The sequence below is a fragment of the Natrarchaeobius oligotrophus genome (assembly GCF_003841465.1).
Lineage (GTDB): Archaea > Halobacteriota > Halobacteria > Halobacteriales > Natrialbaceae > Natrarchaeobius > Natrarchaeobius oligotrophus.
The window spans coordinates 1-112,246 of record NZ_REFZ01000004.1; the positions used below are offsets into that span (position 1 = coordinate 1).

General features: G+C 65.5%; 111 protein-coding genes, 3 tRNA genes and 1 pseudogene (1 of these 115 cut by a window edge). 62 read left to right on the top strand and 53 right to left on the bottom strand.

The window, feature by feature from the left end; translation table 11 throughout:
• Positions 1-118: 118 nt before the first annotated feature.
• The 3 genes and pseudogenes from hepT to EA472_RS06725 all read left to right on the top strand — a co-directional run.
• Positions 119-415: pseudogene (hepT, locus tag EA472_RS06715) on the top strand (type VII toxin-antitoxin system HepT family RNase toxin); the annotation flags it as partial.
• 130 nt (positions 416-545) lie between these two features.
• Positions 546-1,190 (top strand): phosphoserine phosphatase SerB, encoded by a 645-nt coding sequence (gene serB / locus EA472_RS06720; RefSeq protein ID WP_124190751.1) that lies wholly within the window; start codon positions 546-548, stop codon positions 1,188-1,190.
• 188 nt (positions 1,191-1,378) lie between these two features.
• On the top strand, positions 1,379-1,759 hold the full coding sequence (locus EA472_RS06725; protein ID WP_124190752.1) for a hypothetical protein: 381 nt from the start codon (positions 1,379-1,381) through the stop codon (positions 1,757-1,759).
• A 180-nt stretch (positions 1,760-1,939) separates the two neighbouring features.
• Here the strand turns inward: EA472_RS06725 and metX are convergent, their stop codons facing one another.
• Positions 1,940-3,145, bottom strand: a complete 1,206-nt coding sequence (gene metX, locus EA472_RS06730; protein ID WP_124190753.1) for a homoserine O-acetyltransferase MetX — start codon at positions 3,143-3,145, stop codon at positions 1,940-1,942.
• Positions 3,142-4,488 carry an O-acetylhomoserine aminocarboxypropyltransferase/cysteine synthase family protein gene (locus tag EA472_RS06735; RefSeq protein ID WP_124190754.1) on the bottom strand — a complete coding sequence of 449 codons (1,347 nt, stop codon included), beginning with the start codon at positions 4,486-4,488 and terminating at the stop codon, positions 3,142-3,144. Before EA472_RS06735 ends, metX begins: the two co-directional genes overlap by 4 nt.
• 180 nt (positions 4,489-4,668) lie before the next feature.
• On the opposite strand from EA472_RS06735, the gene EA472_RS06740 reads away from it, so the two are divergent.
• From EA472_RS06740 to EA472_RS06750, 3 genes are all read left to right on the top strand, one after another.
• A complete protein-coding gene (locus tag EA472_RS06740; protein WP_124190755.1) occupies positions 4,669-5,961 on the top strand; it encodes a BGTF surface domain-containing protein in 1,293 nt (430 codons plus the stop codon).
• A 337-nt stretch (positions 5,962-6,298) separates the two neighbouring features.
• Positions 6,299-7,588, top strand: coding sequence for a S8 family peptidase (locus EA472_RS06745; protein WP_124190756.1), 1,290 nt, complete (start codon positions 6,299-6,301; stop codon positions 7,586-7,588).
• Between the two features lie 93 nt (positions 7,589-7,681).
• On the top strand, positions 7,682-8,296 hold the full coding sequence (locus EA472_RS06750) for an ArsR/SmtB family transcription factor (protein ID WP_124190757.1): 615 nt from the start codon (positions 7,682-7,684) through the stop codon (positions 8,294-8,296).
• A gap of 184 nt (positions 8,297-8,480) precedes the next feature.
• On the opposite strand, the gene EA472_RS06755 is transcribed toward EA472_RS06750, so the two are convergent.
• Positions 8,481-9,137 (bottom strand): DUF6517 family protein, encoded by a 657-nt coding sequence (locus EA472_RS06755; protein ID WP_124190758.1) that lies wholly within the window; start codon positions 9,135-9,137, stop codon positions 8,481-8,483.
• 202 nt (positions 9,138-9,339) lie between these two features.
• On the opposite strand from EA472_RS06755, the gene EA472_RS06760 reads away from it, so the two are divergent.
• Positions 9,340-10,608 carry an MFS transporter gene (locus EA472_RS06760; RefSeq protein ID WP_124191046.1) on the top strand — a complete coding sequence of 423 codons (1,269 nt, stop codon included), beginning with the start codon at positions 9,340-9,342 and terminating at the stop codon, positions 10,606-10,608.
• 169 nt (positions 10,609-10,777) lie between these two features.
• A complete protein-coding gene (locus EA472_RS06765; RefSeq protein ID WP_124190759.1) occupies positions 10,778-11,431 on the top strand; it encodes a hypothetical protein in 654 nt (217 codons plus the stop codon).
• 65 nt (positions 11,432-11,496) lie between these two features.
• Here EA472_RS06765 and EA472_RS06770 read toward each other — a convergent pair whose 3' ends face one another.
• Complete coding sequence (locus EA472_RS06770) at positions 11,497-12,273, bottom strand: 4-phosphopantoate--beta-alanine ligase (RefSeq protein ID WP_124190760.1); 777 nt, start codon at positions 12,271-12,273, stop codon at positions 11,497-11,499.
• 201 nt (positions 12,274-12,474) lie between these two features.
• Positions 12,475-15,375 (bottom strand): DUF1508 domain-containing protein, encoded by a 2,901-nt coding sequence (locus tag EA472_RS06775; protein WP_124190761.1) that lies wholly within the window; start codon positions 15,373-15,375, stop codon positions 12,475-12,477.
• Between the two features lie 392 nt (positions 15,376-15,767).
• Between EA472_RS06775 and EA472_RS06780 the strand changes: the two genes are divergently transcribed.
• The 3 genes from EA472_RS06780 (at position 15,768) to EA472_RS06790 (ending at position 18,771) form a co-directional block, all read left to right on the top strand.
• Complete coding sequence (locus tag EA472_RS06780; RefSeq protein WP_124190762.1) at positions 15,768-17,243, top strand: single-stranded DNA binding protein; 1,476 nt, start codon at positions 15,768-15,770, stop codon at positions 17,241-17,243.
• Between the two features lie 66 nt (positions 17,244-17,309).
• Positions 17,310-17,741, top strand: coding sequence for a histone family protein (locus EA472_RS06785; RefSeq protein WP_124190763.1), 432 nt, complete (start codon positions 17,310-17,312; stop codon positions 17,739-17,741).
• Between the two features lies 1 nt (position 17,742).
• Positions 17,743-18,771: a histone deacetylase family protein gene (locus EA472_RS06790; RefSeq protein ID WP_124190764.1), complete on the top strand. Its 1,029-nt coding sequence runs from the start codon at positions 17,743-17,745 to the stop codon at positions 18,769-18,771.
• A 13-nt stretch (positions 18,772-18,784) separates the two neighbouring features.
• Here the strand turns inward: EA472_RS06790 and cca are convergent, their stop codons facing one another.
• A complete protein-coding gene (cca, locus tag EA472_RS06795) occupies positions 18,785-20,188 on the bottom strand; it encodes a CCA tRNA nucleotidyltransferase (RefSeq protein WP_124190765.1) in 1,404 nt (467 codons plus the stop codon).
• A 95-nt stretch (positions 20,189-20,283) separates the two neighbouring features.
• On the opposite strand from cca, the gene EA472_RS06800 reads away from it, so the two are divergent.
• Positions 20,284-20,356, top strand: a tRNA-Asn gene (locus tag EA472_RS06800).
• 100 nt (positions 20,357-20,456) lie between these two features.
• Here EA472_RS06800 and EA472_RS06805 read toward each other — a convergent pair.
• Positions 20,457-20,849, bottom strand: coding sequence for a DUF2892 domain-containing protein (locus EA472_RS06805; RefSeq protein ID WP_124190766.1), 393 nt, complete (start codon positions 20,847-20,849; stop codon positions 20,457-20,459).
• Positions 20,850-21,082: 233 nt separating this feature from the next.
• The gene (locus EA472_RS06810; RefSeq protein ID WP_124190767.1) at positions 21,083-21,562 is read right to left on the bottom strand and encodes a CopG family ribbon-helix-helix protein; all 480 of its coding nucleotides are present in this window, start codon (positions 21,560-21,562) and stop codon (positions 21,083-21,085) included.
• Between the two features lie 101 nt (positions 21,563-21,663).
• Here EA472_RS06810 and EA472_RS06815 point away from each other — a divergent pair, with 101 nt between their 5' ends.
• The gene (locus tag EA472_RS06815) at positions 21,664-22,869 is read left to right on the top strand and encodes a GTP-binding protein (RefSeq protein WP_124190768.1); all 1,206 of its coding nucleotides are present in this window, start codon (positions 21,664-21,666) and stop codon (positions 22,867-22,869) included.
• A gap of 3 nt (positions 22,870-22,872) precedes the next feature.
• A complete protein-coding gene (locus tag EA472_RS06820; protein WP_124190769.1) occupies positions 22,873-24,279 on the top strand; it encodes a CobW family GTP-binding protein in 1,407 nt (468 codons plus the stop codon).
• Between the two features lie 78 nt (positions 24,280-24,357).
• Here EA472_RS06820 and EA472_RS06825 read toward each other — a convergent pair whose 3' ends face one another.
• Positions 24,358-25,845: a DUF6498-containing protein gene (locus EA472_RS06825; RefSeq protein WP_124190770.1), complete on the bottom strand. Its 1,488-nt coding sequence runs from the start codon at positions 25,843-25,845 to the stop codon at positions 24,358-24,360.
• 104 nt (positions 25,846-25,949) lie between these two features.
• Here EA472_RS06825 and EA472_RS06830 point away from each other — a divergent pair, with 104 nt between their 5' ends.
• From EA472_RS06830 to EA472_RS06850, 5 genes are all read left to right on the top strand, one after another.
• A complete protein-coding gene (locus EA472_RS06830) occupies positions 25,950-26,537 on the top strand; it encodes a MogA/MoaB family molybdenum cofactor biosynthesis protein (protein WP_124190771.1) in 588 nt (195 codons plus the stop codon).
• Positions 26,538-26,650: 113 nt separating this feature from the next.
• Positions 26,651-27,271, top strand: a complete 621-nt coding sequence (locus EA472_RS06835; protein WP_124190772.1) for a hypothetical protein — start codon at positions 26,651-26,653, stop codon at positions 27,269-27,271.
• 118 nt (positions 27,272-27,389) lie between these two features.
• Positions 27,390-28,319, top strand: coding sequence for a replication factor A (locus EA472_RS06840; protein ID WP_124190773.1), 930 nt, complete (start codon positions 27,390-27,392; stop codon positions 28,317-28,319).
• A 1-nt stretch (position 28,320) separates the two neighbouring features.
• On the top strand, positions 28,321-28,956 hold the full coding sequence (locus EA472_RS06845) for an RPA family protein (RefSeq protein WP_124190774.1): 636 nt from the start codon (positions 28,321-28,323) through the stop codon (positions 28,954-28,956).
• A gap of 150 nt (positions 28,957-29,106) precedes the next feature.
• Complete coding sequence (locus EA472_RS06850; protein WP_124190775.1) at positions 29,107-29,604, top strand: VOC family protein; 498 nt, start codon at positions 29,107-29,109, stop codon at positions 29,602-29,604.
• A 37-nt stretch (positions 29,605-29,641) separates the two neighbouring features.
• On the opposite strand, the gene EA472_RS06855 is transcribed toward EA472_RS06850, so the two are convergent.
• Positions 29,642-30,310 (bottom strand): alpha/beta hydrolase, encoded by a 669-nt coding sequence (locus EA472_RS06855; protein ID WP_124190776.1) that lies wholly within the window; start codon positions 30,308-30,310, stop codon positions 29,642-29,644.
• Complete coding sequence (locus tag EA472_RS06860) at positions 30,307-31,428, bottom strand: VOC family protein (protein WP_124190777.1); 1,122 nt, start codon at positions 31,426-31,428, stop codon at positions 30,307-30,309. Before EA472_RS06860 ends, EA472_RS06855 begins: the two co-directional genes overlap by 4 nt.
• Before the next feature lie 127 nt (positions 31,429-31,555).
• Between EA472_RS06860 and EA472_RS06865 the strand changes: the two genes are divergently transcribed.
• Positions 31,556-31,963, top strand: coding sequence for a ribbon-helix-helix protein, CopG family (locus tag EA472_RS06865; RefSeq protein ID WP_124190778.1), 408 nt, complete (start codon positions 31,556-31,558; stop codon positions 31,961-31,963).
• 51 nt (positions 31,964-32,014) lie between these two features.
• On the opposite strand, the gene EA472_RS06870 is transcribed toward EA472_RS06865, so the two are convergent.
• Entirely contained in the window at positions 32,015-32,470 is a 456-nt protein-coding gene (locus EA472_RS06870) for a DUF5814 domain-containing protein (protein ID WP_124190779.1), read from the bottom strand.
• 164 nt (positions 32,471-32,634) lie between these two features.
• Here EA472_RS06870 and EA472_RS06875 point away from each other — a divergent pair.
• A tRNA-His gene (locus EA472_RS06875) sits at positions 32,635-32,706 on the top strand.
• 485 nt (positions 32,707-33,191) lie between these two features.
• Here EA472_RS06875 and EA472_RS06880 read toward each other — a convergent pair.
• Complete coding sequence (locus EA472_RS06880; RefSeq protein WP_124191047.1) at positions 33,192-34,451, bottom strand: AI-2E family transporter; 1,260 nt, start codon at positions 34,449-34,451, stop codon at positions 33,192-33,194.
• 119 nt (positions 34,452-34,570) lie between these two features.
• Here EA472_RS06880 and EA472_RS06885 point away from each other — a divergent pair, with 119 nt between their 5' ends.
• A complete protein-coding gene (locus tag EA472_RS06885; RefSeq protein WP_124190780.1) occupies positions 34,571-35,713 on the top strand; it encodes an MBL fold metallo-hydrolase in 1,143 nt (380 codons plus the stop codon).
• 18 nt (positions 35,714-35,731) lie between these two features.
• On the opposite strand, the gene EA472_RS06890 is transcribed toward EA472_RS06885, so the two are convergent.
• Positions 35,732-36,052: a nuclear transport factor 2 family protein gene (locus EA472_RS06890; RefSeq protein WP_124190781.1), complete on the bottom strand. Its 321-nt coding sequence runs from the start codon at positions 36,050-36,052 to the stop codon at positions 35,732-35,734.
• Between the two features lie 169 nt (positions 36,053-36,221).
• Between EA472_RS06890 and EA472_RS06895 the strand changes: the two genes are divergently transcribed.
• The 4 genes from EA472_RS06895 to EA472_RS06910 all read left to right on the top strand — a co-directional run bounded on the left by EA472_RS06895 (position 36,222) and on the right by EA472_RS06910 (position 40,148).
• A complete protein-coding gene (locus EA472_RS06895; RefSeq protein ID WP_124190782.1) occupies positions 36,222-38,060 on the top strand; it encodes a Rieske 2Fe-2S domain-containing protein in 1,839 nt (612 codons plus the stop codon).
• Between the two features lie 125 nt (positions 38,061-38,185).
• On the top strand, positions 38,186-38,689 hold the full coding sequence (locus EA472_RS06900) for a DUF367 family protein (RefSeq protein WP_124190783.1): 504 nt from the start codon (positions 38,186-38,188) through the stop codon (positions 38,687-38,689).
• Positions 38,690-38,883: 194 nt separating this feature from the next.
• Positions 38,884-39,033: a 50S ribosomal protein L40e gene (locus tag EA472_RS06905; protein WP_124190784.1), complete on the top strand. Its 150-nt coding sequence runs from the start codon at positions 38,884-38,886 to the stop codon at positions 39,031-39,033.
• Between the two features lie 182 nt (positions 39,034-39,215).
• On the top strand, positions 39,216-40,148 hold the full coding sequence (locus EA472_RS06910) for a mechanosensitive ion channel family protein (protein WP_124190785.1): 933 nt from the start codon (positions 39,216-39,218) through the stop codon (positions 40,146-40,148).
• A 483-nt stretch (positions 40,149-40,631) separates the two neighbouring features.
• Here the strand turns inward: EA472_RS06910 and EA472_RS06915 are convergent, their stop codons facing one another.
• Positions 40,632-41,243, bottom strand: coding sequence for an MBL fold metallo-hydrolase (locus tag EA472_RS06915; RefSeq protein ID WP_124190786.1), 612 nt, complete (start codon positions 41,241-41,243; stop codon positions 40,632-40,634).
• An 83-nt stretch (positions 41,244-41,326) separates the two neighbouring features.
• On the opposite strand from EA472_RS06915, the gene EA472_RS06920 reads away from it, so the two are divergent.
• The 4 genes from EA472_RS06920 (at position 41,327) to EA472_RS06935 (ending at position 43,152) form a co-directional block, all read left to right on the top strand.
• Positions 41,327-41,500 (top strand): DUF5786 family protein, encoded by a 174-nt coding sequence (locus EA472_RS06920; RefSeq protein WP_124190787.1) that lies wholly within the window; start codon positions 41,327-41,329, stop codon positions 41,498-41,500.
• Positions 41,500-42,063 carry an endonuclease dU gene (locus tag EA472_RS06925; RefSeq protein WP_124190788.1) on the top strand — a complete coding sequence of 188 codons (564 nt, stop codon included), beginning with the start codon at positions 41,500-41,502 and terminating at the stop codon, positions 42,061-42,063. The genes EA472_RS06920 and EA472_RS06925 overlap by 1 nt, the downstream gene beginning before the upstream one ends.
• A gap of 50 nt (positions 42,064-42,113) precedes the next feature.
• Positions 42,114-42,710: a uracil-DNA glycosylase gene (locus EA472_RS06930; protein WP_124190789.1), complete on the top strand. Its 597-nt coding sequence runs from the start codon at positions 42,114-42,116 to the stop codon at positions 42,708-42,710.
• Between the two features lie 73 nt (positions 42,711-42,783).
• Positions 42,784-43,152 carry a rhodanese-like domain-containing protein gene (locus tag EA472_RS06935; protein WP_124190790.1) on the top strand — a complete coding sequence of 123 codons (369 nt, stop codon included), beginning with the start codon at positions 42,784-42,786 and terminating at the stop codon, positions 43,150-43,152.
• Between the two features lie 189 nt (positions 43,153-43,341).
• Here the strand turns inward: EA472_RS06935 and yciH are convergent, their stop codons facing one another.
• The 5 genes from yciH to EA472_RS06960 form a co-directional block, all read right to left on the bottom strand.
• A complete protein-coding gene (gene yciH, locus EA472_RS06940; RefSeq protein WP_124190791.1) occupies positions 43,342-43,635 on the bottom strand; it encodes a stress response translation initiation inhibitor YciH in 294 nt (97 codons plus the stop codon).
• An 84-nt stretch (positions 43,636-43,719) separates the two neighbouring features.
• A complete protein-coding gene (locus EA472_RS06945) occupies positions 43,720-45,993 on the bottom strand; it encodes a transglutaminase TgpA family protein (protein WP_124190792.1) in 2,274 nt (757 codons plus the stop codon).
• A complete protein-coding gene (locus EA472_RS06950; RefSeq protein WP_124190793.1) occupies positions 45,990-47,099 on the bottom strand; it encodes a DUF58 domain-containing protein in 1,110 nt (369 codons plus the stop codon). Before EA472_RS06950 ends, EA472_RS06945 begins: the two co-directional genes overlap by 4 nt.
• A 17-nt stretch (positions 47,100-47,116) precedes the next feature.
• Positions 47,117-48,106, bottom strand: a complete 990-nt coding sequence (locus EA472_RS06955; RefSeq protein WP_124190794.1) for an AAA family ATPase — start codon at positions 48,104-48,106, stop codon at positions 47,117-47,119.
• A gap of 500 nt (positions 48,107-48,606) precedes the next feature.
• On the bottom strand, positions 48,607-48,801 hold the full coding sequence (locus EA472_RS06960) for a cold-shock protein (RefSeq protein ID WP_013880905.1): 195 nt from the start codon (positions 48,799-48,801) through the stop codon (positions 48,607-48,609).
• A gap of 152 nt (positions 48,802-48,953) precedes the next feature.
• Between EA472_RS06960 and EA472_RS23520 the strand changes: the two genes are divergently transcribed.
• On the top strand, positions 48,954-49,064 hold the full coding sequence (locus tag EA472_RS23520; protein WP_449289229.1) for a DUF7577 domain-containing protein: 111 nt from the start codon (positions 48,954-48,956) through the stop codon (positions 49,062-49,064).
• Between the two features lie 12 nt (positions 49,065-49,076).
• Here the strand turns inward: EA472_RS23520 and EA472_RS06970 are convergent, their stop codons facing one another.
• Positions 49,077-49,418, bottom strand: coding sequence for a DUF7573 domain-containing protein (locus tag EA472_RS06970; protein WP_243637792.1), 342 nt, complete (start codon positions 49,416-49,418; stop codon positions 49,077-49,079).
• 160 nt (positions 49,419-49,578) lie between these two features.
• On the opposite strand from EA472_RS06970, the gene EA472_RS06975 reads away from it, so the two are divergent.
• Positions 49,579-49,773, top strand: coding sequence for a hypothetical protein (locus EA472_RS06975; protein WP_124190795.1), 195 nt, complete (start codon positions 49,579-49,581; stop codon positions 49,771-49,773).
• Positions 49,774-49,788: 15 nt separating this feature from the next.
• On the opposite strand, the gene EA472_RS06980 is transcribed toward EA472_RS06975, so the two are convergent.
• Both EA472_RS06980 and EA472_RS06985 read right to left on the bottom strand, forming a co-directional pair.
• The gene (locus tag EA472_RS06980; RefSeq protein ID WP_124190796.1) at positions 49,789-50,859 is read right to left on the bottom strand and encodes a 5,10-methylenetetrahydromethanopterin reductase; all 1,071 of its coding nucleotides are present in this window, start codon (positions 50,857-50,859) and stop codon (positions 49,789-49,791) included.
• Positions 50,856-51,638 (bottom strand): coenzyme F420-0:L-glutamate ligase, encoded by a 783-nt coding sequence (locus tag EA472_RS06985; protein WP_124190797.1) that lies wholly within the window; start codon positions 51,636-51,638, stop codon positions 50,856-50,858. Before EA472_RS06985 ends, EA472_RS06980 begins: the two co-directional genes overlap by 4 nt.
• Positions 51,639-51,789: 151 nt before the next feature.
• Here EA472_RS06985 and glmM point away from each other — a divergent pair, with 151 nt between their 5' ends.
• The 6 genes from glmM to EA472_RS07015 all read left to right on the top strand — a co-directional run bounded on the left by glmM (position 51,790) and on the right by EA472_RS07015 (position 58,786).
• Positions 51,790-53,121, top strand: coding sequence for a phosphoglucosamine mutase (gene glmM / locus EA472_RS06990; protein ID WP_124190798.1), 1,332 nt, complete (start codon positions 51,790-51,792; stop codon positions 53,119-53,121).
• 141 nt (positions 53,122-53,262) lie between these two features.
• Entirely contained in the window at positions 53,263-54,495 is a 1,233-nt protein-coding gene (locus EA472_RS06995) for a sugar phosphate nucleotidyltransferase (protein WP_124190799.1), read from the top strand.
• On the top strand, positions 54,495-56,291 hold the full coding sequence (glmS, locus tag EA472_RS07000) for a glutamine--fructose-6-phosphate transaminase (isomerizing) (RefSeq protein ID WP_124190800.1): 1,797 nt from the start codon (positions 54,495-54,497) through the stop codon (positions 56,289-56,291). The genes EA472_RS06995 and glmS overlap by 1 nt, the downstream gene beginning before the upstream one ends.
• A gap of 37 nt (positions 56,292-56,328) precedes the next feature.
• Positions 56,329-56,607 (top strand): hypothetical protein, encoded by a 279-nt coding sequence (locus tag EA472_RS07005; RefSeq protein WP_394341339.1) that lies wholly within the window; start codon positions 56,329-56,331, stop codon positions 56,605-56,607.
• A complete protein-coding gene (locus tag EA472_RS07010; protein ID WP_124190801.1) occupies positions 56,604-57,725 on the top strand; it encodes a DUF4350 domain-containing protein in 1,122 nt (373 codons plus the stop codon). The genes EA472_RS07005 and EA472_RS07010 overlap by 4 nt, the downstream gene beginning before the upstream one ends.
• A complete protein-coding gene (locus EA472_RS07015; RefSeq protein WP_124190802.1) occupies positions 57,722-58,786 on the top strand; it encodes an AAA family ATPase in 1,065 nt (354 codons plus the stop codon). Before EA472_RS07010 ends, EA472_RS07015 begins: the two co-directional genes overlap by 4 nt.
• 10 nt (positions 58,787-58,796) lie before the next feature.
• Here EA472_RS07015 and EA472_RS07020 read toward each other — a convergent pair whose 3' ends face one another.
• From EA472_RS07020 to EA472_RS07030, 3 genes are read right to left on the bottom strand one after another with little or no spacing between them, the layout of a single operon-like run.
• Entirely contained in the window at positions 58,797-59,738 is a 942-nt protein-coding gene (locus EA472_RS07020) for a hypothetical protein (protein ID WP_124190803.1), read from the bottom strand.
• Positions 59,725-60,282 carry a hypothetical protein gene (locus EA472_RS07025; RefSeq protein WP_124190804.1) on the bottom strand — a complete coding sequence of 186 codons (558 nt, stop codon included), beginning with the start codon at positions 60,280-60,282 and terminating at the stop codon, positions 59,725-59,727. The genes EA472_RS07020 and EA472_RS07025 overlap by 14 nt, the downstream gene beginning before the upstream one ends.
• Positions 60,279-61,682 carry a DUF58 domain-containing protein gene (locus EA472_RS07030; RefSeq protein WP_165874841.1) on the bottom strand — a complete coding sequence of 468 codons (1,404 nt, stop codon included), beginning with the start codon at positions 61,680-61,682 and terminating at the stop codon, positions 60,279-60,281. Before EA472_RS07030 ends, EA472_RS07025 begins: the two co-directional genes overlap by 4 nt.
• Positions 61,683-61,822: 140 nt before the next feature.
• Here EA472_RS07030 and EA472_RS07035 point away from each other — a divergent pair, with 140 nt between their 5' ends.
• Together EA472_RS07035 and EA472_RS07040 are read left to right on the top strand one after the other, a co-directional pair.
• Positions 61,823-64,036, top strand: coding sequence for a DUF4129 domain-containing protein (locus EA472_RS07035; protein ID WP_124190806.1), 2,214 nt, complete (start codon positions 61,823-61,825; stop codon positions 64,034-64,036).
• 46 nt (positions 64,037-64,082) lie between these two features.
• The gene (locus EA472_RS07040; protein ID WP_165874842.1) at positions 64,083-65,150 is read left to right on the top strand and encodes a DUF1616 domain-containing protein; all 1,068 of its coding nucleotides are present in this window, start codon (positions 64,083-64,085) and stop codon (positions 65,148-65,150) included.
• Here the strand turns inward: EA472_RS07040 and EA472_RS07045 are convergent.
• Both EA472_RS07045 and EA472_RS07050 read right to left on the bottom strand, forming a co-directional pair.
• Positions 65,114-65,638 carry a metal-dependent hydrolase gene (locus tag EA472_RS07045; protein WP_124190808.1) on the bottom strand — a complete coding sequence of 175 codons (525 nt, stop codon included), beginning with the start codon at positions 65,636-65,638 and terminating at the stop codon, positions 65,114-65,116. The two genes, EA472_RS07040 and EA472_RS07045, sit on opposite strands and share 37 nt — an antisense overlap.
• Positions 65,631-66,074 (bottom strand): hypothetical protein, encoded by a 444-nt coding sequence (locus EA472_RS07050; RefSeq protein WP_124190809.1) that lies wholly within the window; start codon positions 66,072-66,074, stop codon positions 65,631-65,633. The genes EA472_RS07045 and EA472_RS07050 overlap by 8 nt, the downstream gene beginning before the upstream one ends.
• 140 nt (positions 66,075-66,214) lie before the next feature.
• Here EA472_RS07050 and EA472_RS07055 point away from each other — a divergent pair, with 140 nt between their 5' ends.
• From EA472_RS07055 to EA472_RS07070, 4 genes are all read left to right on the top strand, one after another.
• Positions 66,215-66,523, top strand: coding sequence for a PqqD family protein (locus tag EA472_RS07055; protein ID WP_124190810.1), 309 nt, complete (start codon positions 66,215-66,217; stop codon positions 66,521-66,523).
• A 10-nt stretch (positions 66,524-66,533) separates the two neighbouring features.
• The gene (locus EA472_RS23395) at positions 66,534-67,019 is read left to right on the top strand and encodes a lasso peptide biosynthesis B2 protein (protein WP_124190811.1); all 486 of its coding nucleotides are present in this window, start codon (positions 66,534-66,536) and stop codon (positions 67,017-67,019) included.
• A complete protein-coding gene (asnB, locus tag EA472_RS07065; protein ID WP_124190812.1) occupies positions 67,016-68,893 on the top strand; it encodes an asparagine synthase (glutamine-hydrolyzing) in 1,878 nt (625 codons plus the stop codon). Before EA472_RS23395 ends, asnB begins: the two co-directional genes overlap by 4 nt.
• A 131-nt stretch (positions 68,894-69,024) precedes the next feature.
• A complete protein-coding gene (locus EA472_RS07070) occupies positions 69,025-69,168 on the top strand; it encodes a lasso RiPP family leader peptide-containing protein (RefSeq protein ID WP_124190813.1) in 144 nt (47 codons plus the stop codon).
• Positions 69,169-69,286: 118 nt separating this feature from the next.
• Here EA472_RS07070 and EA472_RS07075 read toward each other — a convergent pair whose 3' ends face one another.
• The 3 genes from EA472_RS07075 to EA472_RS07085 form a co-directional block, all read right to left on the bottom strand.
• A complete protein-coding gene (locus EA472_RS07075; RefSeq protein WP_243637793.1) occupies positions 69,287-70,240 on the bottom strand; it encodes a hypothetical protein in 954 nt (317 codons plus the stop codon).
• 186 nt (positions 70,241-70,426) lie between these two features.
• On the bottom strand, positions 70,427-72,250 hold the full coding sequence (locus EA472_RS07080; protein ID WP_124190814.1) for an ABC transporter ATP-binding protein: 1,824 nt from the start codon (positions 72,248-72,250) through the stop codon (positions 70,427-70,429).
• Between the two features lie 18 nt (positions 72,251-72,268).
• Positions 72,269-73,480 (bottom strand): nucleotidyltransferase domain-containing protein, encoded by a 1,212-nt coding sequence (locus tag EA472_RS07085; RefSeq protein WP_124190815.1) that lies wholly within the window; start codon positions 73,478-73,480, stop codon positions 72,269-72,271.
• 377 nt (positions 73,481-73,857) lie between these two features.
• On the opposite strand from EA472_RS07085, the gene EA472_RS07090 reads away from it, so the two are divergent.
• The 3 genes from EA472_RS07090 to EA472_RS07100 all read left to right on the top strand — a co-directional run bounded on the left by EA472_RS07090 (position 73,858) and on the right by EA472_RS07100 (position 78,284).
• A complete protein-coding gene (locus EA472_RS07090; protein ID WP_124190816.1) occupies positions 73,858-74,793 on the top strand; it encodes an NAD-dependent epimerase/dehydratase family protein in 936 nt (311 codons plus the stop codon).
• A gap of 59 nt (positions 74,794-74,852) precedes the next feature.
• Positions 74,853-76,319 (top strand): flippase, encoded by a 1,467-nt coding sequence (locus EA472_RS07095; protein WP_124190817.1) that lies wholly within the window; start codon positions 74,853-74,855, stop codon positions 76,317-76,319.
• Positions 76,320-76,442: 123 nt separating this feature from the next.
• Positions 76,443-78,284: a hypothetical protein gene (locus EA472_RS07100; protein ID WP_124190818.1), complete on the top strand. Its 1,842-nt coding sequence runs from the start codon at positions 76,443-76,445 to the stop codon at positions 78,282-78,284.
• Here EA472_RS07100 and EA472_RS07105 read toward each other — a convergent pair.
• The 8 genes from EA472_RS07105 to EA472_RS22400 form a co-directional block, all read right to left on the bottom strand.
• The gene (locus EA472_RS07105) at positions 78,236-78,991 is read right to left on the bottom strand and encodes a hypothetical protein (protein ID WP_124190819.1); all 756 of its coding nucleotides are present in this window, start codon (positions 78,989-78,991) and stop codon (positions 78,236-78,238) included. The genes EA472_RS07100 and EA472_RS07105 overlap by 49 nt on opposite strands.
• Positions 78,966-80,186, bottom strand: coding sequence for a glycosyltransferase (locus EA472_RS07110; RefSeq protein ID WP_124190820.1), 1,221 nt, complete (start codon positions 80,184-80,186; stop codon positions 78,966-78,968). The genes EA472_RS07105 and EA472_RS07110 overlap by 26 nt, the downstream gene beginning before the upstream one ends.
• Positions 80,179-81,201 (bottom strand): DUF354 domain-containing protein, encoded by a 1,023-nt coding sequence (locus EA472_RS07115; RefSeq protein ID WP_124190821.1) that lies wholly within the window; start codon positions 81,199-81,201, stop codon positions 80,179-80,181. Before EA472_RS07115 ends, EA472_RS07110 begins: the two co-directional genes overlap by 8 nt.
• Entirely contained in the window at positions 81,198-82,268 is a 1,071-nt protein-coding gene (locus EA472_RS07120) for a glycosyltransferase family 2 protein (RefSeq protein ID WP_124190822.1), read from the bottom strand. Before EA472_RS07120 ends, EA472_RS07115 begins: the two co-directional genes overlap by 4 nt.
• On the bottom strand, positions 82,268-83,611 hold the full coding sequence (locus tag EA472_RS07125; RefSeq protein ID WP_124190823.1) for a nucleotide sugar dehydrogenase: 1,344 nt from the start codon (positions 83,609-83,611) through the stop codon (positions 82,268-82,270). The genes EA472_RS07120 and EA472_RS07125 overlap by 1 nt, the downstream gene beginning before the upstream one ends.
• Positions 83,612-84,822: 1,211 nt before the next feature.
• Positions 84,823-84,896, bottom strand: a tRNA-Lys gene (locus EA472_RS07130).
• Between the two features lie 91 nt (positions 84,897-84,987).
• Positions 84,988-85,689 carry a DUF7119 family protein gene (locus tag EA472_RS07135; protein ID WP_124190824.1) on the bottom strand — a complete coding sequence of 234 codons (702 nt, stop codon included), beginning with the start codon at positions 85,687-85,689 and terminating at the stop codon, positions 84,988-84,990.
• 51 nt (positions 85,690-85,740) lie between these two features.
• Positions 85,741-85,878, bottom strand: a complete 138-nt coding sequence (locus EA472_RS22400) for a hypothetical protein (RefSeq protein ID WP_165874843.1) — start codon at positions 85,876-85,878, stop codon at positions 85,741-85,743.
• 634 nt (positions 85,879-86,512) lie between these two features.
• On the opposite strand from EA472_RS22400, the gene EA472_RS07140 reads away from it, so the two are divergent.
• From EA472_RS07140 to EA472_RS07165, 6 genes are all read left to right on the top strand, one after another.
• A complete protein-coding gene (locus tag EA472_RS07140) occupies positions 86,513-87,007 on the top strand; it encodes a ferritin-like domain-containing protein (RefSeq protein ID WP_124190825.1) in 495 nt (164 codons plus the stop codon).
• 5 nt (positions 87,008-87,012) lie between these two features.
• Positions 87,013-87,240, top strand: a complete 228-nt coding sequence (locus EA472_RS07145; RefSeq protein ID WP_165874840.1) for a hypothetical protein — start codon at positions 87,013-87,015, stop codon at positions 87,238-87,240.
• Positions 87,212-87,688, top strand: a complete 477-nt coding sequence (rimI, locus tag EA472_RS07150; RefSeq protein ID WP_124190827.1) for a ribosomal protein S18-alanine N-acetyltransferase — start codon at positions 87,212-87,214, stop codon at positions 87,686-87,688. The genes EA472_RS07145 and rimI overlap by 29 nt, the downstream gene beginning before the upstream one ends.
• Before the next feature lie 84 nt (positions 87,689-87,772).
• Positions 87,773-88,216, top strand: coding sequence for a DUF5810 domain-containing protein (locus tag EA472_RS07155; RefSeq protein ID WP_124190828.1), 444 nt, complete (start codon positions 87,773-87,775; stop codon positions 88,214-88,216).
• 25 nt (positions 88,217-88,241) lie between these two features.
• Positions 88,242-88,652, top strand: coding sequence for a DUF5809 family protein (locus EA472_RS07160; protein WP_124190829.1), 411 nt, complete (start codon positions 88,242-88,244; stop codon positions 88,650-88,652).
• Between the two features lie 123 nt (positions 88,653-88,775).
• A complete protein-coding gene (locus tag EA472_RS07165) occupies positions 88,776-89,378 on the top strand; it encodes an NUDIX hydrolase (RefSeq protein WP_124190830.1) in 603 nt (200 codons plus the stop codon).
• 52 nt (positions 89,379-89,430) lie between these two features.
• On the opposite strand, the gene pyrE is transcribed toward EA472_RS07165, so the two are convergent.
• Positions 89,431-89,961: an orotate phosphoribosyltransferase gene (pyrE, locus tag EA472_RS07170; RefSeq protein WP_124190831.1), complete on the bottom strand. Its 531-nt coding sequence runs from the start codon at positions 89,959-89,961 to the stop codon at positions 89,431-89,433.
• 207 nt (positions 89,962-90,168) lie between these two features.
• Here pyrE and EA472_RS07175 point away from each other — a divergent pair, with 207 nt between their 5' ends.
• The 3 genes from EA472_RS07175 (at position 90,169) to EA472_RS07185 (ending at position 92,698) form a co-directional block, all read left to right on the top strand.
• A complete protein-coding gene (locus EA472_RS07175) occupies positions 90,169-91,143 on the top strand; it encodes an alpha/beta hydrolase (RefSeq protein WP_124190832.1) in 975 nt (324 codons plus the stop codon).
• Positions 91,144-91,319: 176 nt separating this feature from the next.
• The gene (locus EA472_RS07180) at positions 91,320-92,387 is read left to right on the top strand and encodes an mRNA surveillance protein pelota (RefSeq protein WP_124190833.1); all 1,068 of its coding nucleotides are present in this window, start codon (positions 91,320-91,322) and stop codon (positions 92,385-92,387) included.
• Positions 92,384-92,698, top strand: a complete 315-nt coding sequence (locus EA472_RS07185; protein WP_124190834.1) for a hypothetical protein — start codon at positions 92,384-92,386, stop codon at positions 92,696-92,698. The genes EA472_RS07180 and EA472_RS07185 overlap by 4 nt, the downstream gene beginning before the upstream one ends.
• Positions 92,699-92,758: 60 nt before the next feature.
• Here the strand turns inward: EA472_RS07185 and EA472_RS07190 are convergent, their stop codons facing one another.
• The 7 genes from EA472_RS07190 to EA472_RS07220 form a co-directional block, all read right to left on the bottom strand.
• Positions 92,759-93,604 (bottom strand): ABC transporter permease, encoded by an 846-nt coding sequence (locus EA472_RS07190; protein ID WP_124190835.1) that lies wholly within the window; start codon positions 93,602-93,604, stop codon positions 92,759-92,761.
• 135 nt (positions 93,605-93,739) lie between these two features.
• Complete coding sequence (locus EA472_RS07195) at positions 93,740-94,492, bottom strand: TrmB family transcriptional regulator (RefSeq protein ID WP_124190836.1); 753 nt, start codon at positions 94,490-94,492, stop codon at positions 93,740-93,742.
• Positions 94,489-97,842, bottom strand: coding sequence for an MMPL family transporter (locus EA472_RS07200; RefSeq protein ID WP_124190837.1), 3,354 nt, complete (start codon positions 97,840-97,842; stop codon positions 94,489-94,491). Before EA472_RS07200 ends, EA472_RS07195 begins: the two co-directional genes overlap by 4 nt.
• A gap of 510 nt (positions 97,843-98,352) precedes the next feature.
• A complete protein-coding gene (locus EA472_RS07205) occupies positions 98,353-99,543 on the bottom strand; it encodes a threonine synthase (protein ID WP_124190838.1) in 1,191 nt (396 codons plus the stop codon).
• Positions 99,544-99,606: 63 nt separating this feature from the next.
• Positions 99,607-100,305 (bottom strand): DUF4013 domain-containing protein, encoded by a 699-nt coding sequence (locus EA472_RS07210; protein ID WP_124190839.1) that lies wholly within the window; start codon positions 100,303-100,305, stop codon positions 99,607-99,609.
• 309 nt (positions 100,306-100,614) lie between these two features.
• On the bottom strand, positions 100,615-100,791 hold the full coding sequence (locus EA472_RS07215; protein ID WP_124190840.1) for a 50S ribosomal protein L37e: 177 nt from the start codon (positions 100,789-100,791) through the stop codon (positions 100,615-100,617).
• On the bottom strand, positions 100,788-101,006 hold the full coding sequence (locus EA472_RS07220; RefSeq protein ID WP_124190841.1) for an LSM domain-containing protein: 219 nt from the start codon (positions 101,004-101,006) through the stop codon (positions 100,788-100,790). Before EA472_RS07220 ends, EA472_RS07215 begins: the two co-directional genes overlap by 4 nt.
• Before the next feature lie 145 nt (positions 101,007-101,151).
• Between EA472_RS07220 and EA472_RS07225 the strand changes: the two genes are divergently transcribed.
• Complete coding sequence (locus tag EA472_RS07225) at positions 101,152-101,457, top strand: hypothetical protein (protein ID WP_124190842.1); 306 nt, start codon at positions 101,152-101,154, stop codon at positions 101,455-101,457.
• Positions 101,458-101,765: 308 nt separating this feature from the next.
• Entirely contained in the window at positions 101,766-102,722 is a 957-nt protein-coding gene (locus EA472_RS07230; RefSeq protein WP_124190843.1) for a zinc-dependent metalloprotease, read from the top strand.
• Positions 102,723-102,884: 162 nt separating this feature from the next.
• On the opposite strand, the gene EA472_RS07235 is transcribed toward EA472_RS07230, so the two are convergent.
• On the bottom strand, positions 102,885-103,289 hold the full coding sequence (locus EA472_RS07235; protein ID WP_124190844.1) for a nuclear transport factor 2 family protein: 405 nt from the start codon (positions 103,287-103,289) through the stop codon (positions 102,885-102,887).
• A gap of 83 nt (positions 103,290-103,372) precedes the next feature.
• On the bottom strand, positions 103,373-103,924 hold the full coding sequence (locus EA472_RS07240) for a hypothetical protein (RefSeq protein ID WP_124190845.1): 552 nt from the start codon (positions 103,922-103,924) through the stop codon (positions 103,373-103,375).
• Positions 103,925-104,060: 136 nt separating this feature from the next.
• Here EA472_RS07240 and EA472_RS07245 point away from each other — a divergent pair, with 136 nt between their 5' ends.
• Positions 104,061-104,354, top strand: a complete 294-nt coding sequence (locus EA472_RS07245) for a hypothetical protein (RefSeq protein WP_124190846.1) — start codon at positions 104,061-104,063, stop codon at positions 104,352-104,354.
• 27 nt (positions 104,355-104,381) lie between these two features.
• Here EA472_RS07245 and EA472_RS07250 read toward each other — a convergent pair whose 3' ends face one another.
• Positions 104,382-104,939 (bottom strand): SPW repeat domain-containing protein, encoded by a 558-nt coding sequence (locus tag EA472_RS07250; RefSeq protein WP_124190847.1) that lies wholly within the window; start codon positions 104,937-104,939, stop codon positions 104,382-104,384.
• Between the two features lie 214 nt (positions 104,940-105,153).
• Here EA472_RS07250 and EA472_RS07255 point away from each other — a divergent pair, with 214 nt between their 5' ends.
• Positions 105,154-107,940 carry an AAA domain-containing protein gene (locus EA472_RS07255; RefSeq protein WP_124190848.1) on the top strand — a complete coding sequence of 929 codons (2,787 nt, stop codon included), beginning with the start codon at positions 105,154-105,156 and terminating at the stop codon, positions 107,938-107,940.
• A gap of 98 nt (positions 107,941-108,038) precedes the next feature.
• Positions 108,039-108,878: a phosphatase PAP2 family protein gene (locus EA472_RS07260; protein WP_124190849.1), complete on the top strand. Its 840-nt coding sequence runs from the start codon at positions 108,039-108,041 to the stop codon at positions 108,876-108,878.
• 110 nt (positions 108,879-108,988) lie between these two features.
• Here EA472_RS07260 and EA472_RS07265 read toward each other — a convergent pair whose 3' ends face one another.
• From EA472_RS07265 to EA472_RS07275, 3 genes are all read right to left on the bottom strand, one after another.
• A complete protein-coding gene (locus tag EA472_RS07265; RefSeq protein ID WP_124190850.1) occupies positions 108,989-109,393 on the bottom strand; it encodes a hypothetical protein in 405 nt (134 codons plus the stop codon).
• Positions 109,394-109,523: 130 nt separating this feature from the next.
• Positions 109,524-110,498 carry an AIR synthase family protein gene (locus EA472_RS07270; protein WP_124190851.1) on the bottom strand — a complete coding sequence of 325 codons (975 nt, stop codon included), beginning with the start codon at positions 110,496-110,498 and terminating at the stop codon, positions 109,524-109,526.
• Between the two features lie 247 nt (positions 110,499-110,745).
• Positions 110,746-111,750: a TIGR04024 family LLM class F420-dependent oxidoreductase gene (locus tag EA472_RS07275; RefSeq protein WP_124190852.1), complete on the bottom strand. Its 1,005-nt coding sequence runs from the start codon at positions 111,748-111,750 to the stop codon at positions 110,746-110,748.
• Between the two features lie 124 nt (positions 111,751-111,874).
• Between EA472_RS07275 and EA472_RS07280 the strand changes: the two genes are divergently transcribed.
• Positions 111,875-112,246, top strand: partial view of a TetR/AcrR family transcriptional regulator gene (locus EA472_RS07280; RefSeq protein WP_124190853.1) — the 5' portion only. Its footprint extends 258 nt past the window's final position; the window shows 372 of its 630 coding nt (coding positions 1-372); the start codon lies at positions 111,875-111,877; the stop codon falls past the right edge of the window.

Genomic DNA, 112,246 nt, shown 5'->3' on the forward strand with positions numbered 1-112,246 from the left:
CGTTCTCGCGGCTTCCCTTCGTTGATCTGCTCCTTGAGTTCGTAGAGTTCCTCAAGCGTGATATCGTCAAGCCGACCCATTATCAACTCTACCACACCTATCGGTAAATAATTTCCTTAATCACTATGAAGCATCGATCGATATCGGCGAAGAACTCGTCAAACACGAGTGCGGGCATTCACCCGAGAGCAATCCGGAAGCGATGCGGACGCTCGGTCAGGTCGGGATCCTGTCGGATTCCGTTTGCGAAGAGATGGTCCAGGCCACGCAGTTTCGAAACGTGCTGGCGCACACGTACGGCAACATCATCGAACACGATATCGTGTACAACGCACTGCAGGACCTCGAGCGGTACCGATCGTTCGTTCTCGAAATTCGAGACTACCTCGAATCCGCCGGTGCGCTCGACGGCTGAACGGGATCTACGCTGCGAAATTGATTTTCGGCGGTCCAGTCCATTCGGTTCGTGGTGTCGTCCCTCTGCCTCGAGTTTCCAGGAGCCGAAACCAGAACTGGGTTATTCGGGGGGCGACAAACGGCGGGCGATGACAGTCGTCGCTTTCGACTTCGACGGGACGCTATCGGACTCGGAGATGACCGTGTTGCTCGGGAACCGCTGTGGGGTCGCCGAGGAGATGGCGGAGATCACGGAACGCGCGATGAACGACGAGATCGGCTACGCCGAGAGCCTTCGCGAGCGCGCCGCGCTGCTCGAGGACCTCCCGCGGGCGGACGCGCGAGCGGCGTTCGAGGAGGTCGTTCTCCGACCGGGTGCGGCCGACCTGATCGAGACGCTGAACGACGCCGGCGTGACGACGGCCATCCTGACCGGCGGATTCGAACGCGGCGTCGCCGCGGCCCTCGAACGCGAGGACGTCTCCGTCGATCACGTCGTCGCGAACCGACTGCCGATGGAAAACGATCGGTTAACCGGTGCGGTGGAGGGGCCGCTCATCGAGGGGACCAAAGACGACGCGCTCGAAGACCTCGCGTCGGACGTCGGCGTCGCTCTCGAGGAAACCGTCGCCATCGGCGACGGTGCGAACGACCTCCCGATGCTCGAGGTAGCGGGACTCGCCGTCGGCTTCGAGCCGAAGCCGGCCGTCGAACCTCACTGCGACGTCGTCGTCACCACGATGGCCGAGGCACACGAGACGCTGGTCGACGAAGCGGTTCTCGAGTCGCGCTGAGCGTTCGCGGCTGATCTCTTCGCGTTCTCGGGCCGAACGCATCCGGTCGTCTCGCGCGTATCGACGCCGCCACGGATCGGTCGGGTCGCAACCGACCCGCGGAGTTTCAGGACGCCGAGACCGTCCCGTGCAACGACCGATTTCCACACCGAACGAGTTATTTACTCGCCTTCGAGTAAGTTACCACGATGATGTGGCAAGACCTCGTATTCATGGTTGGCAGCGGCCTCTCGATCGTTTTTCTCGCGCCGACGCTACGCGATGCGACCGCGCGCGTTCCCCTGGGGACGAGTTTGCCGTCGATGGGGATCGGATTCGTCTACGCCGGAACCTTCGCGACGCTCGGGATGACGTTCTCCGCCGCCGGTTCGCTCGCGGCCGGCGCGATGTGGTCGATGATCGCACTGCTTCGCTCGCCCGCCTCCCGTCGCTTCGTCGAGTCGACCGGGCTCGCGCTGTTCGCGAGCGACGTCCGGCGGTGGCTGGACCGACGTCGCTCGGATCGTCCGCTCCACGAGCAGTACGTTCGCCTCGAGGACGCACGCGGACGCCGCCTGAACGATCACTGATCGCTCCGAACGCACACGGACGCCGCCTGACGATCACGGACGCCGTCTTTTCGCTCGGTCACTCGTCGGGCCACCGTATCCGACCGGAAGGTGCAACCGCCGGACGGTCGCGGTCTCACCGGAGCCGACGGGCGATGGTCCCCACGACGTCCGGTGGCTCGCGTCGGTCGCCGGATTCCGTCACTCCGAAAACAGGCTCGTGTGGACGGGCGCGAACGACTCGGTTTCGACCGGCTCCTCGTCGGTGTCGGTGATCGATCGTCCGTCGAGTCCCGTCGCGAGCAGGTCGGACAGCGGCGGACCGACCTTCTCGGGTTCGACGAGGAATGCGTCGTGGCCGTGGTCGGATTCGACCACGTGGTGGGCGACGTCGACGCCGGCGTCCCGACACGCGTCCGCCAGCGCCTCCGACTGTTCGACGGTGAAGTGCCAGTCCCCGGTGAACGACAGCACGAGCAGTTCGCCCTCGAACGCCGCGAGCGCGTCCGCGTCGGACTCGTAGCCCGCCGAGAGGTCGAAGTCGTCCATCGCCCGGGTCATATATAGGTAGCTGTTCGCGTCGAAACGGTCGGTGAACTTCTCCGCCTGGTAGTCCAGGTAGGATTCGACCTCGCGATACGGGAAGAAGGCGGCCGCCGGATCCGGCGGCTCCTCGCGGACCGTCTCCCGGCCGGCCGACCGTCGGCCGAACTTGCGGGACATCGACGCCTTCGAGAGGTACATGATGTGGCCGATCTGGCGCGCTCGAGCCAGCCCGTCCTCGGGCTCGGGGCCGCCGTAGTAGTGGCCGCCGTTCCAGTTCGGATCGCTCGTGATCGCGCGCCTGGCGACGGTGTCGAGCGCGAGACACTGTGGATCGAGACGCGCCGCCGCGGCGACCGCGGCCGCGCGTTCGACGTCGTCCGGGTACCGGCGCAGCCAGTCGAGGACGTTCATGCCGCCGACGCTGCCGCCGACGACGGCGTGGAGCCTGCCAACGCCGAGCGCGTCGAGCAACTCCCGCTGTGCGCGCGTCCAGTCGCCGACCGTCACCGGCGGAAAGGCGGTCCCGTACGGCTCGCCGGTCTCCGGATCCGTGCTCGCGGGACCCGTCGTTCCGTAGCACGATCCGGGAACGTTGGCACAGACGACGTAGTACTCGGTCGTATCGATCGCCTTTCCCGGGCCGACGACGTCACCCCACCACGCGCGGGCCTGGCCCGCGGTCTCGCCGCCGGCGTCCGGTCGCCTGGCGACGTGGGCGCTCCCGGTCAGGGCGTGACAGATCAACACGGCGTTCGAGCCGTCGAACTCGCCGTACGTCTCGTAGGCCATCTCGAGCGATGGGATCGACTCCCCCGAGAGGAACTGGAACTCGCCGAGGTCGACGGCGTCTCTCGTCGTCATGGTCGGGTCGCACCCCCGGACGCCGCCCGCGTCGCGGTCTCGATCGCGCACTCGAGGTCGGCGAGGACGTCTTCGGGATCTTCGATACCGACCGACATCCTGACGAGGTCGGGCGTGACGCCGGCATCTTCCCGTTCGGCCGGCGAGAGCTGGCCATGAGTCGTGCTCGCGGGGTGGATGACGAGCGTCTTCGCGTCGCCGATGTTCGCGAGAAACTGAGCGACCTCGACGCTCTCACAGAAGCGCTTTCCGCCCTCGTATCCGGTCTCGAGGCCGAACGCGATCATGCCGCCGTAGTCGTCGAGATAGCGCGACGCGTTGTCGTGGGTCGGATGGTCGGGGAGGCCGGGATAGGTGACCCAGGCGACGTCGTCGTGGTCCTCGAGAAAGTCCGCGACGATGGCGGCGTTCTCGCAGTGTTTTTCGACCCGGAGCGGGAGCGACTCGATACCCTGGAGGGTCTGCCAGGCGTCGAACGGCGACTGCTGGTTGCCGAGGCTGCGAAGCGAGCGAAATCGCGCCGCCTCGGCGAACGGCGCTTCGGGAAAGTCACGCGAGAAATCGACGTCGTGGTAGGCGTGGTTCTGGCCGGCGATCTCGTCGTAGCCGTGGTCGCCCCAGGGAAACGAGCCGCCGTCGACGAGGACGCCGCCGACCGTCGTCCCGGAGCCGTGGAGCCACTTGGTCGTCGACTCCCAGACGACGTCCGCGCCGCACTCGAGGGGGCGACAGAGCGCGGGCGTCGCGAACGTGTTGTCGACGACCAGCGGCACGCCGTTGTCGTGGGCGATCGCCGCGATGCGTTCGAAATCCGGCGTGACGAGCGAAGGGTTGCCGACCGTCTCGACGTGGACGAACGCGGTGTCCTCGTCGATGGCCTCCTCGTAGGCCTCGTACTCGAGCGTGGAGACGAACCGTGCGTCGATGTTTCGTCGCGACGCCGTCTTGGAGAAGTAGGCCGTGGTCCCGCCGTAGGAATCGGTCGAGCAGACCACGTTGTCGCCCGCCTCGGCGAGAATCAGGACCGCGGAGTCGAGGGCGGCCATGCCGCTCGCCGTCGCGACCGCGCCCGCGCCGCTTTCGAGGTCGGCCAGCCGTTCCTCGAGCACCTCCACCGTCGGGTTGCTGATCCGCGAGTAGATGTGGCCGTCGTCCTCGAGCGCGTAGCGGGCGGCGGCGGTGTCGGCGTCGTCGAAGACGTAGGAGGTCGTCTGATAGATCGGCGGTGCCATCGCCCCGGTCCCCGGATCGGGGCGCTGTCCGGCGTGTACGCTTCGTGTCCCGAATCCACGCCCGGGACAGTCCGAACCGTCGTCGGACCCGTCGCTCGCGTCGTCGCTCATGTTTAGTATGCATACTCCTCTACACACATATGCGTCTCAGTAACGGCAAAAACCGCTGTCCGTGCTGACGTTTGACATTCCTGCATGGCTCTCGTGGGGCGTATCGATCCCTTAACCCGATATTTTAGCTATGCTGAACTTTAGTACCGACCGATTCGTACCGATCTGGTGATGCCCGATATGACCCTCCAACGCGTATCGAGCGACCGACGAACGAGACGGCTGTTACTCGGCTTACTCGTTCTGACGGTTGGAAGTGCCGTTCTCGCGGTCCCCGTCGCTGCCGACGACGTACAGGACGAATACGCCGACAGACTGGAGTTCGTCGAGCTACCGTACGAGACTGAACCACCGGAAACGGCGGAAATGGACGTAAAAGACACCGGTAGAGAACCGTTCGAATTCGAAATCGAATCCAGCGGCGACCACTTCCACCTCGACGCCGAAATCGTGCCAGCCGAAGACGAAACGACGATCGAGCTGGACACGGCGAACGTCGGCGACGGCGATCCGAACGCGTACCTGTCCGCGACGGACGCAGAGGTCCGAAACGTCACGGTCCACGATCACGAAATCCCGGACGACGAACTCCCCGGGGGAGCCTACAGTATCCGAGTCACTAACGAGGAGTCGATAAACGCGGGGACGCTCGTCGTCGAGCCGATTGTGCGGTCTGATACGCCGTGGCGCATGAACCGGTCAGACATCGAGCGAAACGGCACGGTGATGGTGACCGGAACGACCGGAATCGAACCCGGAGAGACGATCACTGTCGAACTCGAGACGGAAAACGGCGACGACGCGTACCGTCTCACGAACGAGACGACTGTCGACGATAACGGGGAGTTCGACGCAGCGCTCGATCTGAGCGCCGCGCCGACTGACGCGCGGCTCACCGTGACGTTCGAACACGACGACGTGGTGAGACAGTCCCATCCCCTCCGAGTCCACGAGGACCTGGCCGGCGAGAACCTCGAGTCCGAAAGTAACGGGATCGTTATCGTCACGGAAGGCGAGCAACTCGAACTGGAAGCGGCCCCCGACCGGCAGTTCACGGGAGAAGCCGAACTCGAGGAGGACGAGACGGTCGACGTCCGCGTTCGATCGACCGAGGGACAGTCGTTTCTCGCCACCGACGAAGCGGCGGTCGACGAGTACGGGACCTTCGACGTGAGCCTCGACCTCGAGGTCATCGAACCGGGGACGGAATTCGTCGTCGAGGCCGAAGCGAGCGACGATCCCAACGTCAACGCTACCGTTCCCGGCGTCGTCGTCGAGCCGACCGAAGCGACGGAGCACGCGACGAGCGATGGCGGAACCGAGACCGAACTGGACGACGGCGACCGGGAAGATGACGCGACGATCCCCGTCTCGTCCACCGCCAGGGGTATCGGAGCCCTCGCTGTCGGGACCGTGGTGTCGATCGTCGGCATCGGGACGTTGCTCGGGTTCGGCAGATTGCGTTCCGCATGAACTCGCCACCCGACGAATAGCGTAGCCAGTGAGAGTCGATAGACGGCCGATCGCACGAGGTGACCGCGGTTCGGAGCGCACGCGGTTCGGAGCGAGCGAAGCGAGCGAGAACCGCGGACTGGCGAACGGGGAACGAAGTGACCCGTGAGCAGAGCAAAGCGAGCGAGAACCCCAGTCCGTGCGATCAGTGTGTACTTCGTTTGAGCAATCACTATATGATACTCGTCCTAGCCACTGCTCGACCTTCGGGAGATCAGAACGTTCATCGGTACCGTACCGGAATGCAGACGACGAACGCGACGGCGGATGCCGAATCCGCTGGCAGTTACTCGTATCGATGAAACACGGAAAATTCGCCGTCGTCCTGCTCGTCGTCGCCATCGTTGCGGCGACCGCTGCGGGACTCGGCTATCTCGCTGTGACGATAGACGCGACGACGGGCGACGAGAGCGTCGACGAGGCGATCGTGCCGGGCGACGAGACTGTCGAGCCGATCCACGACGCCGGTACGACCGGCGAGAACGTCTCCGTCGGGGTGATCGACGTGACCGGGTTCGATCTCGAGCATCGAGCGCTCGAGGACCGGGTCGCCGGCGAGGCTTCGTTCGGCACCGACGCGGCCGCCGTCGATTCGGGCGATCGTCACGGGACGTCGGCGGCCGTAACAGTCGCCGGAACCGCACCGGACGCGTCGCTGTACCTCGCCACGTTCGAGACGGCCGACGATTACGCAGCCGCCGTCGAGTGGTTGCTTGACGAGGACGTCGACGTGATCGTCGCGCCGGTGTCGGACGCCGGAACGCTCGGCGACGGAACCTCCTCGATTGCCGAGGCGACGACCGAGGCGACCGAACGCGGTACTGTCGTTGTCGCGCCCGCGGGAAACCTCGGGGACGCTCACTGGCGCGGCGAGTACGATCCCGACGAGAACGGCGTTCACATATTCGACGAGGGTCCCCTCAACGACGTGACGGGGCCGCCGGGCCAAGGCGAGTTCCACCTCGCGTGGAACGATCCGGACCGGGACTACCGGCTGGAACTCCACCGCGTTCGGGACGACGGGACGACCGAGCTTGTCGCCCAGTCGCTTTCGCGGGAAAACGGGAACGTCTCGAGCGAACGGCTCACCGCGCGGCTCGCCGACGATCGGTACGCGCTCGTCGTCCGGGGTCCGGAACGCCGGACCGACACCCGGATTCGGGTGGCGTCGTCGACTCACTCGCTGTCGGCGGTGCGGGCGTCAGGGAGCGTCGTCGACCCCGCCGCAGCGCCCGGAACGATCTCCGTGGGATCGGTCGACGCAACCTCGGACGAGGTCGAACGGTACAGCTCTCGCGGACCGACCGCAGACGGTCGACTCGGCGTTCACGTGGTCGCCCCGAGTACTCATTCCGTTCCCGGACACCCGCCGTTCGAAGGAACGTCGGCATCGGCGGCGTACGTCGGCGGCGTCGCGGCGCTCGTCGTTGACGCCGATCCCGACCTCAAGCCAGACGAAGTTCGCTGGACCATCGCATCCACGGCCGACCCGGTCGACGGGGTCGACGCCGGAAGCGGCCACGGTGCAGTCGATCCCGTCGCTGCGGTTTCGGCTGCGTCCGCGGACGCCGAGGACGAGTCGACCTGAGCAAGCGCCTCGGGAATCTATCCCGTCCCGCCGCTCAAATAGTCGTTTAACGTATGGAAACCTATGTGATAGTCGAGGACCGAGCGAGGCGTAATGTCGACGCTTACGGATCTGTTGCCGGCCGAACCGGCCTCGCCCGACGCGGAACTTCGCGTCGTCGACGTCGGGGACGAGGAAGCGGACGAACTCTTCGACGTGCTCTCGAGCGAGACGCGCCGAAACGCGTATCGAAGCCTGTTCGACGAACCGGCGACGGTTTCGGAACTGGCCAACCGACTCGACACCTCGGTTCAGAACGTCTCCCACCACGTCTCGATGCTCGAGGATGCGACGCTCGTCGAACCCGTCGGACGGCGTTACTCGGAGAAGGGAAACGAGATGGTGGTCTACGGTCCCGCAAGCGATCCCCTCGTGTTCGTCGGTCGACCGGAAGCCCGACCCCGGCTCGAGCAGTCGCTCTCTGAACTGATCACCGGCATCGGGATCGTCGCCGCCGGTGCGTTGTTCGTCCAGTGGGGAGTCTACGAACTGTTCGCGACTGACGAGTCGGGAACGGGCGGCATCGATCCGGCCAGTTACGTGGCCGAAAGCGACGGAACCCAAGGCCTGCTCGTGTGGATCGTCTTCGAGGCCGGGGAACCGGGATTGGTCTTCTTTTTCGTCTGTTTGTTCGTCGCTGCAATCGCCTCGTTCGCACTCCGGCGGTGATTCACCCCCGATTCCGACTGCCTCTGGTATGGAGAATCGATCTGCCTACCGCGTGTGGATTGTCGCGCGGGGCGTACGCGTTCTCCCTGGGATGTTCCTGCGGGCTTTCACGCCGTACCGCTGTGACGCGTCTGATTCGATACGTTCCCGCTGAAGGTCTCGCGAGGCCGTCGCAGTTCGTGGTCTACTCGTGTCGGACTCCCTCGAGAAGCGTCCGAACCGACGACGCCTCGACGTCGACGCCGAGCAGTCGCGGATAGACCGCGACGCAGAGGACGAAGTCGTCACCGTGAGCGACGGGTTCGCTGACGTGCAGCGTGACGTCGAGGCGTCGTCCGGCCTCGACGAGTCGAGCCTGCGCGCGGTACCGGACCACCGTCGTCTCCGCGTCCAGCACCGTCGCCGTCTCCTCGTCGACGGCCCGTTCGATCTCGAGTCCGTCGTAGCGCTCCTGGATCAACGCGACGAGTTCGTCCGTCGAGTACTCCCCGACCGGGTTGTGCGTTCGGCCGAGAACGGACACCTGCGGCGTCGAGAGAACGATGAAGACGGCGGCCTGAAGCCGCGTCAGTCCGAGCCCCTCGAGCGAGATCGCTCGGTCGTACTCGGCGTACCAGTTGATCACTTCGATCGTCCGCTCGAGGCCGAACAGCCCGACCGGATGGTCGACGATCAGTTCGTCGACGACGTGCTCGTCGTAGCCGACCGCCGATCGAGCCTCCTCGGAGACCGTCGCCGGTGACGAAGAGAGCGTTCCGCGAAGCGGATCCGTACAGCCGGCGATCGCTGCCGTCCCCGCCACCACACCCGTCGCGAGAACCGTTCGGCGCGTGACTGTCATCGAACGAGACGCGTCGCCAGCCATCGAAAAGCCGTCGGTTTCGGCCGGCGGTGACGTGACCCGACGGTCCCGTCCCCGCGATCGAAAACGCGAGACGAAGCCGATGAACGGGACGAGATCGACGGAACGAGACGGACGCACTCGCTCGCCCGGAAACCGGGAGCGTCGGCCGTCCGCTCGAGGGATCGAGACGGACGAGTTCATGGGGTCGCAGTTCGTAGCCCGAGCCGTGGAAGCGAAATCGCGCGACGGAGAACGGCTCGTTCTCGCCGCGGTCGTCTTCGCGGTCATGTTCTCTCAGCTGCTGCTCTATCCGGGAATCGCGACCCTCGTCGATACGCTGGGTGCCGACGCCGCGCAATCTCCGTTCGCAGAGACCGCACTCGACGCGAGCATGTGGTTTCTGGTCGCTGAGTTCGCCGCCTACGTCGCCTTCGTCGGCGTCTGGGGCGTCCTGAGCGACGTGACCGGCCGGCGAACGCCCTTTATCGTCGCGGGGGCGTTACTCGGCGCAGGCAGTTACCTGACGCTCGCGGTCGTTCCCGCCGTCGGTTCGATTCCGTTCGAAGGCGTGTTACTCGTCCGAGTCGTCCAGGGCGCGATGACGGTCGGGGCGTTCTCGCTGACGATCACCATGCTGATGGACCTGGGCGGCGGTCACGGCCGGAACATGGGCGCGGCCGGGATCGCGATCGGCCTCGGGGCCGCGCTCGGCGCACCGGTCGGCGGACAGCTGACCGAACTGCACCCGCTCACGCCGCTTTTCGTCGCGAGCGGCTTGCTCGTCTGCGTCGGCGCGCTCGTCACCCTGGTCGAGGATCGCGCTCCCGGACGCCGCCGAACCGCTCGAGCGCTCCTCGAGGGGGTCAGACGGCGGCCGGCGCTGTCGCTTCCCTACGCGTTCGGCTTCGTCGACCGGATGACCGCCGGCTTCTTCGCCCTCGTCGGCACCTTTTACTTCCAGGAGACGTTCGGAATCGGAGCCGGCGCGACGGGACTGTTGCTCGCGTGCTTTTTCGGCCCGTTCGCGCTCCTGCAGTATCCGATGGGAACGCTCTCGGATCGCATCGGCCGAACCGCGCCGATCGTCGTCGGCTCGCTGTGTTACGGCCTCGGCATCCTCGCGGTCGCCGCCGCGCCCTCGGTGGCGACCGCGGCGGTCGCGATGGTCGTCATCGGCGTCCTCGGAGCGCTCGTCTCGCCGGCGACGATGGCGCTCGTGACCGACCTCGCGGCCGAGACCGAACGCGGCCTCGCGATGGCCGGTTTCAACCTCGCCGGCAGCCTGGGCTTTCTCGGCGGCTTCCTCCTCGGGGGCACCGTCGCCGCCCAGTTCAGCTACGACCTCGCGTTCCTCGTCGTTGGCGGCCTCGAGATCGCCATCGCCGTCGTCGCGGCGCCGATCTTCCTGCGGCTTTCGATCGCGACGGACGCGCTCGAGCCGAACGACGGCGAGACCCGTCAGCCGTGATCGTCTCGAGTATACGGATTGCTGTAACGATTTACCGGCGCAACCGCCGCACGGGTCGCGGTTGCGCCGGAAATGACTTACAGTAAACCGTATGAGCCGACGACGGCGACCATCGCAGGAACGTGCCTGCCGAACGCGCATCCGTTCGACGCTCGTACGGGAACGAACCATGGGGTACACCGAGGACGTCGTCAACGCCGTCCGCCGGAGTTTCCTTCCGCAGGTACACTACCTGCTCCAGGGCAGTTTCGACGGCTACGCGATCAGTCACACGACCGCCGAGGAGTACGCGCTGACCGCGTACTGCACCGAGGAGACGCTCGAGTCCATCCTCGAGGAACTCGGCTTCTCGCGCAACCCGATCGCCTCGCTCAAGGTTCGGATGGACGGCAACACCTCCGAGGGATCGTGGGTGTGGCGGTCGTCACCGCTGGCCGACTACCAGCTCCACGTCGTCCTCCACGCACTCGAGGACGGCGAGGGCGTCGACGTCTACGCGCACTGGGAGTGTTCGTGGATCCGCCACCCCTACAAACACTACGTCGCGCGGGGCTACGACGCCGAAACGGGCGTCGAACTGGCTCGTCGCTGGCTCACCGGCTACGCGGGCGACGAACTCGAGGGAACCGGGGTCGAGTACGAGATCGACGACTCACTCTCGAGACGCGCGAGCGAGTACCTCTCGCTGTCGTACTACCAGGTTGAAGAAGCGGTCGCGGCCGTGACGTCGCGTGTACCGTTCGTCGGCGGCGAGCAGTCACTCGAGATCGACCGCGACGGCGCGCGGGACGGCGTCTCGCCGCGGATCGCGGATCGTAACTGAGACGAGAGTCCGAGAGTCGAGTTGCGTTCTCGCGCCGTCGAACCGCGTGTGACCGTCGGGAACGATTATAGACCGGTTCGAATCCGTTCTTCGGCCGCCTCGAGCGCTCGTTCGCGATCGAACTCCTCGACGATCACCTCGAGTTCCGCCTCGCTGGCGTCCGCCAGATTCCGTGCGTGTGCCGTCGTATTCGGCACCGCGCGGACGATGTTGTCGACGATCGGAACGTCGGCCACGCGCGGCGAGCGCGAGAGCGGGTTGAGGTCGATCACGATTTCGGTCTTGCCCATCTCCTCTAGGGCTTCGGCGCGGTCGCCGTCCTCGAGCGGGACGAGCACGACGTCGGCGGCGTAGATGCCGTCTTCGTCCACTTTCGCGCGCTGGTGATCCAGGTTCGGGATCCGCGCGTCGGCCTCGAGGCCCTTCACCTCGTCTGCACCGTGGCCCCGGAGGTGATCGGCGATGGCCTCGAGTCGCTCGGGCGTCCGGTTGAAGAGGTTGACCTCGAGGTCGGCGTCGACGACGTCGGCGAGTTCGACCATCTCGGCGGGGACCAGCGCCGCGACGTTTCCGTTGATCGAGAGCACCGGGTGGTCGGCGAGCAGCAGGTGTGCGGCCGCCGCCCGTTCCGCGGCGTCGGCGCTCGGAATCGTCTCCTCGCCGAGCAGATAGTCGAAGGCGCTGCCACGACCCTCGGCGTGCATCCCCTGGAGGTGCGTGATCCCCTTCTCGACGCCCTTCTCGATCCGGTGGCGGGTGAGCAGATCCTGGTACCGGGGATGGTCCGCCGGAATCTCGTCTTCGTGCTCGACGTCCGCGGAGACCGTCTCGTAGTCGCTCATATCCGCCACCTCGAGACGGCCGGTCTAAAGCCGACCGATCTCGCCACTCGCACGGACGGCGACGAGCGTTCCGTTCGACCGTCCCGCGCGGCGTCAGTTCCACCCGTCTCGAGTCGCGTCTCGGCGGTCGCCTCGAACGGGTTCCCCGCGTCAAAACCAATCGTCCCTGACGCGCTGAAAAAGGTGCGGCCGACCGCCGCGTCAGTCGGTGAACGTGATCCAGCCGTCGGGGGCGTGGGCTTTCACGTCGTTCATCGCCTCGCGAGCGCCGGTTCGCGTCTCGTAGAGCCGGGTGCTCTCGGCCATCGTCGTCCCGTACTCGTCGACCAGCTGCCACACCCAGCCGTCCTCGTCCTCGGCGGCGTGGAGCTCGAAGGAGACGCTGTCGATCTCGAGGATGCTCGCCGCCTCGATCAGCTCGCGGACGTCCTCGAGGGCCTCGCGCGCGGCCGCCGTCGAATCGTACGTCTCCGACCCCGTCGCGACCGCGCGACCGTCCTCGTCGATGAGCCGCCAGTGCCAGCGCTCGTCCTCGTCGACGACGAGTTCGAACGAGGCGACGTCGAAGTCGACCCTGCCGGCAAGCGGCGCGAGCTGTCGGACGGTTTCGACCGTAGACAGGAGCTCGTCTTTGTCGTACGCCGTGTCGACCGAGGCACCGATCACCGACCGCTCGCGGTCGACGAGGCTCCACGACCAGCCCGTTCCGTTCTCGAGGCGGACGACCGCGTCCTCGATGGTGAAAATCGGCGCGTCGGTCGCGTGCCCGGCCATCCCCTCGACGACCGATCGGACCTCGTCGCGCGTCGCGTACGAGACCGCCGAGTCGGCGATCGGCTCGCGGTCGCGATCGAGCAGCCGGAATCGCCAGTCGTCGGGTCCGTAGAGCTGGACGGTGACGTCACCGATCGTGTACTGCTGTCCGGACGTCGCCGCCTCCCGGACGTCGTCGAGTCGCTCGACGAGGTCGTCGCGCGTCGGATGCTCTTCGCCGTCGACGGCGACCGTCTCGCCGTTCGGCAGGACGAATCGCCAGTGCCAGTCCTCTGCCGCGTAGGTCTGGAAGATCGCCTCGTTCATCGTCCGGACGTTCGACTCGAGGTGCTCGAGCAGGCGGTTCATCGCCGCCCGTGCAGCCTCGCGGGTCGGGTGGGTCGACGGATCCTCCGCGACCAGTTTGCCGCCCTCGTCGATGAGCCGCCAGCCCCACTCGTCGTCCTCGTTGACGAACAGCTCGAAGGCGGCGGTTTCGATCTCGAGCAGTTCGGCGTCTGGGGCCTGTTCTTTCAGCGTCATCATCGCTTCTGCGGCCTCGCCCCGGGAGGTGTGTTCCTCGCCGCTGTCGGCGAGCACGTTGCCGTCCTCGTCGATGAGCCGCCAGCGCCACTCGCCGGAGTCGGCCTCGTACACCTGGAACGCGGCGTTTTCGAACTCGATGAGGTCCGCCTCGCTCGCCTGCTCGCGGACGCGTTCGATCGCCTCGGCGGCGGCGTCGGCGTCCGGGTGCGGCTCGTTGCTCGCGGCGACGACGTCCCGGTCCTCGGTGACGAGTCGCCAGTTCCAGTCGGGGCCGGCCTCGGCCTCGTCGTCGACCACGACGCCGCCGTCGGCCGTCACCTCGGGATCGTCGACCGTCGCCGGCAGCTCGTCGGACTCGTCGTAGGTGAACTGCGCTCCGTCGTCGGCCGGATAGACCTCGTACTCGGCGTCGTCGATCTCGACGACGTCGGCCGTGCGGGCGTGCTCGGCGAACCGTTCGGCCTGACGTTCGGTCCGCCCGAACTCGTCGCTCTCGTCCGGGCTCCGGGCGACCACGCGTTCGGTCCCGTCGACGAGCCTGAACTGCCACCGATCGCCCACCTGGTAGAGTTCGTAGCCGGGTTCACCAGCGACGGTGATCGACGCCGACTCGAGTCCGGGGAGCAGCGCCTCGACGGCGGCCTCGGCGTCGCGGCGCGAGTCGAACTCGCCGTCGGCGGTCGCGACGACCTCGTCTTCGTCGTCGACGACGCGCCAGGTCCAGCCGCCGTCGCGCTCGTACAGTTCGACGCCGACGCGTTCGACGTCGAGTACGCGCGCCCGTTCGAATCGCTCCGCGAACTCCCTGGCAGCTTCCTCGGCTTGCTCCTGGGTTCTGTGTCCGTCGTCGCTCGAGGCGAGCGGCGTTCGATCGTCGTCGATGAGCTGCCAGTACCACTGGTCGCGCTCTTGCGTGTAGGTGAACGCCGCGCCGTCGATCTCGATGACGTCGGCGTCGGGCCCGCGGTCTTTCAGGAAGCTCACCGATCCCTCGGCGTCGTCGCGGTGGTCGAACTCCCGCGCGCAGGTGCCGACGACGCTGCCGTCGTCGCGCGCGAGCGTCCACTGCCAGGTGCCGTCCCGATCCTCGTAGAGCCGGAACGCCGAGGTCGTCAGCTCCATCAATCCGGCGGAGCTGATCTGGGATTTGACGCGTTCGATCCCCTCCGTCGCTTCGGGGCGGGTCACGGCGCTGTCGGTGGTTCCCGCGAGCGCCTCGAGGTGGAGGACGTGCCACTTCCAGTCGCCGTCCTCGTCGCGGAAGACGGCGAACTGCGCGCCCTCGAGGGCGTCGCCGGTGAGGATCGGCGGGTCCTCGGTCTGTCCTTCCTCCTCGACGAACATCCCCCGCTGACCGGTAACGATCGGGACGAGCGCCGTCACGCCGCCGATGATTCCGATGCCCAACGAGTAGACCGCGATCACTTCGACGCTCCAGTCGGCGCCGTGACCGCGCCAGTCGTGGGGGTAGACGGCGGCGAAGAAGACGACGCCGGCGAGCGCGATGGCGAGCCCGACGACGCTCGCTTGAATCCCGCGTCTGCGGACTGGAAGCATCAGTACGAGGCCGAACAGGCACACCGACAGTCCCGCCGCGGCGGTCACGCCCGAGATCCGGATCAGGACGTACGATCCGGTGTCGCCGGCGTATCCGACGACGAACGCGAACACGCCCGCGGCCGCGATGAGATACCCGAGGATGAACAGCCAGTAGCCGTAGACGTCTTTTTTCGAATCCGGTTCGCTGACGTAGTGTTCGTAGAGGCGAAACAGGTTCTGGTGTATTTTCAGTGGAGAGGTCATCCCAAACTCAATCGATAACTAGAACAATAGTTAATAAAGATGTCCGATCATCTTATTTGAATTGCATTTCAATGCGTCGTTCAAGCAGATACTGTAACCGACCGAACGCGTCCGAACCACCGTTTCGACTCGAGCGTTCGGCGGCACCCAGTTCGCGACGACGATCCGAGCGTTCGAGACAACTTGCCGGGTGTCGACTCGAGCCCGTGGCGACGGCTCGAAGGAACGCGGGTTGATATACGAGGGCGCGACGAAACGCGGTATGATCGACGCGGCGGCGAGAACCGAAGACGAGCGAGCAGACGAGGTGGCCGAGAGAACGCACGGAACGGCCGAGCGAACGCGCGGAATGGACAACGTTTATGCGCGGGCTACGCATGCACGAGCATAGAATGAGCGACATCGAGGGCGTCTACGAGGATCTCGAGGCCGACGTCTCGCTCGAGGAGTTTCGCGAGGCCGTCGAGGCGAAAGTAGAGCAGATGGGGGGTCTCGCGGACGAGGAGACGGCGGCGATGCTCGTCGCTCACGAGGTCGGCGAGAGCGAGGTCGGCGGCATCGCCGACATCGAACCCGGAATGGAGGAAGCGAAGTTCGTCGCCAAAGTGGTGAGCATCGGCGAGATACGGACGTTCGAGCGCGACGGCGAAGACGAGGACGGCCGCGTCGTCAACGTCGAAGTCGCGGACGAAACTGGCTCCGTCCGGGCGGCGTTCTGGGACGACCACGCGGAAGCCGCCGTCGAGGAACTCGAGGAGGGACAGGTGCTGCGGGTCAAGGGCCGACCGAAGGAGGGCTTTTCGGGCGTCGAGGTCAGCGTCGACGACGTCGAACCGGACGACGAGACCGAAATCGACGTACAGGTGACCGACACCCACACCGTCGAGAGCCTCTCGCTCGGGCTCTCGAACGTCAACCTCGCCGGCCTCGTGCTGGCGACGGATACGGTACGGACGTTCGAGCGAGACGACGGCTCCGAGGGAAAGGTGTCGAACCTCGTGCTGGGCGACTCGACGGGCCGCGTTCGCGTGACGCTGTGGGACGAGCGGGCCGAACTGGCCGAGGAGATCGAACCCGGCATCACGGTCGAGGTGATCGACGGCTACGTTCGAGAGCGCGACGGCGCTCTCGAACTCCACGTCGGCAACCGCGGCGCGATCGAGGAGGTCGACGACGACGTCGAGTACGTGCCCGAGAGTACCCCGATCGAGGACCTCGAGATCGGACAGACGGTCGACCTCGCGGGCGTCGTCCGCTCGGCCGATCCGAAACGGACGTTCGATCGCGACGACGGCTCTGAGGGCCAGGTGCGAAACATCCGCGTCCAGGACGCGACCGGCGACATTCGCGTCGCGCTCTGGGGCGAGAAAGCCGACGTCGACGTCGGCCCGGGCGACGAGGTCGCTCTCGGCGACGTCGAGATCAAAGACGGGTGGCAGGACGACCTCGAGGCCTCCGCGGGCTGGCAGTCGACGGTCACGATCCTCGAGTCGGAGTCGGACGGAACCGACGGCGCGGACGGCGACGCGCGCGACGAGAGCGCGGGACTGTCGGCTTTCGCCACCGAAGGGGGAGACGGTAACGGGAGCGACGACACCGGCGAGTCGACGGCGGACGTCAGCGGTGAGGCGGCTGGCGATGCCGGCTCGACGGAGGCGACGACGGACGCCGACTCGAGCGATCCCGCGGCCGGCGACGAGCTCGAGTTCACCGGCGTCGTCGTCCAGGCGGGCGACCCGGTCGTGCTCGACGACGGCGAGACGACGATGAGCGTCGAGACCGACGCGGACGTCGGCCTCGGCGAGGAGATCACGGTTCGCGGGACCGTCCGCGACGGCGGTCGCCTCGACGCGAGCGACGTCTTCTGAGCGGGCGAGCAACCTCGTTGAACGCCTAGGAAAAGCGTTAAGGGAGTTAGCTTCGCCTATCATGATATGAACGTCGAACTCCCGTTCGCCCCGGTGGATACGATTATCAGGCGGAACGCGGGCGATCTACGGGTGAGCGCCGACGCGTCGAAAGAACTCGCAACGCGGATCCAGGAACACGGCAGCGAACTCGCGATCGACGCCGCCGAACGGGCCACGACGGACGGGCGAAAGACGTTGATGGCGACGGACTTCGAAGTCGAGACGGTGATCGACAAGGACGACCTCGAGTTGCCCGTCGCCCCCGTCGACCGGATCGCCAGACTGGAGATCGACGACAAGTATCGCGTCTCGATGGACGCGCGGATCGCGCTGGCGGACATCCTCGAGGATTACGCCGACAACGTCGCTCGAGCGGCGGCGACGCTCGCTCGCCACGCCGACCGACGAACGATCACCGACGACGACATCGAGACGTACTTCTCGTTGTTCGAGTGAAATGCAGTTCGGCTACAGCGAGGTCTGTCTCGCACACGATCCCGGTCCGCGTCACCCGGAGACGCCGGACCGGCTGCGAGCGATCCGGGAACGGTTGAAGCGCAAACACGGCGTCGAGTACGTCGACGCCGATCCCTGCGACGTCGAGCGGATCACGGCCGTACACGGTTCGGCGTACGTCGAATCGCTCGAGGAGTTCTGCGCCGACGGCGGCGGCAACTGGGATCCGGATACGACCGCGGTCGAAGAAACCTGGGATGCGGTTCGCCACAGCGCGGGACTCGCCTGCTGGGCGGTCGAAGCGGCCCTCGAGGGAAACGACGGGAGAAAGACGCCGTTCTCGCTCGGGCGACCGCCGGGCCACCACGCCGTCGCCGACGACGCGATGGGCTTTTGTTTCGTGAACAACGCCGCCGTCGCCGCCCAGCACGCGCTCGACTCCGAGGCGTACGGCGTCGATCGGGTGGCGATCGTCGACTGGGACGTCCACCACGGCAACGGGATTCAGGACATCTTCTACGACCGCGACGACGTCTTTTTCGCCTCGCTCCACGAGCAGGGGCTGTACCCCGGCACCGGCGCGGTCGACGAGACGGGAACCGGCGACGGCGAGGGGGCGACGATGAACGTCCCGATGCCCGCCGGGACGGACGACCTCGAGTACCTCGCCGCGGTCGAGGGGCCGATCGCGGCCGGAATCGAATCGTTCGATCCCGATCTGTTGCTCGTCAGCGCGGGGTTCGACGCACACCGACACGATCCGATCTCCCGAATTCGCCTGTCCACGGAGGCGTACGCCCTGATGACCGACCGGCTGCGCGGACTGGCCGACGAGACGGACGCCGCACTGGCGTTCGTCCTCGAGGGCGGGTACGGACTGGACGTCCTCGCCGACAGCGTCGCGCTGGTCCACGAGACGTTCGACGGCCGCGAGCCGATCGAACCCGGCGGCGAACTCGCGGACCAGGCCGAGGAGGCACTCGAGGCCGTCCTCGACGCGCACGAACTGAATCTGAGCCTCGAGTTCTGACCGCGATTTTATCTCAGGGAACCGGCTCGAAGTACGACCGAAGCTCGGAGCCGAACGCGGGGAGCAACGCGGTCACGTCGTCGTCGACGAGCACCTCGTACTCGTCTTCGAGCGCTGACTCGACGTGCGCGCCGAGTCCGACCTCCAGGAGCTGATCGCTCTCGAGGAACTCGCACGCGGTGGTGAACTCCCGATCGCGCTCCGCGACGTACCGATCCTCGACGACGAAGGGCCCGTAGACGTCGGGATCGTCGGCGTACCGACCGTAGAAGCCGCGGGCGTGGCCCTTGATGTGTACCGGCGGCCCCCGGTGGCGCTCGACCGCCGGCCGTTCGTCGACTGCGAGTTCGACGAGGATCGCCGACGTGTCGCTGGCGAGCGCCGTCGACCGCAGAACGTCGAATCCGCGCTCGTCCAGGCCCTGGCAGATCCCCGCGAGCGACTTTCGCAACTGCGGATAGAGCTGATCTTCGACGAGAGCCGGCGTCTCGAACCGAACGGCGACGGGCGTCGTCCCGCGACGCTCGAGGTGGGACAGGAGTTCGGATTTCGAGAGCGGGTCGCGATCGTCGGGTTCGAAGTACTCGAGGGACGGTCGCTCGAGAAATTCGCGGGCGTAGTGTTGCAGGCGAGCGACGTTGTCGGCGGCACAGACCGCCGCGACGTTCCGTTCGGGGTCGGTCGGATCGATCACGACCAGCGGGTCGTCGAAGCTCGCTCGGCCGTGGTCCTCGGGATCGAGGACGATCTGGGGCCGCCAGTCGCGGACGGCCTCGAGCAGCGAGCGAAAGCCGCCGTACTCGCAGACGAGCAGTTCCGTGAGGTAGCCGCTGAATCCGCGGGTTCGGAGGTCGCTTCCGTAGACGCCGATCCCCTTCATGAACTGCTTCGTGACGCGGACGTCGGCCGCGAGATCGTCGTCGAGTCTCGCCTCGAGGTACTGCGCGTGAAACGGCGTCCGATCGACCGCAGAGCGGATCTCGGTCGCGGACTCGAGCCGAAAACACGGGACGACGTCGACGTCGAACCCGTCGACCGCCCCTTTGACGTAGGGGTGTTCGGCGTACTCCTCGTGGCCGCCGGGAAGCGTGGCGTGGCCGACCTCGAGACCGTACTCCTCGAGGGTCTCCCGGTCGAGTTCCGGCGGAAACCGGACGAAGACGTCGATGTCGCGGTCACCGCTGACCCAGGTTCCCCGGGCGCTCGAGCCGACCTGCAGCACGTCCGCGCCGTCACAGCGGTCGGTCGCGGCCGCCTCCGCGCGCTCGATGAGACGGTCGGCGACCGCTCGCAACCGAGCTCGCTCGTCCGGATCGGGATCGACGCGTTCGCGGACCGCGGCGACGACCGTCTCGAAGTCGCCCTTCGACGCGCCCGGCTCGTCGCGATCACCTCGGTCGGCGTTCTCTCCGCTCATTGCTCGACCCTACTCGAGCGGGACGTGAAAGCGTATCGAACCGCCGGAAGCCAAAACGAAAGCCCTATCAAATCAACCCGGCTATCATCGAACGAGCCGAAGTAGCTCAGATGGTAGAGCACCTCGCTGTTAACGAGGTTGTCCCAGGTTCGAGTCCTGGCTTCGGCGTGTTTTTCGAGTCGCTACGTGCGGGAGCGATAGCTACGAGCAAATCCTGCGAAAAAACGGCGACGCGGTCGTTCGCTCGAAATCGGCTCTCTCGAGTCCGCTAGGCGTCGTCTCGCAACGCCGTCAGCGCGCGGCGCTCCGCGTCGATCTCCCGCTGCGTTCTGACGCCCAGCCGGCGCAACACGGGGATCGGCGGACACCAGCCCTGCAGGGCGTGCTGAAGTAAGAACGCCGCGACGACGGCTGGAACCGCGAGCACACGTCGGTCGACCGTCGCGCCGGCCGCGAGCGAGAGCAGGATGAGCGAGGCGGCGTTCGCCTCGAGCGTCCGTTCGACGTCCCACTCCTCGTCCAGTTCGGTGAGTCGGGCGTCGATCTCCTCGGGGTGTGCACCGTAGTACCGGAGGCGGTCGGCCGTCTCCCGTCGGATTCGTTCGTTTACCGGTTCGCTGGTGCTTTTCGGGACTCGTTCGGCCGTCGATGGAAGATCCATGGGTGGAAACGAGGGGGTCGTCGTCCGACGTTCGACCGAGGGACGGGCGATCGAGTGATGATCGACGTCCGCTCGAGCGGTCGATTCGTTCCGTCGGTACGACCGTCTCTCGACGGTCGCGGGCATCAAGCTGGTGGGTGTTCCTGCAGGCCTCGTACCGATTGCCGTTCCGACGTCCGGTGGACCTGCGAACGGGCTGCGGTTGTATCGGTAAATCGGTACAACAGACCGTATCACCCCCCGGTTGCATCGATCGTGTCCAGGGGAAACAGCGAGTAGTCGACGGTCTCGACGCCGTCGATGGATCGGAGCCGGCCGACGAACGCCGAGACGGTCTCGAGGTCTCCCTCGAGCACGAACAGATCGAGGCAGTACGCCGTTCGGTCCGTCGATCCGGGCTCCGCCGACCCGTCGGCGAGGGACCGGGAATCGCTTTCGCCCACGTGGCTGTGATCGTCGGTGGTGACGGCGTCCTCGAACTCGTGTCGTAACTCCGCAACGCGTCGTTCGATCGACTGCGTTCCGAACGCGTACCGAACCCACACGTAGCCGGCGAGCGGCCGTTCCTCGAGTCGTTCGTCGTCGAACTCCGAGAGGAGCGTCCGCGTGGCCTCACGGACGACGTCGCTTCGACCGCTGTAGTCGTGTTCGTCGGCGAGTGAGTCGATCCGCTCGATCAGGGTGGTGGGCATCGAGACGCTGACGACGGGCATATGTGAACGTACTCGTCGACGTTAATAGCAATTACTCTTCAATAACTGCGCCTGCAGAAGTAGCCAGATTTAATAATATACAGAGGTATTGTGTTAACAGTATGAGCAACGACCGCATTCCCGTCACCGTCCTGAGCGGAAGCCTCGGGGCGGGAAAGACGACCGTACTCAACCACGTTCTGACCGCCGACCACGGGCTCGAGGTCGCCGTCGTGGTCAACGACATGGGCGAAGTGAACGTCGACGCCGAACACGTCGCCCAGCGATCCGACCTGGGCGGCGACGACGAAATTATCGAACTGTCGAACGGCTGTATCTGCTGTCGGCTGCGAGGGGACATGCTGGACGAGGTCGGTCGGCTGGCGGATCGCCGCGAGTTCGACTACCTGCTGGTCGAATCGTCGGGCATCTCCGAGCCGATTCCGGTCGCACAGACGTTCGCGATGGGCTTCGAGGACGCGTCGTTCGACCCGACCGACACCTACGCGCTCGATACGATGGTCACGGTCGTCAACGCCCACAGCTTCTTCGAGTCGTTCGACTCAGGCGCGGCGCTCGTCGAGGACGGACTCGAGGACGACGCCGGTCGCGTGCCCGAGGAGGTGTTGCTCGACCAGATCGAGTTCTGCGACGTCCTCGTGCTCAACAAGTGCGACCTCGTGCCCGATGACGCGCTTGAGGAGATCGAAGCCGTCCTCGAGACGCTCCAGCCGCGTGCGACGATCGTGCGCACGGAGTTCGGCGACGTCGACCCCGATCGGATTCTCGGCACGGGCGCGTTCGACTTCCAGGCGGCCCAGAACTCCGCGGGCTGGAAGCACGAACTCCAGCACGAACACGCCCACGATCCGCGCGAGGAACACGGCGTCACCTCGTTCGTCTACCAGCGCGACCGACCGTTTCACCCGTATCGAATCGCGTCGTTACTCTCGGAGCTCCCCGACGAGATCGTGCGCGCCAAGGGCTTTTTTTGGAGCGCGGGTCGGGAGGACGTCGCGATGGGCATCGACAAAGCCGGCACCTCCGTTCGGGCCGGGCCGTCCGGCCAGTGGCTCGCGACGCTACCCGAGCGCGAGCGAAAGCGGTACTTTGCCGCACGGCCGGGGCTCGAAGACGACTGGGACGACGAGTGGGGCGATCGGATGACCCGACTCGTCTTCATCGCCCGTCAGTTCGACGAGACCGAACTGATCGACCGCCTCGACGACTGCCTGCTCACCGACGCGGAGATGGGTGAAAACTGGGACGCCTACCCCGATCCCTTCGAACCGCAAGAGCGACGTGAACTCGCGCTCGCGAACGAGTAACGAATGGCGACTTCGGTAACGATCCTCTGTGGCGAACTCGGCGCTGGGAAGACGACGCTGCTCTCGGGGCTCCTCGAGTCGGCCGACCGCGACGTCGCGGTCGTCGTCAACGACGTCGGCGCGATCAACGTCGACGCCGACCTCGTCGAGGCGCGGACGCACCTCGAGACCGGCGACGAGGTCGTCGCCCTCGAGAACGGCTGCATCTGCTGTAGCCTCGGCGGCGAACTCTCGCGATCGGTCGTCCGCCTCGGGCGCGAGCGCGACTTCGACCACCTCGTGATCGAGGCCTCCGGCGTCGGCGAACCCGAGCCGATCGCCCGCCAGTTCGTCCGCGGCCCCGCCGCGGGCGCGTACGACCTCGAGGCCGTCGTCACGGTCGTCGACGCGCGCCGATTTCACGACCGGTTCGCCGACGTCGGTTCCGTCGGCGAGCCCCCCACGATCGAGGGCGCGGACGAGACCGGGACGCGCCCGCTCGCCGATCTCGTCCTGGCGCAGGTCGAGTTCTGCGACCTCCTGGTCGTCAACAAGTGCGATCTCGTCGACGTCGACGAACGCGACCGCGTCGTCGCGCTGCTCGAGACGATTCAGCCGCGCGCCGAGATCGTGACGACCGAGTACGGCGCGCTCGAGTCCGACGACCTGCTCGGCACGCAGCGATTCGATCTCGAGGCCGCGACGGACGCCGCGGGCTGGAAGCGCGCGCTCGAGGACGAGGGCGGCACCGACCGTGGTGACGACGGCCACGACGACCACGATCACGCGCACAGCCACGACGACCACGATCACGCGCACAGCCACGACGACCACGATCACGCGCACAGCCACGACGACCACGATCACGCGCACAGCCACGACGACCACGATCACGCGCACAGCCACGACGACCACGATCGCGAGCACAACGACCACGGCCACGAGCACAGCCACGATCACGCGCACCCACCCGAGCGGTACGGCATCACCGTCGACAGCTACTGCCGCCGCCGGCCGTTTCACCCCGGACGACTCGCCGCGCTTCTCGCCGACCTTCCCCCGGAACTCGTGCGTTCGAAGGGGCTGTGCTGGATCGCCGGACGAGAGCGCCAGGCGATCACGATGAGTCACGCCGGAAGGGAAACGAGCCTCGAGGTGACCGGCCGATGGATCGCCAGCCTTCCCGAACAGCGACGCGAGCGCTACCGACGGGGACAGCCCGACCTCGAGTGGGACGAACAGTGGGGCGACCGCGAGAGTCGACTGGCGCTGATCGGCCGCGATCTCGACGTCGACGCGCTCGTCGACCGCCTCGACGACTGCCTGCTCACCGACGCGGAGATGGACGCCGACTGGTCGACGTTCGAGAACGACGCGCCGACGGCGATGGGCGAATCGATCGTCATTTCCGACGAAGGCGGACCGAGCTAGCTCGAGCGGGAACGGCTCACGATTCGCGACGCTCGCCGGATCGCCCTGGAGCGGACCGGCACACTGTGGTCCTGGCCGTCACTGCGACTCGGGGTCCGGATACGCCCGTCGCCAGAGCCCGTGCAGGACGGGCGCGGCGAACGGGAGCCCGAAGAAAACGTACGGCACCGCGGCCAGCAGCGGCCACGGACCGACCGCGAACGCGACGGCGACGACGACCACGCCGACGACGGGGACGATCGCGAGCGCAGCGATCCGTCGATCCATCGGTTTCAGCTCGAGCTCTGCCGTTCGCACCGGCAGGTCCAGCGCCTCGACGAACGCGTCGGCGTCCCCGACGGGACCGAGCGCTCGCGTCGACTCGTCGTCGCCCCACCCCGTCCGCGCCTCGAGCGTTCGCGCGTCGAACACCCGGTCAGGGAACCGATCGAAGACGAGGGTGACGTCGCGGATCTCGTGGAGCGGGACGATCCACTGGATTTCGTCGACCCAGGCATCGTACGCGACGAGGCGGTCGCCGTACCGGCGGTACTCGAGCGGGGCGTACTCGAGGACGTGTTCGGCCACCTTGATCGCCAGAAACGTCGCGAGTACCGCGAACGCGAGGAGGGCGCTCCCGACCAGCAGTGCGACCGCGAACCACCCGCCGTCGCCGTTTCCGCCGAGAACGGCGAGGATGACGACCCACGCGAGGAGCACGATGCCCACGTAAAACGGAGCCGGTTTCACCAGCGTGTGCAGGACGCCGGTGAGAACCACCGTCCGCGTGTGCGTCGGGACTCGGGCGTCCGGTTCCGAGCTCGGATCGAAGTCGTCGTCCGGCGGCCGCGGCGGATCGGAACGCTCGTCCGCACCCTCCGGTCCGGCGAGCCATCCGGTGAGTCGCCCGCCATCGCCCCGGGTCGCGCGAAACGCCGACCAGTCGACGAGCAGTTTGACGGCGACGAACGCGGCGAGGACGACCGCCCCGCTCGTCTCCGCGACGACGAGCAAGACGAAAATCAGGAAAAACGCCTGCCGCGCCGGGGCCTCGACGACCGCGTACGGCGAGGTCGTCTCGTAGCGCCCGCTCCGAAGGTAGTCGCGCCAGGTCTCTACACCCTGACCCGCGATCAACGCAGCGACGCCGAGCCAGACTTCCGGCCGCGCGAGCGCCTCGTGAACGGCGACCTGCGCCAGGGCGGCCACGACGAAGAGCGTCGTCCACACGCTCGCGAAGAGTACCGCGCCGACGAACGGCAGGTTTCGCGGGTAGACCGGCGGGAGCCACGACACCAGTTCGACGCTCCCGCGTTTTCGCGCGAGGTCGGTGTTTCCGACGGCGAGCACGCTCGAGTCACCCCCGTCATCTTCCAGATCCTCGACCCGCGGCGGTCGGCCCGCGAACGGCGTCTTCGCCGCGGCGAGCGGGAAGGCGAGCAGCACCTCGAGCGCGTAGATCGCGACCAGCGTCGTCGGCTCCCAGCCGTACGCGAGTACGCCGACGAGCGGCACCAGATTGGCGAGGAGGATCGGCGCGAACGCCGCGGTCGACGGCGCTCGAGCACGAGCACGTGACGGGGACATCGTCGTCGACACCACTGGAATCGGACACGATAAGGGTACTGAACGATGGCCGTCCCGAAGCTGTCCCACACTATCTTATCACACTCGAGCCCACACGTGATCACATGGCAACCGATCGAGACGAGCGACGCGGCACCGACCACCACGGCCACGACATCATCGACCCGCTCTACGTCGGGATCGTGACGGTCTCGAGCTCGCGCGCGGACGAGACGGATCCAGACGATCCCGGCGGCGACACGATCCAGGAGTGCTTCGAGGACGAGGGCCACGAGGTTCGCGAGCGGCTACTGGTTCGGGACGACTACTCGTCGATTCGCACGGCGGTGCGGGGGCTCGTCGCGCGTCGCGATATCGACGTCGTCGTCACGACCGGCGGGACGGGCGTCACGGCCGACGACGTCTCCCCCGACGCGACGTCGTCGCTGTTCGAGCGCGACCTGCCGGGTTTCGGCGAACGCTTTCGCGCGCTCTCGTGGGAGGAGATCGGCACGCGGGCGATCGCCTCGCGTGCGACCGCCGGCATCGCCGTCGACACGCCGGTGTTTTGCATCCCGGGCAGTACGGGCGCGTGTCAGACCGCCTGCGAACAGCTGATCGTCCCCGAAGCGCCACACCTCGCGGGGCTGGCGACGCGCCACCGCGCCGGCGCGACGAACCAGTCGCTGTCGGCCTACGGCGACGAGGAGTGAGCGGACGGACGAAACCGGACGAACCGACCAACGGGCGCGAGAAGTGAGCGGACGGACGCAGACGAGGCGGCGAGAACGATACGTCTGAGTGCCTGCGGTTCCAATCCCGACCGATGCCCGACTGCGACTACTGCGACGCGTCGTTCACCGACGAGGGGGCGTACCTGGATCACCTGGCGAGCGAGCACGCCGACGATCTCGGACGGATCGACCGCCGCCGCGTCGAACAGCGAGGGTCGCTCGAGAGCGACGGCGGTGGTAGTCCGATCGTCCTGTACGGGCTCGCGCTCTCGTTCGGGCTGATCGTGATCGGCGCGGTCGGCTACGTCGTGGTCGCCGGACTCGGAGACGAGGGGTACGTCCACGAACACGGCCAGCTCACCGTCGAAGTCGACGGCGAGGTGATCGACTTCGAACAGCCCCAGTACTACCAGGAGGAGCTGGGCGGGACGTTCCACTTCCACCCCGGTGACGGGAACACCTGGCACATGCACCCCGACCGCGTCGACCTCGAGTCGGCGATGGCCGACGTCGAGATGCCGATAACGGAGTCGTCGATCACCATCCACGGCGAGACCTTCGACGACGACGATCCGGAAACGGCGGTCGAGATCACGATCAACGGCGCCGAGGCCGACCTCGGCGACGAACTTCACGACGGCGATCACGTTCGCGTAACGGTCGAAACCGAAGGCGGCGACGGCTTACCGGAGGCCGCGTCGGGCGGCGACTGACCGCGACCGTTCGCGGTCGTCCGCCGGTTCACTTTCGCTCCGGTGGCGGCAGTTTAAATAGTGGTGGGAGCGAACGGACGTATGCCTCCCAGTGAAACGAAAGCGGAGGCGTGAGACAATGAGCGACGTACCACAGCACGCAGCGGACATACACGAGCAGTTTTCGGATCACATCGACGTCGCGGTCGAAGACGTCGAAGAGCGCCTGACCACACTCGTCGACGAGTACAAGGTACCCATGGACGAGGCGCGCCGGAGCGTCACCAATCACTACCTCGACGAGGCGGGTCTCGAGCGCGAGGACATCTCGAGCGGCGGCAGCGAGGCCGTCAACGTCGAGGACGTCGACGAACCCGAACAGTGGATCGACCTCACGGCGAAGGTCATCGAACTCTGGGACCCGCGAAGCGACGCCGTCGCCCAGGTCGGCCTGCTGGGCGATCCGACGGGAACGATCAAGTTCACGAAGTGGGCGAAATCCGACCTGCCCGCGCTCGAGGAAGGCGGCGTCTACGACCTCCGGAACGTGGTCACCGACGAGTACCAGGGTCGGTACTCGGTCAAACTGAACAGCACCACGGTCATCGAGGAACTCGACGAGGAGATCGAGGTCGGCGACGACACGAGCGAGATCGAGGGCGCGCTCGTCGACATGCAAAGCGGCAGCGGACTCATCAAGCGCTGTCCGAAAGAGGACTGCACCCGCGTCCTCCAGAACGGCCGGTGTTCCGAACACGGCGAGGTCGAGGGAGAGTTCGACCTCCGGATCAAAGCGGTCGTCGACGACGGCATCGACGCCCACGAGGTCATCTTCGATAAGGAGGCCACCGAGGATCTCACGGGCCTCTCGCTCGAGGAGGCCAAAGATATGGCCATGGACGCGCTCGACACCACCGTCGTGGCCGACGAGATCGCCGACGACGTCGTTGGCACCTACTACCGCATCGAGGGACCGACGTTCGGCCGGTACGTGCTGGCCGACGACGTCGAGGAACTGGACGGGCCGGCCGATGCCGAAGCCCTGCTGATCAAAGCGAGGTCGATGTGATATGAGTCAGGCCGAACTCACGCGCGAAGTCGCTCGCCGCGTCTTCGCCTCCGAATTCAACGATTCGACGTACGCGTTCAAAGAGAGCGACGACGAACGCGCACCGAACTACGCGCTCCTTCCGACCGGCGACCGCGCCAATCGCGTCTTCGTCGTCGGCACCCTCACGGAAACCGAGGACGTCGGCGAAGACAGCGAGTACTGGCGCGGACGCGTCGTCGACCCGACGGGGACGTTCTTCGTCTACGCGGGCCAGTACCAGCCCGAAGCCGCCTCGGTTCTACGGGACACCGAGCCGCCGGCGTACGTCGCGGTCGTCGGGAAACCCCGGACCTACGAGACCGACGACGGCACCGTCAACGTCTCGCTTCGACCCGAGTCCATCTCGGTCGTCGACGCGGCCACCCGCGACCGCTGGGTCGTCGAAACCGCCGAACGAACCGTAGAGCGCATCGAGGCGTTCGAGGAGTGGGAGGCCGAACAGGAGGCTCCCGAAAGCGGTTCGACCGCCCCGACGAACGAGTACGCCCAGATGGCCCGCGAGCGATACGACTCGCCGGTCGTCAACTACCGCAACGACGTCATCGCCGCACTCGAGGGACTCGAGGAAGCCGAGGACGCACAGGCGACGCCGTAAGTCGCGACCACCCTGTCGACACACCACACGCGCTGACTTTTTTGACGGCTGCTCGCCGCCGAGCCGACGCTTCGTCGGAACGTGGCGATCGCTCGACGCACGGAGACTGCCGGCACAGTCGGTAGGTGCCTCGATGCCGACGTCTCGAGCGTGACCGAAACTGCCGACGACTCCGAAACCGACGCGACCAGCGGAACCGACGACGACCGCCCCCACCTCGTCGGCACCAACCACGTCGCGCTCGAGGTCGGTGACGTCGACGCGGCACTCGAGTTCTACGGATCGCTGTTCGCGTTCGACCTGCGCGGCCGTTCCGAGACGAAGGCGTTCGTCGACATGGGCGACCAGTTCGTCGCGCTCGCCGAGACCGACGGGGCCGGCGAGACGGTCGACGACGCACGCCACGTCGGCCTCGTCGTCGACGACGCGAGCGTCGCCGAGGACCGTCTCGAGACTGTGGACGTCGATCGACTCGACGTGCCGGGCCTCGAGTTTCGCGATCCGTGGGGGAACCGAATCCAGCTCGTCGAGTACCGCGAGATCCAGTTCACCAAAGCCGACCACGTGCGCTCGGGGATGGGACTCGACCTCGAGAAGTCCGAGGTGGCGCTGGACGAACTCGCGGAGAAGGGACTGGCACCGGAGTGACCGATCGGACGTCCAGATCGTCGAACAGCGACACGAATTACGCCGACAACGCGCGATCGATCATCGCACCGATCGCCGCGAACTCGTCGTCGGTCACCTCGTGGCCGACGTCGGGGAAGATCCGTTCGTCGACGTCCGCGTTCGCTCGGTCGAACGCCCGGGCGGTCTCGGCGACGCGCTCGGGATCGATCCGCCGGTCGTCCGCGCCGCAGCCGATCACCGCGGGCGTGCGCTCGAGGTCGCCGTCGATCGATCGATCGTCCTCGTCGGCTCCTGGAAGGTGACCCGAGAGCAGGAAGACGCCGCCGTATCGCCGCGGCGTTCGGCGGACGAACTCGGCGACGACGCAGGCTCCCTGGGAGAAGCCGCCGAGCAGGGTTCGCTCCGGCGGAACGTCGACCGCGCGTGCGGCCTCGAGCGCCGCGGCGACGCAGCCGACGCTCGAGGAGAGCCAGGGCTCGTTCTCCGCTCGCGGCGCGGTCGGCGGCCGACGGAACCAGGCGTTTCGCGTCGCCTGCGGGGCCAGGACGGCGACGCCGTGGCGGTAGACCGGCTCGAACAGGTTGATCACCCCCTGTGCCGTCGCACCGCGGCCGTGACAGAGGACGACGGCGACGTCGGCGGCTCGAGCCGGCGCACCGGCGGTGAGCAACGGCTGGTCGGCGTGCGGACCCGAAACCGAGGTCGGTCGGCGGGGAGGGGTCACGGCTCGTCAGCGTGGTCCACCGGAGCGCCGGTCGCGTCGGCTGGCACCGAAAGCGTCGGCAGCTGGCTCTCGATCAGCGCGCGGTCGCGTTCGAACCGGTCGGGAAGGTACAGTTTGCTGGTGGTCGGGCGGGAATCCGAACGCGCGTCGTCTCCGAGCTCGTCGGTTCCGCGAACGGTCGCGACGACGTCGTTCGCCTCGGTCGCGAGTTCGAACAGGATTCCGCCCGGCTCTCTGACGTACAGCGAGTGAAAGAAGTGGCGGTCCTTCACGCGGGAGACGTCGTAGCCGCGGTCGTCGAAGAGATCGCGCCACTCGGCGAGCGCTTCCTCCTCGGGGACGCGAACAGCGACGTGGTGGATTGTTCCCGGCCCCTCGCGACCGAACGACGCGTCACGATCGAGGACGTCGACGACCGCGCCGATCGATCCCGACGCGCGGTAGCGGACGCGTCCCTCCCGTTCGGCCTCGTAGGAGAAGCCGAGCGTCTCGAACGTTCCCGCCGTCGCGTACGGGTTGACCGAGAGCACGGAAACGCCGTGTAGGCCGCGAATCGCCGCGTCGTCGGGGACGGGTCCGTCCAGCGCAGCGAGGCGACCGGGTCCGTCGCTCGAGTCCGCCGCTTCGGGTTCGTCGGCGCTGTTCGCCGTCGCGGGGGAGGTGGCCGACGCGTTCGATCTCGACGATTCGGACGGGTCGATCCCCGTCGAGGATTCGAGCGACGTCGCGACGAGTTCGAGCCGACTGCCGGCGGGATCGGTGAACCGAAGTGCGCGCTCGTCGAACCGCTCGAGAGGACCCTCGACGTCGACGCCGCGGGCCGCGAGTCGGTCGCGCCAGTACTCGAGGACGCCGCTCGGAACGGCGAACGAAACCGATTCTGGCTGCGGTGGCCCGACTCGACCGGGATCGGCGTGCGGATCGGGAAAGACGGTGAACACCGTCCCCGGCGCTCCCGTCGCGTCGCCGAAGTAGAGGTGGTGCTGAAGGAGGTCCTCGAAGTTTACGGTCCGAGCGACCAGCCGGAGGCCCAGCGTGCCGACGTAGAAGTCGACGGCTTCCTGGGCGTCGCCGACGATCCCCGTGACGTGGTGAAACCCCGGCGTGTCGGTGAGCATCGACGAGGGATTCGGCCTCGAGCGAGATAGGTTGCGGGGTCAGTCCCGTCGGACGGACGGACGGTCATCGGACGAAACCGGTCGTCTGACGAACTGTTAAGTGGAACGAACGGTTACTGGGGGACGAATGGGCAACAAGAACAAGACGATCTCGTTTCGGGTGAACGAGGACGCGTTCGCGGCGCTCCAGGACATCGCCGAGGAGCGCGACATCTCGCTGTCGGCGGTGTTTCGCGACTACGTCGACCAGCTCGTCGAACACGACGGTCAGGTCAGCGTGGTGCCCGACGCCGAACTCGAGGCGACGGCGACCGGCGAGGGGAACGAACTCGCGTTCCCGCCGACCGTGCAGGTGCCAAAGAGCTTCATCCGCGAACACGAGCGCCTGGAACTCGAGGCCGACCACCTCCGGGAGCAACTCGACGAGTACAAGGCCTACGTGAACGACCTCCAGGACCGACTCGAGGACGAGGAAAACGAGGTCCTCCTGCTCGACGACCTGGACGGCGAGGACGAGTCCTACCAGCTCCGGTAGGCGATCCCGAGCGCCGTCGAGAGGTGGGATACAGCGGGGCCGTTTCGTCGACTACTTCGCGAGATTCCGTTTCTCGCGTCGGATCTCGTCGGCCTTCTCGCCAGCGCCGTCGACGCGGGCGAGTCCCTCGGCCGCCTCGAGCGTCCGAACGCCGTCGTCCAGAAACGAGAGGACGTCGCCGGCATAGGCGTAGACCATGTAGTCGTCGGACATCACGTCCACGATCGCGTCCGGTCCGAGTCCCTGAGCGCGAAGCTCGAGTAAGTACCGCATGAACTTGCGCTCCGGACAGCCACAGTAGGGATTGTCGTCACAGCCGCAATCGAGGAAGTCGCTCGCGAAGTCGAGGACGCGCTCGCGGGTCGCGTCGTCGAGTTTCTCGAGACCCTCGCCCTGAAAGAGGATATCCAGCGTCGCCCCCTTGAACGCCCCCTTCGGGATGTTCGTCTCGAGCTGGGAGCTGAGCTGTCGGTGATTTTTGACGTAGATCTTGTCGGTGATGGCCACGCGTTGACCGGCGGTACGGCGTCCCGACCGAAAAGCGTCCCGGTCGCGTTCCGACGGCGACGGCCGTGAACGCCGCCGAAACCGAGGGAGGGCGTCTCACACCGTTCGTGCTCGAGTCGTAACGTATTTCAGGTCGACCGCTCGTATCTCAACCTGTAGGCGTGTCCGGGTTGGGGTAGTGGTTATCCTTCAGCCTTGTGGAGGCTGAGACGCGGGTTCGATTCTCGCACCCGGACTTTTTCGCGACGAACGAAGTGAGGAGCGGAAAAGCCGGAAGGCGAGAATCGAAGTCTGAGAGAGGCAGCCCGCGAACGGAGTGAGCCGGAACCTCTCTCTTCGGTTCGATTCTCGCACCCGGACGTTTTCGCGACGACCATCGAAAGGAGCACAACAGCCGGAAGGGGGCTACTGCGTCACAGGCCGTGATGAATCGAGTCCGGTGTGACGAATTTCAGATGGTTGGGGAACTCGAGAGGCCGTCCTTTAAGTGCTTCTCGTCCTAAGATCATGCTATAGCAGGGAGTCGTTCTCCGAAATACCTCGCTCGGTAGTTCCATCTGGCGTCGTTTCGACGGGCGGTATGTTCTTCGAGTGGATTCCGTGCTCGTCCATTGCTTCGATTTTCGAAGTATTGGACGAAACGCCTGCAGACGTCGCTATGATCGAAATTAGCTCGAGGAACGGTCACGGATCGAGCGATCCGTCCGCCGAGTCGTCGCGCTCACTCGCGTTTCGACGTCGAGCCGCCGTCGGCGAGCGGATCGTCGTCCGCGGGCGGCCGAGTACGGTCGCTCGTCGGCGACCGCTCCGTCCCGTCCGGCGACTGCTCGCCGGGCGGGTGCTGCTCGAGTCCGCTCCCGGCGGAGTGGGCGACCGCGTTCGTCGTCAGCCGTTCGGCCCCCTCGGAGGCGGAGTAGTCGCGAGCGCCGGCGTCGGCGCCGAGGAGGCGCGGAAGCGCGGTGTCGGCGAACGTCAGCCCGAGGACGAGGATGATCGGGGCGAGAAAGAGCCCGTAGAAGCCGAAGACGATCGGACCGAAGATGTACGCGAGCATCAACAGGCCGACGTGGGTCCGCTTGCCGCTCAGGTACGGCCGGAGCACGAGGTCGGGAATCGTATCGACGACGACGATGGCCAGAACGAGAAAGCCGACGAGGTAGACCAGCGCCGAGTACTGGCCCTCGAGGACGAGCGGCAGGGACGCGGCGGCGACGAGCGGAACGTAGACGATCTTCATGCCGACGACCGGAATCAGGCTCGCGACGCCGGTGAGCGCGCCGGCCAGGGCCGGATACGGCACCTCGACGGCCGACGGCACCGCCGCGTTGTACCCCATGAACGTGATGATCGCGATCAGGGAGATGAGGATCACGTTCAGCAGGTTGCCGAACAGAACCGCCTCGAGTTCTTCGTCCGCGGCCTCGAGGTACTCGCGGACGATGGCGTCGTCGTCGAACCGAAGCAGCCACTCGTGGACCGTCGAGCCGTCGATCAGGAGGTAGTACGTCACGACGACGACGATCAGCGCGTTCAGCAGAAAACTCGAGACGAGGCCGGTCAGGACGTCCGCGTTGGCGAGCGCGAAGTCGAGGAAGGGATCGAACGTGCCGGCCTGGTAGGCACCCGCGAGCCCCTGGATGGTCAGTTCGGGCGGATTCTCGAGGGTCTCGACCCAGCCGACGTCCTCGGGGAGCATCTCGGCGACGGGATACTCGGCGACGAAGTTTCGCACCTCGACGACGAGCAGCGCGACCGTGTAGCTGGCGAGGGCGAGAAACGGAACCACGAGAAACGAGATGACGAGCATGGCCCGCACCGTGGCAGGGAGGCGAAGTCGCTCGAGCGACTTGTAGAATCGTCGCGTCGAGTAGTAGAGGAAAACGGCGACGGTGAGCGCCGCGATAAATCGGTAGGCCACGTAGGCGGTGACGACGGCGACCGCGACGCCGAACAGCGCGACCATCGTCCGTTTCTCGTCCATATCTGTCAATCGAGTATCTCGAGGACGAGCAGATAAATCGACCGATCGCTCGCGACCGTCGAACCCGCCCGTCCGTAGCCCGCAGATGCTTTAGGTCGGCCGCGACCGTACGTTCCCGTATGGTCACCACACTTTCCGCCGATCGGCTCGCACAACTGCAGGACGAGGGCGCCGAGTTCGCGCTCGTCGACACGCGCCCCGAAGAGAGCTTCGAGGCCTGGCACGTCGCCGGGGCGATTCACTTCCCGTTCGGTCCCGAGGAGGAGCTGGACGGCCGCCTCGAGGAGTTTCGAGACGCCGTCGACGGCGCCGACCGCGTGATCACGATCTGTGCGAAGGGGCTGTCGTCGGGCACCCTCGCGACGCAACTCGAGTCGGCGACCGACGAGTTCGAAGTCGAAACCGTCGACAGCGGGATGAAAGGCTGGAGCGGCGTCTACGACCGCGTCGAGATCGACGTCGGCGACGACGCGACGATCCTCCAGATCCAGCGCCGCGCGAAGGGATGTCTGGGCTACGTCGTCGGCTGTGCGGTGACCGGCGAGGCTGTCGTCGTCGATCCGACCGCCGACGTCGACGAGTTCGAGGTTGCGGCGGCCGAGGCCGACCTCTCGATCGTCGGGGTGATCGACACGCACGTCCACGCAGACCACGTCTCGGGCGGTCGCGACCTCGCCTCGAGCCTCGATGTTCCGTACTACCTCGGCGCTCGCGCGGACGACCGCGACGTCGAGTACGAGTACACGCCGCTCGAGCGAAACGACGTGCTGGACGTCGGCCAGCGGGAACTCAAGGCGGTCTACGCGCCAGGTCACACGAGCGAGATGATCAACGTCCTCGTCGACGACCGCGCGCTGTTGACCGCCGACACGCTGCACGTCGACTCGACCGGGCGGACGGAGCTCGAGTTCGGTCAGGACGACGGGGAACGGGGCGCGCGGCTGCTCTACGAGACGCTTCACCGGACCCTCCTCGCGGAGCCCGAGGGGATCGTCGTGCTCCCGGGCCACGTCACCGTCACCGCGGACGGCGAGTTCGCCCACGGCGCACCCGGCGAGGCGATCGCGACGACGATCGGCGAGGCGCGAACCGGGATCGACCTCCTCGACCTCGACGAGGAGGCGTTCGTCGATCGAATGGCCGACGCCGGCGAGAAACCCGCGAACTACGAGGAGATCATCGACCGCAACCGCGGCGCGCTCGAGCTATCCCCCGAGGATCGCGTCGAACTCGAGCTGGGTCCGAACAACTGCTCGGCCTGAGGGCGAACGCCTCGCGGTTCACCGCGAGTACGTCTCGAGTTCGGTGATGCGCCCGGTCTCGAGTTCGAAGAAGTCGGCGAACTCGAATAGCTCCCGTCCGGAGTCGAGGAGGCGGCCGCGGGCGGCCACGGTGTCCCCGCCGTCGACGACCGCCACCAGCTCGTGGGTCGTCTCCGGGTTCGGCCGCTCGTCGCGCATGAACCGGACGAACGACTCGCGGCTCTCGAACGTTCGATCCGGCCGGCGCTGGACGAACCCGGGCGCGAGGATTTCCTCGAGCACGTCGTAGTCGTGGTCGTCGAGCGCGTCGTAGTATCGTCGGACGGAATCCCGGCTCATGCCGGTACGTTTCGTCCCGATCGACAAAAGGGTGGACGCCCGAATCCGTCGGTCACACCCCCCGAAGCGTCTCACGTTCCGCACAGGAACTCCCGTCCCAGCGTCTCACGGACCGTACAAAAATAGCCTTCAGGGAACGCTTACACCCGTGCACGTCCAACGGTACCGCATGGCAACGTCGGACGACTTTCACGCCGCCGTCTCGATCGCGGAACTCGAGAACGAAGGGCGAAAGCTGGTGACCGTTGACGGAACGCCGATCGCCGTCTTCGCCCACGAAGGCGACGTTCGCGCCGTGAACAACCGGTGTCCGCACATGGGCTTTCCGCTCGTCGAGGGGACCGTCGACGACGGCATCCTGACCTGTCACTGGCACCACGCGCGGTTCGAACTCTCCTGTGGCGATACGTTCGATCCGTGGGCCGACGACGTCGCGACGTACCCCGTCGAGGTTCGTGACGGGACGGTCTACGTCGACCCGAACCCGCCCCGCGAAGCCTCGCCCGAGGAGTACTGGGCCGACCGCCTGGAGACGGGACTCGAGGAGAACCTGCGGCTCGTGATCGCCAAGTCGACCATCGGACTACTCGACGCCGGCGTCGACTACCGCGAGCCGGTGGCGACGACGCTCGCGTTCGGAACCCGGTACCGGGAGTCGGGGTGGGGCTCCGGGCTGACGATCCTCGGCTGTCTGGCGAACGTCTTCGACTCGCTCGAGTCCGAGGACCGAAAGCGAGCGCTCTACACCGGCGTCCGTCACGTCGCCGCCGACGTCGCGGGCGAGCCGCCGAACTTCGACCAGCAGTCGTTCTCGACCGACGAGGTCGCGTTCGACCGCCTGAAGACGTGGTTTCGCGACTGCGTCGAGGTGCGGGACGCCGACGGCGCGCAGCGGTGTCTCCGGACCGCGGTCGCCACCGGGCGCTCGAGGAGCGAACTCGCCGAACTGGTGTTCGCCGCCGCCACCGACCACCCCTACCTGTCGACCGGACACGTGCTGGATTTCGCCAACAAGGCGTTCGAAACGCTCGAGCACGCGAAGAGCGAGTCGGAAACTCGGGCGCACACTGGAACCGCGCTCGCGAGCCTGATCGAGCCGCTCGTGACCGCCGATCGCAGCGACGAGCGCTCGTCGTGGCGACAGCCGGTCGACCTCGTCGCGCTGCTCGAGGACGCCTACGGCGGCGACGTCACCGAGACGAGCGGGCTCGAGGCGCTCGCGGCGGGCGGGACGGACGAACTGTGGACGCCGCCCGCGGGCCTCCAGGAGACGCTCCTCGGGGACGACCCCGAGGAACTCGTCGACGCGCTCGCGGAGGCAGTCGACGCCGGGGCACCGACCGGGGCGCTGGCCGACGAGGTCGTCCACGCGGCGGCGACGCGCGTCGCCCAGTTCGGCACCGCCAACGAGTTCGGCGACTGGAACACCGTCCACCACACGTTCACCTACGCCAACGCGGTCCGTGAGGCGACCCGCCGCACGGACGCGGTCGAACTCTACCGCGGCGTCTTCGACGCCGCCCTCAACGTCTACCTCGATCGATTCCTCAACACGCCGCCCGCGCCGATTCCCGAACCCGGCGAGCACGACGGCGGCGATACCGAGGCGATTCTCGCGGACTTGCTCGAGACGTTCGACGTCAAGGGAGCGGTGAACGAAGCCGGCCGGCTCGTCTCCGCGTACTTCGACGGCGGCGGCGACCCCGCCGCGCTGAAGCGGACGCTCGGCCGCGGTCTCCTCCGCGAGGACGCCGGCTTTCACACCGTCCAGAACCTCGAGGCGGCGTTCCGCCAGTTCGACCGGCTCGAGGAACGTCGGCGCGCCCTCGAAGAACGCGCGAACGAAAGCGCCGTGGAGGACGAACTGGACCTCGAGCGACGACGTCGCGTGCCGCTGATCGCGACGGCACGGTACATGGCCGCTCACTTTCCGACGCGACGCGAGGCCGACCAGACGTTCACCATCGCCGCACGGCTCAATCGCGGCGAGGCGATTCACGAGGAGTGACGCCGGCGGCTCGAGAACGTACAACGCGGGGCGGTCCGCTCCGCGTTTCTCCCGGCCACGCCTGCGACGCGTTTCTCCCGGTCTCGTCCGCGACGCTTTTCTCCCGACCGCGCGTACCGCAGGACGTGGAGTGTCACGTCTACTACGAGGGCGACGACGACCCCGACAAGTGCACCGCGCGTCGCCTCGAGAAGTTCGACGAGGCGATCCTCTACCGGTCGATGGACCAGGTTCCGTACGGGATCGTGCTGAACCCTCACGCCGAGCGCGCGCTCTCGCCGGCCGACCGCGAGGACGGACTCGGCACGGTCGTCGCGCTCGATTGCTCCTGGGAGTCCGCCGAGGCCGCGTCGTTTCGGATGAACGGCGTCCACCGCGCGCTCCCCTTTCTCGTCGCCGCGAACCCGGTCAACTTCGGCCGGCCGTTCCGGCTGACCACCGCCGAAGCGCTCGCCGGCGCACTCTCCATCCTCGGCGAACCCGATCGCGCCGCCGAACTCCTCGAGCCGTTTCGCTGGGGCGAGACGTTCCTCGAACTCAACGCGGAGCCGCTGCGGCGGTACGGCGAGTGCGCCGACTCGAGCGAGGTCGTCGCCGTCCAGGACGACTACCTGGCCGACGAGGAGTGAAGGCGATCATCCGGCTGCGGAAACGGCGAGCCGACTCCCCTGTCGCAGAGATGGCGAGATAGTGCCGGCCACAGGAACCGCGAGACGGTATCGGCTGCAGAGATGCGGGTAGTAACCGGTCGGACGGACAGGCGACGCTCGAGACGTGGCTCGCGGATCACAGCGGTTAAATGCGCGTCCGCCCAACGGCCGACATGGCAAGTTTCGACGCCGCGGAAAAACGGACGCTCGAGAAGATGATCTGCATGCGCTGTAACGCTCGTAATCCCAAGCGCGCCGACACCTGCCGCAAGTGCGGCTACGGCAACCTCCGCCCGAAGGCGAAGGAAGCCCGCGCGGCCTGATCGGGCCGACGACCGGCTCGAGTCCTCGACCGTTTACGAGCGTCGTTTTCTCGATTCAGAACCGTTTTAGCGTCGCTTTCACCCCTTTCTCTCGACTCGCCTCGATGTGCTGGTCGACGTGACCGTCCGCTTGCGTGGACGATCCAGTTAATTTATCTGTGATTCGGGACGCGATATCGAATATGTCGGAACAGACGACAGCACGACGTATCGAGTTCGTGAACGAACTGGCGGGTGCGCCGGCGCGCTCGGGAGAGCTGGCCGACGCGACGAGCCGACCGCTTGTCGTCGACGCCATCCGGAGCGACGTCGAAGCGGGCCTCGTCGAGGCGGTGACGTTTCTGCCGCCGCTGCTCGTGGCGGCGTTCGTCGTCGTCGTCGCGTTCGTTCTCGGGGACAGGCTCGAGCCGATCGTCCGCCGCGGCGGCCGGCGAATCGACCTGGACGAGACGGTTCGGGAGACGCCGTTCGGCGCGGTGCTCTCGGAGGACTCCGAGGTCGTCTCCCGGGGCGTCGGCCTGTTCGCGAAGTACTATCTCGTGGCCATCGCGATCTTCGGCGTCGCGCAGTGGCTCGGCCTCGAGTTCGTCTCCGGACTGCTCGAGAGCGCCCTCGCGTACGTCCCGCCGCTGGTCGGCGGCCTGCTGATCCTCGGCGTCGGCTTCGTCGTCGCCGACTACGTCGCCGACGCGGTGGAGCGATCGGACGCAGCTCGGAACACCGGTTTCGCGGCGACCGTCGCCGCCGGCACGAAGGCGGTCCTCTACTTCGTCGTCGTCGTCGTCGGCCTCGAGACGATGGGCGTCAACGTCGCGATCCTCTACACGTTCGCCCAGGCGTTCGCGTTCGCCGCCGGTCTCGCGGCCGCACTGGCGGTCGGCATCGCGTTCGGACTCGGCGGCAAAGATCACGTCGCCGAGCGCCTCGAGGAGTGGCTCGAGTCGACGCCGGACGACGACCCCGACCGAGCTGTGGCAGACGCCGACGACTCCGATCCGGACGCGGGCGGAGACGCGGATACCGGCGGAGACGCGGACGTCGCCGACGAGACGGACGGCGACCGCGACGAACCAGCCGTCGTCGGCGCGGGCGCGGACGCCGGCACCGAGGACTGAACGACCCACCGTTTCTCGCTCGAGCGCCGTCTCGGACCCACCGTTTTCCCGCTCGGGTCGACTTCGTCGACCACTCGCGGCAACAATCCGTCCGGCGAGAGCTCCGCTCTCGCTGACCGTGCTTCGCTTCGCTCAGCACGAGACCAAAAAAGCCGCTCGCTCGCGTTACTCGCTCGCGGGACTACTCGTCGGGATACTTCGGTTCGCGCTTTTCCGCCCGCTCGAGCGCCGTCTCGGACCCACCTTTTTCCCGCTCGGGCCGACTTCGTCGACCACTCGCGGCAAAAATCTGGACCAAAAAAGCCGCTCGCTCGCATCACTCGCTCGCGGGACTACTCGTCGGGATACTTCGGTTCGCGCTTTTCCGCCCGCTCGAGCGCCGTCTCGGACCCACCTTTTTCCCGCTCGGGCCGACTTCGTCGACCACTCGCGGCAAAAATCTGGACCAAAAAAGCCGCTCGCTCGCATCACTCGCTCGCGGGACTACTCGTCGGGATACTTCGGTTCGCGCTTTTCCGCCCGCTCGAGCGCCGTCTCGACCACGTCTCGGACGTCGCCCTGGAACGTGTCGCCGTGGCCCGCGTACATGTGCTCGATGCCGTCGGGCATGCGTTCGAGCAGCTCCTCGATGCTCTCGATGAGCTGTTCGCGGGACTGGCCGGGGAAGTCGGTGCGTCCGAAGCTGCCGTAGTCGAACGCGCCGTCGTCGTGGACGACGACGTCCCCCGAAAACAGCGTCCGGTCGGAGACGAACGAGACGTGGTCGTCGGCGTGGCCGGGCGTGTACACCACGTCGAACTCCTCGTCGCCGATGGTCACCGTCTCCCCGTCGTCGATCGCGTGGGTGCGCGCCGGGTGGTGCTCGTAGGCGTAGACCTCCGGATCGAACGCCTCGACGACGGCCTCGAGCTGGTCGACGTGATCGCCGTGCTGGTGAGTCATCACGACGGCGTCGACGTCGGCGGCGTGCTCGCGTATCTCGTCGACGACGCCCTCCCACGAGCCCGCGTCGACGAGCGTCGTCTCCGCGCCAATTGCCAGAAACGCGTTACAGGTGAACGTGTCCGCACTCTCGGTGACGTGGTGGACGTCCATGGTGGTACGCTCACGGGCCGCCCTCAAAACGGTGACGTCCGGACCACGGAATTTTTGAACCGCTGTCCCGTAGGGACTACCGTATGGGATTCGGGAGCTACGACGAATCCGAGCAACAGGAAGTAGACGCCGATTTTGACGACGACGACGCCGTTCAGTCGGACCAGAACAGCCACGACGGAACGATCGAGTTCGAAAACGGCGCTTCGAGCGACGAACTTCTCGACCGGTTGAAAGAGATCAAAGACGACGACTGATGAAGCCCGGGGTCCGGGCGCTGGGTATCGCGGAATCGTACAGCGGCGAGCGAGAACGGAGCACGCTCGCTGGAGCCGTCGTCCGCGCCGACGGCGTCGTCGACGGGTTCGCCTACGAGTCGTGTGTCGTCGGCGGCACGGACGCGACCGACGCCGTCGCCTCGCTCGTCGACGCGCTGGGTCGACCGGACGTTCGATTCGTCCTGCTCGGCGCGATCGCCCCGGCGTGGTACAACGTTCTCGATCTTTCGGCCGTCCACGACCGAGCGGAGCGGCCGGTGATCGCCGTCACGTTCGAGGAGAGCAACGGCCTCGAGGACGGACTCCGGGACGCCTTCTCGGGCGACGACCTCGAGCGTCGGCTCGAGACGTACCGCGCGCTGCCCGACCGGCGGCCGACGTCCGTCGACGGCGAGACGGTCTACGTCAGGCAGGTCGGCTGCGATCCCGAGCGCGCGGAGGCGGTCGTCGGGGCGTTCACCCTCGCGGGCGGTCGACCGGAGCCGATCCGGGTGGCGCGGCTGGCCGCTCGAGCCGGCGATCGCTACCTCGAGTCGGGGTGACGGCAACTGCGACCCGAAAGACGTAGTAGCCGCCCGCCTGACCTGTCGCCATGGAATCGATGGACGACCTCCGCGTCACCGAGTGCACGCGCTGTCCCGCGCTGGTCGACTCCCGGAGCCGGATCGTCAACGGAACCGGACCTGAGGACGCCGACGTCCTGTTCGTCGGCGAGGGACCGGGTGCGAACGAAGACGAGCAGGGCGAGCCGTTCGTCGGTCGCAGCGGCTCGGTGCTCGACGACCAGCTTCGGATCGTCGGCCTCGAGCGCGCGAACGTTCGGATCACGAACTGCGTGCGCTGTCGGCCGCCGGAGAATCGCGACCCGACGACCGACGAACTCGAGAACTGCCGCGGCTACCTCGAGTGCGAGATCGACCGCCTCGATCCGGACGTGATCGTCACGCTCGGGAAGGTGCCCAGCGAGCACCTGCTGGGGCGATCGGTGGCGGTGACGAAGGAAGCGGGGACGCTCGAGGACGTCCGCATCGAGGGAACGCCGCGGCGAGTGTTGATCTGCGTCCACCCCGCAGCGACGCTGTACGACCGGAGTCAGGAGGAGACGTTCGCGGCCGCGATCGAACGGGCGGCCGAACTGGCCGACGTCGACGGAAGCGAGAGCGGACAGTCCAGACTCGACGGCTTTTGACCGTCGCAATCGCACCCACACCCGCGGTCGAGAGACCGTGACCTTATCCTGTCGGCGTTCGAATGCGGGGACGATGGACGGCGAAATCTCACCCGACGAGGTCAAGGATCTCCTCGAGACGGACGCGGACGTTCGCATCGTCGACATTCGAGACGAGCGAAGCTTCGAGCGCAGCCACATCCCCGACAGCGAGAACGTCCCCTTCCACGAACTCACAGCCCGGATCGACGAGTTCGAGGACGCAGAGCGCATCGTAACCGTCTGTCCGCACGGGAAAGCGAGCGTCCAGGCCGCAAAGCTCATCAGCACCTACGAGGGGAGCGCCGACGCGACCGTCGAGAGCATGGCGGGCGGCCTCGAGGAGTACGGCATGCGCTACGGACTCGTCCGCGAGGACGGAGCCGACGAGGGCTCGACCGCCGAGACCGAGTCACCGTTTTGAGCGTCGGCGTCTGATCGTTTCGGCCGACGACCGCCCAGCTTCGCTTTTCGGTGGCCGTCCCGCTCGGTTACGTCGGATACCGTGCGACGGGATACCGGTCGCTTTCGGGGACGTGACACGCTCGAGAACGGGGATTGCTGAAGCGGTTCGTGCGGTCGGGATCGGAAGTCGTTTCAGATCATCGCGGGCTCATGCGACGTTGAAGCCGCGGTCCCGAAGGAAATCCTCGACGCGGCCGCGGTGATTGCCCTGGAGTTCGATGTGACTGTCCTCGACGGTGCCGCCACAGGCGAACTTGGACTTGAGATCCGACGAGAGACTGTCGAGATCAACGTCCTTCGGATCGAATCCTTCGATGATCGTTACCTCCTTTCCGTATCTGCGCTCGTCAATGCGGATGGTGAGCTGCTGTTGACCCTTGGCCACGTCTTCGCAGACGCAGAGTTCCTCGGGCAGCCCGCACGTCGAGCAGACTTCCGACATTACGTTCGACCGTACGAAATGGGCATATTAAACACTATCGGGACCTACACGCCCTCGTGTGGTTCTTTTTGTGTAACCGAACGGTTACTCCGCCCCCTCCGACCGCCGTCGACCGACCAGCGGCACGCGTTCGCGTGACAGGTCGTCGACGGCCGCGATCGACTCGTCAGCCGTCTCACGGTCGACGCCGCCGCCGTAGACGGCGCGTTCGTACCGCTCGAGCACGGCGGCCGTTCGCGGATCGTGGGCGAGTCCGTCGTCCGTCTCGGCTGCGAGCGCTCGCAGGTACTCCCTGGCCGACTCGCCGCGGCGACGCGGCCGGTGTTCGCGAGCGAGCAGCCACTCGAGACGGCGGAAGGCGCGTTCGGCGTCGCGGTCGGGGTCGCTTCGGCGTCCGTGTCGGTAGACGCCGAGCGTCCGACGGGCGCGCGCGACCGCGCCGGTTCGGTGAACGCCGGCGACGAGTCCGATCAGGACGACGGCGATCATCGCGGCCGTCTCCCGCGTGACGCTGACGAGCGCGAGGATGTCGCGAACGTCGATCCCGTCGTCGGCGGGCTCGCCACCGGCGAGGGCGTCGTTTCTCTCGATCAGGTCGTCCGCAGGGTCGTCGACCGACGGTTCGTCGTCGGCATCGTCGACGCCCGACCGATCGTCCTCGTCGCTGGCCTCGTCGTCGGCTCCGTCGTCAGCGTCGTCGCCGTCCGACTGGTCGTCCTCGTCGCCGGCCTCGTCGTCGAGTTCCTCCTCGAGCGCCTCGTCGTGGACCTCGTCGCGCTCGTCGCCGGGCGTCGGCTCGAACGCGACCCACCCCTTCTCCGGGAAGTACACCTCGACCCAGGCGTGAGCGTCCAGACCGCGGACGACGTACTCGCCGTCGTCGGTCGGCTCGCCGGCCGTGTACCCCGTCACGTATCGCGTCGGAACGTCCTCCGCGCGCAGCATCTGCGTCATCGCGGTCGCGAAGTAGACGCAGTAGCCCTCGTCCATCTCGAGCAGGAACTGCTCGGCAGCGTCCTCTTCGGGCGGTTCGACGTCGAGCGAGTACTCCTTGGACGATCGGAGGTAGCGTTCGATCGCCACCGCATTCTCGTACGGCGTCTCGGCGTCCGCCGTGATCTCGGCGGTTCGCGCTTCGAACTCGCTCGAGGTGCCCTCGGGCGTCTGCAGGTAGTACTCCGTAACCTCCTCCGGATAATCGGTTCCGGCGTTTCGAAGCTCTTCGGGGCTGGGGTCGACGATCGCGCTTTCGACGACGTAGCTGTCTCCCTCGGCGAGCGGGGTCGCGGGCCGGATCTGGCCGTGCATCGAAACTTCGGTGTAGTCGACGACGTCGCCCTCGACGGACAGCGGTTGGGCTGCGGCGGGCATGACACCGAGTTCGGTCTCTGCGGTGACCGTCTGCCGGAGCCGTTCCTCGCTTCCCGGCGGCGGCGGTACGTCGTCCTCGAACGGCCGATCCTGGCCGGTTCGAACCCACGCGTCGCCGGTGTACCGATCGTAGATTCCCGTCCGCCAGTACGACGGCCGGTCGGCCTCGACGGTAAACCGAACCTCGGGCGAGAGATCGACCGTCCCGGCGATTCCGGACTGCTCGGACGCCGAGTCGATCGTCCCCTCGAGCGTTCCGTCGTCGCCGCCGCCGGCCGTCACCGGCGCGGCGGGGCCGCTCGGAACGATCGTCACCGACAGCGACAGCACGATGACGATCGCGAAGAGAACGGCCAGCACGTCGGCCTGGGCGATCGAACCGCCGCGTCGCTCGAGTTCGCCGAACCCGACCGCGCCGAGCGCGCCGAGCGCGCCGATCAGGGTGGCGGTGGTGCCGGCGTCGCCGGTCAACACCAGAAAGAGCAGCGCCGCACCGGCCGGCACGACGCTGGCCGCGTACCGTCCCCGGAGCGCGAGGTACCACGAGAGAAACGCCGGCGCGGGTGCGAACACGATCGTCCAGGTGCCCGCCTCGATCATTCGAAGGAGGTTGAGTCCGGTCGCGAGCCTGACGGTGTCGGCGACGATCTCTTCGAGCCCCGCGAGGGCACCGCCGATACCGACGCCGCTGACCTCGAAGTAGTAGGCGAAGCCGACCGCTCCCGCCGCGAACGCGGCGGCCGTCGCGGTTCGCGGACGGACCAGCCGGGCGAAAACGGTCGCGACGACGAGCGCGACTCCGACGACGAGAAACAGCGATTGCGTACCGCCGACGATTCGAGTTACTTCGCGGAGGACGGTCACGTACGACGCCGTCGCGATCAGCACGCACCCCAGCGCGAGTACCCGGAACAGTTCGGAACCGACGGTCGCGTCGGCGTCGACGCTCACCGATCGAGTACCGTCCGATCCCGATTCCGTGCTCATATCGTCACCCCCGACGAGGGATCCGCTCCCCGTCCCGTCGGGCCGTCTCGAAGCCTGTCGAACGGCAGTTCCTCCGAGCCGACGGCGACGGTCGTTTCGTCTCGCTCGCTCCTGACGACGACGTCCGCCCGCCGACGCACGTCGTCCTCGAGTTCGCCGGCGTCAGCGACCGCGAGGGCTCGCAACAGCGCGCGTCGGTGGTCGGGACCGCCGTCCGGTGCCAGCTGGTCGCCGGGAAGCACGAGCCCGACGTTCACGCCCGCCTCGAGGAGAAAGTTCGCGACGCTCGCGACGGCCGTCGTCAGTTCGTCTTCTCGACCCGGCCGACACTCGGCGGCGATCGTCGCGGAGCCGACGTCGTCGTCGGCGACGTACTCCGTGACGAACAGCCCGTCGTCGGCTCGTTTCGCCGTCGACTTCCAGTGGACGTCCCGAAGGGAGTCGCCGCGTCGATACTCCCGGAGGTGATCGAACTCCCGCCGTTGTTCGCGCTCGCGATCGACGGCGGCCGCGAGCAGGCGTTCCGTGCCCACGCCGCACAACTCGCGGACGCGCGGATAGACCAGCACGGTCGTGGTCGCGTCGTCCTCGAATCGTCGCTCGACGAGCCCGAAGACGTCCGTCACGACGATCGAGAGCGGACCGACCGTCCGCTCGCCGCGCTCCTCGAGTGCGAGTTCGTACTCGAAGCGGTGGTCGACCCCGGCCTCGAGCGTCGCGTCGACGGTGGGCGTCCCGGCGCCGGTCGATGGACCGGAGTCGCGAACGCGGGTGATGCGGTCGGCGTCGTCCGGACGCGTGGTTCGAACGCTGGCCTCGCCCGGCGTGAGCCCCTCGCCGACGGGGTCGCTGAGGGTCGCGGCGACGGTCGAGTCGCTCTCGATTTCGTGTGCGACCGTCGCTCGATCGTCGACGAAACCGTCCACGGTATCGCGTCGCCTGACGGACGGCCGACCGACCCGCACGATCGCGACGATCGCGGCGATCACGACGATCACGAGAGGAACGACGACGGCGTTCAGCGAGCGGGGACCGTAGCTCGCGCTCGCCCACAGCGAGAACGCGACGACGGCGAGTGCGATCCAGCCGCGAAGCGTGAGTCTCACGTGTCTCCTCCGTCGCGTCACCCGCGCGTCCGGTCGACCGAAACGCGCTCGAGGGCGTCCTCGACCACGTCGGTGCCGTCTTGGGCGTCGGCGTGTGTTCGAATCCGGTGGCTCAACACGACCGGGGCCTCCGCTTTCACGTCGTCGGGCACGACGTAGCCGCGGCCGTCGATGACGGCGCGAGCCTGGGCCGCTCGCAGGAGGGCGATCGTGCCGCGGGGGCTGACGCCGACCTGGGCGTTGTCTCGTGTGTAGCCGACCAGGCGGGTCGCGTACGCCCGAACCGGCTCCTCGACGCGGACCTCGGCGACCGTCTCGCGGGCGCGAACGAGCGTCTCGCGGTCGGTCACCGGATCGAGCGACTCGATCGGGTGGTGGCCGACGGTCCGCTCGAGCAGTTTGGCCTCCTCGTTGGGCGCGGGATAGCCGAGACGGAGCTTCTTCATGAACCGGTCGAGCTCCGCGAACGGGAGGTCGTACGTCCGGTTCGGCTCGACGGCGTTCTGGGTCGCGATCACGGTGAACGGCGCCGGAAGCTCGCGCGTTTCGCCGTCGACGGTAACCTGGCCCTCCTCCATGGCCTCGAGCAGCGCCGACTGCGTCTTCGGCGGCGCGCGGTTGATCTCGTCGCCGAGGACGATGTTGCCGAACACCGGTCCCGGCTGAAACTCGAACTCGCGCGTCTTCTGATTGAAGACGTTGACGCCGGTGACGTCCGAGGGGAGCAGGTCGGGCGTGAACTGGACGCGCCGGAACGTACAGTCGACGGACGTCGCGATCGAGCGCGCGAGCATCGTCTTGCCGACGCCGGGGACGTCCTCGAGCAGGACGTGACCCCGCCCGAGAATCGCGGTCACGACGTGCTCGATTGCCTCGTCGTGGCCGACGATCACCCGCGAGACGTTCGCCGCGAGATCGTCACAGAGATCCGCGACGCGGTCGACGGACAGCGGCTCGTCGGCGGCCGATTCAGCGTCGGGTTCGTGGGTCTGTTTGGCGTCACTCATCGGCCTGGAGGGACTCGTGTTCGGGGAGCTGCAGTCTCATGTGTGAGCAAATCCGCGATTTCGTCGGTAGGCCGTTCTCGGAGTCTTCGAAACAAATGCTTTGTGTCATCGATGCTGAAACTCGGTCCGGTCTCTACGTCGGTCCGGCGGTCGCGTTCCGTCGATCGAAACGGTGGCGAGGATCGGCCCCGGGATAGGCCGGATCGGTCGACGACCGACGGCTCGAGTAATCGCGACCGGTCGATTCGGTTGCCGGAACCGTCGATCTCGTCGTCGAGAATACACTCCCTCCGGTAAAAAGGGTTCGTCAAGGAAAACTGATACGGACCGCTGTACTCCGGTTATCGGCGGTGCCACGGCGGCACGCGATTGCACCGGAACTGACGGGCGGCGGTCCGTACGAAACGACGGTCGCGCGTCGCGATCGAACGCTCACGTTTCGTGCGAGCGCCGCCGCTAGGAGGATCGACGTTCGGAAAACGATACGCCTTGCTGGAAGCCTAGAGTCGTTCGACGTTCGTCGCGCGCGGGCCTTTATCGGCCTGCTCGATGTCGAATTCGACCTCCTGACCCTCCTCCAGATCGGGACCGCCGACGTCTTCCATGTGGAAGAATACGTCCTCGTCCGAATCCTCGGTTTCGATGAACCCGTAGCCGCCAGTGTCGTTGAAGAACGCGACCGTACCTTTCGCCATTGCAGGCTTACAAAGCCACGACTGAGATATAAATGTTCGGGGGGTCAGCCGCCGCTAGCGCTCGCTCGATCCGCGATCGAACTCGCTCGACCGCGTTACGCTTGCAAGCGTCTGCCCGACGAGTATTCGGATGAAACACGTATCGACGGTCGATGACCACCGACGCGAACTCCGCATCCGACGCCGTGAGCTGTCGAGCCTGCGGCACCACGAACGACCGGTTCTACACCTACTGTCGCCACTGTCTCCGGACCCTCCCGTGAGGGGATTGCGAGCTACCAGGCCTTGCAGTCGGCACAGACGTACGCGCCGTCGTCCCGCCAGACGCGCTCGCAGGCGTCGCCGCAGCGACCGCAGGTGTACTCCCCCCAGGCGTACGTCGTTCGCGGTGCCTCGAGTTCGTCGTCGGGGGTACTGTCCGTCCGCGACTCGTCGTCCGTCGCGTCACCGGCGACTTCCGAGTCGCCGGAGTACGGTGTTCCATCGGCGGCTTCCCGCATCCCGGAGTTCGCGGATTCGCCGTCGCTCGAGGGATCGTCGTCCTCGACGTCGGCTCCCTCTCTCCCGCCGTTGCCCGTCCCCTCGAGGAAATCGGAGAGCGTCGCGTCGTCGGTCACGACGGACCGTACGAACGGGACCGGGTTATACTGTTCGACGAGGACGTCGGTGCCACGACGTCGTCTTCGCGTCGTCCCCTCGGGACCGTCGTTGTCGGCGCAGCGGTTGCGACGACGGTGGATCGGCACGGCCAAGTACCCCCGATGACAACCTCCGAGTATGCAATCCGCTGCAGTGTTGAACGTCGTCGTCGACAACATCGTCGAGATGAACGCACGCTTCACCGACGTCGCGATGGGCGACGGGCTCGCCCCGTTGCTCGTCCTGTTCGGCACGCTCCTCATCATCTTCTCGGTCGGCGTCTTCGGCGCGCTGACCCTCGGTGCGGTCGGGAACCTGTTTACTTCGAACTGATCGGCGCACCGCCGATCATCGGTCGGTGGCACGTTCGAGCGCCTCGCTCGCTCGCGAAACGGCGTCCTCGAGGTCCGGACCGAGCGGCGAGCCGACCACGATCCCGTCGACGTGCTCGAGCGCCGACTCGAAACGATCCGCGACCGTGTCGGTCGTCCCCGCGATGCAGAAGGCGTCGATCATCGCCGGCGTGACGAGATCGAACGCCTCGCCGAGTTCGCCGCGCTCTAAGGCATCGCTCACTTCGCCCGCCGCCTCGCGGTCGATGCCGTGACGCTCGAGCACCGGCTCGGCAGCGCTGGCGGCGATGAACGCCACGGGCGGCCGCGCGGCCTCCCGTGCGGCGTCTTCCTCCCCGGCGACGCTTACGCTCGCGAACGCGAGCGCCTCGAAGGCGCTCTCTCGCGGAACGCCGTTCTGCTCGCCCGTTCGATCCGCAGAGCGCTGGTCGTCGCGTTCGTCCGGTCGCTCCTCGAGTCCCTCCGCGATCCGGTCGGCGGCCCACTCGAGGTCGCGGGGATGAGACGCGTTGATCAGCGTGCCGTCCGCGTGTTTCGCGCTCATGCGGAGCATGTGCGGTCCCTGTGCGCCGACGTAGACCGGCACGTCGGCGGGCTCGAGGTTGAGCGAGGCGTCCCGCGCCGTGAACGTCCCCTCGTGGGTGACGGTCTCGCCGGCCCACAGGTCGCGGGCGACGTCGAACGTCTCGAGGACGCGACGCAGCGGTCGATCCCGGTCGACACCGAGGTTCGAGAGCGCGGACCGGTCGCCGGCACCGACGCCGAAGACCGCTCGGCCTCCGCTTACCTCGTCGATCGTCGCCGTCTGGGCGGCGAGTTTGACGGGATGAGTCTCGTAGGGGTTGACGACGCCCGGTCCGAGGCGGATCTCCGACGTTGCGTCGGCCATCGCCGCGAGGGTTACGAACGGATCGCGGTTGAAGTAGTGGCTGCTCGCGAACGCGACGTCGAACCCGTCGTCCTCCGCGAGCGCCGCCAGCTCGGCGATGCGCTCCGGCGGGTGCTCGGGCGTCAGCTCGATCCCCCACGTCGCGTCCGCCGCTCGCGAGTTACTCCCGTCGCTCATTCGTCGGCCCTCCACTCCCACTCGCGAAGCGCCTGGCGGACCAGGTCGTCTTCGACCGAACGGAAGAGTTCGTCGCTCCCCTCGAGGTCGCCGAACGTCCAGTCGCGGACGACGACGGCGGGGGTTCCGCCCGCACCCTCGCCGGCGACCAGGTTCGCCGCGGCGGCGAGTTCGTCGACGACCGACTGGACGGTGACGCCGAGTTTGCGGCCGTCGCGGTCGAGTTCGCCCCGCCAGTCGCGGCTCGCGGGCGTGCCGGCCCAGCCGAGCGCGACGCCGCGCTGGCCGTGGCGGAACGGCCGTCCGCAGGTGTCCGTGACGATCACCGCGACGTCGTCGATCCCCCGTTCCGCGAGCCCGTTTCGGATCCGTTCGGCGCTCTCGGTCGGCCGTTTCGGGAGCAAGAGTAGATCGTGGTCCGGCACGTTCGATCGATCGATGCCGGCGTTGACGCAGATGTGTCCGAAACGGGTCTCGGTGAGCAAGAACGGACACTCGATCAGCACCTCCGTGCTCTCTTCGAGGACGGCCTGTGCGAACCGCGGATCTTTCTCCTCGTTGGTAACCGCCCCGATCCGATCCGCGATCTCGCGCGCGCGTCCGCTGACGGGGTACTCCTCGAGGTCCGCCGTCCGTCCCTCCGCCTTCGAGACGATCGTGCTCGCGACGGTGAGGACGTCGCCGGCCGCGAGGGCGTCCCCGGCCCGCTCGGCGACGAGGGCGGCGACGTCGTCGCCGGGTCGGACCTCGGGCAGGTCCCTGACTGGCTCGAGTTCCATACCGGTGAGTTGGCGAGCGACGTGAAAAGGCCACCGTCACCGGACAATGGCGTCGGAGGGTCGACTCGAATCGGTCGCGAATCGCAGTTTTATCTCGAAACGTGAACGGGGAAATGAATCTATATACGTTCGGTCGATGAAGAGCCGGCGTATGTTCGGTACAAGCGGTATTCGCGGTGCGGTCGGCGAGGAGGTGACGGCCGAGCTCGCGGTGGCCGTCGGACGCGCGGTTGCCTCCGACGGATACGAGCGCGTGGTCGTCGGTCGCGACGTCCGAGAGAGCGGCCGGTTCCTGGTGGACGCGCTTTCGGCGGGGATCAGGGAGTGTGGCGGCGACGTGATCGACGTCGGCGTCGCCTCGACGCCCACCGTCGCGCGAAGCGTCGCCCCCCTCGAGGCCGACGCGGGCGTCGTGATCACGGCCTCACACAACCCGCCGTCGGACAACGGCATCAAGCTCTGGCAGCCGTCGGGTCAGGCGTTCGACGAGGAGCGCCGAACCGCGATCAGCGAACGCGTTCGCGAGGAGTCGTACGCGCTCGTTTCGTGGAACGAGGTGGGGACGCGAATCCGCCGACGAGACGGCGAGGTCCGCGATCGCCACGTCGGATCGATCCGGGACCGAATCCGCGCTGACGGCGACGATCTCGAGGGGCTATCGGTCGTCGTCGACGTCGGAAACGGGACCGGCGGCGTCACCGCCGACGTGCTGTACGAACTGGGCTGTTCGGTTCGCACGCTGAACGGCCAGCCCGACGGACGATTTCCGGCTCGGCCGAGCGAGCCCAACGCGGAGACCCTCGAGACGCTCCAGCGCGTCGTCGGTTCGACCGACGCGGCGCTGGGGGTCGCCCACGACGGCGACGCCGACCGGATGGTGGCGGTCGACGAACGCGGCGAGTTCGTCCCGAAGGACCTCCTGCTCGCGCTGTTGGCCCGCGAGGCGGCGGGAGAGGGCGACCGCGTCGCCGCCCCGCTGAACACGAGCCTCGCGGTCGACGACGCGCTCGCGGACGTCGGCGCGTCGGTGACGCGCACGCCAGTGGGCGACGTCTACGTTGCCGAACGCGCCACCGAATCCGACGTCGTCTTCGGCGGCGAACCGAGTGGCGCCTGGATCTGGCCCGACGAGACCCTCTGTCCCGACGGTCCGCTCGCCGCCTGCACGCTCGCCGCGCTGGTCGTCCGCCGCGGCCCGCTCGGAGAACTGGTGGGGGCGCTCGAGACCTACCCGATCAGGCGCGATGCGATCCGCGTCGACGACAAGGACGCCGTGATGGCCGCCGTCGAGGCGACGGTACGCGACCGCGGTGAGGCGTTCGACGCGATGGACGGCGTTCGCATAGAGCGCGACGACGGCTGGATGCTCGTCCGACCGAGCGGCACCGAACCCGTCGTCAGGGTGACGGCCGAGGCGCGCGAGAAATCCCAGGCTGACGCGCTCTTCGAAGACGCCAGGAACGTCGTCCTGGAGTCCACGTAGCCGGATACCTCGTTTTGCGTCGGCAACTTCTTGCTATCCGCAATTCACGACCATTCATTTTACCAGTCGAGAATCTAATACCACTTCTGGAAAATGATTATGTATAGATTTAAGTCCCGATAAAAACTCCTGGCTAGCAACATGGAAGCGCTCTCTGCAGTCGTACTCGCCGCCGGTGAAGGGTGCCGGCTTCGTCCGCTGACGCGAAGCCGTCCGAAGCCGATGCTCCCCGCCGCGACGACCCCCATTCTCGAGTGCGTCCTGGACGAACTCGTCGAGGCCGGAATCACCGACATCACGGTCGTGGTCGGCTACCAGCGCGAACGCGTTCAGTCCCACTTCGGACCGACCTACCGCAACGTCCCGCTTTCGTACGTCCGCCAGCGGACGCGGCTGGGGACGGGCCACGCGTTGCGCACGGTCCGTGAGGCCGTCGACGGCTCGCTGCTCGTCGTCAACGGCGACCAGATCGTCGACCGGCGGATCGTCGGCGACGTCGCGTCGGCCCACCGACGCACCGAATCGATCGCGACGCTCGGTCTCCTGCATCGTCGCGACGTCAGCGACTACGGTGGCATCCTCGTCGACGAAACCGAACTCGACGACGCGGGCACGGTTCCGGTCGTCGAACTCGTCGAACGACCGCGAGACGACCGGGAGTACCGACTGAACGCGGGCGTGTACGCCCTCGAGCCCGAGATATTCGACGCGATCGCCGAATCGGAACCGCGAACCGGCGAGCACTCGTTGGTCGACGCCATCTCGTATCTCGTCGCCGAAAGCGAGGAGTCGCTGCCGCTGGTTCGCGGCGTCGAATCCGACGGCCTGTGGGTCGACGCGACCTACCCCTGGGACTTGCTCGAGGTCGCGACGGAACTGATCGATAGCGGCCGTATCGGAGACGCCGACACGCCGGGAACGCGGGCGATCAGTCCGTCGGCGTCGATCCACGGGAGCGCGGTCGTTCGGGAACCCGTCGTCGTCGACGACAACTGCGAGATCGGGCCGGGTGCGGTGGTCGGACCCTACGCCTGCCTCGGAGAGAACGTCACCGTCGAATCCGGCACCGTCGTCGAACGGAGCGTCCTCGACACCGACACGCGGGTCCGATCGAACGCCACGGTCCTCGAGTGCGTCGCCGGACAGGGCGTCGAGATCGGGGCCGGCTCGACGATTCCCGGCGGTCCCGGCGACGTCCGCGTCGGCGACCGCGTCTTCGAGGACGAAAATCTGGGTGCGTTACTCGCGGATCGGGCCCGCGACGACGGCGACGTGACGTACGCTCCGGGATCGGTCGTCGGACCGAACGCGACCGTCTGTGCCGGTGCGACCGTTCGCGGAACCGTCGCCGAAGCGACGGAGGTGCGTTCCTGATGTGTGGCATCATCGGCTACGTCGGTGACCGCGGCGACACCGAGGTGCTCGAGGTCCTCATGGACGGCCTCTCCGGACTCGAGTACCGTGGCTACGACTCCGCGGGCGTCGCGGTCGCCAACTCCTCGATCGCGGTTCGCAAGCGAGAGGGCGACATCTCGGCGCTCGAGTCGGCGCTGGACGGCGACGACGTCGACGGAACCGCGGGAATCGGTCACACCCGCTGGAGCACGCACGGGCCGCCCTCGGACGTCAACGCTCACCCCCACACGGACGACGACGATCGGGTCGCCGTCGTCCACAACGGCATCATCGAGAACTACCAGCCGCTGCGAGACGACCTCGAGAGTCGGGGATACGAGTTCGAAAGCGAGACCGACACGGAGGTCGTACCTCACCTGATCGCCGACGCGCTCGCCGACGGCTGCGATCGGGAACGGGCGTTCCGTCGGGCGATCGATCGCCTCGAAGGAAGTTACGCGATCGCCGCGGTGTTCTCCGGCTGCGAGACGGTGTACGCGGCGCGCGACTCGTCGCCGCTCGTGCTCGGCATCGGCGACGACGGCCACTACCTCGCGAGCGACGTCCCCGCGTTCATCGAGTACACCGACCGGGTGATCTACCTCGACGACGGCGAGTTCGCGACGATCGAGCCCGATTCGGTCGTCGTCACCGACGCCGACGGTACCGTCGTCGACACCTCGATCGAGACCATCGAGTGGGATCCCGAAGACGCCGGCAAAAGCGGCTACGACCACTACATGCTCAAGGAGATCCACGAACAGCCGACGGCGATCCGTCAGTGTCTCCACGAGCGCGTCGTCGAACTCGAACGCGAGATCGCCGTCGACTCCGTCGCGTCGCTTTCGGTTCCCGACCGCGTCCAGCTCGTTGCCTGTGGCACGTCCTACCACGCGGCCCTGTACGGGACGCGACTCCTCCGCGAACGCGGCGTTCCGGCGACCGCGTTCCTCGCGAGTGAGTACGACGTCGACGCGGTTCCCGTCGATCGGGAGACGCTCGTTATCGGCGTCACCCAGAGCGGCGAGACCGCCGACACGATGACCGCCCTCCGGGAGGCAAACAGCGTCGGCGCGACGACGCTTGCGGTCACGAACGTCGTCGGTAGCTCCGCCGCCCGCGAGTGCGATCGCGCCATGTACGTCCGCGCCGGCCCGGAGATCGGCGTCGCGGCTACCAAGACGTTCGTCTCCCAGCAGATCGCGCTCGTGGTGCTCGCGAGCGAACTCACCGGCGAGTACGACGTCGATCTGGTCGGAGCGCTTCGAGATCTGCCGGGGCAGCTCCAGTCGGTGCTCGACGACTCGCGAGCGCGGACGGTCGCCGAGGAGTACCTCGATGCCGACGCGTACTTCTTCATCGGACGGTCGTACAACGCGCCGGTCGCCCTCGAGGGTGCGCTGAAGATGAAAGAGATCACGTACAAACACGCCGAGGGATTTGCGGCCGGCGAGTTGAAACACGGTCCGCTCGCGCTCGTCACGGATCGCACGCCGGTGTTCGCGCTCGTCACCGAGGGGGCGAATCCGACGAAGACGATCGGCAATGTGAAAGAAGTCGAAACCCGCGGCGCGCCCGTCGTCGCCGTTACGGACGGCTGTTCGGACGTCGAACGGTACGCGGATTTCGTCCTCGAGGTGCCCGAGACGCATCCCGCGCTCGCGCCGGTGCTCGCCAACGTTCAGTTGCAGCTCGTCTCGTACTGGGTGGCAAACGACCTCGGCCGATCGATCGACAAGCCGCGGAATCTCGCAAAGAGCGTGACGGTCGAGTGAGCATGACGGCGAGCGTACAATCTCGGGGGCTGTGCTGATGACGGCGCGACGAGACCGGTTCGTCCACTGGCAACTGGGCTGGATGCTCGCGACGGTACTCGTGCTCGTCGTACTCGATGCACTCTCGCTCGAGCTATTTTTTCTCTGCTCGTTGATCGGCCTGTTGGTCGTCACCGAGTTGACGACGCCGGTCAACGTCGCACCGGCCTGGCGAGCGCGGCTTCCGTGGCTAATCGCGATCGGTCTGATCGCGTTCGCCGTCCTCGTCGTCAGACGGGTGTTGCACATCGTGCCGTCGGAGGTGATGCCGGTGTGACCGGGGACGTCCTCGACCGCGTCGCCGATCTCGAGATCGCCTGGTCTCGCGTCCTCCTGTACGGTCTGGCCGTCGCCGTCGTCGGGACGATCGTCGTGGGTGGCGTCACCTCGACTGCGGCGTTCGCCCCGTTTAACTTTTCGTGGGACGGAACGAGCGACTTTCGAGAGCAGATCGAGGACGAACCGAGCGTCGAGCGCGGTCTCGTCCAGCAGAGCCACGAGTACGACGGACTATCGGCCAACGAGACGGTCGCGATCGTCGTGGCACCGAAGGCGTCCGACATCGAGACCGACGGCGATCACGTCCGTCGTTTCGTCGAAAACGGCGGAACGCTCGTCGTCTTCGATGCGGACGGCGCTGGCGGAAACGTCCTGCTCGAGGAGGTCGGTGCCGAATCGCGCTTCGACGGCCATCAATTGCGCGACGATCACCGGTATGACGGGGGGCCGATGATGCCGGTCGCGACCCCCGCCGGTGACCACTCGTTGACCGACGGCGTCGAGCAGGTGGTGCTCAACCGCCCGACCGCCATCGATTCCGGCGGCGGGGATGGCGTCGGGACGACGGAACAAACCGGCAACGCGACGATCCTGGTCGAGACCAGCGAGTTCGCTCGGTTCGAAGCACCGTCGGACGAAGCCGGATCCGGCCAGGGGACGGCGCTGCGAGCGGATCGCTTCGGTCCACACCCGATAGCGACTATCGAGGCCGTCGACGACGGTCACGTCGTTGCCGTCGGGGATCCGACCCTCACGACCAACGCGATGGGCGACCGCGCGGACAACCGGGTGTTCCGCTCGAACCTCTACGACGACGACGTGACGACGGTTGTCTTCGACGTCTCCCACGGTACCGATCTCCCCCCGATCGTGAGCGGATCCCTCGCCGTTCGAGAATCGCCACCGCTACAGGCCCTGATCGGCGTTCTCGCGGTCGCGGTGATCGGCATCGTGTCGAACCGCCGTCGCCGGTCGACGCGACGCTGGAGCGTCGATCGCTGGAGCGCTCACGAGCCGGTGACCGACGAGCGTATCGAGAGTGCCTCGTCCAAATCGAGGCGACGAAAGCAGGAGACGAACGCGAAGCGAAACGAACGCAGTGAGACTATCGAATGAACGAGACGAACCCACCGAACGACGACCGACTCCGACCGACGCACGAAACGACCCCGAAGGCCGTGTTCGAGACGCTTTCCGACGAGATCAAACGCGTTCTCGTCGGAAACGACGAGGTCATCGAACAGCTGACGGTGTCGCTGTTAACCCGCGGACACGTCCTGCTGGAAGGCGTCCCGGGTATCGCAAAGACGACGATCGCGAACCTCTTCGCGAGGGCGACCGGGCTCAACTACAGCCGGATACAGATGACGCCGGACGTCCTTCCCGCGGACGTCACCGGGACGACCGTCTACCGGGAAAACCGCGGGGAGTTCGAGCTCCAGCGGGGACCGATCTTCGCGAACGTCGTCGTCGCCGACGAGATCAACCGAACGACCCCGAAGACGCAATCGGCGTTGCTCGAGGCGATGGCCGAACGCCAGGTGACGATCGAAAACGAGACCCATTCGCTACCGACGCCGTTTCTTCTCGTTGCGACGCAAAATCCGATCGAGATGGAAGGCGTCTTCGCGCTACCCGAGGCACAGCGCGATCGGTTCCAGTTCAAACTTCGGATGGATCTTCCCGATCGGTCGGTCGAACGAACGATGTTGGACCGGTTCGACTCGATGGTAACGCTCGGACCGGATGCCATCGAACCGGTGGTCTCGACGAGCGAAATTCTGGTGGCGCGAAAGCACGTCCGCGACGTACACGTCGCACCGGAAGTCAAAGAGTACGTGCTCGACCTCGTTAGAGGAACGCGTGCGCATCCGACCGTCGAACACGGTGCCTCTCCCCGGGCAACGCTCGCATTCGTCGACGCCGCACGAGCGTGGGCGGCTATCGAGGGTCGAAAGTACGCGATTCCCGACGACGTAAAACGGTTCGCAGAGTCGATTCTCGGTCATCGACTCGTATTGGGTCCCGACGCCGATCTCGGCGGCGTCAGATCGGTCGACGTCGTCGCCGACGTCGTTGCCGACATCGAACCGCCGGGAATCGATGCGATCGAGTACGATGCCGAGGCCGCACACTTCGAGTCTGACGGTGGTCGTCAGCCGCGAGATCGGCGGTAGCGATCCGGACTCACTGTTCGTCGCCGGCGGTTTCTCGCTGGCGGCGTTCCTCCCATCTGCACGTCACGAGCCAGTCCGCCCGATCGTCGCCGTCGGTGACCTCGACCGCGACCGGTTGGGCCGTGGCCATCGCGAGACCGACCGCAAAAAACGAGGGAATCGGGTGATCGAATCGGTCGACGTCTCCGAAAGCGCTGTCGGAAACTGCGAACGTAGCGCGGTTGCCGACCACGTCGACTTCGGCACTGCTGGCAAGCTCGAGGACTTCGACGAGGGCGTCGACGAGCTGGACGGCAAACAGCGAGGGATCGCTCGCGAGATCGGACGTCAGCGTGCGTTCGAACTCGTGAAACAGACGCATTCCGGTCGGTTCGAGAGCGAGTCCACGAGCGTTCTCGTCGGTGACGATCGGCCCATCGTCGGCGTCGGGAAGGTCGTACTCCCTGTACCGTGGAACGAACAGGCGACAGGTCGCAAGCGTCCGTTCCGACGCCGGTATGGGGACGTAACGGACATCGTCCTCGAGACCGAGTGCGCCGGCGATGGCGCGCTGATTGGTCGCAAGCGCGGCGTAAATTCGTTCGCCAACACCGGCGGTGACGACGGTTCCCGGCGAGAGGAAGTAGATCAGGACCGCGCCGAACAAGCCGGTCGCACCGAGTGCAAAGAGGACGTTTCGTACGTCGTGGAGAACGAATCCGCCGCCGATCGCGACGAGACCGACGGCGACCAGCCCCGTCGCTCTCGCTCGATTTCGAGTCCCTCTGAGACGGGCGTACTCGCGTCTGAGTCGCTCGTTTTCCGCCTCGAGGCGATCGATGCGTTCGGTGAGCGAGTCCCTCTCGGACGGACCGTAACGGTCGTCTCGATCCGAACCTGCCTCCGAGACGGTCGTCTCCGCGCGTTCGTTCGTCGGTTCGTCCGCGGCGCTGTCGAGATCAGTCGTGGTCATAATCGGATCCTCCTCGTGGCGTCGAATCGCCCGCGGTGTCGCGGGCCGGCGTTGCTGCAGTCTTTCGTTTCACTTCGCGACGTCCGTACCGACGGATAGCTGCGACGACGACGGCGCTCCAGGCGAGAATCGAAACACCGACGGCCCACAAGGCGTCAGTGATCGCCGTCGCGACGACCCATCCGACGAGAGCCAGCACCGGAACGGTCACGGACGCAGCGACCGCAAACCGTCGCGGCGTTGCGGTCCGATACCCCGCCGTGAGCAACAACAGTCCGTATCCGCCGAGTGGAATCCACGCCAGTTCCGGTTCGGACGCGGATAGGGGTGCGATGGTCGAGAGCCCGACGAAGCCGGCTGCGAGAGCGTACGGCGTCCCGAACGCGTACCAGAGGCCAGCAGTTACGAGGGCGACGACGCCACCGATCGGTCCGGCGACGATCCACAACCCGGCGCCGACGACGATCAGCGCGCCGACGTCCAGAACCGATCGATCCGGGATGGCAGACTCGTCGCGTTCGCCTCCGTCGAACTCCGTGCTCACGTCCGACCACCCTCGACAGGAGGACGACGTCGTCTCGAGAACTGATTCGGGGGCTCCGCGTACAGGACAGAGACGCGGTCCAGTCGTGTGAGATCGCGACGAAGGGTCGAGTCATCGCCCGGTGGCAAAAATACCACCACCTCGTTGCCGCGGGTGCGTGCGAGCGAAACCGCCTCGCGGAGTTCGCCAGAGCGGGACCCATCCGTGAAAATCGTAACTCGCCGTGGCCGTCGCGATCCGACGATCACGGTAACCGCATCGACGAGCGAACCCGCCGGAATCCGATCGGTGCCCCGCGCTCGTTCCTCGTAGATCGGAACGAGCGTCGCTGTAAACGGGTCGTCGGTCGTGCTCGAAGACGCGTCGGTCAGCTCCGCAAGTCGCCGTCTCGCTTCGTCGCCGGTGAGACTCCGTCCGGTACCGGTTACGACGTCGTGATCGCTATCCACGTCGAATCGGTTTGTCGCCCCCGATCGATCACCGACGGTCGGCTCGAGATCCAGTAGCCGTCGTCGAACCGTCCGGTAGCCGGAACCGCTGGTCGTTCGCTCGAGATGCGTGCTGATGCCGTCGTCGTCGACGCAGACCAGCCCGACGGAATCGCCGCGTCGGAACGCGCGCTCGGCTATCGAGAGTGCGAGTTCGCGGAACACGTCGAACGTCGTCACGTCGGACGATCCGCGTACAACGCTCTCTCGGTGATCGACGACCAGAGTGGTCTGTCGATCGGTCCCCGTTTCGTACTCCCGCACGAACGTGGTTCCGAGGCGAGCGGTCGCTTTCCAGTCGATCTTGTCGGCCGTCTCTCCCGGGATATACTCGCGGGGCTCGCTCGGCAGCTCGTCCGACCCGAGACGGCCGTGCTCGTGGTCTCCGTACACGGTTCCGTATCGCGCCCCGACGTACTCCGCGTCGATCAGATCCGCATCTGGCGGAGTGACGGTGATCGTCGACGAGTCGTCGATCCGCAACGTTTCCCTGAGAAAGCCGTCCGTCGCCGTCATCGTTACCGCATCGAACCGGTGATCGCCCGACACCGGCCACGTGAGCGGCCGAGAGATCGTCGCCCTTCTCGTACCGGGTTCGAGCGAAAGCGAAAGCGACGCGGTGGACGCTTCTCCGCTGGCGACGGCCGCAGTCGGAACGCCGCCATCGAACGACAGCCGAAGCGGTGAGGGCCCCTCGAGGGTCGCAGCCAGCGTGACCGTCACGGAATCACCTGACCGGACTTGCCGGCGTTCCAGTTTCCGGTCGATCGAAAGCGAATCGATCGTTCGACCGAGCGCGCTCGTGAACGCGAACTGCCGCGCGACGATCCACGCGCAAACGGCGGTCGAACCCGCAAGTAGCAGTGGGTCGTCGAAGACGACCGCGAGGACGACGAGTACGGCGGCGACCATCCAGCTCGCCACGAAATTGGTTCGCGGATACATCGGGTTATTTCACACCCGTCTCCGGCGACCGATCGGCGAAACTCATACGCCACTGAACGGCTGGTTCAATTGAATAGTTTTTTGATTTTAGCGGAGTATGTCCGGATGTGAACTCGGTCACTAATCGGAAACTCGTGCTCCTCGCTCTCTCGCTCTGTCTCCTGACGGCGGCCGCCATCTGTCTCGGACCGGTCGCCGCCGGGAGCGGGGAGGACGTGCGAACCAACGGCGAGCGTACGAACGAAACGGGTTCATACGTCGATCCCGACGAGTACTCCGAGTCGGGAGACAGGAACGCCCTCCGAGCGGCGCTTTCGGACGTGCTCGCACTGCGTCTCGAAACGGCGGTCGACGAACTCGAGCGAGGGGAGTACGAGGCGGCCGAGGCGGTCGTCGACGACGTCTACCGGGTCCGAGTCGAGCAGTATCGGACGATCGTCGATGCGACGGGCGGGTACGATTCCGAAGACCGTCCCGTAGACGAACCGACGCCAACGGAAGCGTTCGATCGGGCCGGAATCGATCTACGTACCCTTATCACCGCGCTCGAAGCGTACGACGAAACTCAGCGCGAGTACGAACGGGCGATCGAGCGCGGCGACGAAGAGACGGGACTCGACCGCGCACGCGAACTCGACGTGCTGGCGGCCGACGTCGCCGCGGCGAACGAGAGCGTTCAGAAACAGGTCGCCGCGGCCGATCCCGTGACCGACGTCGATCTCGACGCCTCCTCCGATCGCCTCGAAACGGTCGATCGTCGCATCCAGCGGGAGCTGGCTGACGTTCGATCGAGTCAGTTCGAGACGACCACGATGACTGCCGATGCCGACGCCGACGCGGTTTCGGTGACGGATTCGATCACGGTGTCCGGAACGGTTCGCGTCGAAAACGAGAGTCGGTCGGACGACGAAACCGACCGATGGCCGGCAGACGATCCACTCGTCGTCGAAATCAACGGGAACGGACACGAACTCGACGATCACGACGACGGACGGTTTAGCGTCGAGTATCGGCCACGTCCGCTCGCACCCGCGGTCGACGAATTGCGCGTCCGGTACCGTCCGTCTCCCGGCGTCGACAACGTCGGAAGCGAAGCGACCGTCCCCGTCTCGATCGAACCGATCGAACCGTCGCTCGAACTCGAGAGCACCGACGAGGTCGCGTACGGAGAGACGGCGTCGTACGCGGTCCACCTCACGGCGGGCGACGACGCCGTCGACGGCGCGCCGATTACGGTGTCACTCGGCGACACCGAACTCGAGACGGTAACCACAGTCGACGGCACGGCGACCGGTGAGGTGACGGTTCCCGCGTCAGTTCCCGCGGGTGAACGAGAACTTTCCGCGCGGGTCGCGGTCGACGAGCGAGCGATCGAACCGGCGGTGGTTCGAAACCAGGTGACCGTCCGCGAGCGTGAGACTCGACTCGGAATCGGCTCGGCGCGACTCGACGACGGAATCCGGGTCGGAGGGGTACTGACGACCGCCGACGGGACCCCCGTTCGCGACCAGCCGGTGGTGCTGTCGGTCGACGAAACCTCCGTCGTCGTCACGACGGGCGAAGACGGCCGCTTCGACGAGACCGTTTCGACGTCGACGTCGGACGAGGAACTGACGGTGAACGCGACGTACGACGGTGCCCATACCAACCTGGCGTCGACGAGCGCCGAGACGAGCGTCGGCGGTCAGCGATGGGGGACGCTCTCGTTCCTTCCCGCCGGACCGGTGATCGCACTCGTGGTTTGTCTCGTCGTCGGAGGCGTCCTCGTCGGTGTGTGGGCACTCGGAAGATTCACCCGCGGTCCCGACCCGCTCGCGCGCTTCGTTCGCTCGAGGATCGGCCCCGTCTCTCAGCAGCGACGGTCGATCGACGAGCGAGCGGTTCTGGTCGAGGAATCCGACGAACCGAACCCGGTGGACGACCGGGAACCGACCGACGCCGGCGATTCGAGTAGCGGCGACGGACGCGTTGACGATACCTCGAGGCGCGTAGACGAACTGCTCGATCGAGCGTCCGATCACGTCTCGCGGGGGCGGCCAAACGAGGGCGTCCGGTTGGCGTATACGGCGGTTCGGCTGGCGCTTCGATCGACGATCGACGACGACAGGACGAACACCCACTGGGAGTTTCGACGGCGGTACTCGGGCCCGCACGAGGACGAACTCGCGCACATTACCGAACAGTACGAACGCGCGGCGTTCGGACGCGAAACGGTGACGGAGGAGGTTGCCTCGGACGTCCTTCTGGACGCCTACGCGCTCGTCAAACTCGTCGACGCTGACGCCTCCGACGACCTCGAGGAGATTTCCGTCGAGCGTTGATTCCAGTTCCGATCAGTTTATTATTACGCGAACGATGCAAGAGCGTATGGGGACTGGCCTGCTGTCTCGGTTCTCGACGCCCCTCTCGAAACGGATTTTTGCTCCGGATATCGTCGCCGTCGTCTGCGTCACGGCGTTGACGAACGCCGTGATCTTCCTCCCGATCCTGAGAGAGAGCGCGTTGCGGGTGCCGTTCGGACTCGCGTTCCTCTTTTTCGTCCCCGGGTACGCGTTCGTCGCGGCGCTGTTTCCCGAGGACGAGTCCAGGTCGACCGTCTCGGATCGCACCGCTCGAGTGACGCAAACCGAATCCGAGACGGGTGACGGGGGAATTTTCGGAGTCGCATCGAAAACGGGAATCGACTGGGTCGAACGGCTGGCGCTTTCGTTCGGTCTGAGTGTCGTGATCGTGACGCTGCTCGGCTTGCTTGGTGATCTCTCGTCGTGGTCGGTTTCTCTCGAGATGATCGCGTTTTCCGTCACCGGATTCGTGCTGGTCTGCAGCGGTGTCGCCGTTGTACGCCGTCAGCGCCTGGCACCAGCGGATCGGTTTCGGCTACCGTTGGGATCCCACCTTTCCGCCGGTAAGAGTGGGCGAACCGACGGCGAACTACGGATCGATACGCTCGCGAACGTCCTCTTGATCGCTTCGATCGTGTTCGCGTTCGGAATCGGTACTCTCGCCGTCGCCGCTCCGGCGGGTGGCGAACAGTTTTCGACGGTGTCGATCGTGACTGAAAACGACGACGGAGAGATGGTTGCCGACGGATATCCCTCCGAAATCGACCACGGCGACGACTTCACGGTGTTCGTCGACCTCGGAAACCGAGAGCACAGGGAGGTGACGTACACTGTCGTCGTCCTCGAACAGCGCCTCGGTGATGGGGGATCGAACGAAACGTCCGTCTCGGAACAGCGAGAACTCGACCGATTCGAGACGACGCTGGCACACGGCGAGTCCGGCGTCTACGAACAGAACGTCGAGCCGACGACGACGGGCTACGTACGCGTCGCCTGGCTACTCTACCCGGACGACGTGCCATCGGAGCCGTCGCTCGAAAATACGGAGTATCACGTTCACCTGTGGTTGAACGTGATCGAATCCGACGACTGATCCGCACCTCTCGCGTTTCGATACCGCCGGAGTGCAAGCGCGAGCGTGATCGCGACGAGTGCCGGCCACCGATCGCTACTCCGAAAGAGCCCGGCTGCGGGCGGTTGGTACCCGGAGATCGGCCAGAAGACGGCGTAGGTGTTTCCGGACCACGTGATCAACAACGAATCGAGTACGTGGTGTGAGCCCGAACCGACCGCGAGAAGAGCCGCGACGCGTACTCTGTAGCCGGGGGGAACCATCAACGCGCCCAGCGCGATCAGAACGATCGACCCACCGAGCGTATGCAACGCAGCCCACTCCCAGGGGAGTCCGGTGACAGCGGTAACCGTCTCGTCGCTGACGAGAAGCCCGATCTTTTTGACGTCCGGTAACACCGCTCCGATCATCACCACCGTCACGTGACGCGAATCGGCCCACTCGTAACGAATGGCGATCAGTGAACCGAGAACGTAGCCCGCCAGCACGTGCGTCAGCAGATCAGGCATCTCGCTCACCGCTCCGATCGCATCGCCGCTCCACGTCGGGTTCTTTCACCGAGGGTCCCCCACGCTCCGTTTCCTCGGCCGTCGTTCGGCTCCGCCGTTTCGTGAACGACCGCAGTGGTCGGTGGTGCGACCGCGGAACGAACGTCCACCGCCGGAGGTCGAACCGAAACCCCTGGACGGTTCTGACAGCCACCCAGAGGCAACCGACGACCGAGACGGCGTACATGTAGTACACCTCCCACGGCTCGCGGGAACCGGGCCACTCGCGAAGCGGGAATACGGCCTCGAGCGCCACCGGGTTTCGAACGGTATCGCCACGGGAGATCGCCTCGAGTATTGTGGGTTTACTCGATCCGTACCAGATCGGAAGTGCAACGAGGGCGGCGACGAGTATCGAGAGACAGAGCAGTCGTCCGCACCGACCGAGTGACTTCATTGCCGACATTATTCAACGTACAGCAATCATAAGTATATGTGGTTCGATCGAGCAACGACTCGTCCGACCGACGGAAACGGGATTGTAATCTATAGATACATACTTATACCAGAAGGTTCTTTTGAAATATTATTAGGAACATGGGGGAATCCAACCTCTCGGAATCGGACGAAGTCGTCGCGAGCAACGATCATCTCTCGACGAATATCGACGGTGAAACGGTGATTTTACACCTCGATTCGGGAACGTACTACGGCCTCAACGAAGTCGCCTCCGAGATCTGGAGTCGACTTCAAGAGCCACGAACGGTCGGTGAACTATGCGAAGAGATACTCGCAACGTACGAGATCTCTCCCGATCGGTGTACGAACGACGTCGAGTCGGTGCTGGCCGATCTAGCCGACGCCGATCTCGTCGAGATCGAAAGAAACTGCGACGGCGGTTCCTGAATCTACAGGTATGGGCCGAGTATACGGGTTTCTGAGGATCTCCTCGGGAGACAAGTTCAGAGCGTTGCTGGCGGCGGCGTTACTCGTCGCTGTCCGATTCAGTTTCGTACTGGTGTCGTTCGCCTCGTGCAGACGAGTGTTGATCGGGACGACTGCACGGCTGTCACCGATCGTCCCCGGCTCACCACCACCGGCCCGCGTCGCGTGGGCCGTAGACGCGACGGATCGGAATCTTCCGGGGAGTCGAACCTGTCTGATGCGGTCGCTAACGTCAGAGGCGATTCACCGACTGTACGACCACGACGTCGTCCATCAGATCGGTGTCGATCCGATCGGTGATGAGCGTCCCGACGGTCTGGAACCTGCGGGCACACCCAACGGCGGATTCGAAGCCCACTCTTGGATCGAGTGTGAGGGCGAGGTTATTCTCGGTGACCTGGGTGATCTCTCACGCTTCGAACCGCTACCGCCACTGAACGGAACCGAACGATCGTGAGCGGAATTGCCGGCGTCTTCGACCGATCACGTGGCGGCGTCGATCCCGACGTGATCGAGACGATGTCCGAATCGATCGCTCACCGTGGCCCGGACGGGGGCGGACGCTGGTGTGACGAGCGCGTGGGGCTCGGCCACCAGTTACTGGCGACGACGCCGGAGGCGTCGTTCGACGCGCAGCCGCTTCGGGACGGACAGTTCGTCGTTACAGCCGATGCCCGCATCGACAACCGGGCCGAGCTGCTCTCGACGCTCTCGATTTCGAAACCGGCCCACCGGATTCCCGACAGCGAACTGTTGTTGCGAGCCTACCGCCGGTGGGGGAAGCGGTGCGTCGAGCGACTGATCGGCTCGTTCGCGTTCGCCATCTGGGACGCGAACGAGCGCACCCTCTTTTGCGGACGCGACCGCGTCGGCGTCAAGCCGTTTTATTACCACCGGACGGACGATCTGCTGGCGTTCGCCAGCGAACCGAAGGCGTTGCTATCCCTCTCCAGTATCGATGGAGTCGTCGACGAGGCGAAAATCGGCGAGTTCCTGACCGGTGCGTTCGATGACGAAACGCGATCCTATTACGAATCGATCGCGCGGCTTCCGCCCGCACACACGATGACGGCCGGTCCGTCCGACGTCGACGTTCGTCGCTACTGGACGCTCGATCCGACCAGAACGATCACGCTCGAGTCGGATCGAGCGTACGAACGGCGTTTTCGTGAGCTACTCGAACGGGCCGTCCGGTGTCGTCTCCGATGCGACGGCCCCGTCGGCTCCGACCTCAGCGGCGGTCTGGACTCGTCGTCGATTACGGTCGTTGCCCGCGACCTGTTGCCGTCGGATGCGCCGTTACACACGTTTTCGAACGTCTACGAAAACGCGCCCTCGAGCGACGAACGCGAGTTCATCGATACGGTGGTCGAACGCGAGGGAATCGACCCGCACTACGTCTTCGCTGGCACGGCAGCACTCCCCGATCGAGCGAGCGTACGGACGTACTTCGATCGACCGCCGCACAACACGTTACACTTCGCGAGGTGGGAGAAAACCAAGCGCGCACGAGACGTCGGCGTCGACGTGATGCTCGGGGGCGACCTCGGGGATAGCGCGGTCGGCTACGGGCTCGGACTGTTGCCCGAACTGTTTCGAACCGGCAGGCTTCGACACCTTTTCAGCGAGCTCCGCGCGATCAGCGATCTCGTCGATACGCCAGTACGACAACTCTTCGTGAGACAGACGCTCTATCCGATGGTTCCGGAGTTCGTTCGGTATCGGTACCGACGGCTTCGGAACCGGCCCGTTCTCGAGGAGGAGGCAAACCCCACGCTGTCGCCCGAATTCGTCGATCGGACTGATCTCCGATCCCGGTACGCCGCGGCCACTGCGACGGGAACGACGCTCACGCGCACGGACCGGGAGTGGCAGTGGCAGTCGATCACGGCGGCGACTAACGCCGCGAACTTCGAGACGACCGATCAGATCGCCGCCGCGTTCGGCATCGAGCCGCGGTATCCGTTCACCGATACGCGTCTCCTCGAGTTCTCGCTGGCGATACCGCCCACACAGCGCCTCTCGAACGGAATGACTCGATCGATCCTCCGTCGGTCGCTTTCCGATCTCCTTCCCGACCGAGTTCGCACTCGGCCCTGGAAGACCATGATGAACGAAGCGTTCTGGAACGCCCTCGCCGAGGAAGAGCCGAGACTACGAGCGCTCACTGCCGATCCCGGTCCGCTCGAGCGGTACGTCGACGTCGTCGACCTCGAAGCGGCGCTCGAGCGATTCGACGACCGGCCGACGACCCGCGACGCCCGGGCGCTCTGGCGGGCGCTCTCGCTCGCGACGTGGCTCGAGACGACTTCGGCGTCCGATCACCCGTAGGTCAGTTCGAAGCGTCCGCGGTCGTCTCCTCACGCAGTTCTACTGCCCTCCCGGATGGTTCGGCGAGGGTGATCTCAAGTGTATGATTGCAATGGGAAAATTTATGTTAGTATAACCTGTATAACAACCTGATGTCGAGAGAATCAAACGACACGTACGAGAGTCCGAAGGTAACCGAATTCGGCTCAGTGGAATCGTTAACCGAGAGCGACAAGGTCGGCACCGGCGAAGACGAGTACTCCGGAGCGACGTCGCTCACCGGCTCCGTCGTGTGAGCGTCCGACGAGAACGAACGACAGTTCGAGCCGGTGAGCCCCACCGAAACGAACTCGATCTCGCTGGATAACCGTCACGATCGCACTTTTATTCGACGAAAGCGGAGCAGCGGACGCTTCACTGATGCGAGAGGTGAGTACGCCCGCTCGAGTGAAGATCGTCGACGACTGCCTCGACGAGAGCCGGTAACGACCGGTGATCCCTGGGTCGCCGAAGCCGCCGAAACGGACACGTTTTCGCGATCGTCGTGCACTGGCGGAAGTTCACCGCAGTCGCGTCGGTTTCGGCGAGCATTCCACCCGTGTACGTCCGTGAAACCAGCTGGGACACCCGCTCGTGAGGATCGAGACGATCGATAGCGAGGGAATCGTCCTCCTCGAGAAGGTAACAGGCTGCGAGCGGTGCCGGTCGCCGAGCGGCGTCGAACTGCTTGTATCGCTTCTCGGAATCGGCGTCGCTGGCCGGACCGGTCGTTCCCTCGACGTCGAGCGCCTCGACCGCGTCGGGCATCAATCGAAGCTGGGGAACGCCCGGCAGTACCGCTGGATGGCTCTCGTCGACCCTGATGCCGACGACGTCGTCTTCGAGAATCGTATGGCCGGCGGCGTCGAACGCAGCAGCCGTCGTCGACTTTCCGGCACCGCGGGGACCGAGGAAGACCGCGGCTCGTCCGTCGACGGCCACGGCGCTCGCGTGGAGAACGAGCTGTCCACGCTGGTGGAGAAGCACGCCCATCATCTCGTTCTGGAAGAGGCGACGAACGATCTTCGGCGGCACCGCTCCCGGCGTCGTCTCGAATTCGGCTACCGGATCGAACGACACGCGTCTCCCGTCCTCGACGAGGAACGTACCGATCGTGTCGTACGACAACCGACACGTATTCGGACCGGCCCGAATCCGGCGTCCGCCTTCGCCGGCGACGGACGTCGGAACGGGATCGAGTTCGTCTCGGCGTAGTTCGACGTCGATCGCCTCGGCGGTTCCTTCCACCTGTGGAAGTTCCGGAAGCGAGAACGTCGATTCGATCGTCAGTCCGTACGCCGTATAATAGGTCAGTGCGACGTTATTCATACCACACGTACGTTATCATAAGTATTTAGTGATTCGTAAATTTTCCCGGCGAACGTCGATCGTTTCCGATCGTCGATTCGGACGGCGGTCGAGCGAGAGCGGCTGTACCGACGTATCGGTCCGACCGCAGGACAGGCGCGGTTGCACCGCTCCGGACGTACGACGGACCGTCCGGACCGACGACGGTCACGTCGACGGCGGCGTCTCGAGTTGTGAATCGTACAGCGCCGCGTAATGGGACTGGCCGTGGACGAGTTCTCTGTGGGTACCCGATTCGACGACCTCACCCCCGACGAGCGTGTAAATTCGATCGGCGTCCCTGACGGTCGATATCCAGTGGCCGATGACGATCGTCGCGTAGTTCCGGTCCATCCCTTCGATGCCCTCGAGAATCGCGTCCTCGGTCGGTGAATCGAGTTCACTCGTTGCCTCGTCGAGAACGAGTACGTCCGCGTCCGTCAGGAGTGCTCTTGCGATCGCGACGCGCTGTCGTTGTCCGCCCGAGAGTCGGACGCCGTCGTCTCCGATCCAGCTATCGAGGCCGTTCGGGAGGTCGTCGAGGAAGGCCGACACTCGACTGATCTCGCAGACGCGATCGACCGCCGCGTCGCTCGCGTCCTGATTTCCGACGGTCAGATTGTATCGGAGTGTCCCCGTGAAAAGAAAGGGGTTCTGGGGGACGACGGCCACCCGATCCCGCCAACGCCTACGATCGATTTCGTCTAACGCGACGCCATCGACGAGGACGGATCCGTCGTCCGGCTCGTACAATCCGGCGACCAACGAAACGATCGTCGATTTACCGGCACCCGAGGGACCGACCAGCGCGATCGTCTCGCCGCGTTCGACGGACAGATCGACGTCGCGTATGCTCCCGGAGTGAGATCCGGTAGCCGCATCATCGTATCGAAAACGAACCCCGTCGAACTCGAGCGTCGTCGCCGGGGTCGGCGGCGGATTACCTGACGTTTGCTCGGCGTTGCGCCCGAGGTCGTCGACGAGACGCTGCGTTCGGACCAGATGCGGAAGCGCACCGTCCAGCGAGTAAATAGTATCGTTAATTTGACTTATGAGCGGTGAGAGTCGAAACATCGCGAACAGAAAGACACCCAGTGCGGCGAACGACAACGCCAGATACTCGATAGCGAGGTACACGAGCGCGAATACGACGAACGCGTTGAGTAGCTGATTGAACTTTCCCAGCGCGATCTTGTTTCGCTCGAGTCTGACTCGCGTATCGACGAGTCGATCGTGAGCGCGACGGTACCGCTCGTTCAGATCGCCGCGCATGGCGAACAGCTTCGTTTCGCGTCGGCCCCGAACGCCGGCGTTGATCAGCGACTGAATCTCTTCGTTGGCGGACGCGATCTCGTCACCGATCCGGTAGCCCGGCGTGAGTACGTATCGCGTGAGAAAGACGACGGCTCCCAGGACGACGACCGTCATCATCGTCAGCACGGGCGACAGTACCAGCGCGACCGAACCGTACGCGATCGCAAAGAACACCTTCTCCACCGCGCCGAGCAGGTCGGTCAGGACGCGTGCGGATCGTTGGGTTTCGGTTACGATCGTGTTCGTCACCTCGTCGGAATCGACCCCGTCGACGTACGAAATTTCGGCGGTCAACAGGGCCTCGTAACACTCCCGTCTGAGGTGTGCCATGTATCCGGTCACGAGCGACGCCTGCAGCCACCCGACGAGAAAGCTCGCGCCGAATCGGATCGTCATCACGACGGCGAGACCCAGGATCAGCGTCTCGAGCGTCGCGGTGACGCCGATCGCATCGTAGAACTGGACGAACGTTCCGACCAGCTCCGACGGTTCGTCAGCGAGGTCGCCGTCCGTCTGTGCCGCTTCGATGATCGGGAGCAAAAACGTCAGCCCGATCCCCTCGAAGAGAGCAGCGAACAGTTTCATCGCGAGAAGCGCCGCCGCGTGCGCCGGCCGATAGCGGACGACCCGCTCGAGCGTTCGAACCTTCTCGCGCAGATTCAATCGTGGTTCACTCATCTGGTGACACTCGATAGGTTACTGTCGGCCGATCTTGCGGCCGGAACCGGTCAGCAATCGGGTCAGGACCGCTCGTCCGATCCGAAAGCCGCGTACGACGGCGTACAGTGGAACGAGTGGACGCGGGAGCGACACGAGCTCTATCTCCCCCCGGTCGGGCTCGACTGCGCCTTTGATCCAGAACGCGATTCTGTCCCGGCGTTTGTCGAGGGTTCGTGCCTGATACCGTTTCTCGTCCAGGTACCAGTACGACGCGTCGTCGAACAGCCGGTCACGAACGTGAGTGGTCAGTGATTCGATCTCCGGATCGGACTCGATCGCTCGACGAACGGACGCCGGGAGCTCGAGACCGAGAACCCGGTCGGTGACCGAAAGCCCAAGGTATAGCATTCGTTCGCGGTTGTGGCGTCTGGCTCGTTCGATCACCGTCTCCCAGTCGAACGAGTGCGAGCGAACGTACGCGCTGACGTCACAGATCCACATGAAACGTTCCCAGCGGTGGCGCGTCCCGTGAACGCAAAGCGTCAACAGCCGATCCTCGTCTGAGAGGACGGGAACGTCGGTTCCAGCGACCGAAAGCGTCGACCGACGGTCCCAGACCGTCTCCAGACGAATTGCGGACGGGAATCGTCGCGAGACGACGCGCCAGTGCAGTTCGACCTCGAGCGGCTCGTTGCGGTGGGTAAACGCGTAGTCGCGGCTGTAACGCGCGTATGCCCACCGTTGGCGCTCGGTCAACTCGTCGGTCGTCTCGAGGACGAAGCGGTGTTCGTATCCCCTGTCGAGAAGGATCGATCTGAGCGCTGGAATCTCCTCACGCGAGACGAGAAAGTCCAGATCGCCGAACGCGCGTCGACCGACCGACCCGAGTGCGACCTCGCTGACTATCGGCCCGCGGTACGGAATCGCCCTCACGCCTTCCGCTCGAAACGCCGACGAAAGCGATGCGACTTCCTGAAGCATCCGAAGGTTCCGTCGTGACACCTGTCGGCTACGGTCGGCGAGCGATTCGAGCGTCTTTTTCGGCATCGATCCGACGGAGTGCTCGCGTACCGCCTCGAGGACCAGCGAACTGAGCCCGTGTCGTATCGTTAGCTCTCGTACTCGGTCCCAGTCCACGCGGTCGTCCGTCCAGTCGAACCGCGCCGGTCGTTCGCCGGCGGCGGCTCTGGCGCACTCGGTGACGAACCGTTCCGCCGTCCGCTGTGTTTCGTTTCCCCTACAATTCATGATATGGTAAGACACACCATCATTTCAGTACGCTACTGGTCGGTGAGACGAAGTCCCTCTACGTGTTTCGACCGCATCACGACGAATCCGACGTAACGCAGGCGACGATCTGTGGGATTTCACACTCTCGACAGATGAGTGCGGGTCGACTTTTGTGAGTGCCTCGCTCCAGCGCCAACCCGCAGTTCGGACAGACAGTCTCGTCCGGAATTTCGTCTAGATCCATACCAGACTCCTGTTCCTCTATATAATAAATTTAGTGATTTAATCCGTATTTTTATTACCACTGTCGATACAATATCAACGATCATATAATAATGTACTCGTGGAAGAGATTCAATCGAAATATAAATAGTGGAAACAAACAATCGGCTGGTATGGAACTTTCCGATCGGAGCGTCCTCGTGACCGGCGGCGCGGGACTCGTTGGATCAGCACTGGCCCGCCGACTCGCCACCGAGAACGACGTTCTGGTAGTCGACGACCTCTCGAACGGTGTCAGGGAGTCCGTTCCAGAGGCGGCCGAGTTCGTCGAGGGAGACGTCGCTTCGGACGAGACCCTAGAACGCGTCGTCACGTCGGATCTCGACATCGTCGTCCACTGTGCCGCAGCCGATAAGTACGTCAACAGCGACGAACCGCGCTCACAGTTCGAGTCGAACGTCGCGATGACGCACTCGCTGCTCGAGCGCGTGAGCACCGTCGGCGTTTCGGACGTCGTGTTCACCTCGTCGTCGACCGTATACGGCGAAGCACCTCGGCCGACGCCGGAAGATTACGCACCGCTCGAGCCGATCAGCGTCTACGGAGCGGCGAAACTCGCCGAGGAATCGATACTCTCGGTGTACGCACACACCCGTGACGTAACCGTCTGGAACTTTCGGTTTGCAAACGTCGTCGCGCCTCGCGTCGGCGCAGGGGTGATTCCGGACTTCGTCGAGAAACTCGAACGCGATCCGGAGACGCTGACGATTCTCGGCAACGGTCGACAGGAAAAATCGTACATGCACGTCGAAGACTGCGTCGATGCGATCCATCACGTCGTCGAACGCGCGCCATCGTCGGCGGGACCGATGCAGACGTACAACCTTGGAACGAAAACGACGACGTCGGTCGATCGGATCGCCGACATCGTTAGCGAGGAGATGACGCTCGACCCGGCCTACGAGTACACGGGAGGTGATCGCGGCTGGACCGGCGACGTCCCCAAAATGCGTCTCTCCATCGAGAAACTCGCGGCACTCGGGTGGGAACCAGAACACAGTAGCGACGAAGCGGTACGGAAGGTTGCGAGAGAACTGGTTCGACGCTGAGCCCGAACAACTCTACCTATCATGATACGCACAACAGTACGGTTACACCGATCCGCCCGATGACCGGGACGGATACGCTCGTTTCGCGGTTCAAAATCGAGTTGGGGGGTCAGCTGGTCGCGGCGATCTCGGGCGCGTGTTTGATCGTCGCACTCGCTCGCTTTCTCGAACCCGAAGCGTACGGACTCCTGTTCTTTGCGATCTCGATTCTGTCCGTCCTGATGGTGGCGACGAAGCTCGGAATCGGGCGGTCTGCCGGACGCTATCTCTCCGAATACAAGGAAACGGATCCCACGCAGATCCCACACATCGTTCGGACGTCGCTTCTGTTGAATCTCGGGACGATTATCGTCGTTGGCGTCGGTCTCTTGGTCGGACACCGGTTGCTCGCGGACCTGGTAGGAGAGCCCGAGCTCGCTCCACTTCTGGCTCTCGGCGTCGCGTACGTCGCGTTCGGAACGCTCACCAAGTACGTTCGGCTGGTTCTCCAGGGCTTCGAAGCCATCGAACTGGCGGCAATTGTTCACGCGATCGACCGCGGCGGACGACTGCTGTTTGCGATTGCGCTCGTCGTCTCAGGGTTCGGTGCGGCCGGTGCGCTGGGCGGATATATTCTGGGGTACGTGTTCGCTACCGGAGTCGGACTCGGGTTGATTTACACCCGGTACTATCGAACCGTTCGAGAAGTCGGCCCTGTCGAGCCGAACCTCCGTCGTCGAATCGCGGAGTATACAGTTCCGCTAACGGCGACGAGCACGGCGAACGTCGTCGAAAAGCAGATCGATACGGTACTGGTCGGATTCTTTCTTACGCCGGTTGCGGTGAGCTTCTACGTCATCAGTAAACAGGTCGTCGAGTTCGTCGAAAAGCCGGCGACTGCGCTCGGGTTTACGCTCTCGCCAACGCTCGGAGCCGAGAAGGCCAGTGACAATCTGGATCACGCTCGCGAGATCATCGAGCTGGCGCTCGTCAAATCGCTCCTGTTGTACGTGCCCGCTGCCGTCGGCCTGATACTCGTCGCCGAGCCGACCATCCACCTCGTTTTCGGCGTCGAGTACGCCGGTGCGGTTCCCGTCCTCCAGATACTGGGAGTGTACGCCGTCTTTCGCACCGTGACGAAGGTCGTCGGCCACGGCCTCGATTTCATGGGCCGAGCCCGCGACCGTGCGATCGTCAAAGGGGTGACTGCTGCGCTCAACGTTCTGTTAAACGTCGTGTTAATTCCGCGAATCGGCGTTACCGGAGCCGCGATCGCGACGGTCACGACGTACGGAATCTTCACCGCCGCGAACCTGTACTTCGTCCACGCCGAACTCGGGCTTCGCACCGGATACCTCCTCAGACAGATCTCGCTCGTCGCGGGGGTAACCGTGGGTATGGCGGCCGTCGTCTCGTTTTTCCTGACGTACGTCTCGAGCGCGCTGTCGCTCGTGGTCGTCGTCGCGATCGGAGCGTTCGTCTGGGGAGTACTTTCAGTCTCCACGGGTCTCCTCGATCCGAACGCTCTGATCTCGCGTGTGACGTGACGTTCGCACCCACTCTCGAAGGGGAGACGGTTCCGAGCGATAGATTGACTGGCCGCGTTCGAGTAATCATACAACCGTATTTTCACAAAATTTATCACCGGTAGATGCGGCAACTCTACACGAATGGGAATCGTAGCTACCGACTGGTCCTACAAAATATCGGTCGCGATGTGCTTCGTTCTCAGCGGCACCGCAGCCGCGATCGCCGTTCGAAACGGCGCGATCGGCTACGAAATCGACGTCTATCGGTCGACCCCGCGTTCGTTCTGGCTCGTGCTCGCGTCTTCCATCTGTGCGTCGACTCTCATCGCATTTTCTCGCGTCGAAGCGAACGAACCGAACCGCCTAGCGCTCGTCGCGACCGCGTACTCCGTGCTTCTGGTGGTTTCGTTACCGCTCCTTCGACGGTACTATTTTGTAGGTGAAGGTGACATGTTGACACATCTCGGGTGGACTCGTGAGCTACTAGCCGGGACGAGATCGGCAACCGACCTGCTCTATCCGGCAGTTCACCTCCTTGGGAGTGCACTCGCACAGACCACGGCGTTGTCCGTTCGCCGATCGCTGATGCTGCTCCCGGTGATTTTCGTCGGCTTGTTCGTCGTGTTCGTTGCGCTCGTCGTTCGACGGATCGATTCCACGACGGGAGCGACGACGTTGGGCGTGTTTTTCGCGCTCTTTTTGTTGCCGGTCAACCACGTTACGATACACGTAGAGCCGTCTCCTCGAAATTTCGCGCTGTTTTCGATCCCGTTCGTTCTGTTCGCCGTCCTTCTCGTTCTGATCGAGCGGACGATCCGGACCCGCCTGATCGCGCTGTTGCTGTTCGCCGGATTACTCGTGTTCCATCCGATGTATACGGTCGTTCTGACGGTCTTTCTCGTAGCCGTCGCCGTCGTGCTCTGGCTGTATCAGTCTCTCGGACCGGTAGACGGTGGCAGCGTCGGAACGCTGTTCCGCCAATCGCTACTACTAGGCGGCTGTACGTGGGTCTGGATCCGATTCGAAAACGTGTTCGCGAATTTCTTTTCCGGATTACTCTTTTACGTCGTCGAAGGCGCAGAAGTTGCGGGTGACGTCTCCCAACGGGGTTCCTCGGTCGCCGAAGTCGGTGGCACACTCGCCACGCTGTTTCTGAAACTGTTTTCCGTCAGCCTCGTCGTGGGGCTCGTCGTCGCGGTGTTCACACTCGAGCGAACACTCGCGTTGGTTCGTCGCCCGAGCTCACGTACGACGCCCGACGGTGAGCGCGATCTGCTGTTGTCGAGTTTCGTGTTCGGTCTCGTCCCGATTGGAGGGATGATGTTGCTTTTTCTCGTCACCAATCGGACGACTATGTTCTTCCGATTTGCCGGTTTCGTGATGGTGATCTTCACGATCGTCGGTGCCGTAGCCACGGGTCGGTACGTCGTTTCGAGCGTGTCGCTGGACACTCGATTCGTACTCGTTCCCTGCCTTCTGGTTCTCGTGGGACTGTCGCTGCTCATCGTTCACCCGTCCGGCTACATCCATCAGGACACGGAACACGTAACCGAAGCGGACACGACCGGATACGAACTGGTGTTCCAGTACGAACAGCCGACCGTTAGACACGATCACGTTCGTTCGCACGTGAGTCGGTACGGACACGCCATCAACGGCCCTGCCCACCGTGACCGGCGAGACTACTATCACGACGGATGGCGACGCGGTGGGTCACCGGATAACTTCGCATCCCAGGATCTTCCGACGGTGTATCCCTCGAAAACGTATCTAACGATAAGTAGTGCCGACGAGAAACGCGAGAGCGAACTCTACGACGGATTCCGATTTACGGAGGACGACTTCGCCTATCTCGAGCGGGAGACGGTCGCCCACCGGGTGCACACGACGGGTGACTTCAGAACGTACTACGTCGCTCCCGATCGAGCTGACGATCAAGAAGAGATATTCTCGGCCACGACCACATCGTCCAGATCAGGATGATCCGTCCCCCACTTCGTATCGGCGGGCGGCGTTCCGTCGAATTCACCCTCTACAAGTTTCCGCCGTCGCGTCATCCAATCCTCGTGTCTCACGAGCACGCGGACCGGTATCTCGTCCAGACCGAGAACCTTCGCGATGAACAGCCGATGGTTTCCGTTTCCGTTGAAGATCACGTCTCCGTTTCGTCCAATATTCACGCAGACCTGATCGAGTCCGTCGTCGGTTCTGTATCCGTCGTCGCGTATCTGCTGGTAGAGTTCGTCGATCTCCCGATACCGGCGCACGACATCCGCTTTCGTCGTACATCCGTCGTAACTTCCCTTTCGCTCGGCGAGTTCGAGAATGTGTTCGTATATGTTCGTTTCCTCCCACGGGATTCCGCGTTCGTACCGATCGACGACCGCGCTGTACTTTCGAAGTTCGTTCACGGGTACCGTCTCGAGATCCCAGTCGCCACCGCGGACTGTTGCACCCGCGTAGTATGCGAGGCTGAACGTCCCTCCGTACCGAAACGGATTGTTCGTAAACCGTCCCCCGTACCACTCGATCACGGACGGATCGACGTCGATCGTTTTGTACGGATGGGGGTAGTGATCTCTCCGACGAGCGAGTCCCAGGCGAACGTACCGAAGGGTGTACGTCGCCAGGATGGCGGCGATGGCGGTCGCGATTCGGAGCGCTTCATTCCACAACGTCCTGATAAACATCGTACACCTCGTCGGCGATCTCGTTCCAGGTAAACCGGGTCCCGTACTCCAGGATCGTCTCTCGGTTCCAGGACCTGGAGAGCCCGCGTTGAAGCACCTCGGTGAGCGCGTCCGTGTCGTTGGGAGGACAGAGTAATCCGTACTCGTCGGTCGTGATTATTTCGTCGACCCCCCCGACGTTGGTTCCGACGTAGGGCTTTCCACAGCCCAGCGCCTCGAACATCACCGTCGGGTTCCCTTCCGATTCGCTCGCGAGTGCGAATATGTCACACGCGTTGAGCCAGTTTGCGAGCTCTTCGTTGGGGATGAATCCGAGAACGCGCACGTCGAGCGTCTCGTTGCTGTATCTTTGTGCCAACCGCTCGAGGTTTCGGCGTTCTTTTCCTCGCCCGCCGATGGCACAGACGACGGGTTCGTCGTGTTCGACGGCCGCCACCGCTTCGATCAACAGGTCGAACCGTTTTCTCGGGATCAACCCTCCAAGCGAAAACACGACCGTTTCGTCTCGGGAGATACCGAGTCGCTCTCGAGCGGTCGCCGTCTCTTTCAGCGGTAACCGCTCACGATCGTACCCGTTTGGAATCGCGTGGACGGTATCGTTGTACTCCGAGAGCCGTTCGCAGTCCTTTTCGTTCACTCGAATAATCGCATCGGCGTTTTTCCACGTCCAGTACAGATCGTCGTTTCCGGACTGGAGTTCGTCAGCCAGTCGGTCTTCGTTCTCGTGAACGGTGATTACGCTGGGTATCCCGAACTCCTCCCCTAACCGCGTTGCGACGTATCCTGCGGTCCAGCTAAAGTGTGCGTGAACGAGATCGAACGACTCGATCCGCCCGCGGAGTTCGGTTTTCACCGCCCAGTAGTGGTGTTTTCCGAGGCTTCTGTACCAGCGATCGATCGGCGCGTACGTCAGCGCCAACGGGACGACTTCCACGTTCTCGGGAGACGAGTCCGCGATTTTGAAATCGCGGCCGTACTTTTTCAGCGTGTCGAACTCGAGTATCCCCGAGAGATCGGTGAACCGATTGTAGCGAACGAGTACGACCACTTCCTCGAATCGATCCGCGATCGCGTCGATCTGACCTTTCGTGAAATTGCTGTAGTTGTGTGCGATAACGAGGAGCTTGCGTCCACCGTGACGATCACCGGCCGTCGTCGAGCTGTGGCTCGAGGCGGCTACCGTCGCGTCATCCATGACGCAACACCTCCTGAATAACGTACTCCGACGTGTCGATCTTATCGGAGAGGAGCCGTTCTCGACGACGACTCCACGTCGTTTCGGACGTCGAATTCAGAATCTCGGTCGCTTTTTCGACGCTTCGCTCCTGTCGGTCCGGACCGGTGTATTCGAATATCAAACCGTATCGTTCGCTGAGTTCGGTGACGTATCCGAGTTCGATAGACGACGCGTATATCGCCGGTGTGCCGAGAACGGCGCTTTCGGTGGCCATCGTCGGACTCTCGCCGATGAACAGATCGGAGTAGTACAAGAGATCGTGTATCCGGTGCGGTGGGATGTCGATCCGCCGTCGCTCGAGCGAGGCCGGGAGCGGGCTCTCCGACGAGATCACCACCTGTGCGCCTTCCCGTTCTAGTCGCGAGACGACCGATTCCGTCCGATCGAAGCCGCTTTTTCCGACGTCGTGGGCGGCGTCCCACGAAACGAGTCGCAAGACGACGAGGGGGTCGTCTTCCGAAACGCCGACGGCCGCCAGTACGTCCGGATTCGGCTCGAATCGATCGGGATGCAGGTACGCGAGTTCGTGATATCCGGGATACCGGACCTGTTTGGATCCGATCTCGTTTCGATAACAGGTTGGCGTGTAGATGACGTCACAGAACGGGAACGCCAGTCTGTTCTGTACCGTTGCGTGCTCCGTATCGGTGAAGATTAGTCCCGTACTGCCGACGAGTCTGGCGGCGTGGGCGACACCGGGTTCAGCAATCGCGGCCATCACGTCCGGTTCGATTCGACGCGCCTTTCGGATCAGGCGACTCTCGTAGCGCAGTTGCGTCAGTGCTAACTCTGTAACGGAGTTCGTCGGCCCGGCCAGAACTTCGTACGGGATTTCGTACTCGTCGAGCAGATCGACCGCGACGTCTTTTTCCCGCACGAAGACGGTAACCCGGTGATCGTTCGAGAGACGCTTCACCGGATGTTTGAAGAAGTGGACGTGGGCCGGATGCTGGATCGTGAAGACGATTTTCATTCGAAAACCGTCACCTCGTACGACTCGTTTTCTTTCACGTCGAAGGTCATCGCCAACAGCGTGGACACGATTCCGACCGAAACGAGGAGCAAACAGGACACGAATCGAACGAACCACGGGTCGTCCAGCGCAAACGCGGCGTAGAACGACCACGCCGAGCCTAGCGTGCCGACCCCGATCGTTCCCGCGCCGAACAGATAGAACAGAGCGAGCGGGTGGAAATCCATGACGAGGTATCTCGTCTTCAATCGCCAGAGGAAGTTCCTGAGTAACATCACGGAAACGTTTCGGACGTATTTCGTGTAGGTGATGCTCGACTCCTCGTCACCGTACACGGCCGGCATCGCGACGTCTGCGACCCGCATTCCGTTCGCGTTCAACTTCACGAGAATATCGTTGCAGTAACCGTAGTACTCGTAGAGCCCTTCCACGTCGATCGCCTCGAGGGATTCCCGAGAGATGGCCGTATACCCGTTCTGGGGATCCATCATCTTCCAGTAGCCGCTGGCGATTTTGGTCAGTACCGTCAGGATCGCGTTTCCGAAAAACCGGAACTTCGGCATCGATTTCCGATACTCGCGGTACAAAAGGCGATTGCCTTTCGCGTAATCCGCGTCGCCGCCGACGACCGGATCCAGTAGGCGTGGCATCTGCGAAAGGTCCATCTGTCCGTCGCCGTCGACGGTGACCGCGACGTCGAGCCCGTCCTCGAGCGCAGCGAGGTATCCCGTCTTGATCGCACCGCCCGCGCCGAGGTTCTCGCGGTGTTGGATCGGCGTAACCCGTCCGATCGGATCGTGTACGGTCGCTCGCCGTGCGAGCGGGCACGAGCCACCGTCCGTTACGAGCCGTCGTTCGACCGCGTCGTCGCGCTGGGGCGAGTCGTCGCCGCTTCGTTCGTCCGCTCGAGCCGCCTCGAGAATCTCGTCCCAGGTACCGTCGGTCGAACAGTCGTCGACGACGAAGATCGAATCGACGTACGCCGGCATTCCGCGGATGACGTCCCCGATGAAGCCTGCTTCGTCGTACGCCGGCACGACGACGCCGATCGAGTGATCCCTGTACATCAGAGCCTCCGGTAGACGAACCCGTTTTCGTTCGCCTCCGCTTCGAACGCGCCGTCAACGTCGACCAGCACGGGATCGTCGTTCATTTCGTACGCGAGATCCCCGAGACTCAGCCCGTAGAACTCGTCGTGTACCGTCCCGATTACGATCGCGTCGATTCCGCTCGCCGAGAGATCCGTCTGGACGTCGATTCCGAACTCCGCGCGAACGAGTTCGGGATCCGCGTGCGGATCGAAGCCGACGACCGACACGTCGTACTCCCGCAACGCTTCGATCACGTTCCCGATTTTGGACGTTCTAATGTCGGCGACGTTCGGCTTGTACGTCAACCCCAACACGAGCACACGGCTGTCTCGCAACACGTTCCCGGTCTCGTTGAGCGCTCGAACAGTCATGTCTGCGACGTGGTCGGGCACGTACTCGTTGACCTCGCGTGCTTTTCGGATCAGTTCGGGAGAGAAGTCGTTTCGTTCGCTCTCGTAAATCAGGTAAAACGGATCCACGGGGATGCAGTGTCCGCCGACCAGACCCGGACGGTACTCGTGGAAGTTCCACTTCGTTCCCGCGGCCTCGAGGACCTCCCGCGTGTCTAGCCCGAGGTGCGTACACGCAACGGCGAGTTCGTTGACCAACGCGATGTTGAGGTCGCGCTGAGTATTCTCGACGCACTTTGCGGCCTCGGCCGTTTCGATCGTCGGCGCCCGATGGACGCCCGCGTCCACGACGCTCTCGTACAGCGCCGCGACGTCCTCGAGCGTCTCGTCGGTCATTGCGCTGACGATCTTGACGACGTTTTCCAGTCCGTGCTCGTCGTCGCCGGGAACCATTCGTTCGGGGGAGTAGCCGACGCCGATTTCTTCGCCGGCGGTGAGGCCGCTCGCATCTTCGATCGCCGGCACGAACACTTCCCGAGTCGCACCGGGATAGACGGTCGATTCGAGAACGGCCGTCGCGCCGGCTTCGATGTGCTCGCCCACCGTTCGTCCCGCACTATCGACGAGTTCGAGGTTCGGTTTCTCGAGGTCGTCGACCGGCGTCGGCACGGCGACGATCACGTACTCGGCGTTCGAGATCACCGACGGATCCGACGAAAACTCGATCGAACACCGTTCGATCGCCTCATCTCCGACGTCACCGGTCGGATCGACGCCGTTTTCGAGGGCGTCTATCTTTCCGGGATCGACGTCGTACCCGTCGACGTCGTGTCCGATTCGGCTGAATTCGTACGCTAGCGGCAAACCGACGTAGCCGAGACCGACGACGCAGATACTGGCGTCATCGACGGGGCGCTCCGATTCGGACTCGAGTCCAGATTCGCGATGTAGTTGTTCGTGTTCTTTCATACTGATTCTCATTGGGGGTTGATTGATCGGGTGACGACCTCCGAGGGGCGAACGCCGTCGCTCAAACACCTGCGGAAGATCCTGCTTATTTTACACCCGAACAGGTAGAACATTATTCGAACACTCCATTCATATATCTATCGAACCATCATTATTACTGTAGAAACAATATTGTTTTATCGAGTATCCGGGGGAGTTCTGTCGTGGCGTGTACGATACCTGTCTCGACCGTTCCCGCAGATATCGCGGGCTACCGAATCGATCGAGAATCTCGGCTCCCTGGGTGCGAGGAAACGGAGAGACGTCTCTCTCGGATCGTATCTCCGCGGAAGAAGCCGGCCGGAACGTCCAAGGTGTTCACCCCCTACAGTGATTACACGCGGTTCGGTGGGGCCGGCTTGTCGCTTCGGCGAGGGTACTCTGCTCGAGAGGGACAGTTGGCGTGGCAACGACAGCGGTCCCTTCCTCGCCGGTTCGCGTGTACGAGAGACAAATATAAATATTTTGGCCGGACGTCCCTGGGTGAAGCGATTCGTCTCCTCGCAGTGATCGTTTTTCCGCTGAATTTTCGTCGGGCGGACGGCGTCACGCAGCTCGAACGCGACCGTGACCGCCGGCAGTTGCTCGCTCGTTTCGTTCGCGCTGGTTCCGGAGCGTTCTCGGGTGTACGCCCGAGCCACCGCGAACCCCCACGCTTTCCACTCACGTCCGTCACTACCGTCGTCGGCCTCTCGAGGCGAATCGCGGAGACCGCCCCGCCCCCGATCAGCGCCGTATTCGCTCTCTCCCGACCTCGGCACGCTCTTCTGGCCCGTACGAGGTGTGCCTCTCGTGAACACCGTTCGACCGTCGGCCCGCGCCGGCGCGCGACAATCGAAGTCGGGAACTCGAGCGACGGTGCACTCTCGACGGGCGACTCTCGGCCGATGGTGCGCTCTCGACGGATCCGTGAAGGCGGGGACTCACAGCCGTGGAAACGGGTCGGGCGCGATTGTGAACGACGCCCAGAAATGCTCGCTTCGCTGCGCCTTTCTGGTCTACTTCAAATCGCGGCGGCCGTTGCACTCCTCACGTCCGTTCGTCGTGAAAACGGGCCGGGCGCGATTTGAACACACGGTCGGACGTGCTCACTCCGTTGCGCGCGACCTCCCTGCGTTCAAATCCCGCCGGTTCCGATGCTCGCCGCTCGCGGATTTGCTCGCGGCGAGAAGCGGGCCGGGCGCGATTTGAACACGCGACCGTCTGGTTAAAAGCCAGACGCTCTGCCGGACTGAGCTACCGGCCCCGTGTCCGTCACTATCGGCGAGTAGTGGTTAAACGTTTTCTTTCTGTCGCCGTGAATGCGGCCGGTCAGCAACGTACGCGGTGTGACTGGGTTACTCCGACTCGAAATACTGCTCGAGCGCTTCGGTGACGATCTCGCCGGGGTCGACGCCGTCGATGGACGCCCGCCGTCGCAGATCCCGATAGGTTTCGGCCGAGAGCGTGACCTCGACTCGACCGAGTCGGACGTCGTACTCCGCGAGCGCCTGACGGATAGGAACGCCGTCGTTGACGGCGCTTGCGACGCTTCGAACCTCGCGAACGGTGAGATCGCCGTCGATCGCCGCCCACGCGAGCAGGAGCCGCGCCTCGCCAGCGACGCGCGCAATGTGCTTTGCCGCGGTCGGCGCGATGATCCCAAGCGCGACCTGTTTGCGAACCGAACGGGGGAGATCGTGAACGCGGGCCCACTTTCTGATGAACGAAACCGTGACGTCGCTGCCGGCGCGCTCGGCCGCCGCTTTGTACGATCCCTCGCCGCGAACCAGCGCGGCGCAGGCGGCCGCCCCGCGGAGCATGTAGAGGTGGTCGTCCTCGATCGCCCCGCGTGCGAACTGTCGAACCGTTTCGGCGGCGTTCTCGAGGCTGTCCGGATCGTCGGGGTCGAACTGGACGGCCTCGCGGGCTCGGGTCCCGGTGACCGATTCGTCGCCGCGGATGACTGGCGCACCGACGGGTGATTCTCGATCCGTCGGGATCGATCGATTGCCCTCGCCGCGACCACGCGAGCGATCGCCGGGCCGATTGTCGGTCATGCTATCCAGTACGGACCTCGGTATCAAAAAAGGCGCTACCTCGGATTGGACTCACTCCTCGCGCTTCTCCGCGAGGTGTTCCCAGATCTCCGTACAGCCGGCCCCTTCCTCGATATCGTCGAGGTGAGCGTCGTCCCGTTGTTCGTCCTGCTCCGTTGTCGTCGCTTTACACTCGGCCGAGTCGGTCATTACCCTCCGTTCGAACCCAGCCACTATAAGTAGCGCTTCGGCTGCAAGCGATACCCGTGCTCTGCTCTAGAGGAATATATTACCGGCTTTCCCGACGGTCACTTTCGGCCGATTCCGCTGCCATCGGCCGATTTCGTTCAGGAGCGGCGTCACGGGATCGACGCCGATTTCCCCGCGCGAAACCGATCGATCCGACCGTCGCCCGATCGTGCGTCAGCCGGTTTGTCGGCCACCCTGAGGCGGTTCCCCCGGCTCGGAACCTCGAGTCCGGAGCGAAACCGATGACGTGTCAGTTGAATCGTTCGGATCGTTGATTCGTCGTCTGTGTGCCCCCTGGGATCAGTTTCGGCGGTCTCTCCGCCGAGTGCATCGGTCGTCGCAAAAACGGCCGGTAGTTGAGGCGCGACGGTCGAGTCGTACGGTCGAACGTCGCCGTCCGCTCGGTGATACTGGTCTCGGAAACCCCGTCGATCAACAGTGCGAGCCCGCCGTTTCGGTCGCGAGCGATCCATCACCGAACAGTGACGATCGAACGGGGTGAGTACGCCGTTGCAGGCGGTCGCCAGATCGCTGATCTCGCCTGCCGTCGCAGGCTCTCGACTTTTTCACTGCGCCGGTGAAGTCGGCGTGACGTATGAGCTTGGAAACGATTCACGACCTGTTCGAACACGGACTCGAGGACATTTACCACGCCGAACACGAACTGCTCGACGCGCTGGATGACCTGGAGCAACACACCGAACGCGAGGAGATCGCGACCGCGTTCGCGGACCACCGCGAGGAGACGCGGGATCAGATCGACCGGCTCGAAGAGGTGTTCGATATGTTCGGCGAGCCGCCGGAGAAAGAGGAGTGCGAGGGCATCGAGGGCCTGATTCGGGAGTACGAGGGGTTCACGTCGGAAGAGCCCGACCAGGAGGTGCTCGATTACCACAACATGGCCGCCGCGGAGAAGACGGAACACTACGAGATCGCCGCCTACGGCAATCTGATCCCCCTCGCCGACCAGCTCGGCATGAGCGACGCGGCGGACCTCCTCGAGGAGAACCTCCGCGAGGAGCAGGACGCCCTCGAGCGGTTGAAGGAGCTGACCGAGGAGTTCGAGATCGAGGCGATTCCGGCGGAGTGATCGCCGTGTCCGACGACTCCCACGACGACGAACCGGACGACAATCAGACGCAGTACGGCGGGACGGAGGACGCCGAACCGACGACCACCGTCGACGACTCCGAGGAGCAAACCGACGAAGAGTACTCGGTACCGACTGGCCGGTCGACTCGAACGCGTCCGACTGACGGTATCCCTTTTATCCCTGGACGACCTATCGGAACCCGTGACGACGCGCGCTTCGGCGGAGCGTGACGGCGACGTATCGATCCGACCCGCAGAGCGCGTTGACCTGCTCGCCGTCGTTCGCATCGAAAACGCGTCCTTCTCTCAGCCCTGGCCCTACGAGGCGTTCGAGGGATTTCTCGGGGAACCGGGGTTTTTAGTCGCCCACAACGACGACGAGATCGCCGGCTACGTCGTCGCCGACGCCACCCAACAGTTCGGCCGCCGACTCGGCCACGTCAAGGACATCGCGGTCCACCCCGACAGGCGGGAAGCCGGCGTCGGCTCCGCGTTACTCTCGCGGACGCTCGCCGTCCTCGCCGCTCAGGGATCCGGGACGGTCAAACTCGAGGTTCGGCACTCGAACGACGGTGCAAAGCGTCTCTACCGGCAGTTCGGCTTCGAGCCGCTCCGTCGTGTGCCCGGCTACTACGACGACGGCGAAGACGCGATCGTGATGATCCGGAAACTCGAGTGACCGCGCCAGCGGTTACCGCCATCCCTCGAGCGCGGCCGGCGCGGTTGCGTGGCCGTTTTACCGCCCCCAGCCGTAGGCGACGGCATGGGATACGCCTGTCCAGTGTGCGACGCCGAACAACACGACGCCGTCCATCTGGCGAACCACCTGGCGGTCACCGCCTCGATCGGCAGGCAGGACCACCGCGAGTGGCTCGCGGAGTACGCGCCGAACTGGGAGCGCTGCGGTCCGGAGGAACTGGGCGAGATCGTCAGCGAGTACGCCCGCGAGATCGAGACGCCCGAGTTCGAGGGGACGAGCCACGGCCACGACGCCGGTCGACCGGCCGGGTTCGAGGACGCGCTGGCGGCTCAGAGCCGCCGTCCCGGTCGGGGTGCGGTGTCCGACGACGCCGCGGGCGTCCTCGAGGAGGCGCGGGAACTGACGCGACAGATGCAGGAGTCGAGCGCGTCCGGTCACGCGGAATCGGACGGCGACGAGTCGGACCACGACGACTCGGCGGGCGAAAGCGCGAACGAAAACGCGTAACTACCCACGAGCCGAGCCAACGCACATGCACACGGTGGGGACGTTCGACTTCGAATCGCCGGAAGACGCACGCGCCGCGTACGAATCGGTCGGGCCCGCAGCACGGACGGTCGTCCGCGAGGTCGCGCGAGCGATGGAGTTCGATCGCGAGGAGTACGACGACCGGGTCACCACGGACGTCGTCGAGACGGCCCGGGACGCGCTCTTTGCGAGCCTGCTCGAGGTCTCCGTCGGAACGCGCGAGGAGTACGACTCGTGGCTCGAATCCAGCGACGAGGAGGTCGTCGAGGTCGGCAACGAGAACGTCGACAACGTCGTCTGGCACGCCGGTCCCGACGGAACGGCGGTCGCGGCGACGTTCCAGGACGAAGCGGACGCCGCGATCGCGACGCTTCGCCGACAGGCGTTCGGCCGGATCTACCGCGAGCTCCTCTAGTGGCGTCCCAAGCCTGAACTGCTGAGCGAAATCATTCGGTGTGGTTCGATTTCGCTCAGCAGTCGACGCTTGGGAGGGTACTAGAACCGCAGCTATTACTCGATCGGGGCCCACCGCTTTTGCATGACCGCACCCGAAGCGTGGACGCACCTCGAGGAAGTGACGGAGTACGAGACGGGCTGGTACGACGGCGGCTACGACCTGCTCGAACAGCCCGACGGGACGAACAAACGCTACTACTGGGCGGAGTTACCGCCAGCGGTGGTCGTGGTCGCCCGGATAGACGCCCGATCGGTCCCGACCGTCGAGGGCGGCGGTTCCGACGCCGAAACCGCAGACGACGAGGATCGGCTCCTCTTCGTGAAACAATACCGTCCTGCGATCGGGGAGACGCATCTCGAGCTTCCCGCCGGCATCGTCGAGGACGGCGAGTCGTACACCGCGGCGGCCGCACGCGAACTCGAGGAGGAGACCGGCTTTCGGCCCGCGAGTACGACGCTCCTCCAGGAGTACGCCGTCGCAACCGGCGTGTTGCGCCACGACCGCGGCGTCGTCTACGCCGAGGGGCTCGAGCCCGGCGAGCGCGCCCTCGATTCGAACGAGTTCCTCGAGGTGACGACCGTCCCGATCGGCCGCGCGATCGACCGCGCCCGCGAGCAGCCGGCCAACGACTCGACGCTGTCGGCGCTGTTGCTCGCGCGCGAGGACGGATTGGTCGACCGGTGACGATTTCGTCCGCGTCGAGCCGTTGACGATCCGTCGGCCGACGCTTCGGTTGTCACGCCGAATCGCGATCGGCCAGCAGCTCGCTCGCCGTGACGAGCGATTCCATCTCCACGCCGGCGTCCTCGACGTTCTCGCGGCCGCCCTCCTCGCGGTCGACGACGACCAGCGCGCGCTCGACGGTCGCGCCGGCGTCCCGGAGCGCCTCGACGGCGTCGACGAGGCTCGTTCCGGTGGTGACGATGTCCTCGAGCACGACGACCTCCTCGCCGTCCTCGAGTCGTCCTTCGACGAGGTTTCCGGTGCCGTACTCCTTGCGCTGCTTGCGCGCGATGACGTAGGGGACGCCGGCCGCGACGCTCGTCGCCGCCGCGAGCGGAACGCCGCCGAGAGCGACGCCGCCGAGTTTCTCGTCGTCGATCCGGCCGGCGAACGCCCCGGCGATCGCCTCGAGACACCGGGGATCGGTCTCGAAGAGGTACTTGTCGACGTAGTACTCGCTGGTTCCGCCGTGGGAGAGTTCGAACTCGCCGAACTTGACGGCTTCCGCCGCTCGCAGGGCGTCGATGAGCTCCTGGTTGGTCATCGCTCGAAGGGCCGTCCCGAACCGAAATAAGCGCGCCGAAGACGTCCGACCGGACGATCGGAGGCGACGACGCGAGCCCGCCGAACGGCCGCTCGAGCGCGCGCCCCTTCGGGCCGGTCGCGTCACGTGCCGTCCTACCCCCTCCTGGGCGCGTTCACGACCTTCCGATTCCGGACCTTTTTGGCCGACCGCGGAGATCATCCGGCGATGGACCCGACGCGCACGGACGAACCTCATCCCGACGCACGGGCGTTTCTCCGACGGTACGAGGCGGCCGACGTACCGCCGTTCGAGGAGGTGACGCCTCGGGAGGCTCGCGAGTTGATGGAGCGGATGCAACCGCCCGCGGAGTCGACCGTTTCCCTCGAGTCGGTCGAAGACCGGACGATCGACGGTCCGCGAGACGACTTGCGCGTCCGAATCTACGACCCCGGAACCGGCGGCGAGCGTGAAGCCGCCGCGAGCAGACCCGGGATCCTCTACTTCCACGGCGGCGGCTGGGTACTCGGCAGCGTCGAGACCCACGACGGGACGTGTCGGACGCTCGCGGCCGAATCCGGCTACCCGGTCGTCAGCGTCGACTACGCGCTCGCGCCGGAACACCCGTTTCCCGCGGGATTGTGCGACTGCTATGCGGCCCTCGAGTGGCTCGCCGACGCCGCGTCCGAACTCGGAATCGACCCCGACCGAATCGCCCTCGCAGGCGACAGCGCGGGCGGTAACCTGGCGGCGGCGACCGCGTTGCTCGCGCGCGATCGCGACGGCCCGTCGATCGCGTACCAGGTGCTGGTCTACCCCGTGACCGGCGACCCCACCGACACCGACGCCTACGAGGAAAACGCCGACGGCTACCTGCTGACGGCCGACGAAATCGCGTGGTTTCGCCGCCACTACTTCGAGGATCCCATCGACGAGGGTAACGTGTACGCGTTCCCGAGGCGGGCGGCCGATCTCTCCGCACTCCCGCCGGCGACGATCGTCACCGCCGGCTTCGATCCGGTTCGTGACGACGGTGCGGCCTACGCCGACCGCCTCGAGGAAGCCGGCGTTGCGGTCACCTACCGGAACTACGAGGACATGATCCACGGCTTCTTCGGGATGACCGCCGACCCCGTCGCGTTCGATCGCGCCCACGAAGCGGTCGCGGCCGTCGTCGACGATCTCGAGTCGGCCCTCGAGTGAGATCCCGTGCCGTCCGTGCAGTGACGGTCGTCGAGCCGATCCACGAGTGAGATCCCGGTCGACGGTCCGCGTGACCCCTTCGATCGCCGCCTCGAGCGCCGACCGGTTGGTTGCCGTCGACCCACCGCTTCCGACGGATCGCAGCCCACTTACCACCGCCCCGTGAACGGACGACCATGCAGATCACCGACCGGGAGCAACTCGAGGGCGGTCGCGAACGGGTGACGGTCGTTCCCGAGAGCGTCGACGACCTCTGGCACCTGCAGTACGTCCTCGAACCCGGCGACCGCGTCGCGGGCGATACGACGAGGCGCATCCAGCGCAACGACGAGCAGATGCGCGATACGGGCGGCGAGCGAGAGCACATGTGGGTCGCCATCGCCGTCGACGACATCGAGTTCCACAAGTTCGCGAACCGACTGCGCGTCGGCGGCGAGATCGTCGCCTGCTCGCGCGAGGATCAACTCGGCTTTCACCACACGCTGAACGTCGAGGCGCGGGACGAAATCTCGATCGACAAGCGGTTCAAACCGGACCAGGAGGCCCGCCTCGAGGAGGCCGAGGAGGCGACCGAGAATCCAGACGTCGCCATCGCGACCGTCGAGGAGGGACAGGCCCACGTCCACACGGTCGCCCAGTACGGAACCGAAGAGCGAGCGACGATCACCGGTCCGACGGGGAAAGGCGAGTACGCTCGCGAGCGATCCGAACTGTTCGCGGAACTCGGGGCCGTCCTGAAACGACAGGACGCGGACGCGATCATCCTCGCCGGCCCCGGCTTCACGAAACAGGACGCCTACAAGTATCTCGAGAAGAACGAACCCGACGTCACGGAGCGGGTCACGATGGTCGACACGGCGAGCGTCGGCGACCGGGGGGTCCACGAGGTGCTCAAACGCGGCGCGGTCGCGGACGTCCAGGAGGAAACCCGGATCGAACGCGAGGCCGAGTACATCGACGAACTCACCCGGCGCATCGCGGAGGGTGCCAAAGCCGCCTACGGCCCGGAAGCGGTCCAGCAGGCCGCCGAGTACGGCGCGATCGAGACGCTGCTGGTTCTCGACGATCGGTTGCGGACCGAGCGCGGTCCCGACGGCGAGTGGGCCGTCGACGTCGATCGGATCGTCCGCACGACCGAGCAGAAAGGCGGCGACGTCACGGTCTTTTCGAGCGAGTTTCCGCCGGGCCAGCAGCTCTCCAATCTCGGCGGAATCGCGGCGCTGTTGCGCTATCGCCTCGAATGAGCGCGCCGCTGGCGTGGTCGCTGTGGGCGCTCGCGGTGCTCTCGTACGGTATCGGCGACCTCGTCACGACGGTCGTCGGACTCCGCTACGACGAACTCGAGGAGGCTCACTCGGGTGCTCGCGCCGTCCTCGGCGATCCGCCGTCGGCGGTGCGGTTCGGCCTGTTCAAGCTCGTGCTCTTCGGCTGTTTTTCCGCCGGGTACGTCCTGCTCGAAGGAACGCGACTTCGACTCGCGATTCCCGCCGGGATCTCTGCGGTGGGGCTGTACGCCGTCGCCACCAACGTGCGGGCGATCCTCGCCGTCCGATAAGGCGGTCGGACGCGCGCACCCGATCGCTCGAGGGTCACGCGCGAAAACCGCGAGCGATCGTCACCCCGTCTCGGAGCGCTGGACCGACCAGTATCCGATCGCGACCGGGCCCACCAACCACGCGAGGAGGACGCCCAGGCCGAACAAATTCGGCGGGTGAGGTGCGACCGTCGACTCCCCGAGCAGGATCGCCTCGAGCACGCGCGGAAGGTAGTACGTCGCGCCCTCGAACGCGTCGAACGGGTTCAACCGGGTCAGGTACGCGTACCAGGCCGGTTCCTCGAGGCTCGCGAGGACGACCGGCTCCTCGAGGTCCGGCGACGTCTGCCCGGTGAATACGAACGACGCGAGCGCGACGACGGTTTCCCGCCAGAGGATCCCGAACAGGAGGTAAAGTCCGAGCACGACGGCGAGCGCCCGCCGTTTCGTCTCGAGTACGCTCGCGACGCCGACGGTCGTTCCCAGCCAGGCGAGACCGAACAGCGAGACGGCGGCCACGCCGCCGACGAACGAGAGCGGGCGCATCGCGTGAAACCGGGCGAAAGCGGCCATGAGAGCGACGACGATCGCGACCGTGGCGACCAGAACGACCGAACGCGCGCCGATCGCTCCGAACGTTCGAACAGCACTCGAATCGGTGCGAGTCGCGTCCGACGCCGACGCCGGCTCCCGTTCGGTTCGAATCGCCGCGAGTCCGAGGGCGATCGCGAACAGCGGAATCCACGGGGTCGTGCCGGAGACGGCGAGCAACAGCGGCCGGTCGTCCGCCAGGAGGTAGTCGGATCCGATCCAGGGTATCCAGCTCGCCAGGGCGACGGCCGCAAAGAGCGTCGCCGCGAGCCACGCCGTCCGCGATCGGACGAGGCGGGCGAGATCCCGCCGCGTCGATGCTCGAGTCGCGCTCATCCGCCCTCACCGCGCGAATAACGTTCGATAACTGTCATGTCGGAGACCGATTTCGGAGTTGCGCCGCCGCCGTATCGTTCTATCGATTTTCCGTCAGGAAACGCGGCGGGTCGCACGTCGGTCGAACCGTCCCGCTCACGCCGGCGTCTCCGAGCTGGATTCGATCAACTGGATCAGGACGGAGGCGAACAGCGAGCCTGAGCTCCAGATGGCCGTCTCGGTCCCGTCGTCGTCGACGACGCTCAACAGGATGCCGTCGTCGTCCACGATGACGATCCGTCCGGATCGGTGGTCGCTCTCGTGATGGCTGGGCGGCGCGTCGGTGCGGACGCCCTCGAGCGACGCCAATCCCTCCCGAACCGCCGCCGTTTTGCTGACCCCGAGCACCGAGACGTCCGCGCTCGCCTTGCGCTCGAGCGTTCGCTCGATCGACTCCGTGACGAGTTCCGGCAGTCTCGTCCCGAAGACGATCCGCGACTCGGCGCTCGAGAGCAAGTCGACGACCCGGCCGTCGACCCGGTCGCGACCGCGGACCGTCCAGATGTCCTCCTGGGTCTCCTCGCCGGCCGACTCGCGTCTGACCTCCTCGACGTAGTCGAACGCCCGGTCCTGTTCGCGCTCGAATCGATCCCGCACGGTGTTTCGTGCCTCCTCGAGGTCGACCGGCCGGTAGCGGATCGGGCTCGACTGCTGGATCTCGAGGAGGCCGCGATCGGCCAGGCTCTCCGCGACGCTGTAGACCTGCGACCGCGGTACGTCGGCGATGCGAGCCACGTCTCGTGCGGTTCCGGAGCCCAGTTGCTGCAGCGCGATGAACACCTTCGCCTGGTAGCTCGTGAGGCCCAGCCGTTCGAACGCCTCGACCGCCTCGTTCTCGTCGGGCGTCACTCGTCGTCACCACCGGTATCGTCCGGGCGGTCGTCGGCCGATCGAATATCTCGTTCACCGTCGATCACCGTCGCCGATCCCGCCGAGTCGTCCGGAACGCCGCCGTCGCTGGCGGCCGGCGCGGTTCGCCGCGTTCGCCGCGGATCGAAGGAGACGTCCGGCCCGAAGTACCGCGTCCAGAGCACCAGCAACGTCGGGAGGACGACGACGCTGGCGAGGAAGGCGTACGTGATCGTCAGCGCGGTGATGATGCCGAACTGCCGGAGTACGGGAAGGATGGCGAACGCGAGGGTCCCGAACCCGCCGACGGTCGTCGCGGCGCTGCCGAGCAGCGCGCCCCCGGTGCCGGTGACCGTCGTCTCGAGGGCCGACCAGACGTTCCCCTGGCGCTCGAGTTCGAGCGTGTAGCGGGCGCTGACGTGGATGCTGTAGGCCACGCCGAGCCCGATCGTGAGGCTGGTGATCATCCCTGTCAGCACGTTGAACGGCATCCCGATGAGATACATCGTCCCGAGGATCCAGCTGACGGCGAGCGCGACGGGTAACAGCGTCACGAACCCGAGCGTCGCACTGCTTCCGGTCGCCCGGTAGGCGAGCGAGAGGAAGCCGAAGACGGCGACGAGCGTGATCAGCAGGCTCTGGAAGACCGTTTCGAGCAGATCCTGTTCGACGATGTAGTTGACGATCGGGTCGCCGGTGGCGATGGCGCTGACGCCGCCGTCGTCGACGGCCGTCGTCTCGCCGTCGTCATCGAGCGTTCGCTCGGCACCCGCGCCCTCGTCGTCGATCGTCGCCGCGACGGCGCGCATCTCGCTCGTCGCATCTCCCAGCGGCGCGTCTCCCCGGACGGCGACGATCAGCCGAACCGACTCGTAGCCGTCGTCGGTTCGGTGGACGACCTCGCTCGCGCGGTCCTCGTTCGCGTCGAACAGTTCGTCGAACAGCTCGGACACGTTCTCGTCGGGAACGCCGTCGCCGGTCGTGTCGGCGGCCTCGAACGACTCGTTGAACGATTCGTTCTGAGCGGCGGTTTCCTCCATCACCGACAGCGGCCCCTCGACGTCCGCCTCTCCGCTGGGGAGCGTGTACGCGACGGAGCTTGCGGCGGTTTCGTTCTCCGCTATCTCGAGTCGTTCGAGCACGTCGCCGTCCGCCACGTCTCCTTCAACGAGGATCTGCGCCTGCAGGTCGTCGCGCTGGAAGTTTTCGTTGACGTAGTCGAGGTCGTCGGCGGCCCGGTACTCGCCGGGGCTCATCGGGCCTGGCAGGTTCTGGGTCCACTCCGGCGGGCTCTCGGCGAGGAAGTCCTCCTCGTCGAAGCTGGTGTCGACCTGGCTCGCGCCGTAGACGCCGCCGGCCGTGATCAGGAGGACGACGACGAGCAGGATCAACGGGGCCTTCCTCGCGGCGACTGCGCCGGCGGAGAGCACGTCGCTGAACCGGCCACCACCGGTTCCGAACGCCCGTCGGCGGCGATCGAATCCCCGCGACTCGAGCAGCGAATCGAGTTCGACTTTGATCGCGGGAATCAGCCCGCCGAAGACGACCAACGCGGCGAGGATACCGAAGGCGCTCACGACGCCGAACTCCCGGATCGGCGCGATCGGGCTGATCAGGTTCGCGAGAAAGCCGATCGCGGTCGTCGCGGTCACCCAGACGAGCGCGACGCCGACGCCGGCGAGCGCGACCGCCATCGATCCCCGGACGGTGCTTCGAACGCCGTCACGCTCTCGCTGCTCGCGATGGCGCATGAAGACGTGAATCGCGTAGTCGATCGATAGCCCGATCAACAACACGGGGATGGCGATCATCATCTGGTTGAACGCGATTCCGGTCCATCCCATGAAGCCGAACGTCCAGATCAACACGGTGACGATGCCGGCGACGCCGAGAACGATGTCGAGCGGATCGCGGTAGGCGACCAGCAGCGCGGCGACGACGAACGCGAGCGCGAGGGGGCCGACGATCGCCAGGCTGTCGGCCATCGATCGGTCGATCTCGTCGGTAATCACGCCGACGCCGAAGACGATCTGGTCGCGCTCGTGGTCGGCCGCGAGTTCGCGCAGATCGAGTTGCGCATCGAGCACTCCCTCGTCGACGGCACCCATCTCCGCGTCGCCGTCGTCGATCTCCTGGGTGACGAACGTCATCCGCGCGTCCGCCTCGGCCGAACCGGGCTCGTAGTCCGAGGGCATGAACCCGAGGGCCCCGCCCTGGTTCTCGTCGTCGTCCGACAGCGTATCCTCGAGCGCCTCCTCGAACTCGTCGTCGTCGATCTCGGAAAGCGCCTCGATCTGCTCTTCGAGCGTCGGCCCCTCGTCGTCCTCCAGCTCCTCCTGTAACTCGTCGAGCTCCTCGGCGTCGGCCGCGAGTTGCTCGTACTCCGCTTCGAGCGCTTCGGAATCCGCTTCGAGCGCTTCGGAATCCGCTTCGAGTTCCTCGGCGTCCGCCTCGAGTTGCTCGTACTCCTCCTCGAGTACGCCCATCGTCGCGCCGAGGTAGACGTCCTCGAGCGCGTCGGTGAGCTCCTGGTACTCCGGAACCTCCTCGGGGTCGTCGGTCGTCTGCTCGATCGCGAACCGATCGGACTCGATCGCTCGCGCCTGCAGGGCCAGTTCCTCGTACTCGGCGGACTGGTCGTCGTCGAGTTCGGCGGTCGCTTCCTCGACCGTCGCGTCGAACTCCGCCTCGAGTTCGGCCGTACCCTCCTGATACTCGGGGTCGTCCTCGTCGTACGCCGCCGCCAGCTCCTCGTACTCGCGCTGGATCCCGATCGACGCGTCGATCCCGTCCTCGAGTTGCTCGCTGGTCCCTTCGAGTTCCGCCTCGCGTTCTTCGAGTTCGTCGCCGCGTTCCTCGAGCTCCTCGCCGCGTTCTTCCAGTTGCTCGCTGGTCTCTTCGAGTTCCGTCTCGCGCTCTTCGAGCTCCTCGCCGCGTTCTTCGAGTTCCTCGACCTGCTCGTTCGTGATCGCCGTGATCGCGACGACGTTCTCGACGCCGCTGATCGCATCGTCGTCGACGAGCGTCTCGTTGATCGACTCGTTCGCTCTGATCTCCTCCTGGAACGCGAGGGACTCGAGTAACGATTCCCGCGTGAGCACGTTGTCGCCGTCGCCTCTGGTGATCAACTGCACGCTGGTCGTTTCTTCGGCGTCGTCCGCGCCGAAGTTCTCGTCGATCTCCTCGATCGCCTCGGCTTCGGGGGAGTCGCTCTCGAACTGCTCGAGCGAGGAGTCGTCGTCGACCATTCCCATTCCCGCTCCCACGACTGCGGTCGTCAACAGGAGCGTGACGAGGACGATTCGGGAGCGTTGGGTGACGAACCTCGCGATACGGTCGGCCGCACTCATCGCACCGCCTCCGTCGCTCGGGGGGACGTGGTGACGGGCTGTCGGTCGGGGACCATGCTGTTGTTACGATCCTACAAAACGTGCACCAATACGTGTTTGGATAGTTATACTTTTGAGAACGTGATCGGGGTTGATACGTACCGCTTCGGTTCGATCGGCCGGGTTCGATCTTCGGTCCAGCTCGGTTGATTCTCACGATCGCGCCGGTATACTCGAGATCGTTCGACGACCGGCGTGGCCATCGGCGCTCTCGATCGACCGTGAGAATACGTCTAAGGAATCTGTCCGGTCTGGCGAAACACGCGTTCGGAGGGGGGCGACCCCCACCGATCCGGTGGAGTCGTCGGGTCCCGATTCGCCGCCCATCGCTGTCGGAAGCGACCGCGACCGTTCCGTTCTCGAGTCGACGCGAAGCCGCCGCCGAGGCGATCGAACGCGAAGTGTGCGACGGACGAGCGAGAGACGGTCGGTCGTGAACCGGCCGAACCGGAAGCGACGGAACCGGCGCCGTTAGACGCCCTGGCTCATCAGGTGGCTCCGGAGCACGTCCGCTTCCTTGTTGGCGCTGGCGGTGTTGAGCACGACGACCGTCTCGTCGCCGTCGAACTCGCCCCGTTCCGCGAGGTTCCAGGCGGCGCTCGCCGCCGTCGCGGCCGTCGGCGTCATCTCGAGGCCCTCGTGAGCGGCGATCTGCACGCCGGCCTCGAGGATCTCCCCGTCGTCGGACGCGACCGCCCCGCCGTCGGTTTCGCGGATCGCCTCGAGTATCCACGATCCTGCGATCGGGTCGGGAATCTCGACTCCGCCGCAGATGGTGTCGGGCGTCTCGACGGGGCCGTGGACGTCGCGGCCGGCTTCGACCGCGTCGACGATGGGCGCACAGCCCGCCGCCTGAGCGGCGTACAGCGCCGGACGCTCGTCGACGAGCCCGAGTCGCCGAAGCTCCGTTGCGCCCTTGTACGCGCCAACCAGCCCGACGCCCTGTCCGGTCGGACAGCAGACGACGTCCGGAACCTCCCACTCGAGCTGTTCGACGATCTCGTACAGCACCGTCTTCGCGCCCTCGTGGCGAAAGGGCGTGTCGAACGCCCGGAGCGAGTGCCACTCGTCGTGGTTCTCGAGGCCCTCCTCGAAGGCGGCTTCGGCGTCGTCGAACCGACCGCCGACGACGTTCATGTCGCCGCCGTGGACGTTCACCATCGCCTTACTCGTAAAGCCGGACCGCGACGGGAGGTAGACGTGGGACTCGAGCCCCGCGCGGCCGGCGTAGGCGGCGATCGACTGCCCCGTCTCTCCTGGCGAGACGACCGCGACGTCGTTGGCGCCCCGCTCTTTCGCCGCGGTAACGGCGACCGATCCGCCGCGGTCGCCCGTCGTCCCGGTTGGATTCCGCGCTTCGTCTTTGATCAGCACGCGCTCGACGCCGAGTTCGTCGGCCAGCGTCGGGCACTCGACGAGCGCCGTCGCGCCCTCGCTCGTCGTGACCGCCGCCTCGCGGGCGAACGGCAACACCTCCTCGTAGCGCCACAGAGAGTCGAACCGACGCGACTCGAGCGTCTCGCGATCGAGGTCGATGTCGTCGTACTCGTACTGCGTATCGAACAAGCCGCCGCAATCCCGACACCGACCCCGCTCGCCGACGTCGGCGCTCGCGCCACAGTCGACGCACTCGAGGCCGAGACAGGCGTCAGTCGTCTCCATACCGGTGTGTTCGTGGCCCCGGACTAATGGCTGTCCATCGCCGGTTCGCGAAACGGAAAGCGTTCAGACCGCCGGCCGTTCGGTCGTCGAATCGCCGGCACCGTCGTCGATCGTGACGGGGTGGAGATCGTGCCACGCGTGGCCGATGACGTAGTACGCCGCGACCAGGGCGTAGAACGTCACGATCGCGCCGAGGGCGGTCCCGAGGAACGGAACCGCGTTGAGCGCCGCCGCGACGACCGAGCCGCCGATCACGATTCCGAACGCCAGCAGCCAGCTGGTGGCGTACGTGCCGCTCGTGAGGACCGGTCGGAGTGTCTCGAGGTCGAACCCGGCTCCGAGTCGTCGTTCCGCGGTGAAGTTCGCGAGCGCCGCCGGCGTGACGTACGCCGCCGCCAGCCCGAGCCCGAGGGTGACCACTCCGACCATCACGAGCGTGACGGCGGCGGCCGCGCCGATTTCGCCGCCACCGACGAAGGCGGCAGCGCCGACCCCCACGACGCCGACGATCACCGGCACGAGCGAATACGCGAGGACGACCGCGAACGCCTTCGCTCCCTCGACCGTCAGCTCGCCCCACTCCTCGAAGGTCGGTGCCTCGTCGTCGTCCCGGGAGGTGCGATCCAGCACGCGAACGACGTATCCCCACACCAGAAAGAGGGGGATGATCAGGAAGCCGAACAGCAGGAGCACCCCGCCGATGATGGTCGTCTTCCAGGCGTCGTCGCTGTTTTTCACGTAGGTCAATGATTCAGTTAGCATCTAACGTATTACACTGCCGATAGCTATATAACAGTTCTCTACACCCCAGAACTGGGAAATACTGGAATATCTGATATAGACATGATTTAGGTGATAATTTATTTCGGTCGGTGATCGAGTCGGTCTTCCCCGCCCGTCGACCTCCGCGCTTCCGACCTCGAGCGTGAGCGTGAACGCGAGCGTGAGGGGAAGAAAACCTGCCGTTTTCCCGTCGATTTCGTCCTCGGATTCGGCGAGAACGCGCATCCGGACGGCTATCGCGGCCGCGACGCTCGAGGGACGCGAGAGGAAACGAGAGAACGTCGTCCGTCAGTGGTCGCCGGCTTTCGACTGCCACTCGTAGTCGCGTCGTTTGGCCGACGTGCCGAAGCCACACGACGAACATTCCTTCTTTTTCACGTGGTAGGATTTCTCTCCGCAGCGACGACACTTCACGTGGGTCGTCTTGTTCTTCTTTCCTTGGCTCGGGGTTCCTGCACCAGTCATGGAGTGATCGAAACGACGTTATCGCCGCGTATAATCGTTGTGTCTTCGATCGATTCGTCGTCCGGATCGGCCGGGTCCGCCGCGTCTTCCAGCACGAGGTTCATGTGCTGGTCGTAGCCGGCGAGGTCGCCGACGTACTCCTCTCCGCTCTTGAGTCGGACCGTGACGCGTTCACCCAGCGACGCCTCGAGGACGTCCAGCGGTCGTCCACTCATACGAAAGAGCGCAGGTGACGGACACTTAACCGTACCGGTCCCGGCGCCAGATCGACGGCACCGCCGGGGCGGCGTTCAGGTCGCGAACGCCGGTTCGGGTGCGTGCAACCAAACGGCTAAGTGCGTACTCGTTGACCTCCGGAGCATGGGAGAAAAGAAGTTCACCTTCATCGAGTTGCATCTGGACGGCGACACGCAGTTCGGTCCGCGCGCGATCGACGACGCGCTTCCGTTTGGCGAAAAAACCGAGACCACCGAGCTCGAGGAGAAAGCGGACGAAGAGGAGGACGAAGCGGCTGGTGCATCCGACGACGGCGGCGCTGGCAAGGCCGTCGGTGCGCTGGTCGCGCTGTCGGTGCTCGTCGCGATCGCCGTCGCCGCCAAGAAGTTCCGCGACGACGACGAGGCCGAGATCGAAGAGGAAGAACAGCCCGACGTCATCGTCACCTGAGACGGTTTACTGTCCGTCAGTTCCGGCGCACCCGCGACACGGGCGGCGGGTGCACCGGTACATCGGTACAGTACTTCGTATGAGACGATCAGCCGTCCGCCGGTTTCTGACGGGGAATCTCGTCGGAGTGCGTGGTTTTCCGGCACTGAACCGAGACGCGGCGTCGAAAGACGGGCTTCGAAACAGCCGGTTGGCTACGAGAATCCCGACGAAGCCACCGGTGCGCCTGCGGTCGTCCCGGTACCCAGTTACCGCAGGCCGTAAGAGCGAGCCGAACCCTTTTGCGTCCCCCGGTCGTACTCGAACGCGTGAATCTCTACCGTAGCGCTCGGGCCGTCGCCGGCGCGTCCGGCACCGACGCCATCGACTGGGAGTCGGCCGCCGAAGCCGCGAAGGCGGCGACCGATCCCGGTTCGATCTCGCTCGAACCCGGCGAGCGCGAGGGATACGCACGCGACGTTCGGGAGGCTCGAGCGGCCGTCCGAGAGGTCTCGGGCGTCGAGTTCGACGTTCCCGAAGTCGTCGAGATTCAGAACCGACACCACTGGATCGACGCCAACGTCGAGACGTTCGAACGCGTGATGGGGGCGATCGAACCCCACACGGAGACGTTTCCGGGCGTCGCTCGAACGATAAACACCGGGACGATGACCGTGTTGCTCGCCTTCCTCGGGCGGAACGTCCTCGGCCAGTACGACCCGCTGTTGCTGGCGGAGACCCCCGACGACGAGCACGCGCTGTATTTCGTCCGTCCGAACATCCTGAAGGCCGCGGACGCACTCGAGGTCGACTCCGATCGGTTCCGTCGGTGGATCGCCTTCCACGAGGTGACCCACGCCGCGGAGTTCGGCGCGGCACCGTGGCTTTCGACGCACCTCGAAACTCGCATGGAAGACGGTATCGCGGCGCTGTCGGAGGGATCGTTCGATCGGAACGCCTTCCGCGAACTCGACGCGGCGATGACCGTCGTCGAGGGGTACGCGGAACTGCTCATGGACCACGCGTTCGACGACGAGTACGAGGATCTCCGGCGCAAACTCGACGCGCGCCGGGCGGGGCGTGGCCCCCTCCAGCGACTGTTTCGTCGTCTCCTCGGCCTCGGCCTCAAGCAGCGCCAGTACGAACGCGGAAAGAACTTCTTCGAGCACGTCGTCGCCGCTCGCGACCTCGAGACGGCGAGTCTGGTCTGGCGACACCCCGATACGTTGCCGACCAGCGAGGAACTCGACACGCCGGGGCTGTGGATCCGTCGAATCGAACGGTGACCGATACGAGCGGCGGTCCGCGTTAGGACCCCATCCAGAGCAGGTACCACAGCAACGCTCCGCCAGCGAGCAGGCCGCCGTCGCCGGCGTCGGACCTCGATTCCCGGCGTCCGCGTCGCCTCGATCCGCGCCGCGTTCTCCGCTTCGGATCGCGGCCGCGGCTCATCGCTCCGGCGGGGCGCTGACGTGCATCGTCGCGAACGCCCAGGGTATTCCGTCGTCTCGATCCCCTTCGGTAGCGACCAGCGTCCCGCTCCAGCGCGAGTCGAACTCGTACTCCTGATCGCGTTCTGTGTCGATCCAGGCCATCGTCACCTCGTCTGCGTACGTCGCGAACGTCTCACGCTCGTCGACCGAGAGGGTGTGGCTCTCGACCCGCCAGTCGGTCGTCGTCTCCGTCTGCTTTCGTAGCGCCGTCGCGACGTCGTCGTATCCGAACAGCGCCTCCGTGATTCCGAACTTGACCGTGGACTCGCTTCGGCGGAAAAACGGCTCGAGCGGCTCCCCGTCGCGAAGGGCGTCGTAGTACCGCCGGACGACGTCCGCCGCGTGCACACTCTCGTTCATACTCGTCGTGTCACAACCCGTCGTCAAAGAACGCACGGACGCAAACGCAGGCCCGATGCGGCGGTCGCCACGCGACCCTCACATCACATGAAGCCGCGGTCGACTTCGTCCGTCTCGATCAAATCGTCGAGTTCGGCGTTCAACAACTCCTCCGTCTCCTCGAAGCGGTCGGAGAGTTCCTCGAGTTCGTCCGGACGGTCGTACTGATCGTAGTCCATCGGCCCGAACGCGGGACTCTCGAGGGCGTCCATCACGTCGTCGAAGAAGTCCTGCGGGGTCGTCGGCGCGTCGGCGTGCGTCTCCACGACCGTCTCGAGTCGTTTCGCGACGGTTTCGGCGTGGTCCGCGTCCTCCGGCGGAGACTGGACCGCGAACCGTCCGCCCGAGTCGCGCTCGGGTAGAAACGAGCCGATCTCGTCGTCGAGGTTCCGGGCGACCTGCGTGCCGACGCCCCGGACCTCGAACGGGTTTTTCGCGTAGGTCTTCAGGACGAAGACGCCCGCCCGTGGATGCGCGAGGTACATGTCCTCGCCGACGCCGCTCGAACGATCGCCGGCGACCGCCCGCCAGCCCTCGGGGTCGACGTTCCGCTCGGTGACGTCCTCGAGTACGTCCTGCCACTCGCGAATCCGCATGTTCGGGAGTAGTGATCCGGACGGAAAGAACGTATCGGTTGGCTCGAACGTCGCCGTCGGCCGATCGATCGGACCGGCGCGGAACCAAAAGGGCTACGATGGCTCACTCGACAGAACGCGTAACAACCGATTTCCAATGTCCGTCCGACAGTCGGTCTCGCTCGTCGAACTGTTTCGCGCCGCGCCTGCCAAGAGCGCGCTCCTGGCGATCGGTCCGATCGGACTGGCGCTCGGACAGTTGCTCAACAGCTACGTCAACGACTTTTCGCCGCTCGTCGCGGTCGGTTTCGCGGCCGTTATGGTCGCGTTTGCCACCGTGGCGACGTCACACCACGCTACCGAAGTCCGCCTCCGGCAGCTCGAGGCCGACCTCGAGACCGGAACGGAACGCGACGCACACGCCGACGCGAGCGCCAGCGCGCCGAAGTAAGCACAGTTTTGCGGTTTTGCGTCTCCATCAGACGCCGGTTTCCGGCTCCGTTGCGACCGTTCGTGCCTCTCGCGCCTCGTAGGCGTTGTACCCCGAGAGTCCGGCGACGAGTAGCCCCGAGACGAGCGTACTCCAGAACAGGCTTCCGAGCATGCCAAGCAGTGCGGACGAAACGATCAACCAGATGCCGAGCACCGCCACCAGCGACGCGATGCCGACGCTGAGGGGGATGTCGTTCGAGAGCCGGTAGACGTTGTAGCCGGCTGCGAAAAAGACGACGGCGCCGACGAGAACGTTGTTCCACAGCGACGCCTCGCCGACCTCGAAGAGCAGCACGGAGAGGGCGACCCACGCGCCGATCGCCGCGACGATCGCGCTGACGAGGGCCGTGTTTCGACGGCGCTCTTCGTTCGCGATCTGGGTCGAGTCCCCGCGCGGATCCCGGCCGCGATCGTCTCGATCACCGGCCCCGGTTCCGGAGTCGACCTCGCTCGGAACGCGCTCGGCTGGCTCGTCGTCGGCCGTCCCGTCGTCGGTCCCGGGACTCCCGTCGGTCGGATAGTCGTCGCTGTTGGGGTCGCTCATGGAACGCGGATTCGCCGCGCGTTCCCAAAAGCGACCTCGACCGTTTCGACCATTGTCGCGAGTGATCGATCGTCAACAGTCGATTACGACGCCTCGCCCGCCCGTGAACTCGTTGTTACGGGACTGAAACTGTTCCGCGAGCGAACCGGTCGAGCCCGATCAACGTAGGCCGCGATCGATAGCGTTTTTGATCGTTCGCTCGTGACCAGTAGGCGTGTACGTACGCGGAACCGTCGCGGGCGAGATCGACGTTCGATCGGTGTCGACGACCTACGGAGAAACCGACCTCGCAGAGGTCCCGCTGGTGCTCGAGGAGGTCGGCGACGGCGAGCGGGCGGACGGCGTCGTGACGGAGACGCCGACCGACGCGGAACGAAATCCGACGACGGTTACGCTCTGGAACAAGTGGACGGAGTCGGCGGCGCTGCTCGAGCCGGGGATGGAGCTACTCGTGACCGACGTCGGCGAGGAGGAGTACCGCGGCGAAACCCGGTACGCGACGACGGGCGACTCCTACGTCGTCGTCGAACCGACCTTTCTCGTGAACGTGACGTCGATCCGCAACTGGGTGGAGTGTCCCCGCCTGTACTACCTGAACAAGCTCTCGGGCGTGCCGCTGAACTACCCCGTCGTGAAAGGGACGATCGTCCACGAGGTGTTCGGCGATCTGCTTCGGGGGCGCGACCTCGAGGACGCGATCGACGCGCGGATCGAAGAACGGGGCCTCGAACTCGGTCTGCTCGGGGAATCGTCCGAAGCCGTCGCCGAGGACGTCCGTGAGAACGCCGCCGCGATCGAGGGCTGGCTCGAGCAGGGACGGCTGACGGAGACGGACGGAGCGAACCGGACGACAGCCGACGACGATCCCGAGCGACCGTTCGCGCCCGCAGAGAGCAGCTGGCGTTCGGAACAGCTGCTCATCAGCGAGACGTTCGGTATCCGGGGTCGAGCCGACGCGATCCGCCGCGGCGCGCCGGTCGAACTCAAGACGGGAAAGAACCTGCGGAAAGAGCCGCGGTTCAAGGACAAGGTCCAGGCCGCCTGCTACGCGCTGTTGCTCGAGGAACACGGCGGCGACGTCGACACCGGCACCCTGCTCTATACGAAGAACTCGGCGCTCGATCGCAACGAGGAAACCGGCGATCTCACGCCGGCGAAGGAGTTTTCGATGGGCAACGGCCTGCTACAGTTCGTCGTCAGGCTGCGCAACGAGATCGCCGCGATGGAGATCGACGGCGGCGTGCCGACCGGCTACGAGGGCGACGCGAAGTGCGAGTACTGCTTCGAGCAGGACACCTGTATGGTGGTCTCGGGCCGGCTCGATCAGGAGTCGAAAGCCGGCCAGATCGGGCGGCCGTTACCCCCCGAGGAACGGGAGTACTTCGAGCGCACGTACCGGGCGATCGAGGAGGAACGTCGGGAGGTCCACCGCGAGTACGCCAAACTCTGGGAGCAAGACGCCGAGGAACGCGCCGACGACGACCGCGCGCTGGTCGACCTCGAGTTCGTCGGGAAGCGACCGCTCGACGGCGGTCGGTGGGAGCTTCGAGCCCGGCGGCGGACGGGCGCGACCTCGAAGCTCCGTGAGGGCGATCTCGTCCTCGCGAGCGACGGTCACCCGGTCCGCGGACAGTCGGAGCTTGCGCGGATCGAACGGTTAGACGACGACGCGGTCGTCCTGACCGCCGACGAAGCCGTCGAGGTCACGCGGATGGACGTCTACCCCTCCGAACTGACCACGGATCGGCTTCTCTCGGCGCTCCACGACTTCCTCCTGAAAGGCGACGATCGGCGCAAGGACGTGCTGTTCGGCCGCGCCGATCCCGAGTTCGACCCCGTCGAGGAGACGTTCGTCGACAACAACGACGCCCAGAACGAGGCCGTGTCGAACGCCGTCGGCGCGAGCGACTTCGCGCTGATCCACGGGCCGCCCGGGACCGGAAAGACCTACACGATCGCCCGGACCGTCCGCGCGCTGGTCGACCGCGGCGAGCGCGTCCTGCTGTCGGCGTTTACGAACCGCGCCGTCGACAACGCCCTCGAGGCCGTCCTCGAGCAACTGAACGGTGCCGTCGAGGACGACCGGGTGGTCCGCGTCGGCTCCGAGAGCGGCGTCCGCGACGACATGGAGCCCTACCGGCTCGAGCGGGCGGGCGAGCCGGCGACGCGGGCGGCCGCACTCGAGGACGCCCGGATCGTCGCGGCGACGACGGCCACCTGCGGCTCGCGAGTGATGAAAGAGCAGTCGTTCGACGTCGCGCTGGTCGACGAGGCGGCCCAGCTCACCGAACCCGGCACCTTCGCGGCGGTCACGCTCGCCGACCGGTTCGTGCTCGTCGGCGACCACGAACAACTGCCGCCGGTCGTCCGGGCCGAAAACGACCTCACCGAGTCGCTGTTCGAACGTCTCGTAGAGCGCTACCCCGACGCCGGCGTCATGCTCGATCGCCAGTACCGGATGAACCAGCGCATCCAGGCGTTCGCGTCGACGGAGTTCTACGACGGCCGACTGCGACCGGCGACGCCCGAGGTCGCGGGCCGCACGCTCGACGACCTCGAGGGCGTCTCCCGCGACGACCTCCCCGAGTCGATCCGTGATCCGGTCGCCTTCGTGGACGTCGAGGGCGACGAGAGCAGGTACACCGACACCGCCGAGGCCGAACGGATCGCCGATCTCGTCCGGGCGTACGAGGAGGCCGGTCTCGACCGGTCGCGGATCGGCGTCATCGCTCCGTTCCGAGCGCAGGTCTCGGAGATCTCGACGCACGTCCCCTCCGACGTCGCGGTCGACACCGTCGATCGCTTCCAGGGCTCGAGCCAGGAGGTCATCGTCGTCTCGTTCACCGCGACGGGAACGCTCGAGGGCCCGATCTTCGAGGATTACCGGCGGATCAACGTCGCGCTCACGCGACCCAAACGCGCGCTCGTCCTGGTCGGCGATCCGCGCGCGCTGAAGTCGGATCCGGTCTACCGACGAATGCTCGAGTGGGCCGGACGCTGACCGACGTCCCCTCCGATTTTGCAGGTACCGCCGGTTGACGGCACACTGCTGCGTCGAAGCGAACGTTTACGTCGTCCGAACGTTCACGGCAAACCGACATGCGACTCGAGGACGAAAGCGTCGTCGTGCGGGAGGCGTATCCGGCCGAGTACGCCGAACTCGTACTCGCGGTGACGGAACTGGGCGGAACGACGGTTCCGATGGTACTCCTCGCCGTCCTCTTCTGGCTCTCGAGTCGCCGCCGAACCGCTCTCGTCATCAGCTACGCGGTCGCCGGCGTCGCGTTCCTGCTCGCGATCAAGGCGGCGCTCGCCCTGCCCCGTCCGCCGGAATCGGCCCTGCTCGTCCCGCTCTCGGTCGACGGCTACGGCTTTCCGAGCGGCCACGCCTTCGCGGCGGTCGTCGTCTACGGCGGGCTCTGCTTTGCGTTCGAACGAACGCAGGATCGGCGCTGGCTCGCTGCGATCGGCGCGATCGTCGTTCTGGTGTCGCTCTCGCGCGTGATCCTCGGCGTCCACTACCTCGGCGACGTGCTCGCCGGTGCCGTGCTGGGAGTCGCCTTCCTGCTCGCCGCGAACCGGCTGATACGCGGCGATCCCGAGATCGGGTTCGCGGTCGCGGTCGCGCTCGCCGCGCCGGCCGTCGTCGTTACCGGCGGCGTCGACGACGCGCTCCTCGCGCTCGGGGGCGGACTCGGCGGCCTCGCCGCTACGCTCTCCGTCGACGGGTTTCCGGAGACGCCGTCCCGGACCGAGGGCGCGTTGCTCGTCGCCGTCGGGCTGGCTGGGCTCGCGGCGATTCGAACCGCCGCCGATGCCGTTACCGTCGCTCCGATTCAGGTCGGCGCGTACGCCGTACTCGTCGCGTGGGTGCTCTTCGTTCCCGTCGGCGCGGCTCGACTCTCGCCTGCGATGCGTCGGCCGTTCGATTCCTCGTAATCTTCTCGTGGTGCTCTTCGTCGTTTTTCCCTCGTCGGTCGGACGACGACGATTCCGACGCCCTCCTCCCGGACGTGTGACTCGAGGGGTGGGTGGGTGGGCGCTGGCGATTATTGCACTACCGAACCGAATCCGCCCTCGAGGTACCGAATGCACCACTCGAGATCGGTCACGCTCGCGGCGTCGCCGTTTCGATCGATCGACACGAGAACCCCCGACTTCCGCGCGACCGTCTCGGGACACGAGACGATCCACGCGTCCTCGAACACTCTGACGACGGCGTTCAGTCGGCCGACGTCGAACGCGCTCTCCTGACGACGGTCGTTCAACTGGCTGACGATCGTCTGGTCGACGATCGCTCGCGTTCCGTCGGGCTCGTACTGGGACCGAACGTCGTCCCGCATCACCGATTCGGAGTTCGTCGGTTCGTATCGGATGACGGCACGGAGATCCTCCCCAACCCGCTCGTAGATGGTATCCCAGATCGTTCGCGCCTGGGATCTGATATCGGACATACCTGTTCCCGAATGATAACGGCCAACACTAATAGATATAGCCTTTGGTGCAGGGCGATCTACCGGCCGCTGAGTCCGTCGATTCGAGGTGGGTCGCGGGACCGAAACGAGGCTCTCTGTTTTCGTCTCTCTACTGACCGTCAGCCGACTCCCACAGCGGATAGAGGTCGTCGCGAACGGGATCCGTGATCACCTCCTCATCGAGCGCCAGTTCGGGCGATCCGGACCGAACCGTTCCGATCTCGCCGGCCTCGATACCGGCGCCGTTGAGCGCCGCGAGACAGTCGGCGCAATCGTCGGCCGGAACTGTCGCGAGCAACGCCCCCGAGCCGAAAATTCGGAGGGGATCGACGTCGGCGGCCGCACACAGCGTTTCGGTTTCGGGTCGAACCGCCACCGAATCGCGGTCGACCTCGAGGCGCACGTTCGACGCCCGAGCGAGTTCGAGCAGTCCGGCGACCACGCCACCCTCGGTCGGGTCGTGCATCGCCGTCGCGTACTCGCGGACGATCCGCGCCGCGGGAACGACGCTGATCTCCTCGAGAAAACCGGTCGCGCGATCGATCGTCGACTCGTCGACGTCGAGATCGTCTCCGAAGTCGGCTGCGAGGATGGCCGTTCCCTCGATCCCGGCGGCGTTCGTGAGAACGACCCGATCGCCGGGTTCGCATCCGCCGGTCGGGACGAACGTCTCCGTCGCGCCCATGGCCGTCAGCGAGACCAGCGGTCGCTCGAGCTGGTCGACGTACTCCGAGTGGCCGCCGACGATCGTCGCCCCGACGTCGCTGGCGGCCGCGTCGAGATCGGCCGTGATCGTCTCGAGCGAGACGTCCTCGTCGGGCAACAGGACGACGACGGTGAGCCACCGCGGATCGGCTCCCGACGCGGCGACGTCGTTGCAGGCGACGTAAACGCCGAGCGTACCGACCTGCGACGCCGCGAGCGAGATCGGATCGGAGCTGACGACGAGCGTGCCGCCGGGCCAGTCGATGGCCGCCGCGTCTTCGCCGTCCGCCGGCCCCTGAAGCACCGTCTCGTCGACGTCGTCACCCGTCCGATCGAACACGTGCTCGAGCAACTCCTCGGGCGGAACCTTCCCGGGCATACCACTACTGTCGAACGTGATCCATTGAAGCCTTTCGACCGGTCTTCTGCTCGGGAGCCGCCCACGCCCTCACGCAGGCGTTTCGAGGAGTGAACCAGAGCCTCCATACGACGGGGCGTCCACTAGCTCGTGGGTCGACGAACGATCCCGGTGCTCGTCGCGGCTGTCCCCGCTGACTTCTCGGCCCCGTCGCCGGAGATGCGAACCGTCCGGTGACGCTCTTTCGACGTTCGTCTCGAGTTCAGACTCACCGACCGTTCGGAGCCAGTGCGTCCATCGTCTCGCGGATCTCGCTTTCGCCGGCACCGCGCGGAAAGCCGACCGCGACGGCGTCGACCCCGTCGATCGCTTCGAATCGCTCGAGCGACGCGCGAGCCGATTCGGGATCGCCCGCGGCACACAGTTCGTCGAGTAACTCGTCTCCAACCGCGGCCATTGCACGCTTTCGGTCGCCGTCCTGCCAGGCGTCGTGGATCGACTCGGCTTCGTCGTACCCCTGACGGATCAACGAGTCGCGGTAGAACGTCCCCATGCCGCCGACGTAGAACGCTGCGTGCTGGCGAGCGAGTTCCCTGGCCCGTCGATCGTCCGCGAGCGCACAGCAGGTGACGCCGACCGTCACCCGAACCTCCTCGGAATCCCGGCCGGCGAGAGCCGCTCCGCTGGAGACGTCCTCGAGACGATCCCTGACGCCGTCGGGCGTGAGCACGATACCGTGCCAGCCGTCCGCGAAACGGCCGGCGAGTTCGACGGCCTTCGGCCCCATCCCCGTCACGTCGACGGGAGGCGTCGGTTCCGGCGGCTCGGACCGGAGCCGAAAGCCCGAAAGCGAGAAGTACTCGCCGTCGTACTCGACCGTCTCTCCGGCGAGCACCCGTCGGACGATTTCGACGGTTTCGCGCGTTCGCCTGAGCGGGTTTCCGTACTCGAGGCCGTGCCAGTTCTCGATCACCGCGGGTCCGCTCGGCCCGATGCCGAGGCGGAACCGCCCGCCGGCGACTTCCTGGAGCGTCGCCGCCGTCTGGCCGAGCAACGCCGGCGACCGCGAGTAGGTGTTGAGGATGCTCGAGGCGAGCCCGATCGTCTCGGTTCGCTCGGCGATGACCGTCAGCGCGGTCACGGCGTCGCGACCCCACGTCTCTGGCAGCGAGACGCGCTCGTAGCCCGCTTTTTCGGCCCGCCGTGCGTACCCGACGAGCGATTCGACCGACGGCTGTGCGGCGACCGGAAGGTGAAGTTCTCTGTCCGTCATCGTGATCGTCCGATGGCTGTACTCCCCGGCGGACGTCATTGAACCTTTCCGCCCGCCGCGGCGAGCGACGGTCCGCTTACGGTATCCAAACGCTTTTGCCCGTATTTTACGTCGATCGTGTTACATGGGGCCCGCAAGCGACGGGGAGGACGTCGACACGCAGGAGGCGATCATGCGAGCCACGTACAGCGCGCTCTGTAAACACGGCTACGCGAACCTCACGATGCAGGCGATCGCCGACGAGTTCGACAAGACGAAAGGCGTTATTCACTACCACTACGACACGAAAGAGGCGTTGCTCGTCGCGTTCCTCGAGTACCTGCTCGACGCGTTCAACCGCAACATCGCCGTCGACGAGGACGAAGCGCCCGACGAACGGCTGCTGACGCTGTTCGAGACGCTGCTGTTCGGCCCGCCCGAGCGCGGCGAGTTCGACCACTGGGAGCTGATGATCGCGCTGCTCGAGATCCGCACCGAAGCGCCGTACGACGAGGAG

Coding starts and splice junctions, on each gene's coding strand:
- serB (WP_124190751.1), top strand. CDS start 546: ATGACAGTCGTCGCTTTCGACTTCGACGGGACGCTATCGGACTCGGAG.
- EA472_RS06725 (WP_124190752.1), top strand. CDS start 1,379: ATGATGTGGCAAGACCTCGTATTCATGGTTGGCAGCGGCCTCTCGATC.
- metX (WP_124190753.1), bottom strand. CDS start 3,145: ATGACGACGAGAGACGCCGTCGACCTCGGCGAGTTCCAGTTCCTCTCG.
- EA472_RS06735 (WP_124190754.1), bottom strand. CDS start 4,488: ATGAGCGACGACGCGAGCGACGGGTCCGACGACGGTTCGGACTGTCCC.
- EA472_RS06740 (WP_124190755.1), top strand. CDS start 4,669: ATGACCCTCCAACGCGTATCGAGCGACCGACGAACGAGACGGCTGTTA.
- EA472_RS06745 (WP_124190756.1), top strand. CDS start 6,299: ATGAAACACGGAAAATTCGCCGTCGTCCTGCTCGTCGTCGCCATCGTT.
- EA472_RS06750 (WP_124190757.1), top strand. CDS start 7,682: ATGTCGACGCTTACGGATCTGTTGCCGGCCGAACCGGCCTCGCCCGAC.
- EA472_RS06755 (WP_124190758.1), bottom strand. CDS start 9,137: ATGACAGTCACGCGCCGAACGGTTCTCGCGACGGGTGTGGTGGCGGGG.
- EA472_RS06760 (WP_124191046.1), top strand. CDS start 9,340: ATGGGGTCGCAGTTCGTAGCCCGAGCCGTGGAAGCGAAATCGCGCGAC.
- EA472_RS06765 (WP_124190759.1), top strand. CDS start 10,778: ATGGGGTACACCGAGGACGTCGTCAACGCCGTCCGCCGGAGTTTCCTT.
- EA472_RS06770 (WP_124190760.1), bottom strand. CDS start 12,273: ATGAGCGACTACGAGACGGTCTCCGCGGACGTCGAGCACGAAGACGAG.
- EA472_RS06775 (WP_124190761.1), bottom strand. CDS start 15,375: ATGACCTCTCCACTGAAAATACACCAGAACCTGTTTCGCCTCTACGAA.
- EA472_RS06780 (WP_124190762.1), top strand. CDS start 15,768: ATGAGCGACATCGAGGGCGTCTACGAGGATCTCGAGGCCGACGTCTCG.
- EA472_RS06785 (WP_124190763.1), top strand. CDS start 17,310: ATGAACGTCGAACTCCCGTTCGCCCCGGTGGATACGATTATCAGGCGG.
- EA472_RS06790 (WP_124190764.1), top strand. CDS start 17,743: ATGCAGTTCGGCTACAGCGAGGTCTGTCTCGCACACGATCCCGGTCCG.
- cca (WP_124190765.1), bottom strand. CDS start 20,188: ATGAGCGGAGAGAACGCCGACCGAGGTGATCGCGACGAGCCGGGCGCG.
- EA472_RS06805 (WP_124190766.1), bottom strand. CDS start 20,849: ATGGATCTTCCATCGACGGCCGAACGAGTCCCGAAAAGCACCAGCGAA.
- EA472_RS06810 (WP_124190767.1), bottom strand. CDS start 21,562: ATGCCCGTCGTCAGCGTCTCGATGCCCACCACCCTGATCGAGCGGATC.
- EA472_RS06815 (WP_124190768.1), top strand. CDS start 21,664: ATGAGCAACGACCGCATTCCCGTCACCGTCCTGAGCGGAAGCCTCGGG.
- EA472_RS06820 (WP_124190769.1), top strand. CDS start 22,873: ATGGCGACTTCGGTAACGATCCTCTGTGGCGAACTCGGCGCTGGGAAG.
- EA472_RS06825 (WP_124190770.1), bottom strand. CDS start 25,845: ATGTCCCCGTCACGTGCTCGTGCTCGAGCGCCGTCGACCGCGGCGTTC.
- EA472_RS06830 (WP_124190771.1), top strand. CDS start 25,950: ATGGCAACCGATCGAGACGAGCGACGCGGCACCGACCACCACGGCCAC.
- EA472_RS06835 (WP_124190772.1), top strand. CDS start 26,651: ATGCCCGACTGCGACTACTGCGACGCGTCGTTCACCGACGAGGGGGCG.
- EA472_RS06840 (WP_124190773.1), top strand. CDS start 27,390: ATGAGCGACGTACCACAGCACGCAGCGGACATACACGAGCAGTTTTCG.
- EA472_RS06845 (WP_124190774.1), top strand. CDS start 28,321: ATGAGTCAGGCCGAACTCACGCGCGAAGTCGCTCGCCGCGTCTTCGCC.
- EA472_RS06860 (WP_124190777.1), bottom strand. CDS start 31,428: ATGCTCACCGACACGCCGGGGTTTCACCACGTCACGGGGATCGTCGGC.
- EA472_RS06865 (WP_124190778.1), top strand. CDS start 31,556: ATGGGCAACAAGAACAAGACGATCTCGTTTCGGGTGAACGAGGACGCG.
- EA472_RS06880 (WP_124191047.1), bottom strand. CDS start 34,451: ATGGACGAGAAACGGACGATGGTCGCGCTGTTCGGCGTCGCGGTCGCC.
- EA472_RS06885 (WP_124190780.1), top strand. CDS start 34,571: ATGGTCACCACACTTTCCGCCGATCGGCTCGCACAACTGCAGGACGAG.
- EA472_RS06890 (WP_124190781.1), bottom strand. CDS start 36,052: ATGAGCCGGGATTCCGTCCGACGATACTACGACGCGCTCGACGACCAC.
- EA472_RS06895 (WP_124190782.1), top strand. CDS start 36,222: ATGGCAACGTCGGACGACTTTCACGCCGCCGTCTCGATCGCGGAACTC.
- EA472_RS06905 (WP_124190784.1), top strand. CDS start 38,884: ATGGCAAGTTTCGACGCCGCGGAAAAACGGACGCTCGAGAAGATGATC.
- EA472_RS06910 (WP_124190785.1), top strand. CDS start 39,216: ATGTCGGAACAGACGACAGCACGACGTATCGAGTTCGTGAACGAACTG.
- EA472_RS06915 (WP_124190786.1), bottom strand. CDS start 41,243: ATGGACGTCCACCACGTCACCGAGAGTGCGGACACGTTCACCTGTAAC.
- EA472_RS06920 (WP_124190787.1), top strand. CDS start 41,327: ATGGGATTCGGGAGCTACGACGAATCCGAGCAACAGGAAGTAGACGCC.
- EA472_RS06925 (WP_124190788.1), top strand. CDS start 41,500: ATGAAGCCCGGGGTCCGGGCGCTGGGTATCGCGGAATCGTACAGCGGC.
- EA472_RS06930 (WP_124190789.1), top strand. CDS start 42,114: ATGGAATCGATGGACGACCTCCGCGTCACCGAGTGCACGCGCTGTCCC.
- EA472_RS06935 (WP_124190790.1), top strand. CDS start 42,784: ATGGACGGCGAAATCTCACCCGACGAGGTCAAGGATCTCCTCGAGACG.
- yciH (WP_124190791.1), bottom strand. CDS start 43,635: ATGTCGGAAGTCTGCTCGACGTGCGGGCTGCCCGAGGAACTCTGCGTC.
- EA472_RS06945 (WP_124190792.1), bottom strand. CDS start 45,993: ATGAGCACGGAATCGGGATCGGACGGTACTCGATCGGTGAGCGTCGAC.
- EA472_RS06955 (WP_124190794.1), bottom strand. CDS start 48,106: ATGAGTGACGCCAAACAGACCCACGAACCCGACGCTGAATCGGCCGCC.
- EA472_RS06960 (WP_013880905.1), bottom strand. CDS start 48,801: ATGGCGAAAGGTACGGTCGCGTTCTTCAACGACACTGGCGGCTACGGG.
- EA472_RS23520 (WP_449289229.1), top strand. CDS start 48,954: ATGACCACCGACGCGAACTCCGCATCCGACGCCGTGAGCTGTCGAGCC.
- EA472_RS06975 (WP_124190795.1), top strand. CDS start 49,579: ATGCAATCCGCTGCAGTGTTGAACGTCGTCGTCGACAACATCGTCGAG.
- EA472_RS06980 (WP_124190796.1), bottom strand. CDS start 50,859: ATGAGCGACGGGAGTAACTCGCGAGCGGCGGACGCGACGTGGGGGATC.
- EA472_RS06985 (WP_124190797.1), bottom strand. CDS start 51,638: ATGGAACTCGAGCCAGTCAGGGACCTGCCCGAGGTCCGACCCGGCGAC.
- glmM (WP_124190798.1), top strand. CDS start 51,790: ATGTTCGGTACAAGCGGTATTCGCGGTGCGGTCGGCGAGGAGGTGACG.
- EA472_RS06995 (WP_124190799.1), top strand. CDS start 53,263: ATGGAAGCGCTCTCTGCAGTCGTACTCGCCGCCGGTGAAGGGTGCCGG.
- glmS (WP_124190800.1), top strand. CDS start 54,495: ATGTGTGGCATCATCGGCTACGTCGGTGACCGCGGCGACACCGAGGTG.
- EA472_RS07005 (WP_394341339.1), top strand. CDS start 56,329: ATGACGGCGCGACGAGACCGGTTCGTCCACTGGCAACTGGGCTGGATG.
- EA472_RS07015 (WP_124190802.1), top strand. CDS start 57,722: ATGAACGAGACGAACCCACCGAACGACGACCGACTCCGACCGACGCAC.
- EA472_RS07020 (WP_124190803.1), bottom strand. CDS start 59,738: ATGACCACGACTGATCTCGACAGCGCCGCGGACGAACCGACGAACGAA.
- EA472_RS07030 (WP_165874841.1), bottom strand. CDS start 61,682: ATGGTCGCCGCCGTACTCGTCGTCCTCGCGGTCGTCTTCGACGACCCA.
- EA472_RS07040 (WP_165874842.1), top strand. CDS start 64,083: ATGGGGACTGGCCTGCTGTCTCGGTTCTCGACGCCCCTCTCGAAACGG.
- EA472_RS07045 (WP_124190808.1), bottom strand. CDS start 65,638: ATGCCTGATCTGCTGACGCACGTGCTGGCGGGCTACGTTCTCGGTTCA.
- EA472_RS07050 (WP_124190809.1), bottom strand. CDS start 66,074: ATGAAGTCACTCGGTCGGTGCGGACGACTGCTCTGTCTCTCGATACTC.
- EA472_RS07055 (WP_124190810.1), top strand. CDS start 66,215: ATGGGGGAATCCAACCTCTCGGAATCGGACGAAGTCGTCGCGAGCAAC.
- EA472_RS23395 (WP_124190811.1), top strand. CDS start 66,534: ATGGGCCGAGTATACGGGTTTCTGAGGATCTCCTCGGGAGACAAGTTC.
- EA472_RS07070 (WP_124190813.1), top strand. CDS start 69,025: ATGTCGAGAGAATCAAACGACACGTACGAGAGTCCGAAGGTAACCGAA.
- EA472_RS07075 (WP_243637793.1), bottom strand. CDS start 70,240: ATGAATAACGTCGCACTGACCTATTATACGGCGTACGGACTGACGATC.
- EA472_RS07080 (WP_124190814.1), bottom strand. CDS start 72,250: ATGAGTGAACCACGATTGAATCTGCGCGAGAAGGTTCGAACGCTCGAG.
- EA472_RS07085 (WP_124190815.1), bottom strand. CDS start 73,480: ATGAATTGTAGGGGAAACGAAACACAGCGGACGGCGGAACGGTTCGTC.
- EA472_RS07090 (WP_124190816.1), top strand. CDS start 73,858: ATGGAACTTTCCGATCGGAGCGTCCTCGTGACCGGCGGCGCGGGACTC.
- EA472_RS07095 (WP_124190817.1), top strand. CDS start 74,853: ATGACCGGGACGGATACGCTCGTTTCGCGGTTCAAAATCGAGTTGGGG.
- EA472_RS07100 (WP_124190818.1), top strand. CDS start 76,443: ATGGGAATCGTAGCTACCGACTGGTCCTACAAAATATCGGTCGCGATG.
- EA472_RS07105 (WP_124190819.1), bottom strand. CDS start 78,991: ATGTTTATCAGGACGTTGTGGAATGAAGCGCTCCGAATCGCGACCGCC.
- EA472_RS07110 (WP_124190820.1), bottom strand. CDS start 80,186: ATGGATGACGCGACGGTAGCCGCCTCGAGCCACAGCTCGACGACGGCC.
- EA472_RS07115 (WP_124190821.1), bottom strand. CDS start 81,201: ATGAAAATCGTCTTCACGATCCAGCATCCGGCCCACGTCCACTTCTTC.
- EA472_RS07120 (WP_124190822.1), bottom strand. CDS start 82,268: ATGTACAGGGATCACTCGATCGGCGTCGTCGTGCCGGCGTACGACGAA.
- EA472_RS07125 (WP_124190823.1), bottom strand. CDS start 83,611: ATGAAAGAACACGAACAACTACATCGCGAATCTGGACTCGAGTCCGAA.
- EA472_RS07135 (WP_124190824.1), bottom strand. CDS start 85,689: ATGACCGACAATCGGCCCGGCGATCGCTCGCGTGGTCGCGGCGAGGGC.
- EA472_RS22400 (WP_165874843.1), bottom strand. CDS start 85,878: ATGACCGACTCGGCCGAGTGTAAAGCGACGACAACGGAGCAGGACGAA.
- EA472_RS07140 (WP_124190825.1), top strand. CDS start 86,513: ATGAGCTTGGAAACGATTCACGACCTGTTCGAACACGGACTCGAGGAC.
- EA472_RS07155 (WP_124190828.1), top strand. CDS start 87,773: ATGGGATACGCCTGTCCAGTGTGCGACGCCGAACAACACGACGCCGTC.
- EA472_RS07160 (WP_124190829.1), top strand. CDS start 88,242: ATGCACACGGTGGGGACGTTCGACTTCGAATCGCCGGAAGACGCACGC.
- EA472_RS07165 (WP_124190830.1), top strand. CDS start 88,776: ATGACCGCACCCGAAGCGTGGACGCACCTCGAGGAAGTGACGGAGTAC.
- pyrE (WP_124190831.1), bottom strand. CDS start 89,961: ATGACCAACCAGGAGCTCATCGACGCCCTGCGAGCGGCGGAAGCCGTC.
- EA472_RS07175 (WP_124190832.1), top strand. CDS start 90,169: ATGGACCCGACGCGCACGGACGAACCTCATCCCGACGCACGGGCGTTT.
- EA472_RS07180 (WP_124190833.1), top strand. CDS start 91,320: ATGCAGATCACCGACCGGGAGCAACTCGAGGGCGGTCGCGAACGGGTG.
- EA472_RS07185 (WP_124190834.1), top strand. CDS start 92,384: ATGAGCGCGCCGCTGGCGTGGTCGCTGTGGGCGCTCGCGGTGCTCTCG.
- EA472_RS07190 (WP_124190835.1), bottom strand. CDS start 93,604: ATGAGCGCGACTCGAGCATCGACGCGGCGGGATCTCGCCCGCCTCGTC.
- EA472_RS07200 (WP_124190837.1), bottom strand. CDS start 97,842: ATGAGTGCGGCCGACCGTATCGCGAGGTTCGTCACCCAACGCTCCCGA.
- EA472_RS07205 (WP_124190838.1), bottom strand. CDS start 99,543: ATGGAGACGACTGACGCCTGTCTCGGCCTCGAGTGCGTCGACTGTGGC.
- EA472_RS07210 (WP_124190839.1), bottom strand. CDS start 100,305: ATGCTAACTGAATCATTGACCTACGTGAAAAACAGCGACGACGCCTGG.
- EA472_RS07215 (WP_124190840.1), bottom strand. CDS start 100,791: ATGACTGGTGCAGGAACCCCGAGCCAAGGAAAGAAGAACAAGACGACC.
- EA472_RS07220 (WP_124190841.1), bottom strand. CDS start 101,006: ATGAGTGGACGACCGCTGGACGTCCTCGAGGCGTCGCTGGGTGAACGC.
- EA472_RS07225 (WP_124190842.1), top strand. CDS start 101,152: ATGGGAGAAAAGAAGTTCACCTTCATCGAGTTGCATCTGGACGGCGAC.
- EA472_RS07235 (WP_124190844.1), bottom strand. CDS start 103,289: ATGAACGAGAGTGTGCACGCGGCGGACGTCGTCCGGCGGTACTACGAC.
- EA472_RS07240 (WP_124190845.1), bottom strand. CDS start 103,924: ATGCGGATTCGCGAGTGGCAGGACGTACTCGAGGACGTCACCGAGCGG.
- EA472_RS07245 (WP_124190846.1), top strand. CDS start 104,061: ATGTCCGTCCGACAGTCGGTCTCGCTCGTCGAACTGTTTCGCGCCGCG.
- EA472_RS07250 (WP_124190847.1), bottom strand. CDS start 104,939: ATGAGCGACCCCAACAGCGACGACTATCCGACCGACGGGAGTCCCGGG.
- EA472_RS07260 (WP_124190849.1), top strand. CDS start 108,039: ATGCGACTCGAGGACGAAAGCGTCGTCGTGCGGGAGGCGTATCCGGCC.
- EA472_RS07265 (WP_124190850.1), bottom strand. CDS start 109,393: ATGTCCGATATCAGATCCCAGGCGCGAACGATCTGGGATACCATCTAC.
- EA472_RS07270 (WP_124190851.1), bottom strand. CDS start 110,498: ATGCCCGGGAAGGTTCCGCCCGAGGAGTTGCTCGAGCACGTGTTCGAT.
- EA472_RS07275 (WP_124190852.1), bottom strand. CDS start 111,750: ATGACGGACAGAGAACTTCACCTTCCGGTCGCCGCACAGCCGTCGGTC.